Annotated in this window: 99 protein-coding genes, 1 tRNA gene and 2 pseudogenes (1 of these 102 cut by a window edge); 45 read left to right on the top strand and 57 right to left on the bottom strand. The window is 71.6% G+C overall.

Annotation, left to right across the window (positions count from 1 at the left end; translation table 11 throughout):
• The 4 genes from ACWV17_RS21960 to ACWV17_RS21945 form a co-directional block, all read right to left on the bottom strand.
• A protein-coding gene (locus ACWV17_RS21960) for a TerD family protein (protein ID WP_455361093.1) crosses the window boundary here: on the bottom strand, nt 1-721 show its 5' end (the start). It extends 1,340 nt beyond the left edge of the window; the window shows 721 of its 2,061 coding nt (coding positions 1-721); its start codon is at nt 719-721; its stop codon lies beyond the left edge, outside the window.
• A 106-nt stretch (nt 722-827) separates the two neighbouring features.
• Entirely contained in the window at nt 828-1,406 is a 579-nt protein-coding gene (locus ACWV17_RS21955) for a TerD family protein (protein WP_455354259.1), read from the bottom strand.
• Between the two features lie 374 nt (nt 1,407-1,780).
• On the bottom strand, nt 1,781-3,928 hold the full coding sequence (uvrB, locus tag ACWV17_RS21950; protein WP_455361092.1) for an excinuclease ABC subunit UvrB: 2,148 nt from the start codon (nt 3,926-3,928) through the stop codon (nt 1,781-1,783).
• A 50-nt stretch (nt 3,929-3,978) separates the two neighbouring features.
• On the bottom strand, nt 3,979-4,827 hold the full coding sequence (locus ACWV17_RS21945; protein ID WP_455354261.1) for an MHYT domain-containing protein: 849 nt from the start codon (nt 4,825-4,827) through the stop codon (nt 3,979-3,981).
• A gap of 250 nt (nt 4,828-5,077) precedes the next feature.
• On the opposite strand from ACWV17_RS21945, the gene ACWV17_RS21940 reads away from it, so the two are divergent.
• The 3 genes from ACWV17_RS21940 (at nt 5,078) to ACWV17_RS21930 (ending at nt 8,052) form a co-directional block, all read left to right on the top strand.
• Nucleotides 5,078-5,959, top strand: a complete 882-nt coding sequence (locus ACWV17_RS21940; RefSeq protein WP_455361091.1) for a glycerophosphodiester phosphodiesterase — start codon at nt 5,078-5,080, stop codon at nt 5,957-5,959.
• An 83-nt stretch (nt 5,960-6,042) separates the two neighbouring features.
• On the top strand, nt 6,043-6,591 hold the full coding sequence (locus tag ACWV17_RS21935) for a methylated-DNA--[protein]-cysteine S-methyltransferase (protein ID WP_455361090.1): 549 nt from the start codon (nt 6,043-6,045) through the stop codon (nt 6,589-6,591).
• Between the two features lie 171 nt (nt 6,592-6,762).
• Entirely contained in the window at nt 6,763-8,052 is a 1,290-nt protein-coding gene (locus ACWV17_RS21930; RefSeq protein ID WP_455361089.1) for an MFS transporter, read from the top strand.
• On the opposite strand, the gene ACWV17_RS21925 is transcribed toward ACWV17_RS21930, so the two are convergent.
• Nucleotides 8,042-8,404, bottom strand: coding sequence for a cupin domain-containing protein (locus ACWV17_RS21925; RefSeq protein WP_455361088.1), 363 nt, complete (start codon nt 8,402-8,404; stop codon nt 8,042-8,044). The genes ACWV17_RS21930 and ACWV17_RS21925 overlap by 11 nt on opposite strands.
• 43 nt (nt 8,405-8,447) lie before the next feature.
• On the bottom strand, nt 8,448-8,870 hold the full coding sequence (locus tag ACWV17_RS21920) for a VOC family protein (protein ID WP_455361087.1): 423 nt from the start codon (nt 8,868-8,870) through the stop codon (nt 8,448-8,450).
• A gap of 134 nt (nt 8,871-9,004) precedes the next feature.
• Here ACWV17_RS21920 and ACWV17_RS21915 point away from each other — a divergent pair, with 134 nt between their 5' ends.
• Together ACWV17_RS21915 and ACWV17_RS21910 are read left to right on the top strand one after the other, a co-directional pair.
• Nucleotides 9,005-9,928, top strand: a complete 924-nt coding sequence (locus ACWV17_RS21915) for a pseudouridine-5'-phosphate glycosidase (RefSeq protein WP_455361086.1) — start codon at nt 9,005-9,007, stop codon at nt 9,926-9,928.
• A pseudogene (locus tag ACWV17_RS21910) lies at nt 9,913-10,812 on the top strand (carbohydrate kinase family protein); the annotation flags it as partial. The gene ACWV17_RS21915 and the pseudogene ACWV17_RS21910, both read left to right, overlap by 16 nt.
• Nucleotides 10,813-10,852: 40 nt before the next feature.
• Here the strand turns inward: ACWV17_RS21910 and ACWV17_RS21905 are convergent.
• Nucleotides 10,853-11,482: a uridine kinase gene (locus tag ACWV17_RS21905; RefSeq protein WP_455361100.1), complete on the bottom strand. Its 630-nt coding sequence runs from the start codon at nt 11,480-11,482 to the stop codon at nt 10,853-10,855.
• Nucleotides 11,483-11,621: 139 nt separating this feature from the next.
• Here ACWV17_RS21905 and ACWV17_RS21900 point away from each other — a divergent pair, with 139 nt between their 5' ends.
• Nucleotides 11,622-12,107 (top strand): anthrone oxygenase family protein, encoded by a 486-nt coding sequence (locus tag ACWV17_RS21900; protein ID WP_455354269.1) that lies wholly within the window; start codon nt 11,622-11,624, stop codon nt 12,105-12,107.
• A gap of 124 nt (nt 12,108-12,231) precedes the next feature.
• Entirely contained in the window at nt 12,232-13,671 is a 1,440-nt protein-coding gene (locus ACWV17_RS21895) for a WGR domain-containing protein (RefSeq protein WP_455361085.1), read from the top strand.
• Here the strand turns inward: ACWV17_RS21895 and ACWV17_RS21890 are convergent.
• Entirely contained in the window at nt 13,635-14,135 is a 501-nt protein-coding gene (locus tag ACWV17_RS21890; protein ID WP_455361084.1) for a cupin domain-containing protein, read from the bottom strand. The genes ACWV17_RS21895 and ACWV17_RS21890 overlap by 37 nt on opposite strands.
• Before the next feature lie 85 nt (nt 14,136-14,220).
• Here ACWV17_RS21890 and ACWV17_RS21885 point away from each other — a divergent pair, with 85 nt between their 5' ends.
• On the top strand, nt 14,221-14,895 hold the full coding sequence (locus ACWV17_RS21885) for a DUF2293 domain-containing protein (protein ID WP_455361083.1): 675 nt from the start codon (nt 14,221-14,223) through the stop codon (nt 14,893-14,895).
• A 5-nt stretch (nt 14,896-14,900) separates the two neighbouring features.
• Here ACWV17_RS21885 and ACWV17_RS21880 read toward each other — a convergent pair whose 3' ends face one another.
• Nucleotides 14,901-15,572: a chaplin gene (locus ACWV17_RS21880; RefSeq protein ID WP_455361082.1), complete on the bottom strand. Its 672-nt coding sequence runs from the start codon at nt 15,570-15,572 to the stop codon at nt 14,901-14,903.
• Between the two features lie 231 nt (nt 15,573-15,803).
• On the opposite strand from ACWV17_RS21880, the gene ACWV17_RS21875 reads away from it, so the two are divergent.
• Nucleotides 15,804-16,265, top strand: coding sequence for a carboxymuconolactone decarboxylase family protein (locus ACWV17_RS21875; RefSeq protein ID WP_455361081.1), 462 nt, complete (start codon nt 15,804-15,806; stop codon nt 16,263-16,265).
• Between the two features lie 50 nt (nt 16,266-16,315).
• Here ACWV17_RS21875 and ACWV17_RS21870 read toward each other — a convergent pair whose 3' ends face one another.
• Nucleotides 16,316-16,960 carry a class I SAM-dependent methyltransferase gene (locus tag ACWV17_RS21870; protein WP_455361080.1) on the bottom strand — a complete coding sequence of 215 codons (645 nt, stop codon included), beginning with the start codon at nt 16,958-16,960 and terminating at the stop codon, nt 16,316-16,318.
• Nucleotides 16,961-16,989: 29 nt separating this feature from the next.
• The gene (locus ACWV17_RS21865; protein ID WP_455361079.1) at nt 16,990-18,012 is read right to left on the bottom strand and encodes an NAD(P)/FAD-dependent oxidoreductase; all 1,023 of its coding nucleotides are present in this window, start codon (nt 18,010-18,012) and stop codon (nt 16,990-16,992) included.
• A gap of 77 nt (nt 18,013-18,089) precedes the next feature.
• Between ACWV17_RS21865 and ACWV17_RS21860 the strand changes: the two genes are divergently transcribed.
• Nucleotides 18,090-18,719, top strand: a complete 630-nt coding sequence (locus ACWV17_RS21860) for a helix-turn-helix domain-containing protein (protein ID WP_455361078.1) — start codon at nt 18,090-18,092, stop codon at nt 18,717-18,719.
• Here the strand turns inward: ACWV17_RS21860 and ACWV17_RS21855 are convergent.
• The 4 genes from ACWV17_RS21855 to ACWV17_RS21840 all read right to left on the bottom strand — a co-directional run bounded on the left by ACWV17_RS21855 (nt 18,699) and on the right by ACWV17_RS21840 (nt 26,097).
• Entirely contained in the window at nt 18,699-19,778 is a 1,080-nt protein-coding gene (locus ACWV17_RS21855; protein ID WP_455361077.1) for a phosphatidylinositol-specific phospholipase C domain-containing protein, read from the bottom strand. The genes ACWV17_RS21860 and ACWV17_RS21855 overlap by 21 nt on opposite strands.
• 155 nt (nt 19,779-19,933) lie before the next feature.
• Nucleotides 19,934-21,184, bottom strand: coding sequence for an SWIM zinc finger family protein (locus tag ACWV17_RS21850; RefSeq protein WP_455361099.1), 1,251 nt, complete (start codon nt 21,182-21,184; stop codon nt 19,934-19,936).
• Nucleotides 21,185-21,189: 5 nt separating this feature from the next.
• Nucleotides 21,190-24,333, bottom strand: a complete 3,144-nt coding sequence (locus ACWV17_RS21845) for an SNF2-related protein (protein WP_455361076.1) — start codon at nt 24,331-24,333, stop codon at nt 21,190-21,192.
• A gap of 147 nt (nt 24,334-24,480) precedes the next feature.
• Nucleotides 24,481-26,097, bottom strand: coding sequence for a helix-turn-helix domain-containing protein (locus tag ACWV17_RS21840; RefSeq protein ID WP_455361075.1), 1,617 nt, complete (start codon nt 26,095-26,097; stop codon nt 24,481-24,483).
• Between the two features lie 180 nt (nt 26,098-26,277).
• On the opposite strand from ACWV17_RS21840, the gene ACWV17_RS21835 reads away from it, so the two are divergent.
• Nucleotides 26,278-26,919 carry a hypothetical protein gene (locus ACWV17_RS21835; protein ID WP_455354281.1) on the top strand — a complete coding sequence of 214 codons (642 nt, stop codon included), beginning with the start codon at nt 26,278-26,280 and terminating at the stop codon, nt 26,917-26,919.
• Nucleotides 26,920-26,985: 66 nt separating this feature from the next.
• On the opposite strand, the gene ACWV17_RS21830 is transcribed toward ACWV17_RS21835, so the two are convergent.
• From ACWV17_RS21830 to ACWV17_RS21820, 3 genes are all read right to left on the bottom strand, one after another.
• Nucleotides 26,986-27,609 (bottom strand): FMN reductase, encoded by a 624-nt coding sequence (locus ACWV17_RS21830; RefSeq protein WP_455361074.1) that lies wholly within the window; start codon nt 27,607-27,609, stop codon nt 26,986-26,988.
• Between the two features lie 62 nt (nt 27,610-27,671).
• The gene (locus tag ACWV17_RS21825) at nt 27,672-28,760 is read right to left on the bottom strand and encodes an LLM class flavin-dependent oxidoreductase (protein ID WP_455361073.1); all 1,089 of its coding nucleotides are present in this window, start codon (nt 28,758-28,760) and stop codon (nt 27,672-27,674) included.
• A 114-nt stretch (nt 28,761-28,874) separates the two neighbouring features.
• On the bottom strand, nt 28,875-29,330 hold the full coding sequence (locus ACWV17_RS21820) for a DoxX family protein (protein WP_455361072.1): 456 nt from the start codon (nt 29,328-29,330) through the stop codon (nt 28,875-28,877).
• A gap of 221 nt (nt 29,331-29,551) precedes the next feature.
• Here ACWV17_RS21820 and ACWV17_RS21815 point away from each other — a divergent pair, with 221 nt between their 5' ends.
• Complete coding sequence (locus ACWV17_RS21815) at nt 29,552-29,830, top strand: DUF6343 family protein (protein WP_455361071.1); 279 nt, start codon at nt 29,552-29,554, stop codon at nt 29,828-29,830.
• 331 nt (nt 29,831-30,161) lie between these two features.
• Here ACWV17_RS21815 and ACWV17_RS21810 read toward each other — a convergent pair whose 3' ends face one another.
• The 4 genes from ACWV17_RS21810 to rpsA form a co-directional block, all read right to left on the bottom strand.
• Nucleotides 30,162-30,524: a tetratricopeptide repeat protein gene (locus ACWV17_RS21810; RefSeq protein WP_455354286.1), complete on the bottom strand. Its 363-nt coding sequence runs from the start codon at nt 30,522-30,524 to the stop codon at nt 30,162-30,164.
• A gap of 76 nt (nt 30,525-30,600) precedes the next feature.
• Nucleotides 30,601-31,206, bottom strand: coding sequence for a dephospho-CoA kinase (coaE, locus tag ACWV17_RS21805; protein WP_455361070.1), 606 nt, complete (start codon nt 31,204-31,206; stop codon nt 30,601-30,603).
• 123 nt (nt 31,207-31,329) lie between these two features.
• Complete coding sequence (locus tag ACWV17_RS21800) at nt 31,330-32,268, bottom strand: PAC2 family protein (RefSeq protein ID WP_455354288.1); 939 nt, start codon at nt 32,266-32,268, stop codon at nt 31,330-31,332.
• 240 nt (nt 32,269-32,508) lie between these two features.
• Nucleotides 32,509-34,017 (bottom strand): 30S ribosomal protein S1, encoded by a 1,509-nt coding sequence (gene rpsA / locus ACWV17_RS21795; protein WP_254373787.1) that lies wholly within the window; start codon nt 34,015-34,017, stop codon nt 32,509-32,511.
• 324 nt (nt 34,018-34,341) lie between these two features.
• Here rpsA and ACWV17_RS21790 point away from each other — a divergent pair, with 324 nt between their 5' ends.
• Nucleotides 34,342-35,178, top strand: a complete 837-nt coding sequence (locus ACWV17_RS21790; RefSeq protein ID WP_455361069.1) for a class I SAM-dependent methyltransferase — start codon at nt 34,342-34,344, stop codon at nt 35,176-35,178.
• Nucleotides 35,179-35,183: 5 nt separating this feature from the next.
• Nucleotides 35,184-38,162, top strand: coding sequence for an ATP-dependent RNA helicase (locus ACWV17_RS21785; protein WP_455361068.1), 2,979 nt, complete (start codon nt 35,184-35,186; stop codon nt 38,160-38,162).
• On the opposite strand, the gene ACWV17_RS21780 is transcribed toward ACWV17_RS21785, so the two are convergent.
• The gene (locus ACWV17_RS21780; RefSeq protein ID WP_455361067.1) at nt 38,152-39,153 is read right to left on the bottom strand and encodes a DUF3068 domain-containing protein; all 1,002 of its coding nucleotides are present in this window, start codon (nt 39,151-39,153) and stop codon (nt 38,152-38,154) included. The two genes, ACWV17_RS21785 and ACWV17_RS21780, sit on opposite strands and share 11 nt — an antisense overlap.
• Nucleotides 39,154-39,192: 39 nt before the next feature.
• Nucleotides 39,193-39,333, bottom strand: a complete 141-nt coding sequence (locus ACWV17_RS21775; protein ID WP_455361066.1) for an SPW_0924 family protein — start codon at nt 39,331-39,333, stop codon at nt 39,193-39,195.
• 138 nt (nt 39,334-39,471) lie between these two features.
• Between ACWV17_RS21775 and ACWV17_RS21770 the strand changes: the two genes are divergently transcribed.
• Nucleotides 39,472-40,338, top strand: coding sequence for a DUF4184 family protein (locus tag ACWV17_RS21770; RefSeq protein ID WP_455361065.1), 867 nt, complete (start codon nt 39,472-39,474; stop codon nt 40,336-40,338).
• Between the two features lie 309 nt (nt 40,339-40,647).
• Here ACWV17_RS21770 and polA read toward each other — a convergent pair whose 3' ends face one another.
• Nucleotides 40,648-43,302 carry a DNA polymerase I gene (gene polA / locus ACWV17_RS21765; protein ID WP_455361098.1) on the bottom strand — a complete coding sequence of 885 codons (2,655 nt, stop codon included), beginning with the start codon at nt 43,300-43,302 and terminating at the stop codon, nt 40,648-40,650.
• A gap of 226 nt (nt 43,303-43,528) precedes the next feature.
• Here polA and ACWV17_RS21760 point away from each other — a divergent pair, with 226 nt between their 5' ends.
• The 9 genes from ACWV17_RS21760 to ACWV17_RS21720 all read left to right on the top strand — a co-directional run bounded on the left by ACWV17_RS21760 (nt 43,529) and on the right by ACWV17_RS21720 (nt 53,471).
• Entirely contained in the window at nt 43,529-45,802 is a 2,274-nt protein-coding gene (locus ACWV17_RS21760; protein WP_455361064.1) for an FdhF/YdeP family oxidoreductase, read from the top strand.
• Between the two features lie 89 nt (nt 45,803-45,891).
• Complete coding sequence (locus tag ACWV17_RS21755; RefSeq protein WP_455361063.1) at nt 45,892-46,365, top strand: PaaI family thioesterase; 474 nt, start codon at nt 45,892-45,894, stop codon at nt 46,363-46,365.
• A gap of 116 nt (nt 46,366-46,481) precedes the next feature.
• Nucleotides 46,482-46,868: a hypothetical protein gene (locus tag ACWV17_RS21750; protein ID WP_455361062.1), complete on the top strand. Its 387-nt coding sequence runs from the start codon at nt 46,482-46,484 to the stop codon at nt 46,866-46,868.
• Nucleotides 46,869-47,098: 230 nt separating this feature from the next.
• A complete protein-coding gene (locus ACWV17_RS21745) occupies nt 47,099-47,641 on the top strand; it encodes a hypothetical protein (protein WP_455361061.1) in 543 nt (180 codons plus the stop codon).
• 104 nt (nt 47,642-47,745) lie between these two features.
• Complete coding sequence (locus ACWV17_RS21740) at nt 47,746-48,975, top strand: branched-chain amino acid ABC transporter substrate-binding protein (protein WP_455361060.1); 1,230 nt, start codon at nt 47,746-47,748, stop codon at nt 48,973-48,975.
• 94 nt (nt 48,976-49,069) lie between these two features.
• On the top strand, nt 49,070-49,999 hold the full coding sequence (locus ACWV17_RS21735; protein WP_455354299.1) for a branched-chain amino acid ABC transporter permease: 930 nt from the start codon (nt 49,070-49,072) through the stop codon (nt 49,997-49,999).
• Nucleotides 50,000-50,004: 5 nt separating this feature from the next.
• Entirely contained in the window at nt 50,005-51,831 is a 1,827-nt protein-coding gene (locus ACWV17_RS21730) for a branched-chain amino acid ABC transporter permease (protein ID WP_455361059.1), read from the top strand.
• 3 nt (nt 51,832-51,834) lie between these two features.
• Nucleotides 51,835-52,755: an ABC transporter ATP-binding protein gene (locus ACWV17_RS21725; protein WP_455361058.1), complete on the top strand. Its 921-nt coding sequence runs from the start codon at nt 51,835-51,837 to the stop codon at nt 52,753-52,755.
• Entirely contained in the window at nt 52,755-53,471 is a 717-nt protein-coding gene (locus tag ACWV17_RS21720; protein ID WP_455354302.1) for an ABC transporter ATP-binding protein, read from the top strand. The genes ACWV17_RS21725 and ACWV17_RS21720 overlap by 1 nt, the downstream gene beginning before the upstream one ends.
• 110 nt (nt 53,472-53,581) lie before the next feature.
• Here ACWV17_RS21720 and ACWV17_RS21715 read toward each other — a convergent pair whose 3' ends face one another.
• A complete protein-coding gene (locus ACWV17_RS21715; protein ID WP_455361057.1) occupies nt 53,582-54,232 on the bottom strand; it encodes an ANTAR domain-containing response regulator in 651 nt (216 codons plus the stop codon).
• Between the two features lie 94 nt (nt 54,233-54,326).
• Here ACWV17_RS21715 and ACWV17_RS21710 point away from each other — a divergent pair.
• Nucleotides 54,327-54,400 (top strand) — tRNA-Leu (locus ACWV17_RS21710).
• Between the two features lie 109 nt (nt 54,401-54,509).
• A complete protein-coding gene (locus ACWV17_RS21705) occupies nt 54,510-55,292 on the top strand; it encodes a transcriptional regulator (RefSeq protein ID WP_455361056.1) in 783 nt (260 codons plus the stop codon).
• Between the two features lie 18 nt (nt 55,293-55,310).
• On the opposite strand, the gene pyk is transcribed toward ACWV17_RS21705, so the two are convergent.
• Nucleotides 55,311-56,744, bottom strand: coding sequence for a pyruvate kinase (pyk, locus tag ACWV17_RS21700; RefSeq protein WP_455354305.1), 1,434 nt, complete (start codon nt 56,742-56,744; stop codon nt 55,311-55,313).
• A 127-nt stretch (nt 56,745-56,871) separates the two neighbouring features.
• The gene (locus tag ACWV17_RS21695; protein WP_455361097.1) at nt 56,872-57,633 is read right to left on the bottom strand and encodes an SIMPL domain-containing protein; all 762 of its coding nucleotides are present in this window, start codon (nt 57,631-57,633) and stop codon (nt 56,872-56,874) included.
• Nucleotides 57,634-57,755: 122 nt separating this feature from the next.
• Between ACWV17_RS21695 and ACWV17_RS21690 the strand changes: the two genes are divergently transcribed.
• Nucleotides 57,756-59,603 (top strand): bifunctional metallophosphatase/5'-nucleotidase, encoded by a 1,848-nt coding sequence (locus ACWV17_RS21690; RefSeq protein WP_455361055.1) that lies wholly within the window; start codon nt 57,756-57,758, stop codon nt 59,601-59,603.
• 58 nt (nt 59,604-59,661) lie between these two features.
• Here the strand turns inward: ACWV17_RS21690 and ACWV17_RS21685 are convergent, their stop codons facing one another.
• The 5 genes from ACWV17_RS21685 to ACWV17_RS21665 all read right to left on the bottom strand — a co-directional run bounded on the left by ACWV17_RS21685 (nt 59,662) and on the right by ACWV17_RS21665 (nt 68,261).
• Nucleotides 59,662-61,140, bottom strand: a complete 1,479-nt coding sequence (locus tag ACWV17_RS21685) for a lysine N(6)-hydroxylase/L-ornithine N(5)-oxygenase family protein (protein ID WP_455361054.1) — start codon at nt 61,138-61,140, stop codon at nt 59,662-59,664.
• On the bottom strand, nt 61,137-62,528 hold the full coding sequence (locus tag ACWV17_RS21680) for a pyridoxal phosphate-dependent decarboxylase family protein (protein WP_455361053.1): 1,392 nt from the start codon (nt 62,526-62,528) through the stop codon (nt 61,137-61,139). Before ACWV17_RS21680 ends, ACWV17_RS21685 begins: the two co-directional genes overlap by 4 nt.
• Before the next feature lie 1,888 nt (nt 62,529-64,416).
• Nucleotides 64,417-66,921: an aminopeptidase N gene (gene pepN / locus ACWV17_RS21675; RefSeq protein WP_455361052.1), complete on the bottom strand. Its 2,505-nt coding sequence runs from the start codon at nt 66,919-66,921 to the stop codon at nt 64,417-64,419.
• A gap of 87 nt (nt 66,922-67,008) precedes the next feature.
• A complete protein-coding gene (locus ACWV17_RS21670) occupies nt 67,009-67,350 on the bottom strand; it encodes a chorismate mutase (protein ID WP_455354311.1) in 342 nt (113 codons plus the stop codon).
• A gap of 11 nt (nt 67,351-67,361) precedes the next feature.
• Nucleotides 67,362-68,261 (bottom strand): helix-turn-helix domain-containing protein, encoded by a 900-nt coding sequence (locus ACWV17_RS21665; protein ID WP_455361051.1) that lies wholly within the window; start codon nt 68,259-68,261, stop codon nt 67,362-67,364.
• Nucleotides 68,262-68,435: 174 nt separating this feature from the next.
• Between ACWV17_RS21665 and ACWV17_RS21660 the strand changes: the two genes are divergently transcribed.
• The gene (locus ACWV17_RS21660; protein ID WP_455361050.1) at nt 68,436-70,190 is read left to right on the top strand and encodes a glycoside hydrolase family 35 protein; all 1,755 of its coding nucleotides are present in this window, start codon (nt 68,436-68,438) and stop codon (nt 70,188-70,190) included.
• Between the two features lie 565 nt (nt 70,191-70,755).
• Here the strand turns inward: ACWV17_RS21660 and ACWV17_RS21655 are convergent.
• Complete coding sequence (locus tag ACWV17_RS21655) at nt 70,756-71,532, bottom strand: S1 family peptidase (RefSeq protein WP_455354314.1); 777 nt, start codon at nt 71,530-71,532, stop codon at nt 70,756-70,758.
• 195 nt (nt 71,533-71,727) lie between these two features.
• Here ACWV17_RS21655 and ACWV17_RS21650 point away from each other — a divergent pair, with 195 nt between their 5' ends.
• The gene (locus tag ACWV17_RS21650) at nt 71,728-72,618 is read left to right on the top strand and encodes a hypothetical protein (RefSeq protein WP_455361049.1); all 891 of its coding nucleotides are present in this window, start codon (nt 71,728-71,730) and stop codon (nt 72,616-72,618) included.
• 98 nt (nt 72,619-72,716) lie between these two features.
• A complete protein-coding gene (locus ACWV17_RS21645) occupies nt 72,717-74,216 on the top strand; it encodes an ankyrin repeat domain-containing protein (RefSeq protein WP_455361048.1) in 1,500 nt (499 codons plus the stop codon).
• On the opposite strand, the gene ACWV17_RS21640 is transcribed toward ACWV17_RS21645, so the two are convergent.
• The 5 genes from ACWV17_RS21640 to hsaA are packed head-to-tail and all read right to left on the bottom strand — an operon-like array spanning nt 74,176 to nt 79,366.
• Nucleotides 74,176-75,936, bottom strand: coding sequence for an FAD-dependent oxidoreductase (locus ACWV17_RS21640; protein WP_455361047.1), 1,761 nt, complete (start codon nt 75,934-75,936; stop codon nt 74,176-74,178). The genes ACWV17_RS21645 and ACWV17_RS21640 overlap by 41 nt on opposite strands.
• Complete coding sequence (locus tag ACWV17_RS21635; protein ID WP_455361046.1) at nt 75,933-76,442, bottom strand: flavin reductase family protein; 510 nt, start codon at nt 76,440-76,442, stop codon at nt 75,933-75,935. The genes ACWV17_RS21640 and ACWV17_RS21635 overlap by 4 nt, the downstream gene beginning before the upstream one ends.
• Nucleotides 76,430-77,323 carry a VOC family protein gene (locus ACWV17_RS21630; protein WP_455361045.1) on the bottom strand — a complete coding sequence of 298 codons (894 nt, stop codon included), beginning with the start codon at nt 77,321-77,323 and terminating at the stop codon, nt 76,430-76,432. Before ACWV17_RS21630 ends, ACWV17_RS21635 begins: the two co-directional genes overlap by 13 nt.
• Nucleotides 77,324-77,339: 16 nt before the next feature.
• Nucleotides 77,340-78,200, bottom strand: a complete 861-nt coding sequence (gene hsaD / locus ACWV17_RS21625) for a 4,5:9,10-diseco-3-hydroxy-5,9,17-trioxoandrosta-1(10),2-diene-4-oate hydrolase (protein ID WP_455361044.1) — start codon at nt 78,198-78,200, stop codon at nt 77,340-77,342.
• Nucleotides 78,197-79,366 (bottom strand): 3-hydroxy-9,10-secoandrosta-1,3,5(10)-triene-9,17-dione monooxygenase oxygenase subunit, encoded by a 1,170-nt coding sequence (gene hsaA / locus ACWV17_RS21620; RefSeq protein ID WP_455361043.1) that lies wholly within the window; start codon nt 79,364-79,366, stop codon nt 78,197-78,199. The genes hsaD and hsaA overlap by 4 nt, the downstream gene beginning before the upstream one ends.
• A 241-nt stretch (nt 79,367-79,607) precedes the next feature.
• Between hsaA and ACWV17_RS21615 the strand changes: the two genes are divergently transcribed.
• A complete protein-coding gene (locus tag ACWV17_RS21615; protein ID WP_455354322.1) occupies nt 79,608-80,471 on the top strand; it encodes an IclR family transcriptional regulator in 864 nt (287 codons plus the stop codon).
• 137 nt (nt 80,472-80,608) lie between these two features.
• Here ACWV17_RS21615 and ACWV17_RS21610 read toward each other — a convergent pair whose 3' ends face one another.
• The 8 genes from ACWV17_RS21610 to ACWV17_RS21575 form a co-directional block, all read right to left on the bottom strand.
• A complete protein-coding gene (locus ACWV17_RS21610; RefSeq protein WP_455361042.1) occupies nt 80,609-81,721 on the bottom strand; it encodes a 2Fe-2S iron-sulfur cluster-binding protein in 1,113 nt (370 codons plus the stop codon).
• Entirely contained in the window at nt 81,714-81,941 is a 228-nt protein-coding gene (locus ACWV17_RS21605) for a hypothetical protein (protein WP_455354325.1), read from the bottom strand. The genes ACWV17_RS21610 and ACWV17_RS21605 overlap by 8 nt, the downstream gene beginning before the upstream one ends.
• 1 nt (nt 81,942) lies before the next feature.
• On the bottom strand, nt 81,943-83,085 hold the full coding sequence (locus ACWV17_RS21600) for a Rieske 2Fe-2S domain-containing protein (RefSeq protein ID WP_455361041.1): 1,143 nt from the start codon (nt 83,083-83,085) through the stop codon (nt 81,943-81,945).
• A gap of 83 nt (nt 83,086-83,168) precedes the next feature.
• The gene (gene dmpG / locus ACWV17_RS21595) at nt 83,169-84,212 is read right to left on the bottom strand and encodes a 4-hydroxy-2-oxovalerate aldolase (RefSeq protein ID WP_455361040.1); all 1,044 of its coding nucleotides are present in this window, start codon (nt 84,210-84,212) and stop codon (nt 83,169-83,171) included.
• Complete coding sequence (locus ACWV17_RS21590; protein ID WP_455361039.1) at nt 84,209-85,150, bottom strand: acetaldehyde dehydrogenase (acetylating); 942 nt, start codon at nt 85,148-85,150, stop codon at nt 84,209-84,211. The genes dmpG and ACWV17_RS21590 overlap by 4 nt, the downstream gene beginning before the upstream one ends.
• A 7-nt stretch (nt 85,151-85,157) precedes the next feature.
• On the bottom strand, nt 85,158-85,943 hold the full coding sequence (locus tag ACWV17_RS21585) for a 2-keto-4-pentenoate hydratase (RefSeq protein ID WP_455361038.1): 786 nt from the start codon (nt 85,941-85,943) through the stop codon (nt 85,158-85,160).
• Between the two features lie 1,282 nt (nt 85,944-87,225).
• Complete coding sequence (locus ACWV17_RS21580) at nt 87,226-88,164, bottom strand: SDR family oxidoreductase (RefSeq protein WP_455361037.1); 939 nt, start codon at nt 88,162-88,164, stop codon at nt 87,226-87,228.
• A 3-nt stretch (nt 88,165-88,167) separates the two neighbouring features.
• The gene (locus tag ACWV17_RS21575) at nt 88,168-88,944 is read right to left on the bottom strand and encodes an SDR family oxidoreductase (RefSeq protein WP_455361036.1); all 777 of its coding nucleotides are present in this window, start codon (nt 88,942-88,944) and stop codon (nt 88,168-88,170) included.
• 89 nt (nt 88,945-89,033) lie between these two features.
• Between ACWV17_RS21575 and ACWV17_RS21570 the strand changes: the two genes are divergently transcribed.
• The 5 genes from ACWV17_RS21570 to ACWV17_RS21550 all read left to right on the top strand — a co-directional run bounded on the left by ACWV17_RS21570 (nt 89,034) and on the right by ACWV17_RS21550 (nt 93,616).
• A complete protein-coding gene (locus tag ACWV17_RS21570) occupies nt 89,034-89,792 on the top strand; it encodes an enoyl-CoA hydratase family protein (RefSeq protein ID WP_455361035.1) in 759 nt (252 codons plus the stop codon).
• A complete protein-coding gene (locus ACWV17_RS21565; RefSeq protein ID WP_455361034.1) occupies nt 89,789-90,637 on the top strand; it encodes a CoA transferase subunit A in 849 nt (282 codons plus the stop codon). The genes ACWV17_RS21570 and ACWV17_RS21565 overlap by 4 nt, the downstream gene beginning before the upstream one ends.
• Nucleotides 90,634-91,374 carry a CoA-transferase subunit beta gene (locus ACWV17_RS21560; RefSeq protein ID WP_455361033.1) on the top strand — a complete coding sequence of 247 codons (741 nt, stop codon included), beginning with the start codon at nt 90,634-90,636 and terminating at the stop codon, nt 91,372-91,374. Before ACWV17_RS21565 ends, ACWV17_RS21560 begins: the two co-directional genes overlap by 4 nt.
• Nucleotides 91,374-92,591: an NAD(P)H-dependent flavin oxidoreductase gene (locus ACWV17_RS21555; RefSeq protein WP_455361032.1), complete on the top strand. Its 1,218-nt coding sequence runs from the start codon at nt 91,374-91,376 to the stop codon at nt 92,589-92,591. Before ACWV17_RS21560 ends, ACWV17_RS21555 begins: the two co-directional genes overlap by 1 nt.
• 77 nt (nt 92,592-92,668) lie before the next feature.
• Entirely contained in the window at nt 92,669-93,616 is a 948-nt protein-coding gene (locus tag ACWV17_RS21550; RefSeq protein ID WP_455361031.1) for a tyrosine-protein phosphatase, read from the top strand.
• A 9-nt stretch (nt 93,617-93,625) separates the two neighbouring features.
• Here the strand turns inward: ACWV17_RS21550 and ACWV17_RS21545 are convergent, their stop codons facing one another.
• The 6 genes from ACWV17_RS21545 to ACWV17_RS21520 form a co-directional block, all read right to left on the bottom strand.
• Nucleotides 93,626-95,173, bottom strand: a complete 1,548-nt coding sequence (locus ACWV17_RS21545) for a DEAD/DEAH box helicase (RefSeq protein WP_455354337.1) — start codon at nt 95,171-95,173, stop codon at nt 93,626-93,628.
• Nucleotides 95,174-95,260: 87 nt separating this feature from the next.
• Complete coding sequence (locus tag ACWV17_RS21540; protein WP_037915390.1) at nt 95,261-95,464, bottom strand: cold-shock protein; 204 nt, start codon at nt 95,462-95,464, stop codon at nt 95,261-95,263.
• A gap of 191 nt (nt 95,465-95,655) precedes the next feature.
• Nucleotides 95,656-96,813, bottom strand: a complete 1,158-nt coding sequence (locus tag ACWV17_RS21535; protein WP_455361030.1) for an acetyl-CoA C-acetyltransferase — start codon at nt 96,811-96,813, stop codon at nt 95,656-95,658.
• Nucleotides 96,814-96,854: 41 nt separating this feature from the next.
• Nucleotides 96,855-97,478: a TetR/AcrR family transcriptional regulator gene (locus ACWV17_RS21530; protein WP_455354339.1), complete on the bottom strand. Its 624-nt coding sequence runs from the start codon at nt 97,476-97,478 to the stop codon at nt 96,855-96,857.
• A 48-nt stretch (nt 97,479-97,526) separates the two neighbouring features.
• The gene (locus tag ACWV17_RS21525) at nt 97,527-98,312 is read right to left on the bottom strand and encodes an SDR family oxidoreductase (protein WP_455361029.1); all 786 of its coding nucleotides are present in this window, start codon (nt 98,310-98,312) and stop codon (nt 97,527-97,529) included.
• Entirely contained in the window at nt 98,309-99,484 is a 1,176-nt protein-coding gene (locus tag ACWV17_RS21520; RefSeq protein ID WP_455361028.1) for an acyl-CoA dehydrogenase family protein, read from the bottom strand. The genes ACWV17_RS21525 and ACWV17_RS21520 overlap by 4 nt, the downstream gene beginning before the upstream one ends.
• A gap of 51 nt (nt 99,485-99,535) precedes the next feature.
• Here ACWV17_RS21520 and ACWV17_RS21515 point away from each other — a divergent pair, with 51 nt between their 5' ends.
• The 4 genes and pseudogenes from ACWV17_RS21515 to ACWV17_RS21500 all read left to right on the top strand — a co-directional run bounded on the left by ACWV17_RS21515 (nt 99,536) and on the right by ACWV17_RS21500 (nt 102,969).
• On the top strand, nt 99,536-100,390 hold the full coding sequence (locus tag ACWV17_RS21515) for an enoyl-CoA hydratase (protein WP_455361027.1): 855 nt from the start codon (nt 99,536-99,538) through the stop codon (nt 100,388-100,390).
• Complete coding sequence (locus tag ACWV17_RS21510) at nt 100,390-101,565, top strand: acyl-CoA dehydrogenase family protein (protein ID WP_455361026.1); 1,176 nt, start codon at nt 100,390-100,392, stop codon at nt 101,563-101,565. Before ACWV17_RS21515 ends, ACWV17_RS21510 begins: the two co-directional genes overlap by 1 nt.
• On the top strand, nt 101,565-102,545 hold the full coding sequence (locus ACWV17_RS21505) for an acyl-CoA dehydrogenase family protein (protein ID WP_455361025.1): 981 nt from the start codon (nt 101,565-101,567) through the stop codon (nt 102,543-102,545). Before ACWV17_RS21510 ends, ACWV17_RS21505 begins: the two co-directional genes overlap by 1 nt.
• Before the next feature lie 46 nt (nt 102,546-102,591).
• Nucleotides 102,592-102,969 (top strand): annotated as a pseudogene (locus ACWV17_RS21500) (VOC family protein).
• Between the two features lie 1,055 nt (nt 102,970-104,024).
• Here ACWV17_RS21500 and ACWV17_RS21495 read toward each other — a convergent pair.
• The 3 genes from ACWV17_RS21495 to ACWV17_RS21485 are packed head-to-tail and all read right to left on the bottom strand — an operon-like array spanning nt 104,025 to nt 107,051.
• Nucleotides 104,025-104,606 (bottom strand): HutD/Ves family protein, encoded by a 582-nt coding sequence (locus ACWV17_RS21495; protein WP_455361024.1) that lies wholly within the window; start codon nt 104,604-104,606, stop codon nt 104,025-104,027.
• Nucleotides 104,603-105,346, bottom strand: a complete 744-nt coding sequence (locus tag ACWV17_RS21490; RefSeq protein WP_455354346.1) for a vWA domain-containing protein — start codon at nt 105,344-105,346, stop codon at nt 104,603-104,605. The genes ACWV17_RS21495 and ACWV17_RS21490 overlap by 4 nt, the downstream gene beginning before the upstream one ends.
• Before the next feature lie 46 nt (nt 105,347-105,392).
• Nucleotides 105,393-107,051 (bottom strand): FadD3 family acyl-CoA ligase, encoded by a 1,659-nt coding sequence (locus tag ACWV17_RS21485; protein WP_455361023.1) that lies wholly within the window; start codon nt 107,049-107,051, stop codon nt 105,393-105,395.
• A gap of 108 nt (nt 107,052-107,159) precedes the next feature.
• On the opposite strand from ACWV17_RS21485, the gene ACWV17_RS21480 reads away from it, so the two are divergent.
• Complete coding sequence (locus ACWV17_RS21480; protein ID WP_455361022.1) at nt 107,160-107,732, top strand: flavin reductase family protein; 573 nt, start codon at nt 107,160-107,162, stop codon at nt 107,730-107,732.
• 25 nt (nt 107,733-107,757) lie between these two features.
• Here ACWV17_RS21480 and ACWV17_RS21475 read toward each other — a convergent pair whose 3' ends face one another.
• On the bottom strand, nt 107,758-108,354 hold the full coding sequence (locus ACWV17_RS21475; RefSeq protein WP_455354349.1) for a PadR family transcriptional regulator: 597 nt from the start codon (nt 108,352-108,354) through the stop codon (nt 107,758-107,760).
• A gap of 135 nt (nt 108,355-108,489) precedes the next feature.
• On the opposite strand from ACWV17_RS21475, the gene ACWV17_RS21470 reads away from it, so the two are divergent.
• The 4 genes from ACWV17_RS21470 (at nt 108,490) to ACWV17_RS21455 (ending at nt 112,399) form a co-directional block, all read left to right on the top strand.
• Nucleotides 108,490-109,623 (top strand): LLM class flavin-dependent oxidoreductase, encoded by a 1,134-nt coding sequence (locus ACWV17_RS21470; RefSeq protein WP_455354350.1) that lies wholly within the window; start codon nt 108,490-108,492, stop codon nt 109,621-109,623.
• Nucleotides 109,620-110,345 carry a glucose 1-dehydrogenase gene (locus ACWV17_RS21465; protein ID WP_455361021.1) on the top strand — a complete coding sequence of 242 codons (726 nt, stop codon included), beginning with the start codon at nt 109,620-109,622 and terminating at the stop codon, nt 110,343-110,345. Before ACWV17_RS21470 ends, ACWV17_RS21465 begins: the two co-directional genes overlap by 4 nt.
• A complete protein-coding gene (locus ACWV17_RS21460) occupies nt 110,342-111,385 on the top strand; it encodes an alpha/beta hydrolase (protein ID WP_455361020.1) in 1,044 nt (347 codons plus the stop codon). Before ACWV17_RS21465 ends, ACWV17_RS21460 begins: the two co-directional genes overlap by 4 nt.
• Nucleotides 111,386-111,457: 72 nt before the next feature.
• Nucleotides 111,458-112,399, top strand: a complete 942-nt coding sequence (locus ACWV17_RS21455) for a rhomboid family intramembrane serine protease (protein WP_455361019.1) — start codon at nt 111,458-111,460, stop codon at nt 112,397-112,399.
• Nucleotides 112,400-113,665: the final 1,266 nt, after the last annotated feature.

Raw genomic sequence — 113,665 nt, 5'->3', positions numbered from 1 at the left:
AGGGGGTCGGGGTGGTCGTGGGGCCGGGGACGGTGGGGGCCGTGGGCGGCTGGTCGGCTTGGGGGTGGACGGCCCCGGTCTGGCCGGTGGCGGGAGCCGGCTGCGACGCCGTGTGCCGGACGCGGTCCCCGTCCGGGGTGCGCGGCGGAGGCGTCGACACCGAGCGGGCCAGCCCGCTCGCCACCGCGTCCTGGATGGCGGCGGCCAGCTCGTGGGCCTGCGGAAGGCCCTGGTCACCGAGCATCTCGGCGAGCCCGCCCGCGTACCCCTGACCCACGGCGCGTACCTTCCACGCGCCCTGCCTCAGGTAGAGCTCGAGGGCGACGACCGCGGACTCGGATTCCAGGTCGGTGACGGTATAGCTGGCGACCTCCGTGCCGTCCAGGCCGGTGACCGCGACAAAGGGCGCCGCGACGGCACCGAAGCGGACCGGTCCGCCGCCCCCGGACGGCAGCGCGAGCAGGATGCTGACCCGGTGCACGGACTCCGGAAGGGCGCCCAGATCGACGGCCAGCCGGTGGTCGGCGGCCGCCTGCCTCGACACCTCCAGGCCGGGCAGCTGGGGCGAGCCGGGGTGGGCGACCCACTCCACGCCGCGGACCCTGCCGCGCTCGTCACTGAGCGTGGCGCCCGCCACCACCGGCTTCCCGGCCGATACGCGGATTTCCAAACGGGTCTGGGGCAAGGGGTGGTTCTGCCCCCGGACCAGCTCGGCCGTCATCGCCTCTGTCCCCTCGTCGAGTCGGGTGGTGCGGTGCAGCTCCCGGCGGCGGGTGCCTCCGGGAGCTGCGGCCGGCGCAATCGCCGTACTGGCCGTGCCGCGCGTCCTACAGGTGCGGCAGGATCGCCGGCATCAGGTCCTGGAACGTGCGGCCGTTGGCCGGGTTGCCCACCGCCGTCATCTGCCAGCCGGAGCCGGAGCGGTGCACCTTCGCCATGATCTGCGCGGTGTACTGGCCGCCTCCGTCGAGCGTGTACCGGGCCAGCTCCTGGCCGTTGGTCTCGTCGACGATGCGGCAGAAGGCGTTCTGCACCTCCTGGAACGTCTGGCCGGTGAACGAGTTGACCGTGAAGACGATCTGGTCGATGTGCACCGGGACGCGCTGCAGATCGACGAGGATCGCCTCGTCGTCGCCGCCCTGGCCGGCGCCGCCGACCAGGTTGTCGCCGGTGTGCCGGACGGAACCGTCGTCGCTCACCAGGTGGCGGAAGAACACCACGTCGACCGGCTGCTTGTCGGCGAACAGCACCGCCGAGGCGTCCAGGTCGATCTCACGCGTACGCGAACCGAACAGACCGCGACGCGGCGCCGCCTGCCAGCCGAGCCCCATCCGCACCGCGGTCAGGGTTCCCCCGTCGGACTTCTGCAGGCTGATGGCCTGACCCTTGGTCATGTTGACCGTCACGCGCTGTCCCCTCTCCAGTCGCCGGGGGTCCGGGGATCGTCCCCCGGGATAGCACAGCCCCCTCAACCGCCCGTGCGAGCAGTTGTTCAGCACCCTACGCAGTCCCGCCGGCAGTGCTGCGGGCGCGTCCCACTTTTGTGGCGGTCTTGCAACACACCGCCACCAGTCCCTCATGGTCGGCACCCCGCAGCCTCGCCCGCACCAGGACGGGACCTAGGCCTCTCTTTCGGATCTTGCCGGGCTCGCGGGCCCTGGCACCGCGCCTCGCCGCGTTGTCGTCGGTCGGCATGGCTCCGCCATGCCTCCCTCCTCCGCCTTGCGATCCACGGCACCAGACCCCGCTCACTGATCCGGCCTGATCCGAAAGAGAGGCCCTAGGCGATGCCCGCCTCCCGCATCTGCCGTAGCTCCTTCTTCAGTTCGCTCACCTCGTCGCGGATGCGGGCGGCGACCTCGAACTGCAGCTCCGCCGCGGACGCCCGCATGCGCTCGGTCATCTCCTCGATGAGCGCGGCAAGTTCGGCGGCGGGCCGGTCGGTGAGGACCTCCTCCTTGGCACCGCCGACCCCCTTGCCCGCCTTGCGGCCGCCCTTGACCGCCTTCGCGCCCAGGGCGGGCACCGGCGCCTTGGCGGGTTTGCCCTCCTTGCCCTGCCGGTAGCCGGTGCCGAGCAGTTCCTCGGTGTCGATCTCCTCACGGGCGATCGTCGCGACGATGTCGTTGATCTTCTTCCGGAGCGGCTGCGGGTCGATGCCGTTCTCCGTGTTGTACGCGATCTGCTTCTCCCGGCGGCGGTTGGTCTCCTCGATCGCCTTCTCCATCGCTGGGGTGATCTTGTCGGCGTACATATGGACCTCGCCGGACACGTTGCGCGCCGCGCGACCGATCGTCTGGATCAGGGAGGTCCCGGAGCGCAGGAAGCCCTCCTTGTCGGCGTCCAGGATCGCCACGAGCGACACCTCGGGCAGGTCGAGGCCCTCCCGGAGCAGGTTGATGCCGACCAGCACGTCGTACTCGCCGGAGCGCAGTTCGCGCAGCAGCTCGATCCGGCGCAGCGTGTCCACGTCGCTGTGCAGGTAGCGGACCTCGATACCGAGCTCAAGGAAGTAGTCCGTCAGGTCCTCGGCCATCTTCTTGGTGAGCGTGGTGACCAGAACACGCTCGTCCTTCTCGGTGCGCTTGCGGATCTCGTGCACCAGGTCGTCGATCTGGCCCTCGGTGGGCTTGACCACGACCTGCGGGTCGACGAGCCCGGTGGGCCGGATGATCTGCTCGACGAAGCCGTCGCCGCGCGAGAGTTCGTACTTTCCGGGAGTGGCCGAGAGATAGACGGTCTGGCCGATCCGCTCCAGGAACTCCTCCCACTTCAGCGGCCGGTTGTCCAGGGCGGACGGCAGCCGGAAGCCGTGGTCGACGAGGGTGCGCTTGCGGGAGGCGTCGCCCTCGTACATCGCGCCGATCTGCGGCACCGTGACGTGCGACTCGTCGATGACCAGGAGGAAGTCCTCCGGGAAGTAGTCGATGAGGGTGTTGGGCGCGGATCCGCCCTCGCGGCCGTCCATGTGCAGCGAGTAGTTCTCGATGCCGGAGCAGGAGCCGATCTGCTGCATCATCTCGAGGTCGTACGTGGTGCGCATACGCAGCCGCTGGGCCTCCAGCAGCTTGCCCTGCTTCTCCAGCTCGGCCAGCCGCTCGGCAAGCTCCGCCTCGATTCCGGCGATCGCCTTCTGCATGCGCTCGGGGCCGGCGATGTAGTGGCTGGCGGGGAAGATGTACAGCTCACTGTCGTCGCTGATGACCTCACCCGTGAGCGGGTGGAGCGTGGAGAGCGCCTCGATCTCGTCGCCGAACATCTCGATACGGACGGCCAGTTCCTCGTAGACCGGGAAGATCTCGACGGTGTCGCCGCGCACCCGGAACGTGCCGCGGGTGAACGCCAGGTCGTTGCGGGTGTACTGGATGTCGACGAAGCGGCGCAGCAACTGGTCGCGGTCGATCTCCTCGCCGACCTTGAGCGGGACCATGCGGTCGACGTACTCCTGCGGCGTACCGAGGCCGTAAATGCAGGAGACGGAGGCGACCACGACGACGTCGCGGCGGGTCAGCAGCGAGTTGGTGGCGGAGTGGCGCAGCCGCTCGACCTCCTCGTTGATGGAGGAGTCCTTCTCGATGTACGTGTCCGACTGCGGAACGTACGCCTCCGGCTGGTAGTAGTCGTAGTACGAGACGAAGTACTCGACGGCGTTGTTCGGCAGGAGCTCGCGGAACTCGTTCGCCAGCTGGGCCGCGAGCGTCTTGTTCGGCGCCATCACCAGGGTGGGGCGCTGGAGCTTTTCGATCATCCAGGCGGTGGTCGCCGACTTGCCGGTGCCGGTCGCACCGAGCAGCACGACATCCTTCTCGCCTGCGCGGATGCGCCGCTCCAGGTCGGCGATGGCCGTCGGCTGGTCACCGCTCGGCTGGTAGGGACTGACGACCTCGAAGGGCGCCACCGTGCGTTCGATCTTGGATACGGGCCGCATGGAACCACCGTACGACCCCCCACTGACACTCACGCCCGATCGGCCGCGGATCACCAGTCCCTGCGGTACGGAGCGCCGCCGCGGGGCGTGCGTACGGACCGGGGGCCGGGCGCGGCCGGCGGGAGCGGCGGGGTCCGGGACGCGGTCGCCCGGTTCTGCCAGTCCTGCGTGCCCATGACCAGCTGCGGATCGAACATCACCACGACGCCGGCCACGAAGAGGAAGATCACCGGCCCGACGAGCATGGGCGCCAGGAGGGTGGCCGGAGAGTCACCGCCGACCGGGGACTCCGGCCCGTGCAGCCGGACGCTGAGCGCCGCCATGCCCGTGTAGTGCATGCCGCTGACCGCGATACCCATTACGAGGCTGGCGCCGAGCGCGGGCAGGAAGCCGCGTACCGAGACCGCCGCCCAGAGCGCCGCGGTGGCCGCCACGACCGCGATCACGACCGAGAGGGCGACCGTGACCGTGTCGTACTCGAACCGTCCGCGCAGCTGGATGCCGGCCATGCCCAGGTAGTGCATCGAGGCGACGCCGAGGCCGGTGATCGTTCCGCCGGTGACCAGCGCCATGGGCGTGGTGCCGCGGTAGCCGACGATGAAGAGGCCGACGCCGACCATGACGATCGCGATGCCCAGGCTGGCGAAAGTAATCCTTTTGTCGTAACTCAGCGGAGTTTCCGCGACGGAGAAGCCGATCATCGCGATGAAGTGCATGCTCCAGATTCCGGAACCGGTGGCGGTGGCGCCCAGGGCCAGCCAACCGGGCTTCCAGGAGCGGTTGACCAGCAGGGACCGGGTGGCACAGCGCAGCCCGAGAGCGCCGCCGAGACAGGCCATGAGATACGCCGCGAGCGGCGTGACCAGGCCGTAGCTGAAACCGTCGACCGTGCCGTGCATGTGTGTCTGCCCTTCAGCCCGTCCTCGGGGAGGTGCGGCCCAAGTGATGGTGTGAAGGGCCCGGTTGAGGGCGAGAGTAGGGCGGCGGGCGGGGCACGCGCACCGGCTCCGGGCATTTTGGCACTGCAGAAACGTACCGCCGTCACGATCCGCGCGGATTCGTTCACGTTGTGGTCATCCTGCACGTGTGGGCTGTCCAGCAGCCGACGTCAGGCTTGGTGAGCTTCGTCGTGAGCCGTGAGGAGAACGCATGTACGTACGTCCCGGCGCAGCAGCCGCCGCAGCGCTCCTCGCGGCCACCGTGCTGGTCGCCCCCGTCTCCTCCGCACAGGCTCGGACGCCCGGCTGCGCGAACGGTCCGGTGGTGTTCGCGCACCGGGGCGCGTCGGCGTACGCGCCGGAGAACACCCTCGCGGCGGTCGACCTGGCGGACCGGATGGGGTTCGAATGGGTCGAGAACGACGTCCAGCGCACCAAGGACGGCCGGCTTGTCGTCATCCACGACGACAGCCTCGCGCGCACCACGAACGCGGAGGAGGTCTTCCCGGACCGTGCCCCGTGGAAGGTGAAGGACTTCACCGCCGCGGAGATCGCGCGGCTGGACGCGGGGAGCTGGTTCGACCAGAAGTTCGCGGGAGCCCGCGTGCCCACGCTCGAGCAGTACATCAACCGGCTCTCCGAGAATCAGCAGAGGCTCCTGCTGGAGATCAAGAAACCCCAGCTGTACCCGGGCATCGAGCAGGACACCCTGCGGGTGCTGGACGCGGCGGGCTGGCTGGACGCGGTCCATGTCCATGAGCGGCTCGTCATCCAGAGCTTCGACGCCGCCAGCGTGCGGTCCGTGCACGTGCAGCGCCCCGACGTCACGACCGGGCTGCTCGGTACGCCGGCCGTCGCCGACCTGGCGGCGTACGCGCAGTTCGCGGACCGGATCAATCCGTCCCACACGACGATCAGCTCCGGATACGTGGCGGCGGTCCACGGGCTGACAGGCGCACACGGCGACCGGCTCGAGGTGAACACCTGGACCGTCGACGACGCGGCCGACGCGGTACGAGCCCGGGATCTGGGCGTGGACGGCATCATCACCAACAGCCCCGATGTCGTGCATGCGGCCGTCTGCGGGGACTGACGCCAGGGCCGGACCGGGCGGGCGGACGCTGCCCGACCGGCGGCCGGGCAGCGTTGTCAGTGGCCGGCCGTACCGTGGTTCGCGTGAACAGCAGCGCGCAGTTCGAGGTGGAGTGGGCCGTCGTCGGCAGCGAGATCGGACCGCTGTTCCTCGCCGCGACCGGCGAGGGGCTCGTCAGCGTCGTCTTCCATGCCGACGAGGCGGTGCGGGACAGGATGCTCGACCGGCTGCGTGCCCGGCTGGGCACCGAGCCGGTGGAAGCGCCGGGCTCGGCCCGGCTGGCCGAGCCGATACGTCAGCTCGCGGCGTATTTCGCGGGCGACCTGAGGGACTTCGAGCTGCCGCTGGACTGGTCCCTCATATCCGGGTTCAACCGCCAGGTGCTGCGTGAACTCGCGGCGACCGTGCCGTACGGCGCGGTCGTGGGTTACGGGGAGCTGGCCGCGCGGGTGGGACAGCCGGGTGCCGCGCAGGCGGTGGGTGCGGCGATGGGGGCGAATCCGCTGCCGGTGGTGGTGCCGTGCCACCGGGTGGTGGAGAGCGACGGTGGGCTGGGTGGCTTCGGGGGCGGCCTGGAGACGAAGCGCCGGCTGCTGGCGCTGGAGGGCGTCCTGCCGCAGCCGCTGTTCTGACCTGTGTCGCCGCGCGCCGGCCTCGGCCGCGTTTACCCGCTGTCGCCCCGGCGTAAGGGGTGGCACACTGCTGCGGTAACTACAACCGCATGTACCGCAACCGGGGCGACCGCGACCGCGACCCTCGGCGACGGGGACTGCGACCGCCGATGGAGGAAGGGCGTACGTCAGGTGACCGCTACCGACAGAACCGGGCCGACCGTGGTCGTGCCCGACCTGCCCGCGCTGCGTCGGCGGACCTCCGCCGTGCTCATCGTGAGCCAGATCCTCGGCGGCCTGGGCGTACCCATCGGCATCGCTCTCGCGCCCGTGCTGGCCACCGAGGTCAGCGGGACCGAGGCGCTGTCCGGCCTGGCCCCCACGGCTTCGGTGGCCGGCACGGCCCTGCTGTCGATGCCCCTGGCCGCGCTGATGACCTCGCGGGGCCGGCGCCCGGGTCTCGTCCTCGCGTACCTGGTCGGTGCCCTCGGCGCGGGCCTGGTCGTGCTCGCCGCCGTCATCGACAACTTCCCGCTGCTGCTGCTCGGGATGGCGGGCTTCGGGGCCGGCTCCTCCGCCAATCTCCAGGCCCGCTTCGCGGCCGCCGACCTCGCCGAGCCCGACCGGCGTGGCCGGGCGATTTCCACGGTCGTCTGGGCGACGACCATAGGCGCGGTCCTCGGGCCCAATCTCTCGGCGCCGGCGAGCCACGGCTTCGCGGACACCGCGATACCGGAGACGGCGGGACCGTTCCTGTGGGCGGCCGCGATATTCCTGCTGGCCGGCGTGGTGGTGGCGGTGCTGCTGCGGCCGGACCCCTTGCTCACCGCGCGGGCCCTGGCCCCGCAGGAGCACGAGTCCGCCGAAGGCCGTTCGCTGCGCGCGGGCCTCGCCGCGGTCGCGGCCTCCCCTCGGGCCCGCCTCGCGCTGGTCACCGTGGCCGTGTCGCACACCGCGATGGTCTCCATCATGGTGATGACACCGGTCGACCTCGGACACCATGGCGCCGACCTCGAGCTGATCGGTCTGGTGATCAGCGGTCATATCGCGGGCATGTACGCGTTCTCGCCGGTGATGGGCTGGCTCTCGGACCGCGTCGGGCGCCTCGCGGTGATCGGACTCGCCGTGGGCCTGCTGTCCTGTGCGGCGCTGCTGGCCGGCACGGCAGGCCCCAGCCACGGCCAGACGGCCGCCGGGCTCTTCCTCCTCGGGCTCGGCTGGTCCGCCGGACTGGTCTCCGGCTCGGCGCTGCTCACCGACTCCGTGCCGCAGCCCGCCCGCGCCGCCGTCCAGGGCCTGTCGGACCTGACCATGAACACGGCGGCGGGCATCGGCGGCGCTGCGGCGGGCCTGATCGTCTCGCAGGCGGGCTACGGCTGGCTGAACGCCATCGGCGCCGCCCTGCTGCTGCCGTTGGCAGCGCTCACCGTGCTGACCGCCCGCCGCCGGCCGGCCGCGCGGACAGGAAGCGTCAAAGGCTGATGTGGTAGGCCTTGCGGAGCGTCTCGTGCACGGTCCACGTCGTACGGTCGCCCTCCCGCAGCACACACGCCGAGCCCGGACCGACGTCCAGGGTGTCGCCGCCCTCGACATCGATGGTCGCGCGACCGCTGACCACCACGAACAGCTCGTTCGCCTCGGTGTCGGTGACGACGCCGGGGGTGATCTGCCAGATGCCGCGCACCTGCTTGCCGTCGGCGGACTCCCACAGCACCTTTCCCGTCACCTCCGGGTCACCGGAGAGGATCTGGTCCGGGTCGAGGGGCTCCGGCTCCAGCTCGGCGTCGGGGATGTGTACGGCGAAGGAGGCGGGAGCGTGATCAAGGTTCGTCATGGCGGGCACCCTAGCCTGCGCCCGGACAGGCCCTAGAGGCGCCTCACGCGTAGTGGCGGGCCTCGAAGACGTTCCCGTCCGGATCGCGGAAGTAGAAGCTTCGCGGTGCGCTGCCGCGGGCTCCGAAGGAGTCATGGGAGTACGGGCTGACGGGCACCCCGTGCGCCTCCAGCCGGTCACGCAGAGCGTCGAACGCTTCCCGCTCCATGGCCAGGCAGACATGGTTGACCGGATGGCCGGCCGCGCCCTCCACTCCGGGGACGACGTTCATGGCGCCGGCCATCGTGCGCGGCGCGAGGTCCAGGATCGTTTCGTCGGAGATACGCACGGAGGGGAAGGACGCCTGGCCCTCCGCGAATTCGGCCGCCCGGACCGAGGACAGACCGACGGCCTTCTCGAAGAAATCCACCGAGGCGAGGGGATCGCTCACCCACAGAACGACGTGGTCAATACGTATGTCCGTCATACGACCAGCCTCGTCTGCGACCCGTCACCTGCACAAGAGCGCCCTGAACGGTGACCGGGAGGGCGAACGCGGCGGGCAGGTATTCGGCGCCCCCACCACGTTTGCCCTCCCGGTCACCGTGCCAGGGATGGGACATGTCCCCACACTCACCTGCCCTGGCCCTGTCCGACGAGGTGCGCGACGCGCTGGAGCAGCGCCGTCCCGTGGTCGCGCTGGAATCGACGATCATCGCGCACGGTCTGCCGCGCCCGCGCAATCTGCGCGTGGGCGAGGAGCTGGAGGCCCTGGTGCGGGCCGGCGGCGCGGTGCCCGCCACCATCGCGGTGCTCGACGGGGTGCCCCGGATCGGGCTGGACAAGGCCCAGTTGGAACGGGTCGCGGGCGACGACAGCGTGCGCAAGCTCGGCCATCGCGATCTCGCGCCGGCGCTCGCCGCAGGCGCGAGCGGTGCGACGACCGTGTCCGCGACAGCGTTTCTGGCCGCGCGGGCGGGGCTGCGCGTCTTCGCCACCGGCGGCCTGGGCGGCGTACACCGGCGGTGGACCGAGACGCAGGACGAGTCGGCGGACCTCGGGCTGCTGGCGCGGACCCGGATCACGGTGGTGTGCGCCGGGGTGAAGTCGATCCTCGACGTGCCGGCCACGCTGCAGCGGCTGGAAACACTCGGGGTCGGCATTCTCGGCTACCGGACGGAACGTTTCCCCGGTTTCTATCTGAGCAGTTCGGGCGAACCGGTCGACTGGACCGTCCACACGCCGGAGGAGGTGGCCGCGGTGATGGGGGCTCAGGACACTCTCGGCGGGCCGGAGTCGGCGCTGCTGGTCGCCCATCCCGTACCGGAGGCGGAACAGCTGGATCCGGCGCTGCACGACCGGGTGCTGGCCGAGGCCCTTCAGGAGTGCCGCGAACGCGGGATCACCGGTCAGGCCGTCACCCCGTTCCTGCTGGACTTCCTCGTGCGCGCCACGGGAGGGGCGTCCCTGGAGGCCAACCTGGCAGCCGTACGCGGCAATGTACGGCTCGCGGCGCGCATCGCGGCGGCCTGGTCCGCACGGTGAGCGGTGGTCTGCTCGTCATCGGCGATGTGGTCACCGACGTGGTGGCGGTGCACCGCGAGCCGCTCGCTCCGGCGACCGACACAGCGGCCGACATCCGCGTACTACCGGGCGGTGCGGGCGCCAACGTGGCCTGCTGGGCGGCCCGCGAGGGGCTCGCGGAGGTCGCTCTGCTGGCGCGGGTGGGCGCCGACCGGTCCGCCTGGCACGAGGATTCCCTGCTGCGTGCGGGGGTGCGCCCGCGTCTCGTCGTAGACACCGCCGCCCCCACCGCCACGGTCGTCTCGCTCGTCGACGCCTCGGCCGGTGCCGAGCGCAGCTTCCTGACCGACAGCGGCGCGGCATTGCGGCTGTGCCCCGCCGACTGGTCCCCGGGCGTCCTGGACGGCATCGCCCACCTGCATGTCTCGGGTTACCTCTTCTTCGCCGAGGCGAGCCGCGAGCTGGCGCTGCTCGCGCTGCGGAGCGCCCGCTCCCGCGGTGTCCGGGTGAGCGTGGACCCGGCGTCGGCCGGGTTCATCGCAGGCTTCGGGGTGAGTCGTTTCCTCACGGCGGTCGAGGGCGCCGACATCCTGCTGCCCAACCACGACGAGGCCCGCCTCCTCACCGGACTGCCCGACGCGGCCGAGGCCACCGCCAAACTCAGCCGCCACGTTCCGATGGTCGTCACCACCCGGGGTGCCCGAGGCGCGCTCGTGGCCGAGTCGGGCGCGGTGACCGCCGGGATTCCGCCTGCCGTGGCCGAGGCGGTGGACTCGACGGGTGCGGGGGACGCGTTCACCGGGGCGTTCCTGGCCGCCCTCCTGTCGGGCGGTGGTCCCGTGGCGGCAGCGGAGGCGGGCTGCCGCGCGGGCGCGGAAGCGGTGACCCGGATGGGCGGCCGCCCGGACACGCCCCTGGTGACCGGTCACTCCCTGGTGACAGGCCCTAGCGGATTCCGCTCCACGCCGGGTGGCGCGGATCGTCCGCCCGTACGAGAACATCCGCGGCCTCCCCCGGATCGGTTTCCGCCTCGTACCGCGCGAAGGCCGGCAGCGTCCAGCGCATGCTCTGCTCCGTGCGCCGGGCGAGCGCGCCGGGTGAGAGCCGTAGGTGCACGGTCAGATCGAACGGGAACCAGTGTCCAAGCAGCAGGGGCCCGTGCAGGACCAGCACCCCGCCGGGCGGCAGGCGGGTGTACGGCGTGCGGGTTGCCCGGTCCGTCACCGGATCCCACAGGTCCGGGAGCACCTGCCCGCTGCCGCCGGCCTCCAGCGGGTTGAAGACCTCCCGCCACAGCGCGCCGGTGTCGTACCAGCCGCTGTAGTACGTTTCGGGGTCCTCGCGCCCGTACTCCAAGCGCAGCGAGGCGGGCCGCAGGAACCCGGCGGTGTCGACGACCAGCACCGGTCGGCCGCGCAGCCGCAGCGCCTCCGCGAGGTGCTCGGCCGGCCGGCCGGTGCCGGCGGCCGGGGCCCCGTCGATCGCGACACGCAGCCACGGCCCGTCCTTCAGGCCGTCCACGTGCGCGGCCAGCGCCTCGGTCAGCCGCTCCCAGGTGATCGCTTCCAGCTGCACGAGCCCCATGATCGCCCCTTCGGCCGTACGGGTCATCTCCGCCCGGGTCACCTGCGCGCAGCGCCATCCGAGACGCAGGCGCACGGAGTTGAGCGCCTCGGCCATGTCCGCGGAGCCGGGGCCGGGGTTGACTGATCACATGGACAACGGACTGCTCTTCATGCTGACCCTGCTCTCCGCCCTCGGCACGGGCCTGGTCGCCGGGATGTTCTACGCCTTCTCGACGGCTGTGATGCGCGCGCTGGCCGCACTGCCCGCACCGCAGGGCATCGCCGCGATGCAGTCGATCAACATCACGGTGATTCCGTGGTTCGTGCTGGCATTCCTCGGGGCGGCTCTCCTTTCGGTCGCGACGGCGGTCGTGGCGCTGACCCGGTGGGACGAGCCGGGCGCCGGCTGGGCGCTGGCCGGGGCAGTGGTGTATCTGCTCGGCTCGCTGGTGCTGACGATCGTGTTCCACATCCCCCGCAACAACGCGCTGGCGGACATGGATCCGGCGGCGGAGAAGAGCGCGGCGTACTGGGCGCGCTACGTGCCCGTGTGGACGGCGGGAAACCATGTGCGGACCGTCGCCTCCCTCGCCGCCGCCGTGTGCTTCGTCCTCGGGCTGACCGCGGGCCGGTGACGTAGCGCACTGCCCGGGCGGCGAGGGCCGCGGGGGCTTGATTGTCAGTGGCGGCCCGTAGCGTTCTCAGCAGTGGGATCCGGCGGGAAACGGCCGCCGGATCCGTCGTGGGGAGGGGTCTGCCATGTCTCGTACCAAGACGTATCTGGAGCTGTCGCAGGACGACGGCGGCGCGCACAAGTTCTACGAGGTGACCGTGGAGGGGACGGCCGTCTCGGTGCGCTACGGACGGATCGGCTCGGCGGGGCAGTTGCAGACCTCTGCCTTCCCCACGGCTGAGAAGGCTCAGGCCGCGGCGGCCAGGAAGATAGGCGAGAAGGTACGCAAGGGGTACGCCCCCGCCGTCCAGGGACAGCGCGCGGCACGGGCGGTGACCCGCCGTCAGGTCGCCTCGGCGCCGTCGACGGCCCGCGCGGTGGCGCCGGTGCTGTGGCGGTTCCGGACGGGCGCGGCAGCCTTCGGTATCCACATCGACGAGGACCGCTGCTGGGTGGGCAACCAGTCCGGAGACGTGTACACGCTCAGTCACGGCGGGGAGGTGCTTGCCCGCTACTCACTGCCGGACGGCGTCAAGTGTCTGGTCGCGGACGACTTCTGGATATACGCCGGCTGCGACGACGGGACGGTGTACGACCTGTCGTCGAAGCTGCCGTTCGGGGCGTACGACATCGCGGCGGACGTCGACATCTTCTGGCTGGACATCCGGGAGGGAGTGCTGAACGTGGCCGACCGCAGCGGCGGGCTGACGGTCATCGACCACGAGGACGAGTACGTGTGGGCGCGCAAGTCGACCGGCGTGCACGCCTGGATGGTGCGGGCCGACGAAAGGGCGGTGTACCACGGGCACCAGCGGGGCGTGACGGCGTACGCCCCGGACGGGGGCGGGGAGTTGTGGCACACACCGACGACGGGATCGGTCCTGTTCGGCTGGCAGGAGGACGAGTCGGTGTACGCCGGCACGGCTCGCCATGTGGTGCAGCGGCTCTCGAAGGACACGGGTGCGGTGGAGGCGACGTACCGCTGCGACACCGCGGTGTACTCGTGTGCGACGGCGCCGGGCGGCCGGTACGTCTTCGCGGGTGACTCGGCGTCCTCGGTCTACTGCTTCGACTCGGACGGCACACGGCTGTGGAAGCTGGGCACGGGCGGGGGCTCGGCGCTCTCCATGCAGTACCTGGACGACAAGCTCTACATGGTCACCACGGACGGCTCGCTGGTGTGCGTGGACGCGAGCGCAGCCGCGATATCGGCCGCCCAGCAGGGCACCGTCCCGGTCGCGGTGGACGTCAAGTCGGCTGCGGCACTGCCCACTTACACGCCGGCGGCGTCGCTGACCGCCGTGGCGACGGTGTCTTCTCCGCCGGCCGGGGGTGTGGTGGTGGAGTGCGTGCAGGAAGGCGGCCGGATGCGGGTGCACGTCGTCTCGGGCGGCTTCGAGCCTTCGTGGAACGTCCAGTTCCCGCGCGGAATACGCCAGGTGGGCGCCCGGTACGTCGTCGACGCCCTGCATCCGGCGTCGGCGGGCTTCTACCGGGTGCGCGGGGAGATACGCCGGCTGATCTGAGCGCACTCCGGCGCCTCGGCGTCCACGGACAGCGGGCTGCCTTCCGGCAGCATGTAGGTCACGTAGAGGACGACCGGTTCGGTACCGAGATTGCGCCCGATGTGGACGTGCCGGTGTCCGGAGGGCCCGATGAACGACGAGCCTGCCGGTGTGGCCTCCACCGAGCAGTCGTCCAGCGTCCTCGTCAGAGTCCCGGACTTGACGACGGCGATGAGCTGGCCCGGGTGGTAGTGCCAGCCGGTGGAGCCGCCCGGCTGCACGGTGATCTCCCGTGCCACCACGTCCGTGGGTCCCTTGGTCCTGACCTTCAGGGCCCCTTCCGAGATGCCCTTCGCCAGCACCGTGCCGGAGACTCCCGTTCCCGGCGTGGCGAGCGCAGCCGAAGGCACCAGCCCCAGCGCCGCCACGCATCCGCCCAACACCATGGCCTTGCGTATCCACCCCTGCTGCTGACCACCGCGCATATGAACCCCTCCCCGAGTCGGCGGAAACGCCCACACGCTACCGGCCGGACGGTTGCCGCGGGCGGCTCTTCGGTATGAGACCGGCATGGCAACCTCCCCTTCGCTCAAGGACCTTGTGGTCATCGAGCCGGTGAAGCGGCGGCAGTGCACGGAGTGCCGGCAGGGGCCGCTCGTCCACCTGCTCCTCGAGGACGGCGTGGCCCGCTGCCTGGACTGTGCCGACCTGGGACACCTGGTCTACCTGGCGCGCGGCGACACCGCTCTCACCCGCCGGGCCCGCGAGGGCAGTTCGCTGTCGGCGGTCGTGGTGCGCTTCAGCAAGCGCCGCGGGCGGTACGAGCGGCAGGGCGTTCTGGTCGAGGAGGCGGCGCTGGCCCGCGCCGAGGCGCACTGCCTCGCCGACTCGGAGGCGCGGGCGCGGCGCCGCGCGCGGGACGCCGTGCGCCGCGCGGCCGAGGACGTGCGTTTCACCGCGGCGTTCACCGCGGAGATCCGCCGGCTCTTCCCCGGCTGCCCGCCCGAGCGGGCGCATGCCGTCGCCGCGCACGCGTCGGTCCGCGGCAGCGGCCGGGTGGGCCGCAGTGCGGCGGGGCGCGCCCTGGACGAGGGCGCGGTCACGGCGGCGGTGCGGGCGTCCGTACGGCACGACGACACGGCGTACGACGCGCTGTTGATGGCGAGGGTACCGCGCCACGAGGCCCGTGCCCGGGTGGCGGCCACGATCGAGACGGCACTCGCGGCATGGCGCGGGCCCGGGTGAGGGGCTCAGTGCCGGGCGGCGCGCGACCTGCGGTAGAGCAGCGCGCCGCCTAGCAGCAGGGCCGCGCTCGTCGGCACGGCGACGGCCAGGGCGTCCGTACCGGTGTGCGCCAGCTGCGTGTCCTTCGGCGGAGTGTGGCGCACCGGCTGCTCCTTCGGCGGCGTGACCGGCGCCGGACGCTCGGGCCGCGGACGCGGCGTGTCCGGCGTGTTCGAGGAGGAGTTGCCGACGGCCGCGTTGCCGATGCCGATGACATTGACCGAGTTGCCGGTGACGTTCACCGGGACATCGACGGGGAGCTGGATGCTGTTGCCCGACAGCACCCCAGGTGAATCCTTTCCTCGCCCTTCCGCGACCGCACCGCCGGTTCCGGGCCGGTGCTGGCCCGCATGTCCCGGCTTGGCGTGTCTGCCGTGGTTACCGGGCTTTTCGCTGTGCGAGGCGTTGCTGCAGCTGTTGCCGGCCGCCGGGTTCAGCAGTCCGACGACGTTCACGGTGTTGCCGCACACGTTGACCGGGACATGCACCGGGACCTGCACGGTGTTGCCCGAGAGCAGCCCGGGCGAGCCGGCCGCGCCGCCGTCCGCGTCCGAGTCGGCGTGTGCGTAGCCCGCGCCGGCGAGGGCAGTTCCCGTGATCATCGCGGCGACCAGGCCATTTCGGCGTACCTGCCTCATCAGTTCCCTGCTTTCCGGAGGATTTCACGGGCACTCACCCGCACCGGAATTAACGCCAGGGAGCCATTCGGGTTATGGCTCATACGTCTTTCACTCCATCGAGTGGGCTTCTTATCGAACTACTCGGCCGCGCAGGTGTCTTCCGCTGCCATGTCACATCCACGCCGTGCGATGCGTCAGTGCTGTGACGGCGAAATCCCCGCCGGTGGCACCGACAAGGAGCAGATGACGATGCAGGCACGTATGAAGAACCCGGCCGCGGTCATCCCGGACGCCATGCCCGGCATCCTGGGTGTACTGAAGGCGGCGAGGCAGGGCGGCGTACCGGAGGAGACCCTGGAGCTCGTCCACCTGCGGGTCAGCCAGATCAACGGATGCAGCTACTGCGTGGACGCCGGACTCGGCACGGCCCGCAAGGCCGGCGTGAGCGACGAGCGGCTGTTCGCCGTCTCGGCCTGGCGGGAGGCACCGTACTTCAGCGACGCCGAGCGGGCCGCCCTGACCCTGGCCGAGGCCGCGACGCGCCTTGCCGACCGCAGCGATGCGGTGCCGGACGACGTCTGGGACGAAGCGGCCGACCACTACGACGAGCAGCAGCTGGCCGGACTCATCCTGTGGATCGGGGTGACCAACCTCTTCAACCGGCTCAACGCCGTCACCCGCCAGGTCGCCGGAACCTCCAACTGGTCCTGACGCGCCGGCCTTGTCCGTGGGTCGTGGTCCGCCAGGTCATGGTGCGTAGGTCATGGACGCTTGCGGGCTCGAAGGACGGCGTCGCGCAGGGTGATCTCGTGGCCGTCGGGGCCGGTGGCCGATCGGCTCCTGGCCTCGGCGACGGCGATGTCCCACCGGTCGGGGTCGAGGTCGGCCGCGACGTCCTCTGCGGTGAAGTGCACCTCCGGTGCCGAGGCGTGCGACACGGCGGTATGACGATCCGCGGTATGACGATCCGCCGGGTGGTGACCGACGACGAGCAGCGTGCCGCCCGGCGCGACCGCTGCCGCCAGCCGGCGGAACAGCGCCTCGCGCGACGCCGCCGGGTGCACGTAGTGGGTGGAGACCAGATCGAAGTGCTCCTCGGGGGGCGCCCAACCGGTCAGATCGGCCTGTACCCAGTCGATCCGGCTCGTGAGGGCGGCGCCGAGGGTTTCGGCGTGGTCTCGCGCGCGCTCCAGCGCGGTGGCGGCGATGTCCACCGCCGTCACCCGCCAGCCGCGCGAGGCGAGCCAGACGGCGTCGGCTCCTTCGCCGCAGCCCGCGTCCAGTGCCGTGCCGGATGCGAGGTCTGCGGCCTCCGCCACCAGCTGCGGATTGGGCCTCGTGCTGAAGGCCGCGGTACGGCCGCGGTAACGCTCTTCCCAGAATTCCTGGCCGAATTCGACGGACACAACGGTTTCCTTCCGTGGATCACAGGGGTCTACAGGCCGTGGCGACGGTCGCCCGTCACCCGTTCACTGACACGCGCTTCGGACTCCGCCGAGAACCGGCCCCGATGGGCGGCGACCGCCCGTCGGGTCTCCTCGGCGACCAGGTCGGCGTTGATCTGAGCCGCCGCGGTCGCGCCCGCCGCCGCGGCAGCACCGACCTGGGCGGCCAGATCGGTGACGTTGCCCGCGACCCACACCCCGGGCGCTTCGGTACGGCCGGTCGCCTCGGCAGGGATGTACTCACCGGCCCCGGACGGATGTTCCGCCGGCCGCAGTCCGAGCGCCGCAAGAAAGCCGGCACGGGCCGCCATCCGCGGCGAGACCGCCAGCGCCTCGCGGCTGACCACCGTGCCGTCGCTCAGCCGTACTCCCACCAGGCGGTCCTCGACGATCTCCAGGGACGCCACCTCGCCGTCCACCACGCGGATGCCGCGAGCAGCCAGCTGCTCCGCCTGCTCGCCGGCCGGCGGCGGCATGGTGTGGGAGAAGAACGTGACATCGTCGCTCCACTGCCGGAACAGCAACGCCTGGTGCACCGACAGTGGCCCGGTGGCCAGCACGCCGATGGCCCGGTCACGGATCTCCCAGCCGTGGCAGTACGGACAATGCACCACATCCCGGCCCCACCGGGCCCTCAGTCCCGGCACGTCCGGCAGCTCGTCCACCAGCCCGGTGGCCACCAGCACCCGGCGCGCACGGACCGTCCGGCCGTCGGCCAGCGCCACGGTCACCCCCTCGGCCTCCCGGACCGCCGTGGTGACCTCGCCGGACACCACGTGCCCGCCGTAGCGGCGGACTTCCGCCCGACCACGCTCCAGCAACTCGGCCGGCCGGATCCCGTCCCGGGCCAGCAGCCCGTGCACGCCGCCGGCCGGGGCGTTGCGCGGGGCCCCCGCGTCGAGCACCACCACCGTCCGCCGTGCCCTGGCCAGCATCAGCGCTCCGCTCAACCCCGCGGCGCCACCGCCGAACACCACCACGTCATAGCCGTCCTTCAGCTGATCGGTCACCATGACCACCTCCACGACGACCATGCGAGCCCGTCGGCCATTCCCGCAAACTTTGTTGCCGGTCTGGCAAGCTGAGGGACATGGACCACGACCTCGACCAAGCGCTCTCCGCGGTCGGACCCCGGCTGCGCGCGCTGCGCCGGCAGCGCGAAACCACGCTGGCCGACCTGTCGGCAACGACCGGCATCTCGGTGAGCACCCTGTCCCGGCTGGAGTCCGGTGCCCGCCGGCCGAACCTCGAACTCCTGCTCCCCCTGGCCAGAGCCCACGGCGTCACGCTCGACGAACTCGTCGGCGCCCCACCGACCGGCGACCCGCGCATCCACCTGCGCCCGGTCACCCACCACGGCATGACCATGGTGCCGCTGACCCGCCGGGCCGGCGGCATCCAGGCATACAAGCTCGTGATCCCGGGCCGTGGCAGCGGCAGCCCCAGTGACAGCGGCCGGCGAAGGGACCCCGACCCGCAGACCCACGAGGGCTACGAATGGCTCTACGTCCTCAATGGACGGCTGCGGCTCGTCCTCGGCGAACAGGATCTGGTGCTCTCAGCCGGCGAGGCGGCCGAGTTCGACACCCGCGTACCGCACTGGTTCGGCGCCGCCGATGCCGAACCGGTCGAGTTCCTCAGCCTGTTCGGCAGGCAGGGCGAGCGCGCACACCTCCGCGCCCGCCCCAAGGCCAAACCTTCACCCGGACGAGATACGTGACGGCAACTCCTGGGCGCCGCGCGGTACCACCGTCGACAGCACGGCCGGCAGCGGGTACCAGTCCGCCGAGACCACGCTCGCGTGGCGGCCGGCCAGCAGGGCGAGGCGTTCGCGTGCCTGGGCCTCGGTCGGGTGGGTGCCGTCGATGGCGGGCGGGACGTTGTGCGCGCCCGTCATGACGACGAGGTAGTGCCGGTCGTGGTACCAGCCGGTGTCGATGCCGCCTCCCGCATACGCGGACGCGTCGCCGTCGAAGACGACGAACCACGGCCGGATGCTCGCGTCCGCGTACCGCGCCCGCGGATCGCCGGCGCCGGCCTTGTGTACGGCCGGGAAGGCGGTCGCCTCGCGCAGCCGCCCGGCCGCGGCCAGGTTCCGCAGGTGCGTGGCGTACTCGCGGTCGGTCCACAGCGTGTCGGCCGGGTTGCCCTCCTCGACCGTGCCGGGGATCAGCTCGACGATGAACCGGCCGGCCAGCGCGGACCGCGTGGGCCAGCCGTCCGCCCGTACGGCCTCGTCGAGCGTCGCCCGGCCGCCGGTCAGATCGGCCGGCCGGTACAGCGCGTCGCCGAGCTTGCCGGTGAGCAGCGCGTCGAAGGCGGCGGGGCCGCGTCCGTGCCGCCCCTGGAAGCCGTCCTTCATCTCGATCTTCAGCAGGATGGGCCGGTGGCCGGGGTGCGCGTCGTGCCAGGCTCTGATGTCCGCGAGGCACCCGGCGAGGCTCTGGTTGCGCGGCTTGGTGCGCAACTGGGTCGCGTCAGCGGCGTTCTCGCAGTTGTTGTCATTGCCGAGCGGATTGTTGTGCGAGACGCGCCACGAGCGGCCGAAGGCGTTGGTCCAGACGTCGAGTTCGAGCATGGCCGCGCCGGAGTCCAGCGCGTCCGCGAAGTACGGGTATGTGGCCTTCTCGTACGCGTTGTGGACGCCGACGCCGGTGGTCGCCGAGTACGGCGACTGGACGGGGTCGGCGCCCGCCGGGCCGGCGAGTGCCGGCGCTCCCGCGAACACGAGCGCTCCTGACGCGGCAGCCGTCACTGCCGTACGCACCAGTGTCCTCATACTCCCCCACCCTCACCGGTCACGCGGCCAACGTGGCTGCAGCGTAGGGGAGTTGGGCAAACTCAGGGAAGACCGCGGGTGACGCTCAGAGGCGTACCGGAAGCGCGATCAGGCCCCGCAGGAGTCCCCGTTCGGGGCTCGGACCGCGTCGCCGCTCAAGTCGTGCGGCTGGTTATCGCCTCCACCGGGTCCGTCGACGGCGTGCCCCTGGGCCACCAGTCGTCGCGGCCCGGGTCCGATTCGTACGCGTACCAGTAGCCGTCCTGGCCCAGGCGCAGCTGGACGGAACCGCCCGGGATCGTCAGGTGGTTGCGCCAGGGGCGGAAGTTCGGCAAGCCTGCCGCCGCCAGGGCCGGCCGGGCCCGGTCGAAGGGGCCCGCCGGCGGATCCCACGGTGTTTCGAGGACCTGGAGGCCGTCCGGGCCGCCCTGGCGCCAGGCGGCCACCGCGCGGGCCAGGTCGGTCGGGGTGCGGCCGGTGGCGGTGGCCAGATCCCGGTAGAGGACGCGAGTCGGGGCGGCCAGGCCGGATCCGGGCTGGGCCGCGGCCAGTCGGACGGCGTCCTGCCAGGCGGTGAGGCCGGCGACCGGGTCATGGGAGGTACGGAGGATCGCGTGCGCGCGCACCGCCGCGTCCGCGGCGAGCTGATCCAGCGCGAGGGGGTCCGGGGCGCCGGGACCAGCCGGATAGGACGGCGGGTGCGCCGGGTGATGGGAGACGGGGAGCGGAGGCGGCAAGGGTGGCAGCGGACCGCGCGCGATCGCTGCACGGGCCGGGATCCCGGGGACGGCCGGGGTGGGGTCGCGTTCGCGGGCGGCGAGGGCCGCGTTGCGGCGGGACAGGGCGTCGATGAGCTCACGTTCGCCGCGGCCGCGCATGAGCAGCAGGACGAAGGGATCCGCGTCCAGGAGACGGCCCGCCTGGTAGCAGAGGGCGGCCGCGTGTTTGCAGGGACGGCCGTGGTCCGGGCAGTTGCAGGTGGGGAACAGGTCCCCTACGGCGGGCAGAAGGTCGACGCCCGCGGCCGCGGAGGAGTCGGCCAGGGAGTGCGGCATGTCCTTGTCGAGCAGCGCCGCGAGGTGCGCGGGATGCGCGGCCGCCGCGTCCAGGAAGGTGTCCCAGTCGCTGTCGGGGAGGGTGCGCAGACGGATCTCCGTACGGTACGGACGGGAGCGGCTGCCCCGTACGTACGCGACGATCCGGCCCGGCGTCACGGTGATCGTGTCGACGTACCCCTCGCGGGCGTACGTGCGGCCGCGGGCCAGGCGGCCCTCGTCGAGGGAGAGTTCCTCCAGGGCGCGGACCCACGCGCGGCCCCACCAGGTCTCCGCGCTCCCCCGCGGGACGGTGTCGAAGGTGCGGCGGCGGTCGTCGGGCCGGGCGCTGATGCCGCGCATACGGCTCATGCCGCTCATGACGGCCTCCGCAGGGCCACCAGGTCGGCGAGCTGAGCGTCGGACAGTTCCGTCAGGGCTGCCTCGCCGCCGCCCAGGATCGCATCGGCCAGCGCGCGCTTGGACGCCAGCATGTCGGCGATCCGGTCCTCCACGGTGCCTTCAGCGATCAGCCGGTGGACCTGGACCGGCTGGGTCTGGCCGATGCGGTAGGCACGGTCGGTGGCCTGTTCCTCGACGGCCGGGTTCCACCAGCGGTCGTAGTGGATGACATGGGAGGCGCGGGTGAGGTTCAGGCCGGTGCCCGCCGCCTTGAGGGAGAGCAGGAAGACCGGGATCTCACCGGACTGGAAGCGGTCCACCATCTCCTCGCGCCGTGCCACCGGCGTTCCTCCGTGCAGGAGTTGGGAGGGGATGCCACGGGCGGCGAGGTGTGCGTCGAGAAGCCGGGCCATCGTCACGTACTGGGTGAAGACCAGTACCGAGCCGTCCTCGGAGAGGATCGTGTCGAGGAGTTCGTCGAGAAGCGTCAGCTTTCCGGAGCGGTTACCGAGGCGGGGGCCGTGTCCGGCCAAGCCGTGTTCTTTCAGGCTGTGTTCTTTCAAATACTGCGCCGGGTGGTTGCAGATCTGCTTGAGCGAGGAGAGCAGCTTCATGATCAGGCCACGCCGGGCGATGCCTTCACTCGCCTCGATGGCGGCCATCGTCTCGTGTACGGCGGCCTGGTAGAGGGACGCCTGCTCCCGGGTGAGCGGGACGGGATGGTCGGTCTCCGTCTTGGGCGGCAGTTCGGGGGCGATGCCGGGGTCGGACTTCTTGCGGCGCAGGAGGAAGGGGCGGACGAGGCGGGCGAGCCGCTCGACCGCCTCCGGGTCCTCGCCGCCTTCGACCGCGCGGGCGTGACGGGCGCGGAACGACTTCAGCGGGCCGAGCAGTCCGGGCGTCGTCCAGTCGAGGAGCGCCCACAGCTCGGAGAGGTTGTTCTCGACCGGCGTGCCGGTGAGCGCGATCCGGGCTGAGGTGGGGATCGTCCGCAGCGCCTTCGCCGTCGAGGAGTGCGGGTTCTTGACGTGCTGCGCCTCGTCGGCGACGACCATGCCCCAGGGATGGGTGGCCAGATGCCCGGCGCTCGCGCGCATGGTCGCGTACGTGGTGAGGACGAAGCCGCCGTCGAGTCCGGACAGCGTCCGGCCGGCGCCGTGGAAGCGGCGCACGGGGACGCCGGGCGCGAAGCGGCCGATCTCCCGCTGCCAGTTGCCGAGCAGCGATGCCGGGCAGACGACCAGGGTGGGTTCGGGGCGGGCCCGGTGCAGGTGGAGGGCGATGAGCGTGATCGTCTTGCCGAGCCCCATGTCGTCCGCGAGGCAGCCACCGAGGCCGAGCGAGGTCATCAGGTCCAGCCAGCCGAGGCCCCGCAGCTGGTAGTCGCGCAGGGTGGCGTTCAGCCCGGGCGGCTGCGCGAGCGGGGCGGGGTCCGAGCTGAGCCGGGTGCGCAGGGTCGCCAGGGTGCCGGTGGGGACGGCCTCCACCGGGGCACCGTCGATCTCCGCCGTGCCGGTCAGGGCGACCGCCAGTGCGTCCACCGGGTCCAGCAGGCCCAACTCGCGCTTGCGCGCCTTGCGTACGAGCGCGGGGTCGACCACCACCCACTGGTCCCGCAGCCGCACGATCGGACGGTGCGCCTCGGCGAGCGCGTCCATCTCGGCCTCGGTGAGCCGGTCGTCGCCGAGAGCCAGCTGCCACTGGAATGTGAAGAGTTCGTCCGCGTCGAAGAACGGCGTGCCGTCCGTCGCCGAGCCCGGCGCGGGCCGTACGACGGCGGTGGCGGTGAGCGTACGCGCCAGCTCCCTGGGCCAGTGCACAGCGATCCCGGCGGCAGCGAGCCGGGTCGCGGCCGTCCCGAGCAGGTCGCCCAACTCGTCCTCGTCCAGGGGCAGGACGTCGGGCGTGGGCTGCTCCAGCAGCCGTTCCAGCGGCGGCCACAGGCGCGCTGCCCGCCGCAGCGCGAGCACGGCGTCGATACGGGCACGCGGGCCGAAGCGGTCCGTGCCCTCCCCGGCCCACAGCTGGGCCGCGTCGATGACGAGCGTCGGGTCGGCGAGGCTGTGCACCTGGACGACGGCCGCGCCGGCCCGCCGTTCGCCGCCGCCCACGCCCTGGCCCGCGCTCCCGCCCTCGCCCTCGCCCGGGGTGTCGAACAGCTCGTACGGGGAGAGGTCCAGCCGCAGCGAGATCCCGACCCCGGTGTCCATCCCCGCGGCGACCTCGGCCGCCCACTCGCGCTGCCCGGACAACCGTTGCGGCTCGCGCGCCGCGAAGGGCGCGCCGAACGCGTGGGCGGCGGCCGGCGTACGCGGCAGGGTGTCGGCGACGGCGTCGAGGAAGGCCCGTATCAGCGCCTCGGGCTCGGGAAGCTGGAGGGGGCGGCTGCCGGGGAGAGGGGTGGCGTACCCCTCGTACGGCATGGCCGCCGCGACGGACCGCAGGTGCGCCACGTCGTCGGCGTCCAGCGGACCGGCCCGCCAGGCGTCGTGGTCGTCGGCGGTCAGCCCGGGCAGCAGCCGGCCACGGGCCGCCAGCTGGAGCGCGTGCAGGGCGGCCGCACCCCAGCAGCGGACGGCCGGGTGGGCGGTGGGGTCGTGCCGGGCGCGGACGAGGAGGGGCAGCGCGTCGGCCACGGGCAGCAGGACGACGGGAACGGCCCGGCTGCGCACACCGCCGCCGCCGTCCGGCCGCACGACGACGAGATGGCCACCCCCGCCGGTCCCGCTCGCGGCGCCCGAGCCACCGGCCGGACGCCCGGCCCCCCTTTCCGGTACGCCGGACCCTGCGGCCGGCCTTCCTGCCGGCCCGCCGCCGGCGCCCGAGGCGGGGTGCCCTACGGGCACAGCCTGGGCGGAAGCCGTGCCCGCCGGGTGGGCGGTGGGGACAGCCTGCGCCGCGGAGGGCTCCGCGGACCGGCTTCCCGCTGCCTCACCCGCCAGGGCCGAGGGCGGCGACGGGCCGGCCAGAGGCGGCAGAGCAGGCAGCGGGGCTCCGGTGGGCGACCAGAAGGCGATCCGGCCCTCGCGGGGCAGCGCCGCCGGCACGAAGACCGCGGCGCAGCGCGCGAGGGCGCCCGCCGCGCCCTCGGCCGGCGACGGATGCGTCTGCTGCGGCACCGTCTCCCCACCCCCTCGGGACCATGGATTGTCCAGGTCTGCGAGTCTACGGGCGGGGTCTGACAGTCCCCTCAGCCCAGCTTCGCGGGTGAGCCCGGGCACCCAGTGGATCTCGTCGGTGCGCTTCCTCCGCCAGGTCCGGGCGGGTCACTGACCGGTCGCCCACCGTCCGCTCTCGTGCGCGTAGCCGTACTCCGGACGCCCCTTGGCCGCGCTGGTACGGAACGGCCTGCCGCCGTCGTCGATCCGCGTCGTACCGGATCGGCCCGACCGGGTCCAGACGAGTTCGAGGTACCAGTCGCAGTCGCAGCCGGACGTGTCGGCCTCGACGCGCAGCACGACGGGGTCCGTCGACGACACCCGGAACGGGAAGGTCACGGCCGGGAGTTCCTTCTCTCCGTCGAAACCGGCCACCGGGCGGGCGAGCGGGCGCGGGGCGTCCAGATTCACGGCGAAGGTGGCGGGGGTGAGGATGCCGCCGCAGCCTTGGGACATCGCGTAGAGGTTCCAGGGCAGGGGCGTGCGGCGGCCCGTGACCCGTACCTGCAGGGCTTGGAGAACGGCGGGCTGGGCCGTGTCGCCCTGCACGGTGATCTCGACGACGGTCTGCCGGCCGTGTACGGCTCGTTGGGCCGCCGCCCAGGTGGAGGCGTCCTGTTCGACCGGGGGCGCGGGCACGTCCTTGGGTGCGCGGTCGATGAGGTAGCTGTGGTCGCAGCCGTGCTGCCAGACGTGGGAACGCACGGTCCAGGTGAGGGGCGGGTGGGCCGGCGGCGCGGGGGCGACGGTGGCGGGTGGTTTCGGGCGAGGGCTGCGGCGGCCGGGTGTGGAGCGTGGGCCGGCGGCCGTCGGTTCGACGGTGGGCGTGCTGCCGGCGGTTGTCCGCGGAGCAGAGGGGACTGGGGTGACACGCGTCGTCTCGCGACCGGTACCGCGCGCGGGCTCGGTGGTGGAACCGGTGGCGAGGTCCACGGCGATGACGGCGGCGACGAGCGCGCCGACGCCGGCCGCGACGGCGGCACGCCGCCGCGACCGGCCACCCACCCCGGCGAGGTACCCCGCCCCCGCCTGCGGCTCGGGCCTCGGCCCGGCGCCGGCCCCGGTCCCGGCCACCGCCCGCCGCCCCCCTGACCCGGCGTCGTACCCCGCCTCACCCTGCGGCTCGGGCCTCGCTCCGGCCCCGGCCCCGGCCACCGCCCGCCGAACGCCTGCCCCGGCTCGGTACCCCGCCCCCGGCTGCGGCTCCTCCCCCACCGGCTCAGCGCCGGCCCCGAGCGCCAACTCCGCCTGCGGCTCGGGCCTTCGCTCCAGGCCCGCCCCCGGTTCACCCTCCGACCGCCCTCCCTCTGGTGCCGGCTGCGGCTCCGCGCTCCGGACGGGATCCGCGCCCGGCCCGCGTACGGGCTGCGCTCCGGGAAACCCCGCAACTCGCCCTCCCGGCTCCGGGACGGGATCGGACGCGGGGCCAGGCGCGGGCCCTGCGGCGTTCCGGAGCCCCCGCCCCGGCTCCCTCGTCCGGTGGGCGTCCGCCAGGAGCCAGCGGCGGTGCAGTTCCGCCATCTCCTGCCGCGACGCCCCGCACTGCCGGCCGAAGCGGTCCACCGTCGCGAACTCGACCGGCACCGCGTCTCCGTTGCAGTACCGGTGCAGCGTCGACGTGCTGACGTGCAGCCGGCCCGCGAGCGTGCCGTAGCTCAGGCCCGCGCGTTCCTTCAGACCGCGCAGACAGTCCGCGAACGCCTGCGTCTCTGCCGCCCTCTCCACCGTTCCCCCGTCCCGCGCCAGCGTTCCACCCCAGGGTCATTCCCCCAGGTGGGCGTACGTACAGCCGTTCCGGCGTCCCGTATCGGCCGCGTTCTGTTGCCTTCGCGCCTCTCCTGCTCAGACGCTTGCGGGGCAACAGCAGTTCACCGCACAGCACACGGAAAGACGGGGGAATCACCCATGCTCCAGCGCACCCTCACGGTGGCCGTCGTGGCAGCGGCCGCCGTGGCCGCATGCACCCTGCCCGGCACCGCCGCCCAGCCGCAGCCCGCCCACAAGACGGCCGCGACCACGGCCACCGCGGCCACCGCGCCCGGCTTCCTCAAGGGGACGGACCTGCCGCCGCACCCCACCTCGCCCTGGTTCGCCGGCAAAGTGACCCGCGGGCTCCCGGAGTTCGTCCCCTTCTGCCTCGACGGCGTACTGCCGAAGAAGGGCGCCTGGCACCGCGGCTTCGGCACGGAGTACGACACCGGGGCGAGCCAGATCTCCGTGCGGGCCACCTCCCCCACCGCCGCCCGCAAACTGACTGCGGCGGTCGAGAAGGCGGTGGCCCGCTGCGCGGCCGACTGGCTGCGCGACACCCCGGGCGGCACCGCCAGCTGGCAGGACTACGGCCGCATCCGGGTGGAGGAGGGCGCCCACGTCTACGGCGTCCACACCTCGGTCCCGGACTCGGAACCCGGCGTGCACCTCTACGGCATCGGGCGGGACGGCAGCACCGTGACCGTCGTCCACTGGTCCCAGATGGGCCACCTCGGTGACGCTCCGGTCACCCGGTTCAAGAAGACGACGACCACTGCCGTCAACAAGCTCCACTGACGGGCCGGGCGGGCCCCCGGACACGGGGGGATCGGGGGCCCGCCGGCGGATGCCGGACCGTCGGCGTCAGGCGCGGAGCGCCGCCAACTGTTCCTCGAACGGCGTCACTTCCGGCGGCCCGCCAGCCCGCGACGGCGGCCGGCCCAGCAGCAGGACGGCCAGTTCACCCGCGGCACGCGCGATGCGGGTGGACAGGCCGTCCGTACGCCTGTCTCCCGCGCCGCCCCAGTCCTCCGAGGCCGCGAACACCGCAGTGGGTACGACCTGTGTACGCAGATACGCGAACAGCGGCCGCAGCGCGTGCTCCAGAGCCAGCGAGTGGCGAGCCGTACCACCGGTGGCGGCGATGAGGACAGGTTTTCCGGCGAGCTCGTCCGGGTCGATGACGTCGAAGAACGACTTGAAGAGCCCGCTGTAGGAGGCGGAGAAGATCGGCGTGACCGCGACCAGCGCGTCCGCCCCGGTCACCGCCTCGACGGCGTCGCGCAGTTCGGCGCCGGGGAAGCCGGTGACCAGGTTGTGCGCGATGGCGGTGGCGAGGTCGCGCAGCTCGACCACGCGTACGTCGGCCGTGCGGCCGTCCTCGGCCAGCCGGCGCCCGGTCGCCTCGGCGATGCGGTCGGCCAGCAGCCGGGTCGAGGACGGCTTGCTGAGACCGGCCGTGACGACGACCAGCTTGATCGGTTCCATGTCTCTTCTCCTTCTCCTTCTTCTTCCTCTCTCGACTGCGCCTTCGACTGCGCCTTCGCCGGTCAGACCGCCACGACGGCCTCCGCCTCCGCGACGCGCGCCGCGTGTGTCGGCCCGTCCGGCACCTCGGCCGGCCGGTCCTTCGCGAACTCCCTGCGCAGCACCGGTACGACCTCCTCGCCCAGCAGGTCGAGCTGCTCCAGCACGGTCTTGAGCGGCAGGCCGGCGTGGTCCATCAGGAACAGCTGGCGCTGGTAGTCGCCGAAGGACTCCCGGAACGTCAGGGTCCGTTCGATGACCTCCTGCGGGCTGCCGACCGTCAGCGGCGTCTCACGGGTGAAGTCCTCCAGGGACGGCCCGTGGCCGTACACCGGCGCGTTGTCGAAGTACGGGCGGAACTCGCGTACCGCGTCCTGCGAGTTCTTCCGCATGAAGACCTGGCCGCCGAGGCCGACGACCGCCTGCTCGGGAGTGCCGTGGCCGTAGTGCGCGTACCGCTCCCGGTAGAGGCTGATCAGGCGCTGGAAGTGGTCCTTGGGCCAGAAGATGTTGTTGGCGAAGAAGCCGTCGCCGTAGTAGGCGGCCTGCTCGGCGATCTCCGGGCTGCGGATGGAGCCGTGCCAGACGAACGGCGGTACCCCGTCCAGCGGCCGCGGCGTCGAGGTGAAGGACTGCAGCGGGGTGCGGAACCTGCCCTCCCAGTCCACCACGTCCTCGCGCCACAGCCGGTGCAGCAGCGCGTAGTTCTCGATCGCGAGCGGGATGCCCTGGCGGATGTCCTGGCCGAACCACGGGTAGACGGGGCCGGTGTTGCCGCGGCCCATCATCAGGTCGACCCGGCCCTCGGCCAGGTGCTGGAGCATCGCGAAGTCCTCGGCGATCTTGACCGGGTCGTTCGTGGTGATCAGCGTCGTCGACGTCGAGAGGATCAGCCGTTCTGTCTGCGCCGCGATGTAGCCGAGCATGGTGGTCGGGGAGGACGGGACGAACGGCGGGTTGTGGTGCTCGCCGGTCGCGAAGACGTCCAGGCCGACCTCCTCGGCCTTGCGCGCGATGGCCACCATGGCCTTGATGCGCGCGTGCTCGCTCGGTGTACGGCCGGTGGTGGGATCGGTGGTCACATCACCGACGGTGAAGATCCCGAACTGCATGGCAAGCCCCATCCAATATTGTTCATCTTTCAACTACATCGGATGGAACCGAGCCGCCCCCACGACTATTCCCCCCTCCCCCTCTCACGGGCTCCCCTCTCACCGACTGCGGCGTCAGGCACGTCGGCGCGCCAGGGCGATCAGCTCGGCGTTGTGGTGCCGGCGCGTCCAGGCGATCAGCGCGAGCGGCACGATCAGGATCAGCGGCGTGATCGCGTACTGGCCGTCGAACACGGTCACCTGGGTGACGAAGGCGCCGATCATGAGGCCGATGAACGCCAGGGCCGCCACGCCGGACAGGACGGGGATCAGCAGGGCAACGGCACCGGCGAGCTCCAGAGCGCCGACGACGTACATGCACCAGTCCCCGAAGCCGATCTTGTCAAAGGACTCCGCTGCCGAGGAGTGGCCGACGAGCTTGGGGAACGCGCTGGCGATCCCGAAGAACAGGGCGAGTACGACCTGAAGCGCGCGCAGCGCGATCTGCGCGCGGCGGCTCGGGGCTGCGGCAGGGGCGACAGCGGGGGCGGTGGCCGTGCGGGCGGCGGTACGGGGCGTTGCGTCGGACATCTCGGTCTCCTCGGAAGGGTGCTGCGGCGGTGTGTTGTCTCACCGAGACAGACCGGAGGGCGGCGCGAAACTCATCGCACGCGGGGCTCATCGCACGCGGGGCTCATCGCACGCGGGGCGGTCGATTCCGGGCGCCGTAACCGTGCCGGTCCTGCCGCGCCGGGCCCTCTTCGCGGGTCCCGGCCCGGTTACGGGGTACACCTCCGAGAGAGGCGATCACCATGCATGTACCGCGAACTGGCAGTGAACCCGTGACCGCACGCAGTCCGCTGCGGATGCGGTTCTGGCTGAGCGTGTGGGGTCTGATCTGGGCCGCGTCCGGCACCGCCGCCTTCGCGCTGGCCGGCCGGACCGGCTGGGCGGCCGCGTGCGGCGTGCTCCTGGTGCTGGTCGTCGTCGACCTGGTGCTGGTGCTACGGCACATGCGGCAGGGCCCGCACTTCCAGCCTGGCCCGGACGTCCCTCCGTACGAACCCGACCACGGCGGTCGCGGCCACTGACGCACTTAGGGCCTGTCCCGCGGATCTTGGCCGGGGCCACGACGCTCCCCCAGCTACCTCCCCCAGACTCCGTCCGGGGGTGCCCCAGGGAGGTGCCCCCAGGCACGGCACCTCGCCGCGTTGCCGAAATGCCCGAATAGCTCCGCTATTAGGGCACTCCGGCGCCTTGCGATGCAGCTCCGCATCCAAGGGCCTGGAAAAGAGCGGAGACGGAGCGAAGCGCAGTGCACCAGACGCCGCGTCCTATCCGGCCCTGATCCGCCGGACAGGCCCTAGCCCGCCGCTTGTGCGGCGGGCGCGGGAGCGTGCGTCTGCGCGGCGAGCCGTCGCTTTACGCGTCGAACTTCGCGGCCTCGAGATACTCCGGCTTCGGGTCCAGCGCCGCCGCCAGCCGGAAGTGCCGCCGGGCCTGCTCGGGGCGCCCCGAGCGCTGGAAGGTGCGGGCGAGCGCGAAGTGCGCGAACGCGTTGTCCGGCTCGCGCTCCAGGACCAGCTCGAATTCCAGCTCGGCGGGACGGAGTTGGGCGGCCGCGAAGAAGGCACGGGCACGCAGCAGGCGGGCGGCGGTGTTCTCGGGATGCGCCGCGATGACCGAGTCCAGCAGTTTGACCGCGCCCCGCGGGTCACGGGCGGCGAGCAGCTGCTCCGCGGCGCGGTAGTCGATGACGTGAGTTTCCGGGTTGCTCTCGGGCACGGTCAACTTCCTTCCCTTGCTGCGCGCTTTCAACGCCTGCGCGCAGGGCCCTATTCCGGGGGCCCTGCCGGGGGCCTCAGCCCGCCCGCTCCGCGCGCTCGGCCAGTTCCGCCCACACCTTGCGGACCTGCGGTTCCAGGTCCGCCAGCGGGCCGTCGTTGTCGATGACCAGGTCCGCGACCGCCAGCCGCTGCTCCCGGCTCGCCTGCGCGGCCATCCGCGCCCGCGCTTCGGACTCCGCCATTCCGCGCAGCCGCGTCAGCCGGTCCAGCTGGGTCTGCTGGGCCGCGTCGACCACCACGACCAGGTCGTACAGCGGCGCGAGCCCGTTCTCGGTGAGCAGCGGTACGTCGTGGACAACCACGGACTCGGGCCCGGCCGCGGCTTCCAGCTCGGCCGAGCGGGCCCCGACCAGCGGGTGCACGATCGCGTTCAGCGTCCGCAGCTTCTCCTGGTCGGCGAAGACGATCGAGCCGAGCTTCGGGCGGTCCAGTGCGCCGTCCGCGGTCAGGACGGACTCCCCGAAGGCCGCGACGACGGCCGCGAGCCCGGGTGTGCCGGGCTCGACGACCTCCCGGGCGATCCGGTCCGCGTCGACGAGTACCGCGCCGTACGAGACGAGCAGCCGCGAGACCTCGCTCTTGCCGGCACCGATTCCGCCTGTCAGGCCCACTTTCAGCATGGCCCGAAGCTTAGGCCCAGGCCCCGCCCTCACGGAACGGGAGCGAAGCCCGGTCCAGTACGGTCCAGCCCGGGCCCCGGCATCAGGCCGGCGACCCGACAGCCCGAGGCCCGGCGGTCCGGTCTACGCTTCGCCCTCCCGCTCCGCGAGGAACCGCTCGAACTCGCGGCCGATCTCGTCCGCGGACGGGATCTCGGCCGGCTCGGCGATCATGTTCCCCCGGGTCTCCGCGCCCGCGGCCGCGTCGTACTGGTGCTCCAGTCCCCGTACCAGGGCGACCAGCTCCTCGTCCCCCTCACCGATCTGCCGCTCGATCTCGCTCTGGGTACGGTGCGCCTCGGCCCGCAGCGCGTGCGCGATGCCCGGCAGCACCAGCCCCGTCGCCGCCGTGATCGCCTCCAGCACGGTCAGCGCCGCGTCGGGGTAGGAGGAGCGGGCCACATAGTGCGGGACGTGTGCGGCCACACCGAGGACGTCATGACCGGCCTCCGCGAGCCTGAACTCGACCAGCGACTCCGCACTGCCCGGCACCTGCGCCTCCTCGAAGGGGCTGCGGTGCCCCGGCATGAGGTCGGTGCGGTTGCCGTGCGGCGTGATGCCGACCGGGCGGGTGTGCGGGACGCCCATCGGAATGCCGTGGAAGTTCACCGAGAGCCGGACACCGAGGCGCTCGACGATCTGCTGTACGGCGGCCGCGAAGCGCTCCCACTCCACGTCGGGCTCGGGGCCGGACAGCACCAGGAAGGGCGCCCCGGTGGCGTCCTGCACCACGCGGACCTCCAGCCTGGGCTGGTCGTACGCGGTCCACCGGTCGCGCTGGAAGGTGAGCAGCGGGCGGCGCGCGCGGTAGTCCACGAGCCGGTCCGCGTCGAAGCGGGCCACCACCTGGTGGGGCAGCGAGGCGAGCAGCCGCTCGACGATCTGGTCGCCGGCCTCACCCGCGTCCATGTAGCCATCGAAGTGGTACAGCATGACCAAGCCGGCCGATTCCTGGGCGAGGGCCATGTCGACGACGGCCAGCCCCTTCGGCTCCCACGCGTACAAACCCTGTGGATCAAGCACGATTACCGCTCCTCCTCGTGTTCACCGGGAAGAACGCCCGGCCGGGCGAGGGCATTCCCGGCGGGCGCCCGCGAACGGCGGCCGGAGGCAACGGTCGTGGCGCGCTCCGGGAACCAACACCGGGCACGCACCGCCCAGTTCAACGGCCGGGAAACGCGGTAAGGCCCGCCCCCGAGGGGGACGGGCCTTACCGTTTCAGCTACTCAGCCGCGCCGGGCGCCGGAGCGCCGGGCACTGCGATCAGCTCTGGCCGCCGGCCAGCTTCTCGCGGAGCGCGGCCAGGGCCTCGTCCGACGCCAGGGCGCCGGAGTTGTCGTCCGACTCCGAGGAGTACGAACCGCCCGAGATGCCCGCACCGGCGCCGGCACCGGCGGCCGGGGCGGCAGCGCCCTCGGCAGCGGCGGCCTCGTCGGCCTCGCGGGACTTGATGACCTGCGCCTGGTGCTGCTCGAAGCGAACCTGCGCCTCGGCGTACTGGCGCTCCCACTCCTCGCGCTGCTTCTCGAAGCCCTCGAGCCAGTCGTTGGTCTCGGGGTCGAAGCCCTCGGGGTAGATGTAGTTGCCCTGGTCGTCGTACGACGCGGCCATGCCGTACAGGGTCGGGTCGAACTCGACCGACGCCGGGTCGGCACCGAAGGACTCGTTGGCCTGCTTCAGCGAGAGGCTGATGCGACGACGCTCGAGGTCGATGTCGATGACCTTGACGAAGATCTCGTCGTTGACCTGGACGACCTGCTCCGGGATCTCCACGTGGCGCTCGGCCAGCTCGGAGATGTGGACCAGGCCCTCGATGCCCTCGTCGACGCGCACGAACGCACCGAACGGAACGAGCTTGGTGACCTTACCCGGGACGACCTGACCGATCTGGTGGGTCCGGGCGAACTGCTGCCACGGGTCTTCCTGCGTCGCCTTGAGCGACAGGGAGACGCGCTCGCGGTCCATGTCGACGTCGAGAACCTCGACGGTGACTTCCTGGCCGACCTCGACAACCTCGGAGGGGTGGTCGATGTGCTTCCAGGAGAGCTCGGAGACGTGGACGAGACCGTCGACGCCGCCGAGGTCCACGAACGCACCGAAGTTGACGATCGAGGAAACGACGCCGGAGCGGACCTGGCCCTTCTGCAGGGTCGTGAGGAAGGTCTGACGGACCTCGCTCTGGGTCTGCTCGAGCCAGGCGCGGCGGGACAGGACCACGTTGTTGCGGTTCTTGTCCAGCTCGATGATCTTGGCCTCGAGCTCCTTGCCCACGTAGGGCTGGAGGTCGCGGACACGGCGCATCTCGACGAGGGAGGCCGGCAGGAAGCCACGGAGGCCGATGTCGAGGATGAGACCACCCTTGACGACCTCGATGACGGTACCGGTGACGATGCCGTCTTCTTCCTTGATCTTCTCGATCGTGCCCCAGGCACGCTCGTACTGAGCGCGCTTCTTGGACAGGATCAGACGGCCTTCCTTGTCCTCCTTCTGGAGAACAAGCGCCTCGATCTCGTCGCCCACCTTGACGACGTCGTTCGGGTCGACGTCGTGCTTGATGGAGAGCTCGCGGCTCGGGATGACGCCTTCGGTCTTGTAACCGATGTCGAGCAGGACCTCGTCCCGGTCGACCTTCACGATGACGCCGTCGACGATGTCGCCGTCGTTGAAGTACTTGATCGTCTCGTCGATCGCGGCGAGGAAAGCTTCCTCGTTACCGATGTCGTTGACCGCTACCTGCGGAGTGGTGGCGGTGGTCTCGGTGCTGCTCGTCATGTGGGAAAGGGCTCCGGTTACGGACAGAAAGTCGTAGGTACTGCTACGCCGGGAGCCCTTATCGCCGCTGCAGAAGCCGGACAGCTTTGGAGACGCATGAGCGCCTCGAGAACCGAGGGGACATACAACAGGGGCGAGCGCAGCCTGCTAGGTCTGAGGAGCGCAGGCTCGCAACGCAACTTGTAGCATACGGGGGCAGCCGGACAGGGTCAATGCGCGAAGGCGCACACCACGGGCGGATCGCCCCATATCCGGCACAATTCATGTCGGGCGAGGCCACGACAGGTTTGCGCGAGTGCTACGCAGACTAATCTGGCGGGCACGATGAACCAAGAGGATGACCCCACTTACGGGACCTACGAGCCCGAAGCGACGCGGCGTGACGCCGGAGACACGGAGAGCAGCCGGGCGAGTCGCGGATGGTGGGACCGCAACGCCGATGAGTACCAGAGCGACCACGGAGCGTTCCTGGGAGACGACCGCTTCGTGTGGGGTCCGGAGGGGCTCGACGAGGCGGACGCGGCGCTGCTGGGTCCGGCCGGCTCCCTGAAGGACCGCGACGTTCTGGAGCTCGGCGCCGGCGCGGCCCAGTGCTCCCGCTGGCTGGCCGGGCAGGGCGCCCGTCCGGTGGCCCTGGACCTCTCCCACCGGCAGCTCCAGCACGCGCTGCGGATCGGCGACGGGGACGTGCCGTCCGTACCGCTCGTGCAGGCCGACGCGAGCCGGCTGCCCTTCCGGGACGGCTCCTTCGACCTGGCGTGCTCCGCCTACGGGGCGGTGCCGTTCGTCGCGGACCCGGTGACGGTGATGCGCGAGGTACGGCGGGTCCTGCGGCCCGGCGGGCGCTGGGTCTTCTCCGTGACGCACCCGATCCGCTGGGCGTTCCCCGACGAGCCGGGGCCCGAGGGGCTTTCGGTCGCCGCCTCCTACTTCGACCGCACGCCGTACGTGGAGCAGGACGAACAGGGACGCGCGGTATACGTCGAGCACCACCGCACCCTGGGCGACCGGGTGCGCGACGTGGTGGCGGGCGGTTTCCGCCTCATCGACCTGGTCGAGCCGGAGTGGCCGTCCTGGAACACGCAGGAGTGGGGCGGCTGGTCGCCGCTGCGCGGGAACCTGATCCCAGGGACGGCGATCTTCGTCTGCGAGCGGGACTGACGAGCATGATCCGCACCGACGCGCTGGACCGTCTGCCCGTGCGCGGCGCCGTCCCCGCGCTGCTGGACGCGCTCGACGGGCATGGCAGCGCGGTGCTGTGCGCGCCGCCCGGCACGGGCAAGACCACGCTGGTGCCGCTGGTGCTGGCCGGGCTGGTGGGTGACGGCCGTCCCGTGTGCAGGGTGATCGTCGCCGAGCCGCGGCGGATCGCGGCGCGGGCCGCCGCGCGGCGGATGGCGTGGCTGCTGGGCGAGGCGGTCGGGGGCCGGGTCGGTTTCACCGTGCGCGGGGAGCGCGTGGTGGGGCGCGGGACGGTGGTCGAGGTCGTCACCACGGGCGTACTGCTACAGCGGCTCCAGCGCGACCAGGAGCTGGCGGGCGTCGACGTGGTCGTGCTCGACGAGTGCCACGAGCGGCACCTCGACGCCGATACGGTCGCCGCCTTCCTCCTCGACGTGCGTGCAGCACTGCGGCCGGAGCTGCGGCTGGTCGCCGCCTCGGCGACCACGGACGCGGCGGGCTGGGCCCGGTTGCTCGGCGACGCCCCGGTCGTGGCGGCCGAGGGCGTGTCCCATCCGGTGGAGGTGGTGTGGGCGCCGCCGGTGCGGCCGGTGCGGCCGCCGCACGGGATGCGGGTGGATCCGGCGCAGCTGACCCATGTCGCGTCGGTGGTGCGGCGGGCGCTGGCCGAGCGGGCGGGGGACGTGCTGTGCTTCCTGCCCGGCGTGGGCGAGATCGCCCGGGTGGCCGGGCAGCTGGGCGATGCGGGCGCCGAGGTCCTTCAGGTGCACGGCCGGGCGCCGGCGGCGGTCCAGGACGCGGTGCTGGCGGGGTCGTCCGGCACCCGACGGGTGGTACTGGCGACGTCGGTGGCGGAGTCGAGCCTGACGGTGCCGGGGGTGCGGGTCGTCGTCGACTCGGGGCTGGCGCGTGAGCCGCGGATGGACCATGCGCGGGGGCTGGGTGCGCTGACGACCGTACGGGCGTCGCAGGCCGCCTCCCGTCAGCGGGCCGGCCGGGCGGGGCGCGAGGCGCCGGGGGCGGTGTACCGGTGCTGGGCGGAGGCCGAGGACGTACGGCTGCCGCGTTTCCCCTCCCCGGAGATCAAGATCGCGGACCTGGCCGCGTTTGCCCTGCAGGCGGCGTGCTGGGGCGATCCGGACGCGTCCGGTCTCGCGCTGCTCGATCCGCCGCCGGCCGGGGCGATGGCTTCGGCGCGTTCCGTCCTGACGGCGATCGGCGCGGTGGACGCGGCGGGCCGGGCGACGGACCGGGGCGTACGGATGGCCCGCCTCGGCCTGCACCCCCGGCTGGCCCGCGCACTCCTGGACGGCGCCCGGGAAATCGGCGTGCGCCGGGCGGCGGAGGTGGTGGCCCTGCTGAGCGAGGAACCACCGCGCGAGTACGGAGACGACCTGGCGGCGGCGTGGCGCTCGGCGCGCCGCGGAGCGGACGCGTACGCGGCCCGCTGGCGGTCGGAGACCCGCCGCCTGGCGTCGGCGGCGGGGGCGGAGCGGCCGGCCGCGGGGCCGGTCCCCGGCCGCACCGCCGCTGGCGCGCCCGGCCCGGAAGCGGACGGAGGTGCCAGAACCCGCAGGCCGGACGCGGTCACCACCGACGCGTACGTCAACGAGCGCGGAGAGAAGCACCCCGGCCAGGTGCCACACGCGGGAGGGGGCGCCACACAACCGTGGGCCGAGCCACACGGTGCGGGCGCGGCGCAGAGCGGAGCCGCCGGACCCGGCGGGCGGGCCGCCGAGGGCGCCGGGCGCCCGAACGGGCACGCCACACAGTCCCCCCGCACCGAGCGGAGGGCAGACCGTGAGCCAGGCGCGGGGTCGAAGGCGCGCGGCGCACCGGGTACGGCGGCCGGTGCGGGTGCGGCGCGGGGCACCGCCGGAGCGGGGGCCGGGAATGCGGCGGCCGGCGCAGGCGCGGCGCGGGGCGCGGCTGGTGTGTCCGCCGCCGGAGCGGGGGCCGGGGATGTGGCCGGCGGCGGGGGCCGGGTGGGCGACGATGGTGCCGCTGGGTTGGGTGCCGCGCTGGCCTTTCCCGAGCGGGTGGGGCGGGCTCGGGGGGCCGGGGCGTTTCTCATGGCGTCCGGGACGGGGGCCGAGCTCGGTGCGGGATCTTCGCTGCGCAGCGCGCCCTGGCTGGCAGTCGCGGTCGCCGACCGGCCGGTCACGGCCGCCTCTGCGCGGATCCGGCTCGCCGCCGTCATCGACGAGGCCACCGCCCGCGCAGCCGCCGGCCACCTGCTGGCCTCCGGTGAGGAGGTCCGCTGGGACGGACGCGATGTGGTCGCGCGGCACGTGGAGCGGCTGGGCGCCGTGGAACTGGCGGTGCGGCCGCTGAAGGACGCCGACCCCGCTCTCGTACGGGAGGCCCTGCTGGATGGGCTGCGCCGGGAAGGGCTGCGGCTGCTGCGCTGGTCCCGGGATGCGGAGGCGCTGCGGCAGCGGCTCGCGTTCGTACACCGCGTGGTGGGCGGGGCGTGGCCGGACGTGTCCGACGGGGCGCTGCTGGAGCGGGCCGCGGAGTGGCTGGAGCCGGAGTTGTCCCGGGCCCAGCGCCGGGAGGACCTGGCACGGATCGACGCCGGTCAGGCGCTCGGCCGGCTGCTGCCGTGGGCGACCGGGGAGGCCGTCCGGCTGGACGAGCTCGCGCCGGAGCGGATCGAGGTGCCGAGCGGCTCGCGGATCAGGGTCGCGTACGGCGAGGAGCAGCCGGTGCTCGCCGTCAAGCTGCAGGAGCTGTTCGGGCTGGCCGAGACGCCCCGGGTCGCGGGCGTACCAGTGCTGGTGCATCTGCTGTCGCCCGCCGGCCGGCCGGCCGCGGTGACGGCCGACCTCGCGTCGTTCTGGCGGGACGGCTACCAGGCCGTACGGGCCGAGCTGCGCGGCCGCTACCCCAAGCACCCGTGGCCGCAGGACCCGGCGACCGCCGAGCCGACCCGCCACACGAACGCGCGGCTCAGCCGCTGACCGGCTGCGGGGGCTGGTCCGGCTGCCCGGTGGGTTCGCCGGGGCGGCGGCCGCGGGCCTCCAGCAGGAGGGAGAGCGCCAGCAGCCCGCCGCCGAGCACCAGGAAGCCGACGGGCAGATACGTGCGCATCACCATCAGCTTCATGCGGTTCGACTTCACCAGGTCCACCGTGTAGTCGAGGTAGTCGCCGCGCATCTTCACATGGCCGGCGAAGGCGGTGGCCGTCTCCATGCCCAGCAGCGTGGACGCGTTGCGCAGCTCCTCGCGGTGGATCTCCTCGCCCCGGACGGGCGCACCGGTGAGCGGCTCGACCCAGAACATGCGCTTGGTGGTGTACCAGCGCGTCATGCCGGTCTTCTCCACCGTCTCCGCGGTGATGCCCTGGATCGGCATCTTCTTCGGCATCCTGACCTTGGTCCAGGGGATGGTCTGCTCGAAGTAGTAGACCTCCAGGCCGCGGAAGGTCTGCGTGCCCTTGTAGTGGATGGGTGCCGTGGTGCGTGCCTGCGCGTCGAAGTACCGGTAGTCCCGCTTCTCGGTGAGGAACGGCCACTTGAACTCGATGCCCTCGCGCTTGACCATGTCGCCGTCGACCATCTCGCCGGTGGCGTGCACCGGGTCCTGGGTGCGGGCGTCGAAGATGTACCGCTCGGGGATCTCGGAGACCATCTTCCCGTCCGGCCCCTCGACATAGGAGAGCGCGTCCCAGACGACGACGTCCCGCCCGGCGCTCTCCTCTATCTTCCTCGACTCCTCGACGTTGCCCTTCAGCGTCTGCACGATGGTGACCTTCGGGACCTGCTTGACCTTGATCCCGGTGGGGTCGTTGTAGTCGAGGAGCGTCGCGGGCTTCGCCTCCAGCACCATCTCCTGGTACTGGCTCGCCGGAATCTCCACCACCCGGGCGAACACGTACCAGCGCAGCAGCGGGGCCATGGCCGTACAGAACACGGCGAAGGCAAGCAGGACAAGGCTCGCTCTGCGGCGCATGGCCGGCCCTCCTCTACTTCTCTGCTTCAACTTCCGGTCTTACTCTCCGGGCGCGTCGGGGACGGTGGTGAGCAGCGGCTTCGGCGAGGTCGTCCCCTCGGGCACGCCGATGGCCGTGATGCCGAGGACGAGGACGAGGGCGGCGGCCAGCCCGATGGCGGCGGCGGCGAGGGCGCGCATGCCGGGCCTCCCGGAGATCTGATGCGGCGTCAGGGCTGGGGCACCGTAGCAATGCGCGGACCAGATGAGAACACGTCGCACGTACGCGAAACCGCATACTGGGCCTGGAGTGATCCATCTCGGTCCCAGGGGGGAACCTTGCCGTTCACGCTCAGCCACGCCGCGGCGGTACTGCCGGGCCTCCGCAGGAACGGCACCGCGCGTGGCCCGCTCATCGCCTCCGCGCTCGTCGCCGGATCCTTCTCGCCCGACATGACGTACTTCGCCGACACGGCGATCCCGGGCGCGATGCGGTTCGGCGAGGTGACCCACTCACTCACCGGCATCCTCACCGTGGACGTGCTGATCACCGCCGCGCTGGCCGGACTGTGGCTGCTGCTGCGCGAACCGCTGCTCGCCGTCGTGCCGTCCGCGTGGCGCGGCCGGGCGTACGCCTTCCTGCGCGGGCAGCACTGGCGCGCCCTGCCGCCCGCCGCCCTCGTCGGCTGGTTCTACGTCTCGGCCGCCATCGGCGCGGCCACCCATGTGGTCTGGGACAGCTTCACGCACCTGGACCGCTGGGGCATGAAGGTCTTCCCGCTGCTCGGCGAGATCGTCGCGGGCTTCCCGATGTACCTGTACTTCCAGTACGGCGGCTCGGCGCTCGCGCTGCTGGGCCTCGGCTGGTTCACGGTGTCCGCGCTGCGGCGGCAGCCGCACGCGCAGGTGCCCGCGTCCGTGCCGGTACTGGACCGGCGGGAGCGGTGGTGGGCCGGCGCGCTGGTGGTGCTGTGCGTGCTGGCCGGGATCGCGCACCGGTGCCTGCGCTGGTGGGCGCATTTCGGGGGGATCAGCTCGCCGCTCGACATCATCCCGACAGCCTGTTTCGGGGCGGGCGCGGGGCTCGCCCTGGGGCTGGTGCTGTTCGCCGTGGGGGTGCGGCTGCTGCACCGGTCGCGGTCCGGCGCGCCGAAACCGCCGGCTCCCCCGCTGCCGCCGGTGCGCTCCGGTACGGGACCGCGCTGATCCCGTACCGAAGTCCCCCGGGGGTTCCATCCCCCTAGGGCCTGTCCGGCGGATCTTGGCCGGGGCCTCGACGCTCCCCCAGCTACCTCCCCCAGACTCCGTCCGGGGGTGCCCCCAGGGAGGTGCCCCCAGGCACGGCACCTCGCCGCGTTGCCGAAATGCCCGAATAGCTCCGCTATTAGGACACTCCGGCGCCTTGCGATGCAGCTCCGCATCCAAGGGCCTGGAAAAGAGCGGAGACGGAGCGAAGCGCAGTGCACCAGACGCCGCGTCCTATCCGGCCCTGATCCGCCGGACAGGCCCTAACGCTCAGTGCGCCGCCGACTCCCAGTCCGCTCCCACGCCCACCGACACGTCGAGCGGGGCACGCAGGTCGACTGCCGCGGCCATCTCCCGGCGCAGGATCTCCTCGACGGCCGTCCGCTCGCCGGAGGCGATCTCCAGCACGATTTCGTCGTGGACCTGGAGCAGCATCCGCGACTTCAGCTTCGCCTCGGTCAGCGCCCGGTCGACGTTCAGCATGGCGACCTTGACGATGTCGGCCGCCGTGCCCTGGATCGGTGCGTTGAGCGCCATCCGCTCGGCCGCCTCGCGGCGCTGGCGGTTGTCGCTGTTGAGGTCCGGCAGGTAGCGGCGGCGGCCGAGCATCGTCGCCGTGTACCCCGTGGCCCTGGCCTCCTCGACCACGCGCCGCAGATAGTCCCGCACCCCGCCGAAGCGCTCGAAGTAAGTGTCCATCAGCCCGCGGGCCTCGGCCGGTTCGATGTTCAGCTGCTGGGAGAGGCCGAACGCCGAGAGCCCGTACGCCAGTCCGTACGACATGGCCTTGATCTTGCGGCGCATCTCCGGGTCCACGGCGGTCTTCTCGACGCTGAACACCTGGGAGGCGACGGTGGTGTGCAGGTCCTCTCCGGAGGTGAACGCCTCGATCAGGCCCTCGTCCTCGGACAGGTGCGCCATCACCCGCAGCTCGATCTGGCTGTAGTCGGCGGTCATCAGTGACTCGAAGCCCTCGCCGACGACGAAGCCACGGCGGATGGCCCGGCCCTCGTCGGTGCGCACCGGCACGTTCTGCAGGTTGGGGTCCGTGGACGAGAGCCGTCCGGTCGCCGCCACCGTCTGGCTGAAGGTGGTGTGAATCCGGCCGTCCGCCCCGATCGTCTTGATCAGGCCCTCGACGGTGGAGCGCAGCCGGGCCTGCTCGCGGTGACGCAGCATGATCACGGGCAGCTCGTGCTCGGTCTGCGCGGCCAGCCAAGCCAGTGCGTCGGCGTCCGTGGTGTAACCGGTCTTGGTCTTCTTGGTCTTGGGCAGGCCCAGCTCGCCGAAGAGGACCTCCTGCAGCTGCTTGGGCGAGCCGAGGTTGAACTCGTGGTCCACCGCGGCGTGCGCCTCCTTCACCGCCTGCTGCACCGCGCCCGCGAACTGCTGCTCCATCGCCTCCAGATGGGCGCGGTCGGCCGCGATGCCGTGCCGCTCCATCCGGGCCAGCAGCAGGGAGGTGGGCAGCTCCACGTCGTGCAGCAGCTCGGTCGCGCCGACCTCGGTCAGCTTTGCGCCGAACGCGTCTCCCAGGTCCAGGACCGCGCGGGCCTGCGTCATCAGGGCGTCCGCCTCGGCCTGCTCGTCGGCGCCGAAGGCCAGCTGCCCGTCGGCGGCGGCCGGCGCCAGCTCGCGGTGGAGGTACTCGACGGACAGTGCGTCCAGCGCGAAGGAGCGGCGGCCCGGCTTGACCAGGTAGGCGGCGAGCGCGGTGTCCATGGTGACGCCCTCGATCCGCCAGCCGTGCTCCGGGAAGACCCGCAGCGCGCCCTTGGCGTTGTGCATGACCTTCGGTCGGTCCGGGTCGGCGACCCAGGCGGCGAACGCCTGCTCGTCGGCCTCGTCCAGCTGCGAGGTGTCGAACCAGGCCGCCGCGCCATCCGCGCCGGCCAGCGCGATCTCGCTGACGCTGCCCGTGCCCAGCCCCCACGCGTCGACCGTCGCCACGCCCAGAGGCTGCGCGCCGTGCCGCTCCAGCCAGGGGGCCAGTTCACCGGAACCCAGTACCGAGCCGTCCAGCTCGACGCCGGCGGCCGGCGCGGGCGCCTCCTCCTCGGCGGCGCCCGGGTCGACCCCGAGGAGCCGCTCGCGCAGGCTCGGGTTGCGGATCTCCAGTACCTCCAGCACACCCTTCACCGCGGCCCGGTCGTACGGGGCGCGCTCCAGGTCCGCCACCGTCCGGGCCAGCTCCACGTCACGGACCAGCTCGGTGAGGTGCCGGTTGAGCTTGACCGACTCCAGGTGGTCGCGCAGGGCCTGTCCGACCTTGCCCTTGACCTCGTCGGCGCGCTCCACCAGCTGCGCGAACGAACCGAACTGGTTGATCCACTTCGCGGCGGTCTTCTCGCCGACGCCCGGGATGCCCGGCAGGTTGTCCGACGGGTCGCCGCGCAGCGCGGCGAAGTCCGGGTACTGCTGCGGAGTGAGGCCGTACTTCTCCTGGACCTTCTCCGGCGTGAACCGGGTCAGCTCGGAAACGCCCTTGGTCGGGTAGAGGACCGTGGTGTGCTCGCTCACCAACTGGAACGAGTCCCGGTCGCCGGTGACGATCAGCACCTCGAAGCCGGCCGCCTCGGCCTGGGTGGCCAGCGTGGCGATGACGTCGTCCGCCTCGAAGCCGTCCACCGCGAACCGGTGCGCGTTCATGGCGTCCAGCAGCTCGCCGATCAGCTCGACCTGCCCCTTGAACTCGTCCGGCGTCTTGGAGCGGTTCGCCTTGTACTCGGGGAAGTCCTGCGAGCGCCACGTCTTGCGGGACACGTCGAAGGCCACCGCGAAGTGCGTGGGCGACTCGTCGCGCAGCGTGTTCGCCAGCATCGACGCGAAGCCGTAGATGGCGTTGGTGGGCTGGCCGGCCGCGGTCGTGAAGTTCTCCGCGGGCAGCGCGAAGAACGCCCGGTACGCCAGCGAGTGCCCGTCCATGAGAAGCAGGCGGGGACGGTCGTCCGCGGTGTTCGTCGATGGGTTCTTCGATGCGTTCTTCGATGCGTTCTTCGATGCTGTCTCTGCCACGCCCCCGATCCTAGGCCGCGGCACTGACAATCCCTCCCGCCGGTCGGCCCGGGCACACGCTGTCGGTGGCACGTGACAGGATCGGGGACTCGGAGACAGACGTACGCGAGAACCATCCCGCTCGAAGGGGAGCGCCATGGCTGCCAAGCCGCCCGCAGGTGATCCGGTCCAGGACGCACCACAGGTCGCGGAACCGAAGCATGCCGCCGCGGGCCTGCCCGCCATCGGCCACACCCTGCGGATCGCCCAGCAGCAGATGGGCGTGCGGCGTACCGCGCAGACCCTGCTCAAGGTCAACCAGAAGGACGGCTTCGACTGCCCGGGCTGCGCCTGGCCCGAGGGCGACAAGCGGCACACCGCGGAGTTCTGTGAGAACGGCGCGAAGGCGGTCGCCGAGGAGGCGACGCTGCGCCGGGTCACCCCGGACTTCTTCGCCGCGCACCCGCTCGCCGACCTGGCCACCCGCAGCGGGTACTGGCTGGGGCAGCAGGGCCGGATCACGCAGCCGATGTACCTCCCCGCGGGCGCGGACCGGTACGAAGCGGTCACCTGGGAGCGGGCGTTCGCGATCATCGCGGAGGAGCTCAGGGCGCTGGGCTCCCCCGACGAGGCCCTCTTCTACACCTCGGGCCGCACCAGCAACGAAGCCGCGTTCCTGCTCCAGCTGTTCGCCCGCGAGTTCGGTACGAACAACCTGCCGGACTGCTCCAACATGTGCCACGAGTCGTCGGGCTCCGCGCTGAACGAGACCATCGGTATCGGCAAGGGAAGCGTCTCCCTGGAGGACCTGCACCGGGCCGATCTGATCATCGTCGCCGGGCAGAACCCGGGTACCAACCACCCGCGGATGCTCTCCGCCCTGGAGCAGGCCAAGGCCGCCGACGCGAAGATCATCTCGGTGAATCCGCTGCCCGAGGCGGGCATGGAGCGGTTCAAGAACCCGCAGACACCGATGGGCATGATCAAGGGCGCCGCCCTCAACGATCTCTTCCTGCAGATCCGCATCGGCGGCGACCAGGCCCTGTTCCGGCTGCTGAACAAGCTGATCGTGGAGACAGAGGGCGCCACGGACGAATCCTTCATCCGGGACCACACCCACGGGTACGAGGAGTTCGCGGCCGCCGCGCGCGCCGCCGACTGGGACGAGACGCTCACCGCGACCGGCCTGGAGCGCGCGGAGATCGAGCAGGCCCTGCGGATGGTCCTCGCCTCCAAGCGCACCATCGTGTGCTGGGCGATGGGCCTGACCCAGCACAAGCATGCGGTGGCCACCATCCGCGAGGTCGTCAACTTCCTGCTGCTGCGCGGCGACATCGGCCGCCCCGGCGCCGGGGTGTGCCCGGTGCGCGGCCACTCCAACGTGCAGGGCGACCGCACCATGGGCATCTTCGAGCGGCCCGCACCCGCCTTCCTGGACGCCCTGGACAAGGAGTTCGGGATCTCCTCGCCCCGCCATCACGGATTCGACGTCGTACGGTCCATCCAGGCCCTGCGCGACGGCGAGGCGAAGGTCTTCTTCGCGATGGGCGGCAACTTCGTCGGCGCCACCCCCGACACCGAGGTCACCGAGGCGGCGATGCGCCGCGCCTACCTGACCGTCCACGTCTCGACCAAGCTGAACCGCTCGCACGCGGTCACCGGCCGGCGGGCGCTGATCCTGCCCACCCTGGGCCGTACCGACAAGGACGTCCAGGCGAGCGGCAAGCAGTTCGTCACGGTCGAGGACTCCATGGGCATGGTGCACGCCTCCCGCGGCAACCTTCCCCCGGCCAGTCCCCACCTGCTCTCCGAGCCGGCCATCGTGGCCCGCATGGCGCGTGCCGTCCTCGGCGAGAAGTCCGGCACGCCCTGGGAGGACTTCGAGAGGGACTACGCGACGATCCGCGACCGGATCTCGCGCGTCGTGCCCGGATTCGAGGACTACAACGCCCGGGCGGCCCGCCCCGGCGGCTTCACCCTGCCGCACGCCCCGCGCGACGAGCGCCGCTTCCCCACCGCCACCGGCAAGGCCAACTTCACCGCCGCGCCCGTGGAGTACCCGGAGCTCCCCGAAGGGAGGCTGCTGCTGCAGACCCTGCGCTCGCACGACCAGTACAACACCACGATCTACGGCCTGGACGACCGCTACCGCGGGATCAAGGGCGGGCGCCGCGTCGTCCTGGTGCACCCCGAGGACGCCCGCGCGCTGAGCCTGGCCGACGGCGCGTACACCGACCTCGTGAGCGAGTGGAAGGACGGCGTGGAGCGGCGCGCCCCCGGCTTCCGGGTCGTGCACTACCCGACGGCGCGCGGCTGTGCCGCCGCGTACTACCCGGAGACCAATGTCCTGGTCCCGCTGGACGCCACCGCGGACACCAGCAACACCCCCGCCAGCAAGTCCGTGGTCGTGCGCCTGGAGCCGGCGGAATGACCGGCCCCGGCTAAGCGTTTGCTCAGGCACCCTGATAAGACGGGTGCGCACAGCAACCGAACACCCGCAGACGATCGGAGCCGGGCCCCATGGGCGAGCAGACCACCGTGAAATTCCCGCAAGAGATCATCGACGAGTACGCGGCCCTCGGCGTCGACCTGCCCGCGCTCTTCTCCGCCGGCCACCTCGGCAACCGCATGGGGGTGCAGATCATCGAGGCCGCGCCCGACCGGGTCGTCGGCACCATGCCGGTCGAGGGCAACACCCAGCCGTACGGGCTGCTGCACGGCGGCGCCTCCGCCGTGCTCGCCGAGACCCTCGGGTCCATCGGCTCGATGCTGCACGGCGGCAGCTCCAAGATCGCCGTGGGCGTCGACCTCAACTGCACGCACCACCGCGGGGTGCGCTCCGGGCTGGTAACCGGGGTGGCGACCCCCGTTCACCGCGGCCGCTCCACCGCGACGTACGAGATCGTGATCAGCGACGAGCAGGACGAGCGGGTCTGCACCGCCCGGCTGACCTGCCTGCTGCGGGACGCCCGACCGGGCGGCGCGAAGGGCTGACCGCGGCTGATCCACGCCGTACCGCGCCACAGCCGCGCGGTGCCGCCGGGCCCGCGCGCACGGCGGCACCGGGCACGGCGTTGCCCTCTGCATGCCGCCCCCGCTAGCGTCGCGGCATGAGGCCAGGACCGGCACGCCGAAGACGGCACTCCGCAGTGTGCGCCGCCGCTCTGTCGGCCCTCCTGACCAGCTGCGGGGGCAGCCCCGCCGACTCCGCCTCACCGGCTCCGCGCACCACCGCCCCGCAGGAACTCTGCACCCACCTGATCTCCCACTGGGCCCGCGTCGTCCTCGACGGTGGAGAACAGGCCGGTCTCGACTACCAGGCCATGGGCCTGTCCGGCGGGCAGAACGAGATCCTGCTGGCCGTGGTGGCCGCCGCCCGCGCCGAGCTGATCAGCCAAGGGCCGGACGCGGCACGGAAACTGATCGACCGTCAGGCCGCCGACCGCTGCGCCGACCGGCACCGCGGCGGGACCCCGACCGGCGGCCCCTGGCAATGAGCGGAGTCGGCCCGGTCGAGCCGGGCGAGGGTACGTACGCCTCGGACGGCGCCCCCGCCGCGTACGCGGACCGCCCACGGCGCGGACGGCCGGCCGCGCTCGCGGCCCGCCATCCCCGTACGGCAATCGCCGTCGCCGTCGCGGGTGCCGTGGCCGCAGGCGCGTCGTACCTCTACGTGACCCGCCCGGCGCCCCATCCGCCTCCCCCGACACCCTGGCCCGCCCAGGCGGTGAGCGTCGGCTACGGGGGCGACAGCGGCCGTCCGGAGTCCGGACACGGCTCGTTCGATTTCACCATCACCGTCACGACCACCGCAGGACCACCGGTCACGGTCGAGCGGATCACTCAGAACTCCGCAGCTCTGCGGCTGTCGACCACCCCCGCGACGCCGTTCACGGTGCGTACCGAAAAGCCACGCAACGTACGCGTCGTCATCCAAGTGACGGAATGCCGAAAAGTGGCACGGAATGCCGGGCTCCCTTTCCTTGACATAACGCTGCGTAATGTGCGCGCCATACAAGAGCACAGCTACATTCTCGGCGACCGGTACGCCCGAGACCTGGCCAGCGCGCTCGGCGTCGCATGCCCTGAAGATCGAATGTCAGTACCCAAACCGCCGGACAGTCCTGCACGTTCTCAGCATGCGGACAAGACGAACCAACCGGAATTCCCCCGTTCCACCCACCAAAATCCGCTATGCATTACGCCGTGGCATAACAAGAGCGTCACATCCTTGGCCAGACCACTCCACCTCCCCCAATACCGCGCTTAGAGTCACGCCCAGTCACCGCGCCACCGGATTACCTTCAGTTCGGTTCCCGCGCTCGACTCGGTGCGTCCCAGGGGGGACGGCCGTGCCAGGTGAAAGGACTGATCGTGCGTCAACGTTCGCTCATAGCCATGACGGCTGCACTCACCGCGGGAGCCCTCACGCTCACCGCCTGTGGGTCGCGCGACGAAAGCAAAGGTGGGGCCGAGGGCGGTGGCACCACGGTCGTCATCGGCATCGATGCCCCGCTGACCGGAGAGCTCTCCGCGCTCGGTCTCGGCATCAAGAACTCCGTCGACCTCGCTGCCAAGCAGGCCAACGAGAAGAAGTTCGTCGAAGGCGTCACCTTCAAGGTCGAGGCCCTCGACGACCAGGCCCAGCCGTCCTCCGGACAGCAGAACGCCACCAAGTTCGTCGCCAACAAGGACGTCCTCGGTGTCGTCGGGCCGCTGAACTCCTCGGTCGCCGAGTCCATGCAGAAGGTCTTCGACGACGCCAAGCTGGCCCAGGTCTCGCCCGCCAACACCAACCCGGCCCTCACCCAGGGTCCGGACTGGAACGGCGGCCAGAAGGCCCGCCCGTACAAGTCGTACTTCCGCACCGCGACCACGGACGCCATCCAGGGCCCGTTCGCCGCGCAGTACCTCTTCAACGACGCCAAGAAGAAGAACGTCTTCATCATCGACGACAAGAAGACGTACGGCGCCGGCCTCGCCGCCACCTTCAAGGCCGAGTTCGAGAAGCTCGGCGGCAAGGTCGTCGGCACCGAGCACGTGAACCCGGACACCAAGGACTTCGCGGCCGTCGTCACCAAGATCAAGAGCGCCAAGGCCGACGTCGTCTACTACGGCGGCGAGTACCCGGTCGCCGGACCGCTCAGCAAGCAGATCAAGAAGTCCGGCGTCGCCATCCCGCTCGTCGGCGGCGACGGCATCTACAGCGCCGACTTCATCAAGCTCGCCGGCAAGGAAGGCGTGGGCGACCTCGCCACCTCCGTCGGCGCGCCGGTCGAGACGCTCCCCTCGGCCAAGGAGTTCGTGGCCAACTACGAGAAGGCCGGCTACAAGGAGGCCTACGAGGCCTACGGCGGCTACTCCTACGACTCCGCCTGGTCGATCATCGAGGCCGTCAAGAAGGTCGTCGAAGGCAACGACGGCAAGCTCCCCGAGGACGCCCGCGCCAAGGTCATCGAGGCCCTGCAGGGTGTCTCCTTCGACGGTGTGACCGGCAAGGTCTCCTTCGACGAGTACGGCGACGCCACCAACAAGCAGCTCACGGTCTACAAGTACGAGGGCACCGCCTGGAAGGCCGTCAAGTCCGGCACCTTCGCCGGCTGACCATCACTCCGTAACACCTCACTGCCGCGCGGGGCGCTGCAAATCCAGCGCCCCGCGCGGTGTCACATCCGTCGAAAGACTCGGAGGACCTGCGGTGCACGAACTGCCGCAACAGCTGGTCAACGGCCTGCTACTGGGATCCATGTACGGGCTCGTCGCCATCGGCTACACGATGGTTTATGGCATTGTCCAGCTCATCAACTTCGCCCATGGCGAGATCTTCATGACCGGCGGGTTCGGGGCCCTCACGGTCTGGCTCATGCTTCCCACCGGCACCACCATGTGGCTCGCCCTGCCACTCATGCTCATCGGCGCGATCATCGTCGCCACCACCATCGCCGTCGGCGCGGAACGTTTCGCCTACCGGCCCCTGCGCACCGCACCACGCCTCGCCCCGCTCATCACCGCCATCGGCCTCTCCCTCGCCCTCCAGCAGGCGGTGTGGGCCTGGTACCCCGAGGCGAAGTCCTCCCGCACCTTCCCCGAAATCTCCGGCGGCCCCTTCCACATCGGGAGCGTCACCATCCAGACCGGTGACATCTTCCTGCTGATCGCGGCCCCCATCTGCATGGCGATCCTCGCCTTCTTCGTCATGAAGACCCGCACCGGACGCGGCATGCAGGCCACCGCCCAGGACCCGGACACGGCCAAGCTCATGGGCATCAACACCGACCGCATCATCGTGGTCGCGTTCGCCCTCGGCGCCGCGTTCGCCGCCGTCGGAGCCGTCGCCTACGGCCTCAAGTACGGCGAAGTGAACTTCCGCATGGGCTTCATCCTCGGCCTCAAGGCGTTCACCGCAGCCGTCCTCGGCGGCATCGGCAACATCTACGGCGCCATGCTGGGCGGTCTCGCCCTCGGCATCGCCGAAACCATGGCCACGGCCTACATCAACGAGATCCCCGGCATGCAGCAGCTCGGCGGCCAGTCCTGGGCCGACGTCTGGGCCTTCGTACTTCTCATCGTCGTGCTCCTCGTCAGGCCACAGGGCCTCCTCGGCGAGCGCGTCGCGGACAGGGCGTGACACCGATGACGACACAGACCACCACCGCGGAAACCCCCCGCACCCCGGCCGGCAGCGCACAGACGGGCCTCATCTCCCTCCCGCCGAACATCGCGCGAGCCGTCGCGACCGCAGGCGGCACCCTCACCGTCATCTCCGCGTTCCTCGCCTGGACCTGGACAGCCGCCTTCCCCGGCGACCTCACCGTCTACGGATACCCCGGCGGCCTCCAGTGGCTCGTCCTCATCGCGGGCGCGCTGACCACCCTGTTCGGACTCTCCTCCTACGGCGTCAAGGGCCTCCAGTGGCTCGCACCCGCCGGAACCGACGCCTCCATCAGGCTCTCCGCCCTCGCCGCCTTCACCACCACCTGGTACACGCTGATCGCGATCAGCTACCAGCTCGGCGGCCTCGCCAACCTCGAACCCGGCGCCTACATCGCGGGAATCGCCACCCTGGCCGCCCTCATCGGCGCCCTCGCCCTGCCCTTCGAGCGCCCCGCGCCCGACCCGGCAGACCCAGAGGACACCGGCTGGGACCAGTTCAAGCACAACGCCCGCGGCTCCTTCACCACCTTCAAGGCGGCCTTCACCGGCGGCACCGCGGCACCCGCCCGCAAACTGCCCTCCTACGTCGAGATCCTGATCATCGTCGCTGCACTCAGCTTCGGCCTCCTGGTCTTCACGTACGGCATCGGCACCGAGTACGACGAACTGTTCATCGGCTTCCTCATCACGGCCGGATTCGGTTTCGCCGCACTCTTCAAGTCCGGCCTCGTCGCACGCCTCTCCGCGCTCACCGCCCGGCACCGCAACGTGACCATGGCCGGAGCGTTCGCCGCCGCCGCCGCGTTCCCGTTCACCCAGGCCGACGACCAGTACGCCACCATCGGCGTCTACATCCTGATCTTCGCCACCGTCGCCCTCGGCCTGAACATCGTCGTCGGCCTCGCCGGACTCCTCGACCTCGGATACGTCGCCTTCCTCGGCGTCGGCGCCTACGCCGCGGCCATGGTCTCCGGATCCCCCTCCTCGCCGTTCGACATCCACCTCCCCTTCTGGGGGGCGGTCCTCGTCGGCGCCACCGCGTCCATGGTCTTCGGCGTCCTCATCGGCGCCCCCACCCTGCGACTGCGCGGCGACTACCTCGCCATCGTGACGCTCGGCTTCGGTGAGATCTTCCGGATCACCGTCAACAACCTCGACGGCACCTCCGGCCCCGACATCACCAACGGGTCCAACGGCATCTCCTCGATCCCGAACCTCCAGATGTTCGGCTTCGACTTCGGACTCGAGCACCAGATCTTCGGCGTCACCATCGGCCGTTTCGCGAACTACTTCTTCCTGATGCTGCTGATCACCCTCATCGTCGTGGTGGTCTTCCGGCGCAGCGGAGACTCCCGCATCGGCCGCGCCTGGATCGCGATCCGCGAAGACGAGACCGCGGCACTCGCCATGGGCATCAACGGCTTCCGGGTCAAGCTCATCGCCTTCGCCCTCGGCGCGACCCTCGCCGGCCTCGCCGGAACCGTCCAGGCACACGTCACCTACACCGTGACACCCGAGCAGTACCAGTTCGCCCACGTCGTCCCGCCGAACTCGGCCTTCCTGCTCGCCGCGGTCGTCCTCGGCGGCATGGGAACCATCAGCGGACCCCTCGTCGGCGCCGCACTGCTCTACCTCATCCCGGCCAAGCTGCAGTTCCTCGGCGACTACCAGCTCCTCGCCTTCGGCCTCGCGCTCGTACTCCTGATGCGCTTCCGGCCCGAGGGACTCATCCCCAACCGGCGCCGCCAGCTCGAATTCCACGAAAACGCGGAAGCGCCCGCAGTCCTCAGCAAGACAGGGGCCTGATCCATGACCACCGACACCACGACGAAGGACACCACGCCGGCCACCACGCCCGGCGAGACCGTCCTCGACGCCCGCGGCGTCACGATGCGGTTCGGCGGCCTCACCGCCGTACGCTCGGTCGACCTCACCGTCAACAGCGGCGAGATCGTCGGCCTCATCGGCCCCAACGGCGCCGGAAAGACCACCTTCTTCAACTGCCTCACCGGTCTCTACATCCCCACCGAGGGCGAAGTCCGCTACAAGGGCACCGTCCTCCCCGCCAAGTCCTTCAAGGTCACGGCGGCGGGCATCGCGCGCACCTTCCAGAACATCCGCCTCTTCGGCAACATGACCGTCCTGGAGAACGTGCTCGTCGGACGCCACACCCGCACCAAGGAAGGCCTCTGGTCCGCCCTCCTGCGCGGCCCCGGCTTCCACAAGGCCGAAGCCAAATCCCGCGCCCGCGCCATGGAACTCCTCGAGTTCATCGGCCTGGCCGGCAAGGCCGAACACCTCGCCCGCAACCTCCCCTACGGCGAGCAGCGCAAGCTCGAAATCGCCCGCGCCCTCGCCAGCGAACCCGGCCTGCTGCTCCTCGACGAGCCCACCGCAGGCATGAACCCGCAGGAGACCCGGGCCACCGAAGAACTCGTCTTCGCCATCCGGGACATGGGCATCGCCGTCCTCGTCATCGAGCACGACATGCGCTTCATCTTCAACCTGTGCGACCGCGTCGCGGTCCTCGTACAGGGCGAAAAGCTCATCGAAGGCGACAGCCAGACCGTCCAGCAAGACGAACGCGTCATCGCCGCCTACCTCGGCGAACCCTTCGAAGGCGCCCCCGGCGACGAAGAAGTGGCCGAAGTGGAAGCGGCCGAAAGCGGGACCACGGGGACCACCGGGACCACCGGCACCGCCGGGACCGCAGGCAAGGAGAACGACTGATGACCGCACTTCTCGAAGTCGAGGACCTGCGCGTCGCCTACGGCAAGATCGAGGCCGTCAAGGGCATCTCGTTCAGCGTCGAAGCCGGCGAGGTCGTCACCCTCATCGGCACCAACGGCGCCGGCAAGACCACCACGCTGCGCACCCTCTCGGGCCTCCTCAAGCCCGTCGGCGGCCAGATCAAATTCAACGGCAAATCGCTGAAGAAGATCCCCGCCCACCAGATCGTCTCGCTCGGACTCGCCCACTCCCCCGAGGGGCGGCACATCTTCCCGCGCATGACGATCGAGGACAACCTGCGGCTCGGCGCGTTCCTGCGTTCCGACAAAACAGGCATCGAAAAGGACATCCAGCGCGCCTACGACCTCTTCCCCATCCTGGGTGAGCGGCGCAAGCAGGCCGCCGGCACGCTCTCCGGCGGCGAACAGCAGATGCTCGCCATGGGGCGCGCGCTCATGTCCCAGCCCAAGCTGCTCATGCTCGACGAGCCCTCCATGGGCCTCTCCCCGATCATGATGCAGAAGATCATGGCGACCATCGTCGAACTCAAGGCCCAGGGCACCACCATCCTGCTCGTCGAGCAGAACGCCCAGGCCGCGCTGTCGCTCGCCGACAAGGCGTACGTCATGGAGATCGGCAAGGTCACCCTCGAGGGCACCGGGCAGGACCTGCTCCACGACGAGTCCGTCCGCAAGGCGTACCTCGGCGAGGACTGATCCGCTCGCGCTCGGCGGTACGCACGCGAAGAGGCCCGCCCCCGGGAAACCGGGGGCGGGCCTCTCTCGCGCTGTCGCCGTCGGGGGCGCCGTCGCTGTCGACGGCGGGACTACTCCCCCTTCGCGGCCTTCTTCTCCTCGGCGTCCTCGATGACCGCCTCCGCGACCTGCTGCATCGACATCCGCCGGTCCATCGACGTCTTCTGGATCCACCGGAACGCGGCCGGCTCCGTCAGCCCGTACACCGACTGCAGCACACTCTTCGCCCGGTCCACGAGCTTCCGCGTCTCCAGCCGCTGCGAGAGGTCGGCGACCTCCTTCTCCAGCGCCTTCAGCTCGGTGAAGCGCGACACCGCCATCTCGATGGCCGGCACGACGTCGCTCTTGCTGAACGGCTTCACGAGGTACGCCATGGCACCGGCGTCCCGCGCCCGCTCGACGAGGTCGCGCTGCGAGAACGCGGTGAGCATCAGGACGGGGGCGATGGACTCGGCGGCGATCTGCTCGGCGGCGGAGATCCCGTCGAGGACGGGCATCTTCACATCGAGGATGACAAGGTCCGGCCGGTGCTCGCGGGCGAGCTCGACGGCCTTCTGCCCGTCGCCGGCCTCGCCGACGACGGAGTAGCCCTCTTCCTCGAGCATCTCCTTGAGATCAAGGCGGATGAGGGCCTCGTCCTCGGCGATGACGACACGGGTCGTCAGCGGCGGGACGTGCGACTGGTCGTCGTCAACGGGCTGGGGCGACTCGGGGGCGGTCACGGGACTCCTCGTTCCTGAATGGCACTGCCCATGAGCCTACCTAGCTCCTGTAAGGTGAGACCACGCAGGGCGGTGCTACTCCTTGGTTTCTAAGGCCCCAGTACTCCAACGGTTAGAGAGACGGTGCTCAAACCACCGACAGTGTGGGTTCGAATCCCACCTGGGGCACTTTTCCTTCGAATCCATAGCCGCGCCCGAATCGGCGCACTTCACTCGCTCAGGTGAACCTGCGCCCAGAATGCCGCTCGGCGGTCAAGGGCCAACAAGGCTCGCGCTCATGTACGACATCGATACGCGTCAGCGGGCCCTCAGCCTCGTCACCCAAGGGCACAGTCTCAACTCCGTCAGCCGACAGACCGGTATATCGCGCGCTGCCATCCGCGACTGGCAGACCCGGATCGAGCCGCTGCCGCGCATGCTCGGCCAGGCCGCACCATGTGCGCGATGCGTCGCCGAGCCCGGACTGCCTGCGGACCAGGGGGCATATGCCTACCTGTTGGGGCTCTACCTCGGTGACGGATGCATCAGCCCCCAGCCGCGCGGTGGCTACCAACTGCGCATCGCATGCGCCGATGCCTGGCCCGGGCTGATCGACCAATGCCGCGCCGCAATCGCGGCTGTCCGCCCCCAGGACCGCGTTTACGTCCTCCAGAAGGTGGGCTGCGTAGCCGTCACGAGCTACGGCCGCCACTGGCCGTGCCTCTTCCCCCAGCACGGGCCCGGGAAGAAGCATGAGCGGCCCATCGTCCTCGAGCAGTGGCAGCGACACATCGTCCACGTGCACCCGTGGGCGTTCATCCGCGGACTGGTTCACTCTGACGGCTGCCGCATCACCAACTGGACCGAGAAGGTAATCGGCGGGGAGCGAAAGCGGTACGAGTACCCGCGGTACTTCTTCACCAACACGTCCGTGGACATCATCGGACTCTTCACAGGCGCGCTGGACAGCGTTGGCATCGAGTGGAAGTCGGCTCTCCAGAGCCGTTCCGCCCAGAACATCTCCGTCGCGCGCCGCGCCTCCGTCGCCCTCATGGACGCCCACGTCGGGCCGAAGTACTGACCCCGCCACCCGCGCCGCCTACTTCGGCGCGTCGTCCTCGCCGATGTGGTGGACGCGGACCAGGTTTGTCGAGCCCGGGACTCCCGGTGGAGAGCCCGCCGTGATGACCACGATGTCTCCCTTTTCACAGCGGCCGATCTTCAGGAGCTGTTCGTCCACCTGGGCGACCATCGCGTCCGTCGATTCGACGTGCGGGCCGAGGAACGTCTCGACGCCCCACGTCAGGTTCAGCTGGGAGCGCGTGGCCGGGTCCGGGGTGAAGGCCAGCAGGGGGATCGGCGAGCGGTAGCGGGAGAGGCGCTTGACCGTGTCACCGCTCTGGGTGAAGGCGACCAGGAACTTCGCGCCGAGGAAGTCGCCGATCTCGGCGGCGGCGCGGGCGACGGCGCCGCCCTGGGTGCGGGGTTTGTTGCGGTCGGTGAGTGGAGGGAGGCCCTTGGCCAGGACGTCTTCCTCCGCCGCCTCGACGATGCGGCCCATCGTCTTGACCGTTTCGATCGGGTACTTGCCGACGCTGGTCTCGCCGGAGAGCATCACCGCGTCCGTGCCGTCGATGACCGCGTTGGCGACGTCGGACGCTTCGGCGCGGGTGGGCCGGGAGTTGTCGATCATCGAGTCGAGCATCTGCGTGGCGACGATGACCGGCTTGGCGTTGCGCTTGGCGAGTTTGATCGCGCGCTTCTGGACGATCGGCACCTGTTCCAGCGGCATTTCGACGCCGAGGTCGCCGCGGGCGACCATGATGCCGTCGAAGGCGGCGACGATGTCGTCGATGTTCTCGACGGCCTGCGGCTTTTCGATCTTGGCGATGACGGGGAGTCGGCGGCCCTCTTCGTCCATGACGCGGTGGACGTCTTCGATGTCGTGTCCGCTGCGGACGAAGGACAAGGCGATGACGTCGGCGCCGGTGCGCAGGGCCCAGCGGAGGTCTTCGATGTCCTTGTCGGAGAGTGCGGGGACGGAGACGGCGACGCCGGGGAGGTTGAGGCCCTTGTGGTCGGAGACCATGCCGCCTTCGATGACGGTGGTGTGGACGCGGGGGCCGTCGACTCTGGTGACCTGGAGGGCGACGCGGCCGTCGTCGACGAGGATGCGTTCGCCGGCGGTGACGTCGGTGGCGAGGCCCTGGTAGGTGGTGCCGCAGATGTGGCGGTCGCCTTCGAGGGGTTCGACGGTGATGGTGAAGTCGTCGCCGCGTTCAAGGAGTACGGGGCCTTCGGTGAAGCGTCCGAGGCGGATCTTCGGGCCTTGAAGGTCGGCGAGGACGCCGACGCTGCGGCCGGTTTCGTCGGAGGCCTTGCGGACGCGCTGGTAGCGCTCCTCGTGTTCGGCGTAGGTGCCGTGGCTGAGGTTGAAGCGGGCGACGTCCATTCCGGCTTCGACCAGTGCTTTGATCTGGTCGTATGTGTCGGTGGCGGGGCCCAGGGTGCAGACGATTTTTGCTCGGCGCATGGTTCGAGCCTAGGCCTTACCGGCCGGTAGCGAATCAGTCACACATGACTACTCAACAACCTTTGCATGAAGGGTTATTGACAAGTGTTGAATTGTGCGCGGGGGCGCTCTGATGAGCAATGCCCGGCTACAGCCGCGGCGGGGTCATCGTGAAGCGTGCGTTCACCTGGGCGTAGACGGTCTGGCGCTGGGGTTCGAGGTCGAGGGCGGGTGCTGCCGCGTCTTCCGCGGCTGCGCCGTATGCCACTGACCGCATCATGCCGCCGGGTGCTGGTGGCGCCATGGGGACGGCGTTCTCCGCGCCGAGGTCGGCGAGTTCGACGAGGGCCGCGAGGCGGGCGCCCAGCGCTTCGGCGTACTCGCGGGCTCGCTGGACGGCTTCCTTCACCGCCTGCCGCCGGGCTTCGCCGTGGGCGGGCGAGTCGGGGCGCAGGGCCCACCAGGGGCCGTCGACGCGGGTGAGTTCGAGGTCGGCGAGGCGGGTGGTGAGTTCGCCGAGGGCGGTGAAGTCGTTCAGTTCGGCGCTGACGTGGACGCGGCCGTGGTAGGCGCGGATGCGTTCGCCGCGGCCGTGCCGCGTGAGTTCGGGGCTGATGGAGAAGGCGCCGGTCTCGAGCTTTTCGACCGCGTCGCCGTAGGACTTGATGAGGTCGAGGACGGTTGCGTTGCGGCGGGTGAGGTCTTCGAGTGCGCTGCGCCGGTCGGTTCCGCGTGCGCTGACGCTGATTCCGATGCGGGCGATTTCGGGGTCGACTTCGATGCGGGCCTCGCCGCGGACGGCGACGCGGGGGACTTCGGGGGTGCCGTAGGGGGCTGCGGGCGGGGACGGTACTTCGTCGGTCACGGTGATCTCCTCGGGGCGCGGTCGGTCGTACGGACACTCTCGCATCCGGGTCCGACAACGGGTGGTCATCAGATCGAAACTGCCGAGGGGTGTTGCCCGGGTGGCTGCTGGGCCAGAATCTACGCGCGTTATCTACGCGCGTTGTGCAATCTGAAGAGGGAGATGAAATGCCGCTCGACCGACGGACGTTCCTGGGCACATCGGCCGCCACCGGGGCCGGAGTCGCACTCGCGGGGTCCTCCTCCGCTCCCGCCGCAGCCCACGTCGAGGGCCGGGCGTCCGGACGTCCGCCGAAGCGGTACTCGTTCACCGTCATGGGCACCACCGACCTGCACGGCAACGTCTTCAACTGGGACTACTTCACGGACAAGGAGTTCGACGACAAGGCACACAACGACGTGGGGCTGGCGAAGATCTCGACGCTGGTGAATCAGGTCCGCGAGGAGAAGGGCCGGCGCAACACGCTGCTGATCGACGCGGGTGACACGATCCAGGGCACGCAGTTGTCGTACTACTACGCCAAGATCGACCCGATCACCGCGCGGCGCGGCCCGGTTCATCCGATGGCTCAGGCGATGAACGCGATCGGCTACGACGCGGCGGCGCTGGGCAACCACGAGTTCAACTACGGGATACCGGTGCTACGTACGTTCGAGGAGCAGTGCGACTTCCCGCTGCTGGGCGCCAACGCGCTGGACGCGAAGACGCTGCGGCCGGCGTTCCCGCCGTACAGCATCCACCGTCTGCGTACGCCCTGCGGCCGGGACGTGAAGGTCGCCGTCCTGGGTCTGACCAATCCGGGCATCGCGATCTGGGACAAGATCAACGTGCAGGGGAAGATGACGTTCCCGGGTCTGGAGGAGCAGGCGGCGAAGTACGTGCCGCGGCTGCGGTCCATGGGCGCGGATGTCGTCATCGTCTCGGCGCACTCGGGTTCCAGCGGTACGTCCTCGTACGGCGACCAGCTGCCGCACATCAAGAACGCGGCCGGGCTGGTCGCGGAGCAGGTTCCGGGTATCGACGCGATCCTTGTCGGGCACGCGCACACCGAGATCCCGGAGTACCGGGTCGTGAACAGGCAGACGGGCAAGGAGGTCGTTCTCTCGGAGCCGCTCAAGTGGGGGCAGCGGCTGACGCTGTTCGACTTCGATCTGGTCTGGTCGAAGGGGCGCTGGACGGTCGAGCGGGTGGCGGCGCAGGTCCTCAACTCCAATACGGTGGCGGAGGATCCGGAGATCGTGCGGCTGCTCGGGGACGAGCACCGAAAGGTCGTGGCGTACGTCAACCAGGTCATCGGCACGTCGACGGCGGCGATGGCGACGGCCGAGGGTCCGTACAAGGATGTGCCGATCATCGACCTGATCAACCACGTTCAGGCGGAGACGGTGAAGGCGGCCCTCGCGGGCGGCGAGTATGCCGGCCTGCCCGTGCTCTCGCAGGCGTCGTGTTTCTCCCGTACGGCCGCGATCCCGGCCGGCCGCGTGACGATCAGGGACGCGGCCGGGCTGTATCCGTTCGAGAACACGCTGGAGGCGCGGCTGATCACGGGTGCGCAGCTGAAGGACTATCTGGAGTACTCCGCGAAGTACTACGTCCGGACGGCCGCGGGTGCGCCGGTGGATCCGGCGAAGCTGACGAACGCCGACAACACCCCGGACTACAACTACGACGCGGTGTACGGCCTGACGGACGACCCGGCGGACGGTCTGCCGGGTCTGCCGGGTCTGGCGTACGACATCGACATCGCGAAGCCGGTCGGCTCGCGCATCACCGGGCTGTCCTTCGCCGGCAGGCCGGTCGATCCGGCGGCGCGGTTCGTGCTCGCGGTGAACAACTACCGGGCGAGCGGGGGCGGGAACTTCCCGCATGTGCCGCAGGCGAAGCAGCTGTGGGCCAACTCGGACGAGATCCGCAACACGATCATCACGTGGGTGCAGGCGCGGGGGACGGTCGATCCCGCGCGGTTCGCGTCGGTGGACTGGAGGCTGACGCGGGACGGTACGCCGGTGTTCTGATCCGTCGGGTGTGTTCCACCTGTCAGGTGTGTTCCATCCGTCGGGTGTGCTCCACCCGTCAGGTGTGTTCCACCAGCGGGAGCAGGCCCTCCGGCGCGGGTGCCGGGCGGGCCTGTTCGCGTTCCAGGCCGAAGCTGGTGAACGCGGTGCGCTGCGGCAGCGGGTAGGGGCTCTTGCCGGTGAGGGAGTTGAGGATGGCGGCGCTGCGCCAGGCGGCGAGGCCGAGGTCGGGTGCGCCGACGCCGTGGGTGTGGCGCTCGGCGTTCTGTACGTACACCGAGCCGGTGACGGACGGGTCGAGCAGCATGCGGTACTCGTCGTCGATGCGGGGGCGTCCGGAGGCGTCGCGGCGGATGTACGGGTCGAGACCGGCGAGGAGGGGGGCGAGGGGGCGCTCGCGGTAGCCGGTGGCGAGGACGACGGCGTCGGTGGTGAGGCGGGAGCGGGTGCCCTGCTGGAGGTGTTCGAGGTGGAGTTCGACCTTGGTGGTGGCGACGCGGCCGGCGGTGCGGACGCTGACGCCGGGGGTGAGGACGGCGTCGGGCCAGCCGCCGTGGAGGGTACGGCGGTAGAGCTCGTCGTGGATGGCGGCGATGGTGTCGGCGTCGATGCCCTTGTGGAGCTGCCACTGCTGGGGGACGAGCCGGTCGCGTACGGGCTCGGGGAGCGAGTGGAAGTAGCGCGTGTAGTCGGGCGTGAAGTGTTCCAGGCCGAGCTTGGAGTACTCCATGGGGGCGAAGGCCTCGGTCCGGGCGAGCCAGGTGATCTTCTCGCGGCCGGCGGGGCGGGCGCGGAGGAGGTCGAGGAAGACCTCGGCGCCGGACTGGCCGGAGCCGATGACGGTGATGTGTTCGGCGGCGAGGATGCGTTGCCGGTGGTCGAGGTAGTCGGCGGAGTGGATGACGGGCACGGTGGGGGCGTCGACGAGGGGGCGGAGAGGTTCGGGGACGTAGGCGGCGGTGCCGACGCCGAGGACGAGGTTGCGGGTGTAGGCGCGGCCGAGTGCTTCGGCTTCGCCGTCGGTGTCGAGCTGGGTGAAGTCGACTTCGAAGAGGTCGCGTTCGGGGTTCCAGCGGACGGCGTCGACCTGGTGGCCGAAGTGCAGGTCCGGGAGGTTTTCGCTGACCCAGCGGCAGTACGCGTCGTATTCGGCGCGCTGGATGTGGAAGCGCTCGGCGAAGTAGAAGGGGAAGAGGCGGTCGCGGCTGCGCAGGTAGTTGAGGAAGGACCAGGGGCTGGCGGGGTCGGCGAGGGTCACGAGGTCGGCGAGGAAGGGGACTTGAAGGGTGGCTCCGTCGAGGAGGAGGCCGGGGTGCCAGTGGAAGGCGGGGCCCTGGTCGTAGAAGGCGGTGGCGAGGGTGTTGCCGGGGATGCCGTGGGCGAGGGCGGCGAGGGAGAGGTTGAACGGGCCGATGCCGATGCCGACGAGGTCGTGCGGCTGGTCTAGGTCCTGGGGGTGTTGGGTGGGGGCGGGGACGGGGGGTGCGGTGGGGTGCGGCGGGGTGTGCGGCCGGGTGGGGGGTGTCGGGGCGGTCATCGGGGGGTGCTGCCTTCCAGGAGTGTGAGCAGTGTTTCGAGGTCACTGGGGGTGGTGTGCGGGTTGAGGAGGGTGGCCTTGAGCCACAGGCGGCCGTCGGCGCGGGCCCGGCCGAGTACGGCGCGTCCCTCGGTGAGGAGGGTGCGGCGCAGCTCGGCGAGGTGGTCGTCGGTCGCGCCCGTGGGACGGAACAGCACGGTGCTGATGGTGGGCCGGTCGTAGAGCTCGAAGCCGGGGTGGGCGTCGAGGAGGTCCGCGAGGTGGCCGGCGGCGGCGCAGGTGCGGTCGACGAGTTCGGCGAGGCCGGTACGGCCGAGGGCCTTGAGGGTGACGGCGGCCTTGAGGATGTCGGGGCGCCGGGTGGTACGGAGGGACCGGCCGAGGAGGTCGGGGAGGCCGGCTTCGGTGTCGTCGTCGGCGTTGAGGTACTCGGCGCGGTGGGCGAGGGGCGCGAGGGCGGCGGTGTCGGGTACCGCGAGGAGTCCGGCGGCGATCGGTTGCCAGCCGAGTTTGTGCAGGTCGAGCGTGACGGACTGGGCGCGGTCGAGTCCGCGGAGCTTGCCGCGGTGGGTGTCGCTGAAGAGGAGTGGGCCGCCGTAGGCGGCGTCGATGTGGAGTTCCGCGCCGTGGGCGGCGCAGAGGTCTGCGATGTCCGGCAGGGGGTCGATGAGGCCGGTGTCGGTGGTGCCGGCGGTGGCGGTGACGAGGAGGGGGCCGTGCATGTCGTTGAGGGCCTCGTCGAGGGCGGCCGGGTCGATGACGCCTGCGGGGGCGGGGACGGTGACCGGGTCGGGGAGGCCCAGGAGCCAGGCGGCGCGGGGGATGGAGTGGTGGGCGTTCGCGCCGTGCAGGACCTGGACGGAGCCGTGGCGTTCGCGGGCCAGGAGGAGGGCGAGCTGGTTGGACTCGGTGCCGCCGGTGGTGACGAGGGCGTCGGGTGCGGGGTGGTGCGGGTAGATCTCGGCGGCGAGTGTGCGGGTGACTTCGGTTTCGAGGGTGGAGGCGGCGGGGGCCTGGTCCCAGGAGTCCATGGAGGGGTTGAGCGCGGAGGCGGCGAGGTCGGCGGCGGCGGCGAGGGCGAGGGGCGGGCAGTGCAGGTGGGCCACGCACAGCGGTTCGGCGGGGTCGGCGGCGCCCTCGGCGAAGGTACGGACGAGGGTACGCAGGGCCGCGTCCGCGCCGGTGCCGGTCTCGGGCAGCACGGGCTCGACGGCGTCGCGCACCCGTGCGGCGACGGCGTCGGGCCCGCCGCCGGGCATGGGCCCGCCGCGGGCGGCGGCGCCGTCGCGGAGGGCGTCGAGCACGGCGGCGAGCAGGGGCCGCAGCGCGTCGGGCCCGGCCGCGCCTCCGGCGAGCGGAGGGAGGTGGGTGCCGGGGGGCGGCGTCATGGGTCCGTCCTTCGGGTGCCGGTCGTTCGGGTGTGCCGGTCGTTCGGGCCGGTCATTGGTGTGCCGGTCGTTGGTGTGCCGGTCGTTGGTGTGCCGGTGGTCGTTCGGGTACGTGGGAGGGGCACACCAGCGTGTACACGGATCGGCAGGAGCACCCGCAGAGCCCAACGATCTCAACCCGAAAGTGGGTACGGCGGCGCGGGAAGGGGAGGTCGGGGGTGGCGGGTGGTATCGAGGCCGGGCCGGGGGCCGGTGGGTGGGGGTGGGCGCGGGACGGTGGGTGGGTGGGGGCGTGGGTGAGGGGCGGTTCCGGGTGGTGAGTGGTGTGCAGGCGGCCCGGCCCCGGCCTCGGAGTGCCCCGGCCTCGGCTCAGCGGTTGTAGCCGGTGAGGGGCGGCAGGACGCGCGGCTGGTCCCGGATGGGCCCGGGCCACCTGAGCGGCCGCAGGCCGGGGGCAGGCCGGGGGCGGTCATCCGTGCCCGGGGTCGGGTGGTTCGGGGAGGGGGCCGCCCGGTTGTGATGATGGCGGCTCCAGGCCGGGCGTCAAGGGCGCTCCCTCCGGTCGCGTCGCTGCGCGATGGCCTTCGGCCACCCTGGACTCCCGTCCCTCCACCGCTACTGATGAGTGGGGGGGGCGGCCCCCGGAGCCGGGCCCCGGGACTGCTGGTCGATTGCCCCCGGTCCGCCCCCGGCCGCAGGCCGGTGGGCGGTTACGGGACGCGGTCTCTCCGGGAGGGGCCCGGCTCGGCTCAGCGGCCACCGGGCGGTGGGTGGTGCGCGATCGCCTCGGGATGGGCCCGGCCCCGGCTCAGCGGCCACCGGGTTGTGGGTGGTACCCGGTCGCCTCGGGATGGGCCCGGCCCCGGCTCAGCGGCCGCCGGGTGGCGGGCGCGGTCTCTCCGGGATGGGCCCGGCCCCGGCTCAGCGGCCGCCGGGTGGCGGGTGATGCGCCATCAGCCCGGGAGGGGCCCGACCCCGGCTTAGCGGCCGCCGGGTGGTGGGTGATGCGCCATCGGCCCGGGAGGGCCCGGCCCCGGCTTAGCGGCCGCAGGCCGGTGGCAGTTGCGGGGCGCGGTCTCTCCGGGATGGGCCCGGCCCCGGGCAAGCGGCTGCAGGTTGTGGACCACGCGGTCGCCCCGGGAGGGGCCTGGCCCCGGCCAAGCGGCTGCAGATTGTGGACCGCGTGGTCCGCTCGGAGGACCCCGACCAGCTCCGCGGCCGCAGGCCGGTGGGCGGGTGCGACAGACTTGCGATGTGCCCGGCCCGGCCAAGCGGCCGTAGGCCTGTGGGCAGGGCGCGCGACTGATCGCCAGGGGGCCCGGCTCGCTCAGCGGCCGCAGGCCGGGGGGATTGTCGCGTGCGGCAGCTGGGAGGGGCTTGGCCCCGGCTATTCGGCCGTCAGGCCGGTCTGGCCGAGGTATGGCTACATCGAGCGGCATGAAGGGTCCCGAGGACCTCAGTTGCGCCCGATTTGCCGGGGTTTGTGGCCCGCCTACGGGTCCCCTCGGCCGCTTGGTGTCAATCCACCTCGGATTGGGCGTTGTCGTTGGCCAACAGACGGCCGTCGGCCGCTATGCCGAGCCCCGCAGCCCCCGAAGTGGCCGCGTGTCTTGCCCCGCCCACCGGGCTGAGGTCACCGACGAGAGCGCAGCCAGCGTCCCGGCTCAGGTGGGGCCCCGCTCCCCGGGGCCGCCCGACACTCATCTGCACCAGCGGGACGGGGCGGACGGTCAAGGGGGGCCGAAGGCCATCGCGCAGCGACGCGACCGCAGGGAGCGCCCTTGACGGTCCGGCCCGGCCCGCCATACTCACAAAGCGGGCGGCCCCGGGTTTCCCGTCCACCCCTCGCCCCCGGGCGCAGTCACCCCCGCCCCGGCCCCCGCCAAGCTCACCCCCGCCCCGCCGCGCGGACCTCCCTTGCCCTTCGCAGGTCGTCCAGTTGGTCCGTCAGTTTGCGGCGCAGGGCCGGGATCATCTCCGTCTCGTGGAGGCACTCCTCGCCCAGCCGCAGGGACTCCGCGTCCACCGCGTAGAGCGGGAACGCGTAGCGGCCCGCCGCTTCCGCGATCGCCTGGCCACGGCGGGCGGCCAGGGCCACCGCGTCCGGGTAGTAGCGGGGCACGTACTCCCGTACGAGATCGGTCTGTTCGGGCTGCCAGAAGCCCTGGGCCGTGGCCGTGAACAGGTAGTTGGACAGGCCGTCCGACGCGAACATGCGCTCCCACGCCTCGCGCTTGGCCACGGGGTCCGGCAGCGCTGCCCGGCAGCGGGCCGCGCCTTCCTGGCCGGTCGCCGTGGGGTCCCGGTCCAGCTCCGCGGCGATCGCCGCCTCGTCCGTCGCGCCGAGCACCACGAGCCGCTGCAGGATCCGCCACCGCAGCTCGGGGTCGAGTTCCGGCCCGCCGGGGACGCCGCCGGACGTCAGCCAGTCCTGGATGCCGTCCGGCTGGGTTGCGCTGTCGATGAAGTGGCGTACGGCCGTGAGCCTGAGGCCCGCCCCGTCCCCGTCCTCCGTGCGCCGGATCAGGTCGCGGCAGAGGCCGGTGAGGGTCGCGAGGGCGGCGGGCCGCGCCTCCGGGGGCAGGTAGCGGTCGGTGATCTGGGTGTTGGCGAAGCCGAGTACGCCCTGCACGATCGCGAGGTCCGACTCGTACGGCAGGTGCGCGCGGGCCGCCTCGAGGTAGGCGGCGGGGGCCAGTTCGCCGTCGCGGACCATGTCGCGGGCGGCGTTCCAGACGACGGCGCGGGCCAGCGGGTCGGGCAGGCCCGACAGGGAACGTACCGCCGTGTCCCATGACGCGGAGTCGAGGCGCACCTTGGCGTAGGTGAGGTCGCCGTCGTTGAGGAGGACCAGGTCGGGGCGGCGGCCCGGACGGACCGCGGACGGGTCGCGCTGGGGGATGTCCAGTTCGAACCGTTCGCGCAGGACCAGGCGGCTGGGCTCGGCGAGGACCTTGTCGTACGCACCGACCGCGATGCGGTGGGGGCGGTCGCCCTTGTGGTCGACGGCGAGGGTCCAGCCGCCGTCGGCGGCGGCGATCGACGGGCCGAGGGTGTCGACGCCGGTGGTGCGCAGCCATCGCTCCGCCCATGCGTGGACGTCGCGGTCGGTCGCGTGGGCGAGGGATTCGATGAAGTCGGCCAGGGTGGCGTTGCCGAACTTGTGCCGGTCGAAGTGGGTGTTGATGCCGGCGAGGAAGTCCTTCTCGCCGAGCCAGGCGACGAGCTGGCGCAGTGCGGAGGCGCCCTTGGCGTAGCTGATGCCGTCGAAGTTGAGCATCGCGGAGGCGGTGTCGGGGACGGCGTCCGGGTCGGGTGCCACGGGGTGGGTGGAGGGCCGCTGGTCGGCGTCGTACCCCCAGGCTTTGCGGACGATTCCGAAGTCGACCCAGGTGTCGGTGAAGCGGGTGGCTTCGGCGAGGGTCTGGTATCCCATGTACTCGGCGAAGGACTCGTTGAGCCAGATGTCGTCCCACCAGCGGAGGGTGACGAGGTCGCCGAACCACATGTGGGCCATCTCGTGGGCGATGACCATGGCCCGGGTCTGGCGTTCGGTGTCGGTGACGGCGGAGCGGTAGATGAACTCGTCGCGGAAGGTGACGAGTCCGGGGTTCTCCATGGCGCCGGCGTTGAACTCGGGGACGAAGGCCTGGTCGTAGGAGTCGAAGGGGTACGGCTCCTCGAACTTCTCGTGGTAGCGGTCGTAGCACTGCCGCGTGATGTCCATGATCTCGTCGGCGTCGGCGTCGAGGTACGGCGCGAGGGAGCGGCGGCAGTGGATGCCGAAGGGCAGTCCGGCGTGCTCGGTGCGTACGGAGTGCCAGGGGCCGGCGGCGACGGCGACGAGGTAGGTGGAGATGCGGGGGGTGGGGGCGATGGTCCAGCGGCCCTGGCCCTGGTGTGCGGCGATGCCGTTGCCGAGGACGGTCCAGCCGGCCGGTGCGGTGACGGTGAGGTCGAAGACGGCCTTGAGGTCGGGCTGGTCGAAGGCGGCGAAGACGCGCTGGACGTCGTCCATGAAGAGCTGGGTGTAGAGGTAGATCTCGCCGTCGGTGGGGTCGGTGAACCGGTGCATGCCCTCACCGGTGCGGGAGTACCGCATGGACGCGTCGATACGCAGCTCGTGCTCGCCGGCGGTGAGGCCGGTGAGCGGGAGCCGGTTCTCGTCGAGCGTGTCGGGGTCGAGGGGCTGTCCGTCGAGGGTGGCGGAGCGCAGTACGGCCGGCTTGAGCTCGACGAAGGTGTCTCCGGTGGCCCGCGAGGTGAACCGGATGACGGTGTGGGAGTCGAAGGTCTCGTCGCCGCCGGTCGTCAGATCGAGGCCGATCGTGTACCGCTGGATGTCGAGGAGCTGGGTTCGTGTCTGCGCTTCGTCGCGCGTCAGTACGGACATGAGGGACATGCTGCCTGATGCGGTGGGGACGGCACAGGGGGGCGACGCGGGGCGGTGTGGGGCGGGGCGCGGGACAGGGGGCGGTGGTCAGCCCTCGTTCGCCGGGGGCTTCGCGGCCGCCGGGGGCTTCGCGGCGATCGTCTCGTGGTGGCGGATCACCTCGGCGATGATGAAGTTCAGCAGCTTCTCCGCGAAGGCGGGGTCCAGTTTCGCGCTTTCCGCGAGTTCGCGCAGGCGGGCGATCTGGCGGGCCTCTCGGTCCGGGTCCGCCGGGGGCAGGTGGTGGTGGGCCTTGAGGTGGCCGACCTGTTGGGTGCACTTGAAGCGCTCGGCGAGCATGTGGACCACGGCCGCGTCGATGTTGTCGATGCTGGCCCGCAGCCGGGCCAGTTCCGCGCGTACGGACTCGTCGATGTTGCTGGAGGTCATGGTCGCTGAGCTTACGTGGCGCGCGGGGGGCCCGAGGAGCCGATGGTCGGTGGATGGTCGGGGTCGGGGATCTGGTTGCTCCAGCCACCGGGCACCGCGCGGCCCTGCTGTTCGCGGAAGCGGACGGGTGCGGTGCCGACCCGGCGGGTGAAGAGGCGGGAGAAGTACGCGGGGTCGTCGTAGCCGACGCGGCGGGCGACGGCCGCGACGGGCAGTTCGGTGGCGGCGAGGAGTTCCTTGGCGCGGCCGAGGCGGATGCCGAGGAGGTAGTCCTTGGGGCTGCAGCCCGCCCCGCGGCGGACGGCGGTGCGCAGCTCGGCGGGGGTCATGCCGTGGCGGGAGGCGTGTTCGGCGACGGACAGGGGCTGGAAGGCGTCGCGGGCGAGGGCCTGGAGGACGGGGTCGCCCTCGGCGTTGGTGTCGGCGCGGGCGCGGCGCAGGGCGACGAGGAGTTCGTGGACGGCGGCGCCGGTCTCGACCTCCAGGAGGGGGTTGCCGCGGCGGGCGGCGCGTGCGATGCGGCCGATGGCGGCGCGTGGCCCGGCGGCGTCGGAGAGGGGGACGACGGGCCGGTCGGGTTCGATGTAGCCGAGTTCGGTGTAGGTGGTGGTGGCGGGGCCGGTGAAGTCGACGAAGGCCTCGTCCCAGCCGGTGCCGGGGTCGGCGGCGTAGTGGTGGGGCACGCCGGGGGTGAGCCAGAGGAGGGTGGGGCCGGTGATGCGGGTGCGCCGGCCGTCGGGGCCTTCGGCCCAGCCGCTGCCCGCGCAGATGACGATGGCCACGTGGTGGTCGAGGGTGCGGGGGCCGACGGTGGGGAGGGCGCCGTGCTGGAGGCCGACGCCGAGGCAGACGAGTCCGAGGCGGTGGTGGAGGGGGCTGGGGGTGAAGTAGCGCATCCAGGTGTGGTACATCCGGGTTTCTTCCTCCTCGTCTGCTCGGGTGCGGCGCGCGTCGGCGGCTGCGGCTCGTCGGCGGTTGCGGGCCGCACAGTTGCGTCCAAACAGCGCTGATCTTTGTCCATGGACCGGCCGCCCGCCAGGGGGCGAGGGTGGCCGCAGTCGGTGAGCGAGTGAGGGGCGGGGACCGTGGCTGTCTTCACGGTGGGTGACGAGGGTTTCCTGATGGACGGCCGGCCGGTGCGGCTGCTGTCGGGCGCTCTGCACTATTTCCGGGTGCACGAGGGTCAGTGGGGGCACCGGCTGGCGATGCTGCGTGCGATGGGCCTGAACTGCGTGGAGACGTACGTGCCGTGGAACCTGCACGAGCCGTCGCCCGGCCGGTTCCGGGATGTGCAGGCGCTGGGCCGGTTCCTGGACGCGGCGCGGGCGGCCGGGCTGTGGGCGATCGTGCGGCCGGGACCGTACATCTGCGCCGAGTGGGAGAACGGAGGGCTGCCGCACTGGCTGACGGGGCCGCTCGGCTCGCGGGTGCGCACGCGGGACGCGGAGTATCTGCGGCACGTGGACCGGTGGTTCCACCATCTGCTGCACGAGGTCGTGCCGCGGCAGGCGGACCTGGGCGGTCCGGTCGTCATGGTGCAGGTCGAGAACGAGTACGGCAGTTACGGCTCGGACCAGGTGTACCTGCGGCACCTGGCCGAGCTGCTGCGCGAACGCGGGGTGACCGTACCGCTGTTCACGTCAGACGGGCCGGAGGACCACATGCTGACGGGCGGCTCGCTGCCGGGGGTACTGGCGACGGCGAACTTCGGCTCCGGGGCCCGGGAGGGCTTCGAGGTGCTGCGCCGTCACCGGCCGCGGGGGCCGCTGATGTGCATGGAGTTCTGGTGCGGCTGGTTCGACCACTGGGGTGCGGCCCCGGTCGTACGGGAGCCGGGGAACGCGGCGGACGCGCTGCGCGAGATCCTCGAATGCGGCGCGTCGGTCAACCTCTACATGGCGCACGGCGGGACGAACTTCGCCGGCTGGGCGGGGGCCAATCGCGGGGGCCCGCTGCACGACGGCGTGCTCGAGCCGGATGTGACGTCGTACGACTACGGCGCACCCGTGGACGAGTTCGGCCGCCCGACCGAGAAGTTCTGGCTGTTCCGGGAGATCCTCGCCGAGTACGGGGCGGGGTACGGGCAGGGGCCGCTGCCCGGGCTGCCGCCCTTGCCCGCCCCGCTCGGAGCTGCGGTCCGGGCGGAGTTGACGGGGTGGGCGCCGCTGGACGAGGTGCTGGAGGTGCTGGGCGGGCCGGAGCGTGAGTCGGCGACGCCGGCGACGTTCGAGGAGCTGGATGTGGACCGCGGGCTGGTCCGCTACCAGGTGGAGGTGCCGGGTCCCCGGCAGCCGTACACGCTGAGCGTGGCGGGGCTGCGGGACCTCGCGGTGGTGTACGTGGACGGGGTGCGGGCCGGTGTGCTGGACGGCGAGAGCGCCGCGCTCGGCGCGCCGGTGGCGGGGCCCGCCACGGTGGAGCTGTGGGTGGAGTCGCTGGGGCGGGTCAACTACGGGCCGCGACTGGCCGAGTCCAAGGGCATCACCGGTGGCATCCTGCACGAGCGGCAGTATCTGCACGGTGTACGAGCGCGGGGCCTGCGGCTCGACGCGTTCGAGGACGCGGAGGCGGTCGCGAAGGTGGCCTTCCGCGAGCCGGCGGGGCCGACGGGACTGTACCGGGGCGGGTTCGAGGTCGCCGGCGCGGGGGACGCGTCGCTGCGGCTGCCGGGCTGGGTGCGGGGCTTCGTGTGGGTGAACGGCTTCTGCCTGGGCCGGTACTGGGCGGCGGGCCCGCAGGATGCGCTGTACGTGCCGGGGCCGGCGCTGCGCGAGGGCGGCAACGAGGTGTGGGTACTGGAACTGGAAGGAGCGGGCGAACGGTTCGCGGAGCTCAGCTGAGCGCCGCGCGATGCGCGCGGTGCGCGGGGCGCGGGGCGCGGGGCGCGGGGGCGGTGCTCGGGCGCCGCCGCTTGCGGCTTGGCGCGAGCCGTCGGCGTGAGCGCGGGCCGGCGACGCCGGGGCGCGTCGGTACTCGCCGTGCCCGCCTGCTGCTTGGCCGACGCCAGCGGCCTGGGCACAGCCCCGGCGACGCCGGGTGCGCGCCCTGCCGTCCCCCGCCGGTGGCCGGGCGTCCCAGCCTGCGGCTTGGCACGCGTCGTCGATGGGGGCATCGTCCTGCCGCGCGCCGCGGCCGGAGGTACGGAACCGGGGGTCGCGCGCGGCGGTGTCGGGCAGGGGCGTACGCCGCAGACGCCGGCACCGCGGCCCCGCAGGGACCCTGCCGCCGGGCGCAGCCTGTCCCGTTCCTGCGGCCCGGGCCGCTGGAACGGGACAGGTGGTGTGCTCAGCCGCTGGACTCAGCGGACCGGCTCAGCGGCCGGACCGTACGGCGCCGGGCGGCGCCCACGTCCGGGACGCCGAGCCCGAGCCCGGGCCCGGGGCGGCGGTGTCGCCGAGGGGGGTGTCAGAGGCCTGCCGCTGCCGATTTGATCGCTGACGCGAACGTCGACACCTCGGTGTAGACCCCGGGGTAGCCGGCCCGTGCGCAGCCCTCGCCCCAGCTGGTGATGCCGACCTGGACCCAGGCGCCGGCGTTGTCCTTGCGGAACATCGGGCCGCCGGAGTCGCCCTGGCAGGTGTCGACGCCGCCTTCGGCCATGTAGCCGGCGCAGATCTCCTCGCCGGCGACGAGGCTGCTCCCGTACGCCTGCTTGCACGTGGCGTCGGAGACGAACGGGACGTTGGCCTTGCGCAGGTAGCGCTGCTGGCTGCCGCCCTCGGTCGCGGCGCCCCAGCCGGCGACGGTGAAGGTGCCGCTGTTGTACTGCGTGGTCTCGGCGATCTTCAGGGTCGGCAGGTTGATCGGCTGGGCCAGCTTGATCAGCGCCCAGTCCTTGCCGGTGCCGTTGTAGCCGGGGGCCTGGAGGACCTTGGTCGACCTCACCTTGATCGCGCTGGGGCTCCGGAGGTCCACGACCCCGGCGGTGGCGGTGATGGAGGTGTTGTTGCCGGAGCCGTTCACGCAGTGCGCGGCGGTGAGCACGATGGTCTGGGTGTACAGCGCGCCACCGCAGCCCATGGAGAGCCGGACCATGAAGGGGAATTCGCCCTGTGCGGCGCGGACTCCGCCCACGACGGGCGGCGCCGCGGCGGACGCGGAGGCGGGCTGGAGGCTGAGGGCCGCGAGTCCGACCGTGAGGACGGCGGCGGATCTCTTGAGCAGGCTGATGAACTTCTTCAACGGACTGCCTTTCGTGGGGGGTTGGGTGATCTGGGCGTGCTCATGCCAAGCGAGCAGACATGTGCACGCCAAGACGCTGTTGGATTATGAAGAGTCGCTCAGCCATGCGACAAGGCACACTTTCCGGCCACCACCGCCCCTCCCCGGTCTCCGCTTACAGTGGAAGCCGGTTCACCTTCATCCGGAGGTACGGGCGTGGCGAACGGCAGCGAGGTCGTACACGGCTATCCGCACCTCTCCACCGTGCGGGCCGCCATCACCGCGCTCTACAAACGGCTCTCGTACGAGGGGATCCGCGGCTACGCCCCGAGCTTCGCCCCCGTCGACGCGGCCTTCTCCGACCAAGACGACCTCCACCTGGGTGCCCAGCGCGTCGCCCACGCGATGGTGCAGCATCTCCATCTGCCCGACGCCCGCATGATCGTCGGCTTCCGCGAGATGGAGCACGCGGCGAGCGTCGAACTCGCGGCGGGCCCGGAGTACTTCATCGAACTCAACGACCGCTTCAGAACCCACCGTCAGGACATCGGCGCCGCCCTCGCCCACGAGATCACCCATGTGCTGCTGCACCGGCTCGGGCTCGAGTTCCCGGGCACCCGCGACAACGAGATCCTCACGGACACGGCAGCCGCCTACCTCGGCGCGGGCTGGCTGCTGCTCGACGCGTACCGCGAGGACGCCGCCTCCAGCCAGAAGCTCGGCTATCTCACCCCGGAGGAGTTCGGCTACGTCCTGGCCAAGCGGGCGCTGGTCTTCGACGAGGACCCCGCGATCCGGTTCACCAGCCCGCAGGCGTACACCGCGTACACCAAAGGTCTGGCAATGGCCCGCCGCGACGAGCAGCAACCGCCCCTGACGGCGGCCGGCTGGTCGGGCCGGCGCCGGTACGCGAAGGACCGGCGGTACGCGGTCGAGCACCGGGGACCGACACCCCCCGGCTGCCCGTACAGCTTCGACGGCGGCCCCGGAGCGCTCCGCGTCTCCTTCGACTGCCCCACCTGCGCCCAGCGCATCCGCGTCCCGGTCCGCGGCCGGGTACGGGCCCGCTGCGGCCTGTGCCGCACGGTCCTGGAGTGCGACACCTAGGATCCTGTCCGGGACCTGTCCGCGACCTGTCCGGGACCTGTCCGGGACCTGTCCGAAATGACTTTGCGGGAGGGCACCGCCCGCGCGATGGTCGGTGTATGGACACAGAGCCGGCAGCGGGCCACGGGGATCTCTTCGAGGCCGTGATCAGTGGCGAGGACGACACGGTGGTACGGCTGCTTCGCGCGGGCATCCCCGCCGAGGCGACCGACGAGGACGGACAGACCGCGCTCTACCTGGCCGCGGTCCAGGACCGGCCGGGTATCACCCGGCTGCTGCTCGCCGCCGGCGCCGACCCGGACCGGCCCAGCGGCGCGGACTCCGTGGACCTGCCGCTGTGCGGCGCCGCGTGCGGGGGGCATGCCGAGGTCGTCCGGGCGCTGCTGGCCGCCGGCGCGCAGCCGGACCGGCGTGAGGAGTTCGGGTACACCGCGATGACGTGGGCCGTGCAGCAGGGACACACCGCCGCGGTGGAGGCGCTGCTCGCGCACGGGGCGAGCCCCGACCTGGCGGGCCCGCACGGCGAGCCGCCGCTGGTGCTCGCGGCGCGGCGCGGTTCCGCCGGCACCGTACGGGCGCTGCTGGAACACGGCGCGGCGGCCAAGAACGAGGCGCTCGGCGAGGCCCGGCGGTGGCTCGGCCTGGACGTGGCGGAGGAACTGCGGCGCAGGCTGACGAGCGCGTACGAGGGCGAGTTCGAGACGGTGACGCGCCGGGTCGAGGAGCACGGCGGGGTGACCGTCATCGTCGAGCTGCTGGGCGACGGCGCGCCGCGGGCCGGCGACGAGCAGCAGACCGGGCATGCCGCCATCGCCACCATCCTGGAGGCGGAACTGGGGATGCAGACGCCGTTCGCGGAGCTGGCCGAGCGGGCGTTGCGGTGCGGGGACCCGTCGAACGACGACTGGTTCGAGCCGATGTACGTCCTGCACCGGCGCGGCGACGAGGAGACCTTCCAGGCCGCTTCCGCGTGGTGCGCGAGCGGCGAACCGCTGCGGCAGGCGTTCGCCGCGGATGTGCTGGGGCAGCTCGGCTTCCACAGCGAGGAGAAGCCCTTCGCGGCGCGTTCGCTGCCCGTCCTGCGGGAGCTGGCCCGGGAAGCGGTGGAGCCGGAGCTGATCCAGTCCGCGGTACTGGCGCTGGGGCACCACGGTGATGCGGCGGCGCTGCCGGAAATCCTGCGCCACGCCGGGCATCCGGACCGGGAGGTGCGGTACCGGGTGGCGCTCGCGCTGGGCGGGATCGTGCCGGGTGATCACGCCGAGGCGATCGGGGTGCTGGTCACGTTGAGCCGCGACACCGACGACCGGGTGCGGGACTGGGCCACGATGGCGCTGGCGGGTGTGGAGGCCGACGCTCCGGCGATCCGGGAGGCGCTGGCGGCCCGGCTGGACGACGACGACACGGACGCGGTGGCGGAGGCGGCACGCGGGCTGGCGATGCGTCAGGATCCGCGTGCCACCGATGCGTTGATCCGGATCCTCGCGGACGAGGATCCGGACGGTTACGCGTACTCCACGGCCGTGCAGGCCATGGAGTACGTCGTGGACGGCGACCTCAGGATGCGACTGGAGCGGACGGCCCCGCGCCGCCGCTGACGCTTGCGCCGCCGCTGACACCCGCGTCACTGACGCCCGCGCCGACGCCGGCATCCGGGCCGCCGCCGACGCCCGCGATGTCGTTGACCGCTGCCCAGCTGAACGCCATCGCCGGACCGATCGTCGCGCCCGGCCCCGGATACGTCTCGCCCATCACCGCGGCCGAGCAGTTCCCCGACGCGTACAGACCGGCGATGACTGTGCCGTCCTCGCGCAGCACCCGCGCGTCCGCGTCCGTGACCAGGCCGCCCTTGGTGCCGATGTCGCCGGGATGGACCGGGACGGCGTAGTACGGGCCCTGGTCGAGCGGCGCGAGGTTCGGGTTCGGCAGCGTCGGATCGCCGTAGTACCGGTCGTAGACGCTCTCCCCGCGGTGGAAGTCCGCGTCCCGGCCGGCGACCGCGAACCCGTTGAACCGCCGTACCGACGCCGGCAGCCGGGGCGCGCCGATGGCGGCCGCCAGCTCCTCGACCGTCTGCGCCTGCTTCACGAAGCCGCTGTCCAGCCACGCCTTGGGGAAGGCCTGCCCGGGGAAGAGACCCGCGAAGATGTAGCGGGCCTTGGAGCGGGCGTCGAGAATCAGCCAGGAGGGGACGGTGGTCGCCTCCGGCCGGTCGTTGGCGTACATCCGGTCCACGAGCTCGTGGTACGGCGCGGCCTCGTTGGCGTACCGCTCCCCCGCCTCGTTCACGATCACCATGCCGGGGATGCCACGGTCCGCGACCAGGAAGAACGGCTTCTGCCCCGGCGGGCACACGGACGGCGCGCCCCACACCTTGTCGAGCAGGTCGGTCGCGGCGCCCAGCTCCTCGCCCAGCACCAGCGCATCGCCGGTCTGCCCCTCCGAGGCATGGGACCACTCGGTGGAGGTGGGCGCCGGCAGGTACTTCTCGCGCAGCCCCTGATCGTGCGAGAAGCCGCCCGAGGCGAGGACGACGCCGCCCTCGGCGCGTACGGTCAGCTCCTTGCCGCCCCGCGTGGTCCGTATGCCCGTGACCCGTCCGTCCTCCTCGACCAGCCCGGTCAGCGGCGCGGACAGCCACAGCTCACCGCCCAGCTGCTCCAGCGACAGCCGCATACGCGCGATCAGCGCCTCGCCGAGCGAGAGCAGCCTCCGCCCGGTGACCAGGGCCTTCACCGCCCGCAGTCCGACGCGCATCGAGACCCGCTTGCCGGCCCAGGTACGGCTGACCATGTTCAGGAAGCGGAAGTCGTACGAGGTGATCGTCAGCCCGTACGTGGGCAGTCCGGCCCGGCGCATGGAGTGCCGCAGCGAACCGAGCCGTTTGAAGTCGACGATCCTCGGCTCGATCGACCGGCCCCGCGCCATGCCGCCGAGCCGCTCCGGGTAGTAGTCGGAGTAGCCGGGGGTGTACATGAAGCAGACCTCGGTGCGGTCGTGGAACTCCCGCACCATGCGTGGGCCGTGGCGGAGGTACGCCTCCTTGCGCGCGTCCGGCACCCGGTCGCCGACGGTCGCGTCGAGATAGGCGCGGGCCTTCTCCGGGGTGTCTCCGAGCGCCGCCTCGTCGAGGTGGAAGTTGCCCGGCACCCAGATCGCGCCGCCCGAAAGGGCCGTCGAGCCGCCGTACTTGTCGGTCTTCTCGACGACCAGCACCGTCAGGCCGCGCAGTCGGGCGGTGATCGCGGCGGCCAGGCCGGCCGCGCCGGAGCCGACCACCACGACGTCGTACGTGTGGTCCCAGTGCCGCTCGGTCATCCGAACTCCCCGGTGGCGTAGTCGCTGCGGAAGTAGAGCAGGGGTGTGCCGTCCTCGCGGGCGTCGAGGGCGAGCACGCGGGCGGTGACGAGATAGTGGTCGCCCGCCTCGTGGACGGTGTCCAGGGCGCAGTCGATGGTGGCGAGGGCGCCGGTGATCCGTACCGCGCCGTGCTCGCTCAGCTCCCAGTCGACGCCGGCGAACTTGTCCTCGCCGCGCCGGCCGAGGGCCGCGCAGACGTCCCGCTGGTCCGCGGCGAGGACGCTCACGCCGAACCGCCCGGCGTGCTGGATCTTCGGCCAGCTCGTGGACGACTTGCCGATGCTGAGGAGCACCAGTGGGGGGTTGAGGGAGAGGGAGGCGAAGGACTGGCAGGCGAGGCCGACGGGGGCGCCGTCGGGGTCGGTGGCGGCCACGATGGTGATGCCGCTGGCGAAGCGTCCGAGGACGTCGCGGAAGGCGGCGGCCTCGACGGGGCTCTGGACGGGGCCGGTCAGCCGTTCCACTGGTGGCCCCAGAAGCTGTCCGCGGTGATCTCCTTGGCGACCCAGGTGGCGGGGTCGACGACCAGCCCGTCCCAGCCGTACTCGACCTGGAAGCCGCCGGGCGCCTGCGCGTAGAAGGACACCATGTGGTCGTTGGAGTGCCGGCCGAGGGTGGAGGCGATCGGGATGCCCGCGGTGTTCATCCGGTCCAGACAGAACCCGACGTCGTCCAGGGTCTCCAGCTCGACCATGAAGTGCACGATGCCGGGCGGCAGCGCGCCCGGGTACAGACCCAGGCTGTGGTGACGGCCGTTGGGGCTGAGGAAGTGCATCCAGTAGAAGTCCTGGCCCGGGGCGCCGGTGGGCACGGCCACCGGAGGCAGCCTCATCGAGTCACGCAGCTGGAAGCCGAGCAGGTTCTCGTAGAAGGCGAGGGTCTCGGCGGTGTCGGGCGCGGGCAGCACCACATGGCCCAGCCCCAGGTCGCCGGTGACGAAACGGTTGCCGTACGGGGTGCCGAGCGGGGTGTGGTCCTGAGCCTGGCCCCAGAAGACCTCCAGCGGGTTGCCACTGGGGTCCTCGAAGTGGATCAGACCCTGGACGCGCCGCTCGGCGAGAGTGGCCGCATCGCCCGGCTTGACGACGATGCCGGCCGCTTCCAGCTCGGCGGCGGTATCGGCGAGCGCGGCGGCGTTCGCCACCTCGAAGCCGGCCGCGAGCAGGCGGTCCTGCTCTCCGGCGACGAACTGGAAACGGTGCGCGCGGTCGTCGATACGGACGTTGAGCCGGCGCTCGTCCGAACCCTGCGCCTGGACCATGCCGAGGATGTCCAGGGTGTAGGTGCGCCACTCCTCCAGCTTGGTGGTCTCGATACGGAGGTAGCCAAGTGCGCGGATGTCCATGGTGGTTCAGGCCCTCTCAGTTCGCGAAGAAGTCGGTGGCGAGGCGGTTGAACTCGTCGAACCGCTCGGTCTGCGCCCAGTGGCCGCAGTGCGGGAAGACATGCAGCCGGGCATCGGGAATCGCCTTCAGGGCGACCAGCGCGCCGTCCAGCGGGTTGACCCGGTCCTCCCGGCCCCAGGTGAGCAGCACCGGATGGCTGATCCGGTGGGCCTCGCGCCAGAGCATGGTGTCCTCGGCCCAGGCCGGGTTGGCGAAGGAGGCCGCCATCCGGGCATTGCCGAGCTTGGCCTCCGGGTCGATGGCCTGGGCGTACCGCTCCTCGACCAGTGCGTCGGTGACGATCGCCGGGTCGTAGGCGAGGGTGGTCAGGAAGGTGCGCATCTGCTCGCGGGTCGGCTCGGGGGCCGCGCTGAACTCGAAGAGCCGCTTGATGCCTTCGGTCGGGTCGGGTGCGAAGAGGTTGACCGAGATGCCGCCGGGTCCCATCAGCAGCAGCCGGTCCACCTTGCCGGGGTGGTTCAGCGCCATCCGGACGGACGTGCCGCCGCCGAGGGAGTTGCCGATGAAGTGCGCCTTGTCGATGGCCAGTTCGTCCATCAGGGCGGCGACGGCGTTCGCGCTGAAGGAGAAGAAGTCCCGGTCGAGTTCGGGCTTGTCGGAGCGGCCGTAGCAGGGCTGGTCGACGAGCAGGGTGCGGAACCGCTCGGCGAACACGGGCAGGTTGCGGCCGAAGTTGGACCAGCCGGAGGCGCCCGGGCCGCCGCCGTGCAGCATGATCACCACCGGCGCGTCCGCGGATGCGGGACCGGCCTCGTGGTAGTGCAGGGTGAGGCCGCCGGCCTTCACCGTCCTTGAGGTGCTGTCGTACGTGATCACAGCATCGTGTCCTGGATGTCGAGGCCCAGTGCGCCCTGACCGAACAGCACCAGCGCCCGCTCGGGGTCGTTGGCGGCGTGCCCGCGCCCGGTGTGGACGTCACGCCAGGCCCGCTGGACCGGGTTCGGGCCGGTGCGCATGGCGCTGCCGCCGGCGTTCTCCATCAGCAGGTCGACGGCGGCGACCGAGCGCTCGGTGGCCAGCACCTGGTCGCGGCGGGCGCGGGCACGCAGTGCCATCGGCAGCTCCTCGCCGCGCTCGGCCAGCGCGTACAGCTCATCGATGTTGCGCCGCAGCTGCAGCCAGGACGCGTCGATGTCACTCGCCGCCCGGGCGATGCGCACCTGCGCGAACGGGTCCTCGGCGACCTGCTGCCCGTACGAGATACGGAACCGCTCCCGGGTGGCGGCGACATAACCCTCGTACGCGCCCTCGGCGATGCCGACGATCGGCGTCGAGATGGTCGTGGTGAACACCGAGGCATACGGCAGCCGGTAGAGCGGCTCGCGGTTGACCTCCTGGCCGGGGCTCTGCAGAGCGGTGACCGGACCGAAGCTCAGCGCCCGGTGCTCGGGCACGAAGACGTCGTCCAGGACGATGTCGTTGGAGCCGCTGCCACGCAGCCCCACGGTGTCCCACACGTCGTCGATGCGGTACTCGGCGCGCGGCACCAGGAACGTCCGCATGTCGACGGGCCGGCCCTCGGCGTCGGTGACCAGCCCGCCGAGCAGCGCCCAGTCGGTGTGGTCGCAGCCGGAGGAGAAGTGCCAGCGACCGCTGACCCGGAATCCCCCGTCGGCCTGGGTGACCTTGCCGGTCGGGGCGTACGAGGAGCAGATCCGGGCCGTGCGGTCCTCGCCCCAGACCTCCTCCTGCGCCCGCGGGTCGTACAGCGCGACGTGCCAGGGATGGACGCCGACGACCGAGGCGACCCAGCCGGTCGAGCCGCAGGCCTTGGCGATCTCCTTGACCGCGGCGTAGAAGAGGGCCGGATGGGCGGCGTAGCCGCCGTACGCCCTCGGCTGGAGGAGCCGGAAGAAGCCGGTCTCCTCAAGCTCCTTGATCGAGGTGTCGGGCACCTTGCGCAGGCTTTCGGCCTCGGCGGCGCGCTCGCGCAGCACCGGGGCGAGGGCGCGGACCGCCTCGAGGACCTCTTCGTCGCTCATGCGTGTCCCCTCTCGGATCATCGGGTGGGTTGGGCTCGGGTTCGAGTGCCAGGAAGGTACGACGAGGTGTTCCGGAGCGAAATACCGGTTTCCCGCTCAGCGGGAACCCGGTGAAGTATTACGGAACGAAATACCTGGTTCCGTGTCTTCCCCCTGCCAGGGGTGCCGTGACAAGGTCACCCCAACGCCTCACCCGCGCCCCGCACAGTCGTGGCGCCGCGCTGTCACCTGGGGGTTTCCTGTGCCTGAACAGGTCACCGCGACCGAGCTCGCACCGCTGTCGCTGCTGGAGAAGGCCGCCAAGGTGCTGGGCGCCTTCGACGGGACGGAGCCCCGGCTCTCCCTCACCGAGGTCGTCCGGCGCTCCGGCATCCCGCGCTCCTCCGCCCACCGGATCCTCGACCAGCTGGTGCAGCTGCGCTGGCTGGACCGCGAGGGCCGGGACTACCGGATGGGCATGCGGATCCTGGAGCTGGGCGCGCTCGCCTCGCATCACAACCGGCTGCGCCGCGCCGCGCTCCCGCTGCTCCACTCGCTGCACGAGACCACCGGCCACCTGGTCCACCTCTCGGTCCTGGACGGCGCGGAGGTGGTCTACCTGGAGCGCATCGGCGGCTCGGAGGACACCTCGGTCCCGTCCCGGGTGGGCGGCCGTGTCCCCGCGTACTGCACGGCGGCAGGCAAGGCGATCCTCGCCTTCAGCGACCCGGCCGCCGTGGAGCACGTCCTCGCGTACGGCCTTCGCCCGCGTACGCCGCGCACGCTGATCCACCCCGTCGCGTTCCGCTCCGACCTGGCCGCGACCCGCGACCGCGGGGTGGCCTTCGACCGCGAGGAGAGCTTCCGGGGCGTGGCCTGCGTGGCGGCGCCGCTACGGGGCGCGGGCCGGGCGGTCGCGGCGGTCTCGGTCTCCTGCAAGGGCGCCCACCGCGAACTGGAGCGACTCGCTCCGGCCGTACTCGCCTCCACCCGGGCGATCTGGCGGGAGCTGTACGGACCGGGGCGGGCCGGCCGCTCGACGCCCCCGCCCAGCCTGGAGCCGGGCGTCTCGGCGCAGGCGATGGACAACATGATGGGCTGGCTGCGGTTCAGCGAGTGGATGTGACCGCGCGGGCGCGGGCGCCGGCATAAATGCGGGCGTCGGCGCGGTTGCGGCCGCAGGGACGCAGCCCCATGGATGTGGGCCCGGCGCCAGACCTCCCCGCCGGGGGCCGGGCCCACGCTTTGAGGAGCGAGCCTGGATCACCTCAGGGAGTAGGTGATCTCCACGCGCTCGCTCAGCGGTACGGCCTGGCAGGCCAGGACGTACCCGTCGTCGAGATCCTCCTGGTCCAGGACCTCGTTGCGGACCATCTTCACCTCGCCCGACACCACCCGGCAGCAGCAGGCGCTGCACGCGCCCTCGCGGCAGGAGTACGGGGCATCGAGCCCGGCAGCGAGCATGGCGTCCAGCAGCGGGGTGTCCGCTCCCCAGCTGACCTGGTGTGTCTCGCCGTCCAGTTCGACCTCGGCCGTGCAGGAACCGTCCGCCGGCGCCCCCGCCACCGCCGCCGCCGCCGTCGCCGTCGGCCGCTTGGTGAACACGTCGTCGCCGAGCGAGAAGAACCGCTCCCGGTGGATCCGCCGGCCGTCGGTCCCGAGCGCCCGCAGCGCCCGTTCCGCGCTGTCCATCAGCGGTGCCGGACCGCAGAGGTACGCCTCCATGCCGGCGTGCGGCGCGAGCGCCGAGGTGAGGAGTTCCGTGGTCGGCAGCCCCTGGAGGATCTCCAGCCAGTGGACCACCGTGAACCGGTCCGGGTACTCCTCGGCCAGGCCCCACAGCTCGTCGCGGAAGATGACCGCGCTCTGGTCGCGGTTCGCGTACAGCAGCGCCACCCGGCCCTGCCCCGTCGCCAGGGCCGACTTGGCGATCGACATCACCGGGGTGATGCCGCTGCCGCCCGCGACGAGCAGCAGGTCCTGTCCGAGGTCGTCCGGTGTGAAGGTACCGGCCGGCGCGAGCACCTCCAGCTCGTCGCCGGCCGACACCTCGTCGCAGACCCAGCCGGAGCCGAGTCCGCCGGCCACCCTCTTGACCGTGACCTTCATGGGCTCCCCGGTGTGCGGGGAACTGGAGAGGGAGTAGCAGCGGGCCGCGCCGCCCGGCACCCGCAGGGTGAGGAACTGGCCCGGCCGGTACGGAAGGCGCGCGTCGAGGACGAGCGAGACGGCGTCGGCGGTCTCCCTGATCACCTCGGTGACGCGCACGGTGTGCGGGCCGGCCGTCCTGGGGGTGCCGGGTCCCGGGTTCTCGTCAGGCTTCGGCTTCACGTCAGGCTTCTGCTTCACGTCAGGCATCAGCTTCTCGTCAGGCATCAGCCACCTCCAGCAGGCCGGTCTCGACCGCCTCGGCGATGCTCGTACGCAGCGCGTCGCAGGAGCGCACGCGTGCGCTCAGCTCCCCCGCCGCCACCCGCCGGCCGATCTGCGGACAGACGGCCGCGGCGTCGTCCGTCCACTGCACCTGGGTGTGGGCGGGGCTGAACTTCTCGCACAGCACCTGGTTGCCGCAGGTCGTGCACTCCACGGGCTGCATGTCAGGCTCCGGTCTCCGGCGCCGCCGCGGGGCGGGCCAGGTTCTGCGCGACCTCGGCACGCCAGGCGGCGTTGGCCCGCTCGGTGTCGATCTCGAACTCGAAGCGCTGCACCATCTCGTCCTTGACGTCGGCGACGTCCACGTAGAACTGCTCGTACCAGCGCCGCAGTTGGTAGACGGGCCCGTCCTCCTCCGTGAGCAGCGGGTTGTCGATCCTGGTCTTGTTCCGCCAGATCTCGATGTCCTGCTCGAAGCCGACGGCCAGGCCCGAGGTGAAGAGGCGGGCGGCTTCGTCAGCCTGTTCGTCGGTCATGCCCGGCAGCTTCCTGATGATCGTCCCGTACAGCAGAACGAAGCTGTTGGCGTCCACCGGATAGTGGCAGTTGATGAGGATGCTCTCCATCTCGACTCCGCCGCCGATGTCGGACCACACCCGGTCGATCATGTAGGAGGGGCCGTAGTAGGAGGCGTCGGACCGCAGGTCGCTGCTGAGGTTGCCGAGGTCCATGTCGCGGCGCGGGGTGGACTCCAGGTACTGGGTGGCGACGTGACCCTCGAAGACGTTCTTGAAGTAGGTCGGGAAGGCGTAGTGGACGTAGTAGAAGTGCGCCATGTCCACCACGTTGTCGATGATCTCCCGGCAGTTGGAGCCGTCGACACGAGCGGTGTTCCAGGACCACTCGGACCACTCGCCGCGGTCCAGGCCCTCGATCTCGGGGATCGTGACTTCAGGCGGCGGGGGATTGCCCTCGGGGTCGTTCCAGACGAACAGCTGCCGGTTGCGCTCCAGGGTGATCCAGGAGCGGGTCTTGGCCCGCGGCGGCACCCGGCGCGCGTACGGGATGTCCGCGCAGCGACCGTTGCCCGCCCAGCGCCAGTCGTGGAAGGGGCAGGCGATCGCGTCGCCCTTGACGGTGCCGTGGGCGAGGTTCCCGCCCATGTGCGGGCAGTAGGCGTTGAGGACGTGCAGGGCGCCGTCGTCCTCGCCCTGGAAGACCACCAGCTTGGTGCCGAAGGCCTCGATCTCGTGCGGCTTTCCGTCCTTGAAGCTGTCGGCGAGGCCGAGACAGTGCCAGCCCCGGGCGAACCGGGTGGGCGGGGCGGCTGCCTCGATGACGCGGGGCTCTTCGTTGAGTGCGGTCATCGTGCTCTCCTTCTCTTCCTTCTGTTCCGTCTGTTCCGTCTGTTCCGTCTGTTCCGTCTGTCCGGGCTACTTCTGTGGCTGGGCTACTTCTGGGCCGCGAGTTCGACGGCGATGTCGATGAGCTGGTCCTCCTGGCCGCCGACGAGGCGGCGTTCGCCCGCGCGGAGCAGGATTTCGGCGCCGGATACGCCGTAGCGCTCCGCCTGCCGGTAGGCGTGCTTGAGGAAGCTGGAGTAGACGCCGGCGTGGCCCATCATCAGAGCGAGCCGGTCGAGCAGGCATTCGTCGTCCATGACGGGCCGGACGACGTCCTCGGCCGCGTCGATGATCTTCAGTACGTCGATGCCGGTACGGATGCCCATCTTCCGGCAGACCGCGGCGAGCGCCTCGACCGGTGTGTTGCCGGCGCCGGCGCCGAGGCGGCGGGTGGAGCCGTCGATCTGCTGGGCGCCGGCCCGGATCGCGGCGATCGAATTGCCCACGCCCAGGCCGAGGTTCTCGTGCCCGTGGAAGCCGACCTGGGCGTCCGCGCCCAGCTCGGCGACGAGGGCGGCTACGCGGTCGGTGACGTCGTCCATGACCATCGCGCCGGCCGAGTCGACGACGTACACGCACTGGCAGCCGGCGTCGGCCATGATGCGGGCCTGCGCCGCGAGCCGCTCGGGGGTGGTGGAGTGGGCCATCATCAGGAAGCCGACGGTCTCCAGGCCCATGTCGCGGGCCAGGCCGAAGTGCTGGACGGAGATGTCGGCCTCGGTGCAGTGCGTGGCGATGCGGCAGATACCGGCGCCGCCGGCGTGCGCGGCCCGGATGTCGTCCTTCACGCCGAGTCCGGGGAGCATCAGGAAGGCGATCTTGGCGTGCCGGGCCGTCTCCACCGCGATCTTGATGAGGTCCTGCTCGGGCGTCTTCGAGAAGCCGTAGTTGAAGGAGGACCCGCCGAGGCCGTCCCCGTGGGTGACCTCGATGACGGGCACGCCGGCATGGTCGAGCGCGCCGACGACGTTCCGTACGTCCTCGCCGGTGAACTGGTGGCGCTTGGCGTGCGAGCCGTCGCGCAGGGAGGAGTCGGTGACGCGGATGTCGAGGGTGTCCGAGTACGGCTTGGTGTCCGGGTACGGCTTCACGCGCGCATCTCCTTGGCTGCCTTGGCGAACTCTTCGCCGACCTTGGTGGCGGCGGCGGTCATGATGTCGAGGTTTCCGGCGTACGGAGGCAGGTAGTCACCCGCGCCCTCGACCTCGAGGAAGATCGCGACGCGTGCCATTCCGCCGTTCTCCGGGGAGGGGTCGTCGAACTGCGGCTCGGCGCGCAGCCGGTAGCCGGGGACGTACGTCGCCACGTCCTGCGCGACCTGCTTGACGGAGAGGGTGATCGCGTCCTGGTCGGCGTCCTCGGGGATCGCGCAGAAGACGGTGTCGCGCATGATGACCGGCGGCTCGGCCGGGTTGAGGATGATGATCGCCTTGCCGCGGGCCGCGCCGCCGATCTCCTCGATGCCGCGGGAGGTGGTGCGGGTGAACTCGTCGATGTTGGCGCGGGTTCCGGGCCCGGCGGAGACGGAGGCGACGGACGCGACGATCTCGGCGTACGCGACGGGGACGACGCGTGAGACGGCGTACACCATCGGGATGGTCGCCTGGCCGCCGCAGGTGATCATGTTGACGTTGGGCTGGTCCAGGTGGGCGGTGAGGTTCGCGGGCGGGACGACGGCGGGGCCGACGGCGGCCGGCGTCAGGTCGACCGCCTTGATGCCGAGTTCCGCGTAGCGGGGGGCGTTGGCCCGGTGGACGTAGGCGGAGGTCGCCTCGAAGACGATGTCCGGCCGCTCGTCCTGGGCGAGCAGCCAGTCGACGCCTTCGTGGGACGCCTCGACGCCGAGCTTCCGGGCCCGGGCGAGACCTTCGCTGTCGGGGTCGACGCCGATCATCCAGCGGGGCTCGATGTGCGCGGAGCGCTGGAGCTTGTGGAGGAGGTCGGTGCCGATGTTTCCGGACCCGACGATGGCGGCGGTCGCCTTCTTCGTGCTGGTGGTACTGGTAGTGCTGGTAGTGCTGGTAGTCATGTGTGCCTCAGCGGAAGGAGAGGGAGACGGAGCCGAGCCCGGTGAACTCGGCGGTGTAGGAGCGGCTGGCGACGACGTCCACGGCGCGGGTGCAGGATCCGGGCAGTACGACGTGGCCCTTGCGCAGCGGAACGCCGAAGCGGGCGACGGTCCGGGCGAGCCAGGCGACGGAGGTGGCGGGGTTGCCGAGTACGGCGTCACTGCGGCCTTCGGCGAGCAGCTCGCCGTCGTCGCTCGTGAGCCGCGCGTCGATCGTATTGAGGTCCAGCTCGCGCGGGTCGCATCCGTCCCCGATGACGTATCCGGCGGAGGAGGCGTTGTCGGCGATCGTGTCGGCGATGCCGATCCGCCAGTCGGCGATCCGGCTGTCGATCAACTCCAGGGCGGGTACGACGCGTTCGGTGGCGGCAAGGACGTCGGCCTCGGTGCAGCCCTCCCCCGGCAGGTCGGCGCCGAGGACGAAGCCGACCTCGACCTCGATACGGGGTGCGCAGTAGCGGGCGACGGGGACCGGCTGGTCCTCGTACAGCAGCATGTCGTCGAGGAGGTGGCCGTAGTCGGGCTCGTCCACGCCCATCATCTGCTGCATGACGGGTGAGGAGAGACCGACCTTGTGGCCGTGGACGAGCGCGCCGGCGGAGAGGCGGTGGCCGATGTTGATGAGCTGGATCTCGTACGCGTCCTCGGTGCCGATGCCGGCGAAGACCTCGGTGAGTGGCTGGATGGGCGTCCGGCCGTGCTCGGCGGAACGCAGCATCGCGGCGGCTTCCTGCCTCCGGCGGTCCGTGAGCATGGTGGTCCTCCAGGGGGCGTGTCCGTCGATCGGATCGACGGGTGGCGTCGGGGGGGGCGACCGATGGGGTCGAAGTCCGGCCGACGGTAGGCGGGCGGGAGGCCCTTGGGGGAGCCCGATTTCCCGCTGAGCGGGAAACCCAGGCAATCCGCTCGACGGCACGCGGGCGGGGACGCGGCCCGAGCCCGGATCAGCAGCCGCAGGCCGGTGATCCGGGTGGGGGGATGCGTGCCCGGGAGCGAGCAGTGCGGGGAGGGGGCCGCCCGACCGATGATGATGGCGGCTCCGGGCCGGGCGTCAAGGGCGCTCCTTCGTCGCGTCGCTGCGCGATGGCCTACGGCCACCCTGGACTCCCGTCCCTCCACCGCTACTGCTTGTTGAGGGGGCGGCCCCCGGAGCGGGGCCCCGGGACTACTCGTCGATTGGCCCGGGCGGCCCCCGGCCGCAGGCCGGTGGGTGGTTGCGGGGCGCGGTCTCTTCGGAGTGGGCCCGGCCCCGGCTCAGCGGCCACCGGGCGGTAGGTGGCGACAAGACACGCGGCAGGCCCGGGACAGGCCCGGCCCCGGCTCAGCGGCCACCGGGCGGTGGGTGGCACGCAGTCGACTCGCGGCGGGCCCGGCCCGGCCAAGCGGCCGCAGGCCGTTGGCGGTTGCGGGACGCGGTCTCTCCGGGATGAGCCGGGCCACGGCCAAGCGGCCGCAGGCCGGTGGGCCGGGCGCCATCTTCTCGCGGGGGCTCGGCCCCGGCTCAGCGGCCGCAGGCCGGGGGGTGATAGTCGCGTGCGGCAGGCCGGGAGGGGCTTGGCCTCGGCTATGCGGCCGTCAGGCCGGTGGAGCCGAGGTATGACTACATCTGTCCGCATGCGGGGTCCACAGGGCCTCAATCGTGCCCGATTTGCTGGGGTTTGTGGCCTGCCTGCGGGCCCCCTTGGCCGCTTGGTGTCGTCCCACCTCGGATTGGGCGTTGTTCCGGTGCAACAGGCGGCCGTCGGCCGCTATGCCGGGGCCCGCAGCCCCCGAACCTGGTGCGGGTCTTGCCCCATCTACCGGGCTGAGGCCACCGACGAGAGCGCAGCCAACGTCCCAGCTCAGGTGGGGCCCCGCTCCCGGGGCCGCCCGACAAAAAAGCGCAAGCAGCGGGACGGGGCGGACAGTCAGGGGTGGCCGAAGGCCATCGCGCAGCGACGCGACCGCAGGGAGCGCCCTTGACGGTCCGCCCCGGCCCGCCATACTCACAAAGCGGGCAGCCCCGGGTTTCCCGCACACCGCACCCCCGGGCACAGTCACCCCCCTGCCCCCGCACCCCCCGCCCCGTACACCGGCTGTGGCGGTTCCGACTGGGCCAGTAGCTTTGTTGCTGTTTCGCCCGCCTCCGCCGGGGTCCAGCGCGCGCCCTTGTCCTTTGTCGGGCCCGGGCGCCAGCCCTCCATCACCGTGATGCGGCCCGCCTCCGCCTCGAACACCCGGCCCGTCACCCCCGCACTGGCCGCCGAGCCGAGCCAGACCACCAGCGGCGAGACGTTCTCCGGCGCCATCGCGTCGAACGCGCCCTCCGCCGGCGCGGCCATCGTCTCGGCGAACGCCTGCTCCGTCATCCGGGTCCGCGCGGCCGGCGCGATCGTGTTGACCTGCACGCCGTATCGCGCCATCTCCGCCGCCGCCACCAGCGTCAGTCCGACGATTCCGGCCTTGGCCGCCGCGTAGTTGCCCTGCCCGACGCTTCCCAACAGGCCCGCGCCCGAACTGGTGTTGACGACCCGGGCCACCGGCGTACGCCCCGCCTTCGCCTCCGCCCGCCAGTGCGCGGCGGCGTACTTGAGCGGCAGGAAGTGCCCCTTGAGGTGCACCCGCATCACCGCGTCCCAGTCGTCCTCCTCCAGGTTCACGAGCATCCGGTCACGCAGGAACCCCGCGTTGTTGACCAGCGTGTCCAGCCGTCCGAACGTGTCGACGGCGGCGGACACCAGCGACGCCGCGCCCTCGCTCGTCGCGATGTCGCCGGCGTGCGCGACCGCTTCGCCGCCCCCCGCCACGATCTCGTCCACCACCTGCTGCGCCGGGCTCGCCGACGCACCCGCCCCGTCGAGGCCCACTCCCAGGTCGTTGACGACGACCTTCGCCCCCTCCGCCGCGAAGGCGAGTGCGTGGGCCCGTCCCAGCCCGCGTCCCGCACCCGTCACGATCACAACCCGTCCCGCACAGAGTCCTGCCTGCACAGTCATTTCTCACGCTCCCTTGTTGACAGTCGCGGCGTCCAGAAACGCCGGTCGTTCCCCGCCCCCGTGCACCAGCAGGGAGGCGCCACTCACGTACCCGGCCCGGTCCGAGGCCAGGAAGACGGCCGCGTCGCCGATCTCGGACGGCTCGGCCAGCCGGCCCGCCGGGACCGTACGCCCGACGGCGTCCACCCCCGCCTGGTCGCCGTAGTGCAGATGCGACAGCTCGGTCCGCACCATCCCCAGCAGCAGCGTGTTCACCCGTACCTCGGGCGCCCATTCCACGGCCATCGAGCGGGCGAGGTTCTCCAGTCCCGCCTTGGCCGCTCCGTACGCCGCCGTGCCCGGCGAGGGCCGGGCCCCGCTGACGCTGCCGATCATCACGATCGAGCCACGCGTCCGCTTCAGATGCCCGTACGCCGCGACAGAGGCGGTCATCGGCGCCACCAGGTTGAGTTCGATCACCCGCGCGTGCCGCGCGGCGCCGCCCTCCCCCAGCATCCGGTAGGGCGTCCCGCCCGCGTTGTTGACCAGGACGTCGAGCCGGCCGTGCCGGGCCACGACTCCCGCGAAGAAGTCCTCGACCGCGGCGGGGTCCCGCAGGTCGACGGGGGCGAACTCGGCCTTGCGGCCGTCCGCCTCGACGACCTCGTCCGGTGGCCTGCGGGCGCAGACCACCACCTCCGCCCCGGCCTGCAGAAACGCCCGTGCGATTCCCGCGCCGACGCCCCGCGTGCCGCCCGTGACGACCGCGACCCGGCCGCCCAGATCCACAGTGATGCTCAACCCACACCTCCCGCAGCGCGCGATCCGCTGCTACCTTCATCGTCCAACACACCTAACAAATGTTTGGTGGAAAGGTAGCTGATCCGCTCATGGGTGTCTCCACCTCAAGCCCCGACAAGGGCATTTCCGTCGTCACGGTCGACTTCCCGCCCGTCAACGCCCTCCCGGTACAGGGCTGGTACGACCTCGCCGACGCTCTCCGCGCGGCCGGCCGCGACCCCGAGACCCGCTGCGTCGTGCTCGCCGCCGCCGGCCGCGGTTTCAACGCCGGCGTCGACATCAAGGAGATGCAGCGCGACACCGGCCACCACGCCCTCATCGGCGCCAACCGCGGCTGCGCCGAAGCCTTCGCCGCGGTGTACGAGTGCGAGGTACCAGTAGTCGCCGCCGTGCACGGCTTCTGCCTCGGCGGCGGCATCGGCCTGGCCGGCAACGCCGACGCGATCGTCGCCTCCGACGACGCCACCTTCGGCCTGCCCGAGCTGGACCGCGGCGCACTCGGCGCGGCCACCCACCTCGCCCGCCTGGTCCCGCAGCACCTGATGCGCGCGCTGTACTACACCTCACGCACCGCCACCGCCGCCGAGCTGCACGCGCACGGCTCGGTGTGGCGGGTCGTCCCTCGCGACGAACTCCTCGACGCGGCTGTGGAGCTGGCGCGCGAGATCGCGCGGAAGGACGGCTACCTCATCCGGCTGGCCAAGGCCGCCATCAACGGGATCGACCCGGTGGACGTGCGCCGCAGCTACCGCTTCGAGCAGGGCTTCACCTTCGAGGCCAACCTCAGCGGAGTCGCCGACCGCGTCCGCGACACCTTCGGCAGCATCGACGGGGAGGAGCAGGCGTGAGCGACAAGACCATGACACCGGACGAGGTCGTCTCCCGGCTCCGCAGCGGCATGACGATCGGCATCGGCGGCTGGGGCTCGCGCCGCAAGCCCATGGCTCTGGTGCGGGCACTGCTCCGCTCCGAGATCACCGATCTCACCGTCGTCTCGTACGGCGGCCCCGACGTCGGCCTCCTCGCCGCCGCCGGCAAGATCCGCAAGCTGGTCGCGGCCTTCACCACCCTCGACTCGATCCCTCTCGAACCGCACTTCCGCGCCGCCCGCCAGAGCGGCGCCTTCGCGCTCACCGAGATCGACGAAGCCATGTTCATGTGGGGCCTGACCGCCGCCGCGAACCGGCTGCCCTTCCTCCCGGTCCGCGCCGGCCTCGGCTCCGACGTCATGACCGTCAATCCCGCCCTCCGTACGGTGAAGTCCCCGTACGAGGACGGCGAGGAGTTCGTCGCCGTACCCGCCCTGCGCATGGACGCCGCCCTGGTCCACATGAACCGGGCCGACCGGCTCGGCAACGGCCAGTACCTCGGCCCCGACCCGTACTTCGACGACCTCTTCTGCGAGGCGGCCGACACCGCGTACGTCTCCTGCGAGCAGCTCGTCGAGACCGCCGGCCTCACCAAGGACGCCGCCCCGCAGACGCTCCTGATCAACCGGCACTCGGTCACCGGTGTCGTCGAGACCCCGAACGGCGCGCACTTCACCTCCTGCGCCCCCGACTACGACCGCGACGAGGCCTTCCAGCGGATGTACGCCACCACCCCCTGGCCGGAGTTCGCCGAGCGCTTCCTGTCCGGCGACGAGAAGGCCTACCAGTCCGCCGTCCAGGCCTGGCACGAGGAGCAGAAGTGACCGCCACGACCATCACCCGCGCCGAGCACTGCGTCATCGCCTGCGCCGAGGCCTGGCGCGACAACGGCGAGGTGCTGGCCAGCCCCATGGGGACGATCCCGTCGATCGGCGCCCGGCTGGCCCGGCTGACCTTCTCGCCGGATCTGCTCCTGACCAACGGCGAGGCGCTCCTCGTCGGCCCCGACGGCGCGACGGAGGGCTGGCTGCCGTACCGCCGGCACCTCGCCATGGTCACCGGCGGCAGGCGCCACGTGATGATGGGCGCCAGCCAGATCGACCGCTTCGGCAACCAGAACATCTCCTGCATCGGCGACTGGCAGCGGCCCGCCCGCCAGCTGCTCGGCGTCCGCGGTGCTCCCGTCAACACCCTGAACAACCCGACCAGTTACTGGGTCCCGAAGCACTCCACCCGGGTCTTCGTCGGACGCGTCGACATGGTCTGCGGTGTGGGGTACGACAGCGCCGCCGCGGCCGGTCCCTCCGCGACCCGCTTCCACCGCATCCCGCGCGTGGTCAGCAACCTCGGCGTCTTCGACTTCGCGACCCCGGACCACTCGATGCGGCTGGCCTCCCTGCACCCGGGCGTCACCGTCGAGGAGGTCCGCGAGGCCACCGGCTTCGCACTCACCGTCCCGGACGACGTCCCGTACACCCGCGAGCCGACCGCGGACGAACTCCGGCTGATCCGCGAGGAGATCGACCCTCGGGGCGCGCGCGACCGCGAGGTCCCGGCCTGATGGACACCCCGATCGACACCCCGATGGACACTCCGATGGAGACGGCACTCACCAGGCTCACCGGCGTCCGCCACCCGGTCGTCCAGACCGGCATGGGCTGGGTCGCCGGCCCCCGGCTCGTCTCGGCCACCGCCAACGCCGGCGCGCTCGGCATCCTCGCCTCCGCGACGATGACCCTGGACCAGCTGAAGTCGGCGGTACGGGAGGTTAAGTCCCGTACGGACGCCCCCTTCGGGGTCAATCTGCGCGCCGACGCGGGCGATGCGCGCGAGCGGGTACGGCTCATCATCGACGAGGGCGTGAAGGTCGCCTCGTTCGCCCTCGCCCCGTCCCGGGAGCTCATCGCCGAGCTCAAGGACGCCGGCGTCGTCGTCATCCCCTCCATCGGCGCCCGCCGCCACGCCGAGAAGGTCGCCGCGTGGGGTGCCGACGCGGTCATCGTGCAGGGCGGTGAGGGCGGCGGCCACACCGGCGACGTCGCCACCACCGTCCTCCTCCCCCAGGTCGTCGACGCCGTCGACATCCCGGTGATCGCGGCGGGGGGCTTCTACGACGGCCGCGGCCTGGTCGCTGCCCTCGCGTACGGGGCAGCGGGCATCGCCATGGGCACCCGCTTCCTGCTCACCTCCGACTCGACCGTCCCGGACGCGGTGAAGGCCCAGTACCTCGCGGCGAGCGTCAAGGACGTCACGGTCACCACCGCCGTGGACGGTCTGCCGCACCGGATGCTCCGTACCGAGCTGGTCGGCTCCCTGGAGCGGGCGGGCCGTACGAAGGCCCTCGCCCAAGCGGTGCGCCGCGCCGCCGGGTTCCGGAAGATCTCCGGGCTGAGCTGGGCGCAAATGGTCCGGGACGGCCTCGCGATGAAACACGGCAAGGACCTCACCTGGAGCCAGGTCCTGCTCGCCGCCAACACCCCGATGCTCCTCAAGGCGTCCATGGTCGAGGGCCGTACGGACCTCGGCGTCATGGCATCCGGCCAGGTCGCCGGGCTGATCGAGGATCTGCCCTCCTGCGCGGAACTGATCACCCGCGTCATGGCCGAAGCGCACACCGCGCTCGAAGAACTGGTGGGGGGTGTCCGGTCGGTCAGGCCGGATCAGGGAGCGGGGTTTGGTGCCGTGGATCGCAAGGCGGAGGAGGGAGTCGACGCGGAGCGTCGGCGACCGACGACAACGCGGCGAGGCGCGGCACCAAACCCCGCGAGCCCGGCATGACCGACCGGACACCCCCCAGCATTGCGCAGCACCCTGCCTACACCAGGGTGAATCCCCTCTCGCACAGGAGTTGCCCGATGAGCCGTGCCCGAATCCGCCTGGCGACCGGAGCCGTTGTCTCCGCCCTCGCCATCGGGTGTCTTCCCGCCTCGGCGGTCGCCGAGACCGCCCACAGAACGGCGCCGCACGCGGCCGCCCCGGCAGTCGCCGCCGGCGGCCCCACACGCTCCGAAGGCGTCCGCCAGATCCCTCTCCAGGGCGCGGTCAACGTCCGTGACCTGGGCGGCTACCACACGTACGGCGGCAGGACGGTCCGCTACGGGCAGGTCTACCGCGCCGACGCCCTCAGCGAGCTCACGGACGCCGACCTCGTCACCCTCTCCGGCCTCGGCCTGAAGCAGGTCGTCGACTTCCGGGTGCCGCTGGAGCTCCAGTACGACGGCGCCGACCGGCTGCCCGCCGGGCTGGAGGTGACGTCCCGCCCGGTGACCGACAGCGGTCTGTACGGGCAGCTGATGGCCGCGATCGGCTCCAGGGACCCGGTCAAGCAGGAGGAGATACTCGGCGACGGCAAGGGGGCCGCGTTCATGCGCGGCGTCTACCGCACCTTCGTCACCAACCCGGAGAACCGCGCCCAGTTCGGCGCCACGCTGCGCGATCTCGCGGACCGCCGCGAGACCCCGCTGCTCTACCACTGCACGTCGGGCAAGGACCGTACGGGCTGGACGAGTTACGTCCTGCTGCGCGCCCTGGGCGTACCGGCGGCCACCGCCGAGCGGGACTACCTGGCGTCCAACACCTACCGCGCCGCGCACGACGCGAAGGTCCGCGCGGGTCTGAAGCAGGCGGGTCTGATGCAGAACCCGGACCTCCTCATCCCGGTCCAGGAGGTCCGTACCGAGTATCTGGAGGCGGCGCTGGCCGAGGTCGAGCGGGAGTACGGCAGCCTGTACGGCTACCTGAGAAACGGCCTGGGCCTGGACCTTCGCACGCTGGCGAAGCTCCAGGCCCGGCTGGTGCGCTGACCCGGACGGTCAGGCGGCGGCGCGGCGGCCTCCGCCACCGCCGCCGCCCTGAGCGCCTCGTCCGGAGCGGCTTCGTCCGCCGCGGCCGCGGCTGCCCGGCCGCGAGGCCCGGCTGCCGTTGCCGTGGCCGCCGCCGTGGGCGCTGCCGTTGCCGCCGGCTCCTCCGCCTCCGCCGGAGCGGCGCTGCGGCTGTACGGCGGGCTGCGGGACCTCGATGGTCACGGCCACGCCGGAGGGCTCGCGGGCGCCGGTGAGCCGGGAGAGCTCCGCGTCGCTGGACTTGATACGGGCCGCCGTCTGCGGGCTGATGCCGGCGTCGAGCATCAGCCGGCTCATCTCCCGCTTCTGCTCGGGGAGTACGAGGGTGACGACGCTGCCGGACTCACCGGCCCGGGCGGTACGCCCGCCGCGGTGCAGGTAGTCCTTGTGGTCGGTCGGCGGGTCGACGTTGACGACGAGGTCGAGGTCGTCGATGTGGATACCGCGGGCCGCCACGTTGGTCGCCACCAGCGCGGTGACGTGCCCGTTCTTGAACTGGTCCAGGGTGCGGTTGCGCTGCGGCTGCGAACGGCCGCCGTGCAGCCCGGCCGCCCGTACGCCGCTGGCCAGCAGCCGCTTGACGAGCCGGTCCACGGACCGCTTGGTGTCCAGAAACATGATCACGCGGCCGTCGCGGGCGGCGATGCGGGTGGTGACGGCCTTCTTGTCGGTCTCGTCCGCCACGTACAGCAGGTGGTGCTCCATGGTGGTCACCGCGCCGGCCGAGGGGTCGACGGAGTGCACCACGGGGTCGGTGAGGAACATCCGCACGAGACGGTCGATGTTCCGGTCCAGGGTCGCCGAGAAGAGCATCGTCTGCCCGCCCTGCGCGACCTGCTTGAGGAGGGCGGTGACCTGCGGCATGAAGCCCATGTCGGCCATCTGGTCGGCCTCGTCCAGCACGGTGATCCGTACCTGGTCGAGCCGGGCGTCGCCGCGCTCGATGAGGTCCTTGAGACGTCCGGGCGTGGCGACGAGCACCTCGGCGCCGCGGCGGAGCGTGCCGGCCTGGCGGCCGATCGACATGCCGCCGACGACCGTGGCCAGCCGCAGGTTCACGGCCGTGGCGTACGGGGTGAGGGCGTCGGTGACCTGCTGGGCCAGCTCACGGGTGGGTACGAGCACCAGGGCGAGCGGAGCCCGCGGTTCTGCGCGCCGGCCGGCCGTACGGGCCAGCAGCGCGAGGCCGAAGGCGAGGGTCTTGCCGGAGCCGGTACGGCCGCGGCCGAGGAGGTCGCGGCCCGCGATCGAGTTCGGCAGGGTCGCGGCCTGGATCGGGAACGGCTCGGTGACGCCCTGGGCGGCGAGCGTCTTGAGCAGGGCGGCGGGCATGTCCAGCTCGTCGAATGCCTGGACCGCGGGCAGCGCGGGGGTGGTGCTTTCCGGCAGCGTGAATTCACCCTGCGGGGCGGTGACCCGGCGGGCGGAACCCTTGCCGGAGGACTTGGCAGGGGCCTTGCCACGGGAGTTCGACGGGCGCTTGCCGGCGGGACGGGCCGGGCGTTCGAAGCGAGTCATTCAGAAAATGCCTTCCTGGGGACAGCACAAGCCGGGGCCCGCACCTTCACGGTGCGGGCCCCGGCCAGGAGCAACGCGTCCGGGCGATCAGGCCGGGACGATGTTCTCCGCCTGCGGGCCCTTCTGGCCCTGCGTGACGTCGAAGGAAACCTTCTGGCCCTCCTGGAGCTCACGGAAGCCCTGGGTGGCGATGTTCGAGTAGTGGGCGAAGACGTCGGCGCCGCCGCCGTCCTGCTCGATGAAGCCGAAGCCCTTTTCCGCGTTGAACCACTTCACGGTGCCAGTAGCCATGTCATTCTCCTGAATAGGTAGGGGTCCCATCCGGAGAAGCCGGAAAAACAATAATGCGCCTGAGGAACATTCCCGTCAGGCGCACATAAAGTTCATGGGTACCAAAACTGCAACTCCAGAACCTTAGCACGCCCGACGACGGCTGTGCGGAAGCCGTCGCACACGTCACAGCCGCTCGATGATGGTCACGCTCACAGCCGCTCGATGATGGTGACGTTCGCCTGGCCGCCGCCCTCGCACATCGTCTGCAGCCCGTACCGGCCGCCCGTGCGCTCCAGCTCGTGCAGCAGGGTGGTCATCAGCTTGACCCCGGTCGCGCCCAGCGGGTGGCCCAGCGCGATCGCGCCGCCGTTGACGTTGACCTTCTCCGGGTCCGCGCCCGTCTCCTTCAGCCAGGCCAGCACCACCGGCGCGAACGCCTCGTTGATCTCGACCAGGTCGATGTCGTCGATCACCATGCCGGCCTTCTTCAGCGCGTACGCCGTCGCCGGGATCGGCGCGGACAGCATCCGGATCGGGTCCTCGCCGCGCACCGACAGGTGGTGGATGCGGGCCCGCGGCGTCAGGCCGTGCTCCCGCACCGCCCGCTCGCTCGCCAGCAGCATCGCCGAAGCACCGTCGGAGACCTGCGAGGAGCAGGCCGCGGTGATACGCCCGCCCTCCACGACCGGCTTCAGGCCCGCCATCTTCTCCAGCGACGTGTCGCGGCGCGGACCCTCGTCCGCGGTGACCTCCCCGTACGCGACCAGCTCGCGGTCGAAGCGGCCCTCGTCCATCGCGCGCAGCGCCCGCTGGTGCGAGCGCAGGGCGAACTCCTCCATGTCGAGGCGCGAGATCCCCCACCTCTCGGCGATCAGCTCGGCGCCGTGGAACTGGTTGACCGGCTGGGTCCCGTACCGCGCCCGCCAGCCCTCGCTGCCCGCGTACGGGCCCTCGGTCAGCCCCAGCGGCTCCGCGGCCTGCCGGGACGCGAACGCGATCGGTATCTGCGTCATGTTCTGCACCCCGCCCGCGACCACCAGGTCCTGGGTGCCCGACAGCACCCCCTGCGCGGCGAAGTGCACCGCCTGCTGCGAGGAACCACACTGCCGGTCGATGGTGACACCCGGCACCTCCTCCGGCAGCCCGGCGGCCAGCCAGGCCGTCCGCGCGATGTCGCCGGCCTGCGGCCCGACGGTGTCCAGGCAGCCGAAGACGACGTCCTCGACGGCGGCCGGGTCGATGCCCGAGCGGTCGACCAGTGCCTTGAGGATGTGCGCGCCGAGATCGGCCGGGTGGACGGCGGACAGCCCGCCCTTCTTCCGGCCGACCGGGGTCCGTACCGCTTCGACGATGTAGGCCTCGGCCATGACTGCTGCTCCTTGTGGATATCGGTTCAGTTACGCACGGCTTACGTACGTACGGCGATGCCGTCCAGCACCATCGAGAGGTACTGGCGGGCGATCTCGTCCGGGCTGTGCCCGCCGCCCGGGCGGTACCAGGACGCGGCGACCCAGACGGTGTCGCGTACGAAGCGGTACGTCAGGCGGATGTCCAGGTCCTCGCGGAAGACCCGGGCGGCGACCCCGCGCTCCAGCGTCCCCAGCCACGCCTTCTCGAACTTCTGCTGCGAGTCGGAGAGGTAGTGGAAGCGGGGCTGTGCGGAGAGGTGCTTGGACTCCTTCTGGTAGATGGCGACGGCGGCGCGGTGCCGGTCGATCTCCCGGAAGGACTCGGTGACGAGGGCCTCGATGGTCTCCCGCGGGCCGAGTCCGGCGGCGAGTACGGCGTCGTACCCGTCCCACAGCTCGGTGAGGAAGGCGGAGAGGATCTCGTCGAGCATCGATTCCTTGGAATCGAAGTGGTAGTAGAGGCTGCCCGCGAGCATGCCCGCCTCGTCCGCGATCTTGCGGACGGTGGTGGCGTTGTAGCCCTGCGCGGCGAACACCTCGGCAGCGGTGTCGAGGAGTTCACGCCGCCGCTCGGGAGAGGCGGTCACCTGGGGCTTCTTCTTGGTGTTCGGCTGGTTCGGCACACGCCCATTGTCGTCCAGCGGCTTGTCGTCCAGCGGCCTTCGGGCACCCTACGCATGCTGGCTGCTGACGGAGACCGTCTCGCCCGTCATGTACGACGAGTAGCCGCTGGCGAGGAAGACGATGACGTTGGCGACCTCCCAGGGCTCGGCGTACCGCCCGAACGCCTCCTTCTCGGTCAACGTGGCGAGCAGCTCGGGGGTGGTGACCTTGACCAGGTGCGGGTGCATCGCGAGGCTCGGGGCCACGGCGTTGACGCGTACGCCGTACTCGGCGGCCTCGACCGCCGCGCACCGGGTGAGCGCCATGACACCGGCCTTGGCGGCGGCGTAGTGGGCCTGGCCGGCCTGGGCGCGCCAGCCGACGACGGAGGCGTTGTTGACGACGACTCCGCCCGTGCCCTGTGCCTTCAGGGCGCGCAGTGCGGCGCGGGTGCAGCGGAAGGTGCCGTTCAGTGTCACGTCGAGGACCCTCGACCACTGTTCGTCGGTCATGTCGACGAGCGTGGCCGTGCCGCCGAGGCCGGCGTTGTTGACGACGATGTCCAGGCCGCCGTGCGTGGCCTCGGCGCGCGCGAAGAGCGCCTGGACCTGGGCCTCGTCGGTGACGTCGCAGGGCAGTGAGGTGACGTGCTCGGCGCCGAACTCCTCGGCGAGCGCGGCCTCGGTCTCCTTGAGCCGGCGGGCGTGCGCGTCGCTGATGACGATGCTCGCGCCCTCTTCGAGGAACCGGCGGGCGGTCGCGCCGCCGATGCCGGCCCCGGCGGCGGCGGTGATGACGGCGGTACGGCCTTCCAGCAGACCGTGGCCGGGCAGGTACTGCGGGGCGCCGCTCATGCGCGTATCTCCTTGGGTTCCTTGGGGAGACCGAGCACGCGCTCGGCGATGATGTTGCGCTGGATCTCGTCCGATCCTGCGTAGATGGTGTCGGCGCGGGAGAAGAGGAACAGCCGCTGCCAGTCGTCGAGGTCGTACGGCGCTCCGGCGGCGACCAGCGAGGCGGCGCCGCAGACCTCCATGGCGAGTTCGCCGAGTTCGCGGTGCCAGCGGGCCCAGTAGAGCTTGGCCATGGACGGTTCGGCGTCGCCGCGCAGCGCGGTGGCCCGCATGATCTGCAGGCCGGTCCAGGACGTGACGAGCCGGTCCCTGATCAGCGGGTCGGCGAGTGCCCCGTTCTTCCTCGCCAGTTCGACGAGCCTCTCCCATTCCCTTCGGAAGCCGACCTGTTGGCCGAGGGTGGAGACCCCGCGCTCGAAGCCGAGCGTGGCCATGGCGATCCGCCAGCCGTCACCGACGTCGCCGACGACGTGGGAGGCGTCGGTGCGCGCGTCGTCGAAGAAGACCTCGTTGAAGTCGCTGGTTCCGGTGAGCTGGACGATCGGCCGGACGTCGACGCCCGGCTGGTCCATGGGGACGAGGAGGTAGGAGAGGCCGGCGTGGCGTCGGGAGCCCGGTTCGGGGCGTTCGGTACGGGCGATCACGAAGCACCACTGCGATTCATGGGCGAGCGAGGTCCAGATCTTCTGGCCGTTGACCACCCACTCGTCCCCGTCCCGGACCGCTCGGGTGCGGACGTTGGCGAGGTCGGAGCCGGCGTCGGGCTCGCTGTATCCCTGGCACCACAGTTCCTCGACGGCGACGATGGGCGGCAGGAAGCGGCGCTTCTGCTCCTCGGTGCCGAAGGCGATCAGGGTCGGCCCGAGGAGTTGCTCGCCGATGTGGTTGACGCGGGCGGGGGCGTCGGCGAGGGCGTACTCCTCGTGGAAGGCGATCTGCTCCTCGGTGCTCGCGCCCCGGCCGCCGTACTCCTTCGGCCAGCCGATGCAGGTCCAGCCGTGGGCGGCCATGTGCCGCTCCCAGCCGAGGCGTTCGGCGAAGGCCTCGTGCTCTCGGCCCGGTCCGCCCCGGCCCTTCAGGTCTGCGAACTCGGCGCGGCCGAGGTGGGCCCGTAGCCAGGCACGAACCTCGGTGCGGAACTCCTCGGTGCGGGACTCCTCGACGCTGCTCATGGACGTACGTTAACCTACCAAACACTTGTTAGGGAAGGATGTGCTGTACAGATGCCCGCTGAACCAGACCGCGAGGAACCCGTCCTGTACGAGCGCCGGGGCCCGGTCGCGTACGTCACGCTGAACCGCCCCCGCTACCGCAACGCCCAGAACTCCGCCATGACGTACGCCCTCGACGCCGCCTTCTACCGGGCGGCGGACGACTCCGAGGTCAAGGTGGTCGTCCTGGCCGGGGCCGGTGACCACTTCTCGGCCGGCCATGACATCGGCACCCCCGAGCGCGATGCCCATCTGCCCTTCGAGCGCAGGGCGGGCCTGTGGTGGGACCACTCGGACAAGGCGGGAGCGGAGAGCCGCTTCGCCCGCGAGTCCGAGGTCTATCTGGGCATGTGCCGGCGCTGGCGCGAGCTGCCGAAGCCGGTCATCGCCTCCGTCCAGGGCGCGTGCGTGGCCGGCGGGTTGATGCTCGCGTGGGTGTGCGACCTGATCGTGGCGAGCGAGGACGCGTTCTTCGCGGACCCGGTGGTACGGATGGGCATCCCGGGCGTGGAGTACTTCGCACATCCGTGGGTGATGCCGCCGCGCATCGCCAAGGAGTTCCTCTTCACGGGGGACCGGATGAACGCGCGGCGGGCGTACGAGGTCGGGATGGTCAACCGGGTGGTGGGGCGGGACGAACTGCCCGATCGGGTCGAGGAGCTGGCGCTGCGCGTTGCCGAGATGCCACGGCTCGGACTCGCGCTCACCAAGCGTGCGGTGAACCAGGCCGAGGACCTTCAGGGCATGCACACCGGGATGGACTCGGTCTTCGGACTGCACCACCTGGCCCATGCCCACAACGCCGAGACGGCGGCGGACTCGCTGGGCGGGATGGACATCGCCGCCATGAAGGAAGCGGGCGCGTAATGGACTTGTCGCACACCGCTGAGGAGAAGGCGTTCCGGACCGAGGCGCGGGAATGGCTCGCGGCGAACGTCCCCGCCGGGCCGCTGCCCTCGCTGGAGACCGAGGAGGGCTTCGCGGCCCACCGCGAGTGGGAGGCGCGGCTGTACGCCGACCGCTGGTCGGTCGTCTCCTGGCCCGAGGAGTACGGCGGCCGGGGGGCCGGCATCGTGAAGTGGCTGGTCCTCGAGGAGGAGTACTACGCGGCGGGGGCGCCCGGCCGCGTCTCGCAGAACGGCATCAACCTGCTGGCGCCCACGCTGTTCGACCACGCCACGGACGAGCAGCGGGCGCGGATCCTGCCGTCCATGGCGAGCGGCGAGGTGATCTGGGCGCAGGCCTGGTCCGAGCCGGAGGCGGGCTCCGATCTCGCCTCGCTGAGGTCGACCGCCGTACGCACGGAGGGCGGCTGGCTGCTGCACGGCCAGAAGACCTGGTCCTCGCGGGCCGCCTTCGCCGACCGCGCCTTCGGCATCTTCCGCACGGACCCCGGGGCCGCGAAGCCGCACCAGGGGCTGACGTACCTGATGTTCGACCTGTCGGCGCCCGGGGTGACCGTACGCCCGATCGGCCGGCTCGACGGGAAGCCGGCGTTCGCCGAGCTGTTCCTGGACGGCGTGTTCGTCCCGGACGAGGACGTCATCGGGCTGCCGGGGCAGGGCTGGCGCGTCGCCATGTCGACCGCGGGGAACGAGCGCGGGCTCACCCTGCGCTCCCCCGGCCGGTTCATGGCGGCCGCCGATCGGCTCGTACGGCTGTGGCGCGGGAACGGGGATCCGGCGGACACGGCGATGCGGGACAGGGTCGCGGACTCCGTCATCGGGGCACGGGCGTACCAGCTCTTCACCTACGCCAACGCCTCGCGCTTCGCGGCGGGCGCCACGATCGGCGCGGAGTCCAGCCTCAACAAGGTCTTCTGGTCGGAGTACGACATCGCGCTGCACGAAGCGGCGCTGGATCTGCTGGGTGCGGAGGGCGAGTTGGCGGACGGGGGCAGGGGCGAGGGGGACTGGGCTGAGGGCGACTGGGCTGAGGGATATGTCTTCTCCCTCGCCGGACCCATCTACGCCGGCACGAACGAAATCCAGCGCGACATCATCGCCGAGCGGCTGCTCGGCCTCCCGAAGGGCCGCCGCTGATGCGATTCCTGCTTGACGAGGAGCAGCGGGACTTCGCCCGCTCGCTGGACGCGATGCTCACGGCGTCGGACACGCCTGGTGCCGTACGGGCGTGGGCTGCCGGGGACCACGGGCCCGGGCGCGCGCTGTGGTCCCGGCTGGCGGACGCGGGAGTGTTCGCGCTGGCGGTGCCCGAGGCGTACGAGGGGGTCGGGGAGCAGGGGCCGCTGGCCGTCGAACTCGCCCTGGCCTTTGTGGAGCTGGGGCGGCACGCCGTACCGGGGCCGGTGGTCGAGACGGCGGCGGTCGCGGTGTTGCTGGGCGAGCTGGGTGAGGGGTGTCCGGCGGCGAAGGAGTGGCTGCCGCGCCTGGCCTCCGGCCGGGCGTCGGCGACACTGCGGCTCGATGGCGGGCGGTACGTCCTGGACGCCGATGCGGTCGACGCGGTGTTCTTGGTGAGCGGCGAGGAGCTGCGGCTGGCTCCCGGGTACGGGCCGCCGCAGCCGTCGGCCGACCCGGCCCGGCGGCTGTTCCGGCCGGAGGAGGGAGGCGAGCTGCTGGCGAGCGGCCCGGCTGTACGGGAGGCCGCGGGGCGCGCCGAGACCTGTGCTGCGCTGCTGACAGCGGCGCAGGCGCTGGGGGTCGGGGACGCACTGCTGTCCCGGACCGTCGAGTACGTCAAGCAGCGCACGCAGTTCGGAACGGCGATCGGTTCGTTCCAGGCGGTCAAGCACCGGCTGGCGGACACGCTGATCGGCCTGGAGTTCGCCCGGCCGCTGCTGTGGGCGGCGGCACTGTCCCTGGACCCGGCCGAGGTCGCGGCGGCGAAGGTGACGGTGGGCGAGGCCGCGTACGCGGCCGCCCGGACGGCCCTGCAACTGCACGGCGCGGTCGGCTACACGGAGGAGCTGGACCTCTCGCTGTGGCTGCGCAAGGCACGGCCACTGCGGGACGCGTGGGGCACGCCGGGGGCGTGCCGCCGGCGGGTGCTGGAGGGCTGATGGGGGGTGGAGGGCTGACTGCGGGGGGGTGTGTATCGTCCGGGCCATGATCGGCGAGCTGCAATGCGTGGTGCTTGACTGTCCCGATCCGCTGGTCCTTGCCGGGTTCTACTCGTCGGTGCTCGGCGGGAACGTGAATCAGCCGGACGGTAGGTGGGCGGTCGGTGAGGACTGGGCGACGCTGCACACCGGCTAGGGGCTCGTGCTCGCCTTCCAGCGGGTGGCCGACCACCGGCCACCGCGGTGGCCGGACCCGGCCCGTCCTCAGCAGTTCCACCTGGACGTCGGCGTCCCGGACCTCGACCGCGCGCAGAGTCAGGTACTCGGCCTGGGCGCGACGCTGCTCGACGGCGCCGAGGACGGCCGTCCCTGGCGAATCTATGCGGACCCGGCCGGCCACCCGTTCTGCCTGGTCCGGCACTGAGCGGGGCCGGGGACGGGCTCGGCGGCCGGGGGCCGTGGGCCGTGGGCCGTGGGCCGTGGGCCGTGGGCCGTGGGCCGTGGGCCGTGGGCCGTGGGCCGTGGGCCGTGGGGGGCATCCATTCGTGCCCGGGGGCGAGTTCGTTCGGGTGGGGGGGCCGCCCGGTTGATGATGATGGCGGCTCCGGGCCGGGCGTCAAGGGCGCTCCCTGCGGTCGCGTCGCTGCGCGATGGCCTTCGGCCACCCTGGACTCCCGTCCCTCCACCGCTACAGATGTGTGAGGGGGCGGCCCCCGGAGCCGGGCCCCGGGACTGCTGGTCGATAGGCCCGGGTCGGCCCCCGGCCGCAGGCCGGTGGGTGGTTGCGGGGCGCGGTCTCTTCGGAGTGGGCCCGGCCCCGGCTCAGCGGCCACCGGGTGGTGGGTGGCCAGGCAGCGCGACAGCTCCGGGATGGGACCGTCCCCGGCTTGGCGGCTGCCGAGTGGTGGGTGGTGCGCAGTCGGCTCGGGATGGGCCCGGCCCGGCCAAGCGGCCGCAGGCCGGTGGGTGAATGCCACGCCCGGCAGGTCCGGGATGGGCCCGGCCCCGGCTATCCGGCCGTCAGGCCGGTGGAGCCGAGGTGCGTTGACGTCTGTCGGCATGCGGGGTCCGCAGGGCCTCAATCCTGTCCGGTTTGCCGGGGTTTGTGGCCTGCCTGGGGGCCCCTCGGCCGCTTGGTGTCAATCCACCTCGGATTGGGCGTTGTTGTGGGCCAACAGACGGCCGTCGGACGCCAAGCCGAGCCGCGCAGCCCCCGAAGTGGCCGCGTGTCTTGCCCCTACCCACCGGGCTGAGGTCACCGACGAAAGCTGGACCACTCCCGGGGCTCAGGTGGGGCCCCGCTCCCCGGGGCCGCCCGACACTCATCTGCACCAGCGGGACGGGGCGGACGGTCAGGGGTGGCCGTAGGCCATCGCGCAGCGACGCGACGCAGGAGCGCCCTTGACGGTCCGACCCGGCCCGCCATACTCACCAACCGGGCGGCCCCGGGTTTCGCCGCACCCCTCGCCCCGGCAACCGTCACCCCCGGCCACCCGCACCCCCCGTTCCGAGCGTCACCACCGCCGCTCGGCCCTCCGTACGCAGTACGCCCGGCGACCCGCCCGTCGCCAGCACCGCGTCGTACCGGGCCAGTTGGATCCCCGGCCCCTCGACCACCGCAGGCCCCTCCAGCGCGACGGCCAGGACCGCCCCGCCCCGCGGAGCCGCCAGGCGGAGGCGGCCGCGTACTACCGCCGTCTCCGCCTGCACGTGCCCTCTGCGGTACATCACGTTGAAGTTCGCCACCGGCCCGCCGAGGAGCCGGCAGTCCGTCGGCACGTCGCCGGCGAAGTCCTGCGGTGCGTACCGCTCGTCCACCCGGCGCTGCGTGCCGCCGACCGTGAGGTCCATGCCCGCGCCCTCGACCATCGTCAGCGTCCGCTCGATGTCCGGGAACGCCGAGAACGGCCCGTCCGAGCCGACCTCGGCGAGGCTCACGCGCCAGGCGAAGTCGTCCATGCCGGTGTCCGCCGGCCACGCCGCGATCTCGCGGGTGACGCCTCCGCCATTCTTCCACGGCACGGCCGTGCGATCAGCGGCCCTCAGCAGCCGTACGGTCAACGAACGATCCCCCGCGCGGTCGCCGCGGCCAGCCACGCCGGGAACTCCGAGACCAGCCGGTCGTACAGCTCGGCGTCCGAGACCTGGCGCGGGTCGAGCCCCGCATGGAAGAACCCGGCGTTGTCGACCGGACGCTTCGCGGGGACCGCCAGTTCGTCGAGCTTGTGCAGGAAGTCGAACTGGGAGCTGCGCGTGTTGCCGAAGCCGACGAACTGCCAGAAGAACGGCAGCTTCGCGGCCTTGCACAGATAGCGTTCCGCGGCGTGCTTGCTGATGGGCCCGCCGTCGGTCTGGAAGACGACGAGCGCGGGGGCGGTCGAGCCGCTGTCGAGGTAGTGGTCGATGACCGCGTCCATGGCCAGGTGGTAGCTCGTCTTCCCCATGTGCCCGAGCCCGGCGACGATCTCGGCCACCCGCCCCTGGTGGTTCGTCAGCGAGATGTCGGCGACGGCGTCGACGTCGGTGGAGAAGAAGACGACGGGGACGGAGCCGTCGTCGTCGAGGTTGGCGGAGAGGCCGAGCACCCGGTCGGCCAGGGCCTGCACGCTGCCGTCGGCGTAGTACGGCTTCATCGAGCCGGAGTAGTCCAGGACCAGGTAGACCGCGGCACGCTGTCCGGTCAGCCCGTGCTTCTGGAGCGAGACCCCGGCGCTCTTGTAGAGGCTGACGAGCGCGGGCGCGGTCTCCTCCACCTTGCGGAGGCTGATGGCCGGTCCTGCCGTGGTGGGTACGACGGTCATCCTGGTCTCCGTTCGTGACGTGAGTGGCTGCGAGTCGCAGGTTACGTCAGCCGCCGGCTCGCGGCGGTGAGTCTCGTCGCTCCCCTCTTGCCGCGCGCCGCAGTTCCCCCTTGAGGAGTTTGCCTCCCGCATTGCGCGGCAGCTCCTTCACGAGGACGAACCGGCGCGGAACCTTGAAGTTGGCGAGGCGCTCCCTCGTCCATGCCGTGAGCTCTTCGCCCGTCACATCGCCCGCGGTGACGACGAAGGCCACCCCGATCTCACCGAGCCGCTCGTCCGGGGCCCCGACGACGGCTGCGTCGAGGACCGCCTCGTGCTGGAGGAGCACGTTCTCGATTTCGGCCGGATAGGCGTTGAAGCCGCCGACGACGTACATGTCCTTGAGCCGGTCGGTGATGGAGAGGTAGCCGCGGTCGTCGAGTACGCCGATGTCGCCCGTGCGCAGCCAGCCGTCGGGCAGGACGGCTTCGGCGGTGGCGGCGGGGTCGTCGAGGTAGCCGGGCGTGACGTGGTAGCCGCGGACCTGGACCTCGCCGGGTTCGCCGGGTGGCAGGGCGTCACCGAGCGGTGAGGCGATACGTACCTCGGTGTCGGGCAGCGCGAGCCCGACGGTGTGGGCGACGGTCCAGGCGTCGGCGTCCGTCGGACAGACGGAGACGACGCCGCCCGACTCGGTGAGTCCGTAGGCGGTGAAGACGTCGGGTGCGCCGAGTTCGGTGCGGATCTGCTCGACCAGCTCGGTGGGTACGGAGGCGGCGCCGGTCCCGGCCAGGCGGAGCGCGGAGAGGTCGTGGGAGCGCCGCGCGGGATGGTGGATGAGGCCGTGGAAGACGGTCGGCGGGCCCATCAGGCAGGTGACCCGCTCGGCGGCCATGCGGTGCAGGATGCGGTCGGTGTCGTACACCGCCTCGGGGAGCATGGTCGCGCCGCGCAGCAGGCAGGCGATGATCCCGGCCTTGTAACCGAAGGTGTGGAAGAACGGGTTGACCAGCAGATAGCGGTCTCCTGCGCGCAGGGTGACCAGCCGGGACCAGTCGCCGAAGAGGCGCACGGTCTGTGCGTGGGTGGCCATCACCCCCTTGGGGCGGCCAGTGGTGCCGGAGGTGTAGAGGATGTCGCACAGGTCCTCGGGGCGTACGGAGGCGATCCGCGCGAGGCGTTCGGTGTCCGGGACCCGCTCCCCCGCGCGCAGGTAGTCGGCCCAGCGCAGCGCGGCGGGCCCGGCCTCGCCGGGCGGGACGTCGGCGGGTCCCGGTTCGCCGCGCAGGACGACGGTGGAGCTCAGCCGGCCGAGGTCCTCGCCGGAGTCGTGGAGGGCGGTGACGTAGTCGGTGCCGAGGAAGCCGCGCTCGGTGAACAGCAGCCGCGCGCCACTGCGCCGGATGATGTCGGCGGCCTCGGCTGCCTTGTAGCGGGTGTTGACCGGGACCAGGACGGCTCCGGCGCCGACCGCGCCGAGTGCGGCCGCGATCCACTGGCGGCTGTTGGGTGCCCAGATCGCCACCCGGTCGCCGGGCCGTACGCCATGGGCGATGGCGGCGCGGGCCGCTGCGGCGATCTCGTCGCGGAGCCGGCCGAAGGTCCAGCGGACCTCGCCGTCGGCGAGGGCTTCCCTGTCGCCGTGGGCGGCTGCGGCGTACTCGGGCAGCTGGGCGAGCGTGGCGGGGGGCGGCACTGGCCTGGGGGCTTGCCGGGGGCTGGTCACGAACCCTCCTACATGACGTGCGGGGACTTGACGTGCGGGCGTGGCCGGTATCCAATCACAGTGTTTCGGTTAGGCATATACCTAGTAGAAATAATCTGGGAGGTCCCCATGGAGACACTCATCCCCACCCCGCCGACAGCAGCCCCCATCCCGCCGACGGCACCCCTCGACGACACGGCCATGAAGACCGTACTCAGCAGCTTCTGCACCGGAGTCGCCGTCATCACCGCCCTCCAGCCGGACGGCGCCCCGGCCGGGATGGCCGTGCAGTCCTTCTCCTCCGTCTCGCTCGACCCGCCGCTGGTCTGCTTCTGCCCGGCACACACCTCGTCCACCTGGCCGAAGGTCCGCGCGGCGGGGCGCTTCGCTGTCAACATCCTCGCGTCGGACCAGCAGGACCTGTGCCGCCGGTTCGCGGTGACGGGCGGCGACAAGTTCGCCGGGGTGGCGTGGCAGCCCGGCGGCAACGGCGCACCCCTGCTGGCAGGCGCCCTCGCGACGGTCGAGTGCGCGCTGGAGGACGTACTGGACGGTGGCGACCACGCCATCACCCTGGGGCGGGTCACGGCCCTGACCGTGCACCGCGAGACGGATCCGCTGCTCTACTTCCGCCGCACGTACGGGCGTACGTACGGGCGTACGTGCGGGCCCACACCCGGGCGTGCGGAAGGCGGGGCGTAGCCCCTACGAACCCCCTAGGAACCCCCTACGCACCCGCGCCGCGCTCCAGCTCCTCGATGTCCGACAGCATCGCGTCGGCCAGGTCGCGCTCCGAGGCGTAGTAGCGCTCGGCCCACTTCAGCGTGAGCGTGGGGTACGCCCACGCCGCCTCACCCTTCGCACCCTCGGCGTCCGCCTCGGCACGCAGGCGCATCTTCTCGGCGAACTCCCGGTGCTTCGCCAGGACTTCGCGCATCTGCTCGGGTTCCAGCAGATGGCCGAGCCAGAGCCGGAGCATCGGCCCGTGCTTGAGGACGGGCGGGTCGACCGGCGCCTCGCGCGCCCAGGTGCGGACCGCCTCCATGCCTTCGTCGGTGATCCGGTAGACCCGCTTGTCACGGGTCCCGGTCTCCTGCGCGACCATGCGCGACGTCGCGTAGCCGGCTTTCTCCAGCCGCTTCAGCTCGCTGTAGATCTGGCTGAACGACGGGCTCCAGTAGAAGAACCGCAGCGACCAGTCCGACCACTTCTTCAGGTCATAACCGGACAACTCCTCGCCGAAGGAGAGCAGTCCGAGCACCGCCCAGCTCGTCGCCGGAAGCGCGGGGCGTTCATCGTCAGCTGCCGTCTTCTTCTCCGCCACGCCCCGAAGTGTACGGGCGGACCTGACGAAGACCTTTCCCGCAGTCGCGTATGCCTGGTAGAAGTATTCCTATTCGAAATAGCTCCCGCCGACCGGCCGGAGCAACCAGCCCTGCACCACCAGGAGGCATCGCCCATGAAGTTCTCCATGATCTTCGAGGCCCAGCTCGCCGACCCCACACCCGAACGCGAGCGCCAGGTCATCAAGGACTGCGTCGAACAGGCCGTGTTCGCCGAGGAGATGGGCTTCGACCGCATCTGGGCCGTCGAGCACCACTCCCTCACCCAGTACGCCCACATGAGCGCGTCCGAGATCTTCCTGACCTGGGTCGCCGCCCGGACGTCGAAGATCCGCATCGGGCACGGCGTGGTCACCATGCCCTTCGGCTACCAGCACCCCGTGCGCGTCGCCGAGCGGGCCGCCATGCTCGACGTCCTCTCCGGCGGCCGCGTCGACATCGGCTCCGGCCGGGGCGCCACCAAGCAGGAGATGTCGATGTACGGCGTGCGGCCCGAGGACACATACCCCCAGATGGAGGAGGCCCTGCGGATCTTCTCCAGCGCCTGGCGCGAGGAGAAGTTCGAGTGGCACGGCTCGATCGACATCGGCCCGGGCGCGATCCTCCCCCGCCCCGTCCAGGACCCCCACCCACCGCTCTTCATGGCCTGCTCCCGGCACGACACGCTCAAGCTCGCCGCCGAACTGGGCATCGGCGCGCTGGTGATGGGATTCGCCGGCGCCGACGACGTACGCGAGATGCGCAAGGTGTACGACGAGGCCATCGCCACCCGCAGCGGCGACCGCTTCGTCTCCACCGAGGTCAACGACCATCTCTCGGCCCTCTGCCCGACGATCGTCCTCGACGACGCGGAGAAGGCGCTGCGGCTGGGCACCCGCGGGCAGCGCTTCTTCGCCGAGTCGATCGCCCACTGGTACGGCAACGGGCCCGAGCCGACGGCGTACGCGGAGGACGAGGACCATGTGGCGGCCCTCGCCAAGGACCGCGAGGAACTGGTTGCCAAGCTCCACGAGTCCAACATCCCGGCGCGCCCGGTCGACACCGGCACGTACAACGCCGAGCACGCGTACGGCGACGCCGAGACCGCGATCAGTTACGTCGAGCAGCTCCGCGCCATCGGCGTCGACGAGGTGATGTGCCTGATCCAGATGGGCACGGTCCCGCAGGAGGCCTGCATGGAGACCATCCGCCAGTGGGGCGAGAAGGTCATCCCCCACTTCCGGGCGCTGGCCCAGGAGGGGGCCAAGTGATCACGCTGGACGGCAAGGTCGTCGTCATCACGGGGGCGGGCCGCGGCCAGGGAGCCGCCGAGGCCCGGCTGTTCGCCGAGGCGGGGGCGCGGGTCGTGGTCACGGACGTACGGGAGGACGAGGGCCGGGGCGTCGCGAAGTCGCTGGGCGAGCAGGGCCTCTTCGTACGCCATGACGTCGGCGAGCGGTCGGACTGGGATGCGGTGGTGGCGGCCGCGCTCGGCGCCTTCGGCCGGATCGACGCGCTGGTCAACAATGCGGCGCTGTGGCGCACGGCGTCCGTCGAGACCGAGACGGAGGAGAACTTCGAGAAGCTGCTCCGGGTCAACCTCGTCGGCCCGTTCCTTGGGATCCAGGCCGTGCTGCCGGCGATGAAGGAGGCGGGCGGCGGGTCGGTCGTCAACGTGTCGTCGACGGCGGGCCTGGTCGGCATCCCCGGCCATGCGGCGTACGGGTCCACCAAGTTCGGGCTGCGCGGGCTGACCCGGTCGGCCGCGCTGGATCTGGCCGGGTACGGCATCCGCGTCAACTCCGTCCATCCGGGAGCGATCGACACGCCGATGACGGCCGCGGTCGCGGAGCGGGACTGGTCGCATCTGCCGCTGAAGCGGATGGGCCGGCCGGAGGAGGTCGGTGAGCTGGTGCTGTTCCTGGTCTCCGACGCCTCGTCGTATGTCACGGGTACGGAGTTCGCTGTCGACGGGGGGCTGACGGCCGGATGACCGACAACCGGATGACCGACAGCCGGGTGACCGATAGCCGCATGACCGACAGCCGGATGACCGACATGCAGAGCACTGATCCGCTCACCCCGGCCGCGCGGGTTCTGTGCGACCTCATGTCCGCGGGGTTTCCCGATCCGGCCGACGGGCCGCTGGACGCGGAGGCGCTGCGCCGGGCCGCGAAGGCGGGTGGCGGGGGGCCGGCCCCGGAGCTGCGCTCCGTGACCGAGCGGAGGACGCCGGTCCCGGTACGGATCTACGACCCGGGGGTTGGGGTGGGGGCCGGGGTGGCGGAGTCGGGCTCGGGGGCGGACGGGGGACGGCCGCTCGTCGTCTACTTCCACGGCGGCGGCTGGGTGCTCTGCGACCTGGACACGCACGACGGCCTCTGCCGCCGGCTCGCGTCCCTGACCGGGGCGGTGGTGGTGTCGGCCGACTATCGCCGCGCCCCCGAGCACCGTTTCCCCGCTGCCGCGGATGACGCCTTCACCGTTACCGCGTGGGCAGCGGAGCACGCCCGTGAACTGGGCTGCGATCCGGCGCGGCTCATCGTCGCGGGGGACTCCAGCGGCGGCAATCTCGCCGCGGCCACCGCCCTGCGGGCACGTGACCGCGGGTCCGTTCCGGCGATCGCCGCGCAACTCCTGCTCCAGCCGGTGCTGGACCCGCGTCCCGACGGCGTGTCCGCGTCGGCGTACGCGGAGGGCTTCTTCCACACCAACGCCCATATGCGGTGGTACTGGGAGCAGTACCTGGGCCCCGACGGCGACCCGGCCGACCCGTACGCCGCCCCCGGTCTCGCCTCCGATCTCTCCGGGCTGCCTCCCGCGCTCGTGGTACTGGCCGACTGCGATCCGCAGCGCGACGAGGGCCTGGCGTTCGCGCGCCGGCTGTCCCGGTCCGGTGTGCTCGCGCACGTGCAGCTGCACACCGGGGTGTTCCACGGGTTTCTGGGCGCGGCGGGTTTCCTCGCGGAGGCCGACGCGGCGCTGGACGGGGTGGCTGCGTGGCTGGGGCGTACCTGTCCGGAGGGCGGCTGACGGGATTCGATATCTTGTTCGGCGCCGACCCCACCGGCTCTGACCTGTTCGTACGCCCCTAAGGAGCCGGCCATGGAGGCCGACGTCACCACCTGTTTTCGGCACCCCAAGGTCGAGACGTATGTGCGTTGCACGCGCTGTGACCGTTACATCTGTCCCGACTGCATGCGGGAGGCAGCCGTCGGCCACCAGTGCGTGGAGTGCGTGAAGGAGGGTCACCGGAGCATCCGACAGGCCCGTACGGTCTTCGGCGGCAAGATCGCGGGCTCCGCCGTCCCGGTGGTCACGTACACGCTGATCGCGCTGAACGTCCTCGCGTACCTGGGCGAGTTGGTACGCCCCGCGATCGTCGACCAGTTCGGGATGCTCGGCCACGGGCTGATGGGGGCTGACGGGACGTACTACCTGTACGAGACGCCCTTCCCGGGGTACGAGGCGGTGGGCGTCGCGGCGGGCGAGTGGTACCGCCTCATCACTGCGGCGTTCCTCCACATGCCGCCCGGGAGCGGGACGTTCGGGATCCTGCACATCGTCCTCAACATGTACGGGCTGTGGAACCTGGGGCCGGTGGTGGAGGACCAGCTCGGCCGGGCCCGGTACCTCGCCCTCTATCTCCTCTCCGCCCTCGGTGGCTCGGTTCTGGTGTTCCTGGTCGCGCCGCAGCACAACGCGGTGGGCGCGTCCGGGGCGATTTTCGGCCTGGCGGCCTCGTACTACGTCATCAACCGCCGGCTGAACCGCGACATGCACGCGGCGAAGCGCTTCCTGGCCGGCTTCGTGATCTGGATGGTGATCTCGGCCGGATTCACTTCCTGGCAGGGCCACTTGGGCGGCCTGCTGTCGGGCGCGGCGGTTACGGCTGCGCTGGCGTACGCGCCGGCGAAGCACCGGACGGCGGTGCAGGCGGTCGCCATGGTGGGGGTGCTGGTCCTACTGGTGGTACTGGCGGTACTGAAATCAGCGGAGCTGGGGGGTTCGCAACTGCACGCCTTGGAGAGCATGTTGGAGGGTTAGCTCGATTGTGTGATGCTCGGCTTCCGGGCTTGTGCTGCTGTGCGGGGACCGGGGTAGCGTGGCTACGCGACCTGGGACGCCGGGTGCGGTGCCAGCGTGCGGGGCCCCTGCTCCACCAGCGAGATGGTTCAGGGCCTCCCCGTCGCCTCTGGCCGCGCCCACATGGCCAGGTCGTCAGGGACTCCGCCCTTCCGGGACGGGACCACGGACAGGATCCGTGTCGCCACCCGGATGCGAAAGCGGACGACCAGTGCGCCCAGGACCGTTCGGGGCGTGCCAGTGCGCGGACTCACTCCCGCTAACTGCCCAGGAACGGTTAGGTACGGCGGACCGGGATCCAGGAGCGAGTGGTTCGGGTGGGGGCCGCCCGGTTGTGATGATGGCGGCTCCGGGCCGGGCGTCAAGGGCGCTCCCTGCGGTCGCGTCGCTGCGCGATGGCCTTCGGCCACCCTGGACTCCCGTCCCTCCACCGCTACTGCTTGTTGAGGGGGCGGCCCCCGGAGCGGGGCCCCGGGGATCCACCGGCTGCTGGTCCCGGTCGGCCCCCGGCCGCAGGCCGGTGGGCGATTGCGGGACGCGGTCTCCCCGGGATGGGCCCGGCACCGGCTCAGCGGCCGCAGGCCGGTGGGCGGTTGCCGGGCGCGGTCTGTCCGGGATGGGCCCGCCCTCGGCTTAGCGGCCACCGGGTGGTGGGTGGCGCGCCATCGGCTCGGGATGGGCCCGGCACCGGCTCAGCGGCCACCGGGTGGTAGGTGGCCAGGCGGCGCCACAGCTCCGGGACGGGCCCAGCCCGGCCAAGCGGCCGCAGGCTGGTGGGCAGGGCGCCATCTTCTCGCGGGGGCCGGGCTCGCCAAGCGGCCGCAGGCCGGTGGGCGGGTGCGACAGACTCGTGGTGCGCCCGCTCCGGCTCAGCGGCCACAGGCCGGTAAGGCGTTGGCGAGTTCGGCAGGCCCGGAAGTGCCCGGACAGGGCTCTGAACGGTCGTCAGGCCGGTCCGGCCGAGGTGTGGCTACATCAAGCGCCATGACAGGCCCGCCGAGCCTCAATTCGGTCCGATTTGCCGGGGTTTATGGTCCGCCTGCGGGCCCCCTCGGCCACTTGATGTCGCACCACCTCGGATTGGGCGTTGTCCCGGTGCAACAGACGGCCGTCGGCCGCTAAGCCGAGCCACACAGCCCCCGAACCCGGTGCGTGTCTTGCCCCATCTGCCGGGCTGAGGCCACCGTGCAACGCACGCCACTCCCGGGGCTCAGGTGGGGCCCCGCT

This window comes from Streptomyces mabaensis, from assembly GCF_053763515.1.
The sequence above is the reverse complement of the archived record's forward strand: the minus strand, read 5'-3'. Positions and strand labels throughout refer to the sequence as shown.

Coding starts and splice junctions, on each gene's coding strand:
- uvrB (WP_455361092.1), bottom strand. CDS start 3,928: ATGCGGCCCGTATCCAAGATCGAACGCACGGTGGCGCCCTTCGAGGTC.
- ACWV17_RS21945 (WP_455354261.1), bottom strand. CDS start 4,827: ATGCACGGCACGGTCGACGGTTTCAGCTACGGCCTGGTCACGCCGCTC.
- ACWV17_RS21940 (WP_455361091.1), top strand. CDS start 5,078: ATGTACGTACGTCCCGGCGCAGCAGCCGCCGCAGCGCTCCTCGCGGCC.
- ACWV17_RS21925 (WP_455361088.1), bottom strand. CDS start 8,404: ATGACGAACCTTGATCACGCTCCCGCCTCCTTCGCCGTACACATCCCC.
- ACWV17_RS21920 (WP_455361087.1), bottom strand. CDS start 8,870: ATGACGGACATACGTATTGACCACGTCGTTCTGTGGGTGAGCGATCCC.
- ACWV17_RS21915 (WP_455361086.1), top strand. CDS start 9,005: ATGTCCCCACACTCACCTGCCCTGGCCCTGTCCGACGAGGTGCGCGAC.
- ACWV17_RS21900 (WP_455354269.1), top strand. CDS start 11,622: ATGGACAACGGACTGCTCTTCATGCTGACCCTGCTCTCCGCCCTCGGC.
- ACWV17_RS21895 (WP_455361085.1), top strand. CDS start 12,232: ATGTCTCGTACCAAGACGTATCTGGAGCTGTCGCAGGACGACGGCGGC.
- ACWV17_RS21890 (WP_455361084.1), bottom strand. CDS start 14,135: ATGCGCGGTGGTCAGCAGCAGGGGTGGATACGCAAGGCCATGGTGTTG.
- ACWV17_RS21885 (WP_455361083.1), top strand. CDS start 14,221: ATGGCAACCTCCCCTTCGCTCAAGGACCTTGTGGTCATCGAGCCGGTG.
- ACWV17_RS21880 (WP_455361082.1), bottom strand. CDS start 15,572: ATGAGGCAGGTACGCCGAAATGGCCTGGTCGCCGCGATGATCACGGGA.
- ACWV17_RS21875 (WP_455361081.1), top strand. CDS start 15,804: ATGCAGGCACGTATGAAGAACCCGGCCGCGGTCATCCCGGACGCCATG.
- ACWV17_RS21865 (WP_455361079.1), bottom strand. CDS start 18,012: ATGGTGACCGATCAGCTGAAGGACGGCTATGACGTGGTGGTGTTCGGC.
- ACWV17_RS21860 (WP_455361078.1), top strand. CDS start 18,090: ATGGACCACGACCTCGACCAAGCGCTCTCCGCGGTCGGACCCCGGCTG.
- ACWV17_RS21855 (WP_455361077.1), bottom strand. CDS start 19,778: ATGAGGACACTGGTGCGTACGGCAGTGACGGCTGCCGCGTCAGGAGCG.
- ACWV17_RS21850 (WP_455361099.1), bottom strand. CDS start 21,184: ATGAGCCGTATGCGCGGCATCAGCGCCCGGCCCGACGACCGCCGCCGC.
- ACWV17_RS21835 (WP_455354281.1), top strand. CDS start 26,278: ATGCTCCAGCGCACCCTCACGGTGGCCGTCGTGGCAGCGGCCGCCGTG.
- ACWV17_RS21830 (WP_455361074.1), bottom strand. CDS start 27,609: ATGGAACCGATCAAGCTGGTCGTCGTCACGGCCGGTCTCAGCAAGCCG.
- ACWV17_RS21825 (WP_455361073.1), bottom strand. CDS start 28,760: ATGCAGTTCGGGATCTTCACCGTCGGTGATGTGACCACCGATCCCACC.
- ACWV17_RS21820 (WP_455361072.1), bottom strand. CDS start 29,330: ATGTCCGACGCAACGCCCCGTACCGCCGCCCGCACGGCCACCGCCCCC.
- ACWV17_RS21815 (WP_455361071.1), top strand. CDS start 29,552: ATGCATGTACCGCGAACTGGCAGTGAACCCGTGACCGCACGCAGTCCG.
- coaE (WP_455361070.1), bottom strand. CDS start 31,206: ATGCTGAAAGTGGGCCTGACAGGCGGAATCGGTGCCGGCAAGAGCGAG.
- rpsA (WP_254373787.1), bottom strand. CDS start 34,017: ATGACGAGCAGCACCGAGACCACCGCCACCACTCCGCAGGTAGCGGTC.
- ACWV17_RS21790 (WP_455361069.1), top strand. CDS start 34,342: ATGAACCAAGAGGATGACCCCACTTACGGGACCTACGAGCCCGAAGCG.
- ACWV17_RS21785 (WP_455361068.1), top strand. CDS start 35,184: ATGATCCGCACCGACGCGCTGGACCGTCTGCCCGTGCGCGGCGCCGTC.
- ACWV17_RS21780 (WP_455361067.1), bottom strand. CDS start 39,153: ATGCGCCGCAGAGCGAGCCTTGTCCTGCTTGCCTTCGCCGTGTTCTGT.
- ACWV17_RS21775 (WP_455361066.1), bottom strand. CDS start 39,333: ATGCGCGCCCTCGCCGCCGCCGCCATCGGGCTGGCCGCCGCCCTCGTC.
- polA (WP_455361098.1), bottom strand. CDS start 43,302: ATGGACGGGCACTCGCTGGCGTACCGGGCGTTCTTCGCGCTGCCCGCG.
- ACWV17_RS21760 (WP_455361064.1), top strand. CDS start 43,529: ATGGCTGCCAAGCCGCCCGCAGGTGATCCGGTCCAGGACGCACCACAG.
- ACWV17_RS21755 (WP_455361063.1), top strand. CDS start 45,892: ATGGGCGAGCAGACCACCGTGAAATTCCCGCAAGAGATCATCGACGAG.
- ACWV17_RS21750 (WP_455361062.1), top strand. CDS start 46,482: ATGAGGCCAGGACCGGCACGCCGAAGACGGCACTCCGCAGTGTGCGCC.
- ACWV17_RS21730 (WP_455361059.1), top strand. CDS start 50,005: ATGACGACACAGACCACCACCGCGGAAACCCCCCGCACCCCGGCCGGC.
- ACWV17_RS21725 (WP_455361058.1), top strand. CDS start 51,835: ATGACCACCGACACCACGACGAAGGACACCACGCCGGCCACCACGCCC.
- ACWV17_RS21720 (WP_455354302.1), top strand. CDS start 52,755: ATGACCGCACTTCTCGAAGTCGAGGACCTGCGCGTCGCCTACGGCAAG.
- ACWV17_RS21705 (WP_455361056.1), top strand. CDS start 54,510: ATGTACGACATCGATACGCGTCAGCGGGCCCTCAGCCTCGTCACCCAA.
- pyk (WP_455354305.1), bottom strand. CDS start 56,744: ATGCGCCGAGCAAAAATCGTCTGCACCCTGGGCCCCGCCACCGACACA.
- ACWV17_RS21695 (WP_455361097.1), bottom strand. CDS start 57,633: ATGCGAGAGTGTCCGTACGACCGACCGCGCCCCGAGGAGATCACCGTG.
- ACWV17_RS21690 (WP_455361055.1), top strand. CDS start 57,756: ATGCCGCTCGACCGACGGACGTTCCTGGGCACATCGGCCGCCACCGGG.
- ACWV17_RS21685 (WP_455361054.1), bottom strand. CDS start 61,140: ATGACCGCCCCGACACCCCCCACCCGGCCGCACACCCCGCCGCACCCC.
- ACWV17_RS21680 (WP_455361053.1), bottom strand. CDS start 62,528: ATGACGCCGCCCCCCGGCACCCACCTCCCTCCGCTCGCCGGAGGCGCG.
- pepN (WP_455361052.1), bottom strand. CDS start 66,921: ATGTCCGTACTGACGCGCGACGAAGCGCAGACACGAACCCAGCTCCTC.
- ACWV17_RS21670 (WP_455354311.1), bottom strand. CDS start 67,350: ATGACCTCCAGCAACATCGACGAGTCCGTACGCGCGGAACTGGCCCGG.
- ACWV17_RS21665 (WP_455361051.1), bottom strand. CDS start 68,261: ATGTACCACACCTGGATGCGCTACTTCACCCCCAGCCCCCTCCACCAC.
- ACWV17_RS21645 (WP_455361048.1), top strand. CDS start 72,717: ATGGACACAGAGCCGGCAGCGGGCCACGGGGATCTCTTCGAGGCCGTG.
- ACWV17_RS21640 (WP_455361047.1), bottom strand. CDS start 75,936: ATGACCGAGCGGCACTGGGACCACACGTACGACGTCGTGGTGGTCGGC.
- ACWV17_RS21630 (WP_455361045.1), bottom strand. CDS start 77,323: ATGGACATCCGCGCACTTGGCTACCTCCGTATCGAGACCACCAAGCTG.
- hsaA (WP_455361043.1), bottom strand. CDS start 79,366: ATGAGCGACGAAGAGGTCCTCGAGGCGGTCCGCGCCCTCGCCCCGGTG.
- ACWV17_RS21610 (WP_455361042.1), bottom strand. CDS start 81,721: ATGCCTGACGAGAAGCTGATGCCTGACGTGAAGCAGAAGCCTGACGTG.
- ACWV17_RS21605 (WP_455354325.1), bottom strand. CDS start 81,941: ATGCAGCCCGTGGAGTGCACGACCTGCGGCAACCAGGTGCTGTGCGAG.
- ACWV17_RS21600 (WP_455361041.1), bottom strand. CDS start 83,085: ATGACCGCACTCAACGAAGAGCCCCGCGTCATCGAGGCAGCCGCCCCG.
- ACWV17_RS21590 (WP_455361039.1), bottom strand. CDS start 85,150: ATGACTACCAGCACTACCAGCACTACCAGTACCACCAGCACGAAGAAG.
- ACWV17_RS21585 (WP_455361038.1), bottom strand. CDS start 85,943: ATGCTCACGGACCGCCGGAGGCAGGAAGCCGCCGCGATGCTGCGTTCC.
- ACWV17_RS21580 (WP_455361037.1), bottom strand. CDS start 88,164: ATGACTGTGCAGGCAGGACTCTGTGCGGGACGGGTTGTGATCGTGACG.
- ACWV17_RS21570 (WP_455361035.1), top strand. CDS start 89,034: ATGGGTGTCTCCACCTCAAGCCCCGACAAGGGCATTTCCGTCGTCACG.
- ACWV17_RS21555 (WP_455361032.1), top strand. CDS start 91,374: ATGGACACCCCGATCGACACCCCGATGGACACTCCGATGGAGACGGCA.
- ACWV17_RS21550 (WP_455361031.1), top strand. CDS start 92,669: ATGAGCCGTGCCCGAATCCGCCTGGCGACCGGAGCCGTTGTCTCCGCC.
- ACWV17_RS21545 (WP_455354337.1), bottom strand. CDS start 95,173: ATGACTCGCTTCGAACGCCCGGCCCGTCCCGCCGGCAAGCGCCCGTCG.
- ACWV17_RS21540 (WP_037915390.1), bottom strand. CDS start 95,464: ATGGCTACTGGCACCGTGAAGTGGTTCAACGCGGAAAAGGGCTTCGGC.
- ACWV17_RS21535 (WP_455361030.1), bottom strand. CDS start 96,813: ATGGCCGAGGCCTACATCGTCGAAGCGGTACGGACCCCGGTCGGCCGG.
- ACWV17_RS21525 (WP_455361029.1), bottom strand. CDS start 98,312: ATGAGCGGCGCCCCGCAGTACCTGCCCGGCCACGGTCTGCTGGAAGGC.
- ACWV17_RS21520 (WP_455361028.1), bottom strand. CDS start 99,484: ATGAGCAGCGTCGAGGAGTCCCGCACCGAGGAGTTCCGCACCGAGGTT.
- ACWV17_RS21515 (WP_455361027.1), top strand. CDS start 99,536: ATGCCCGCTGAACCAGACCGCGAGGAACCCGTCCTGTACGAGCGCCGG.
- ACWV17_RS21510 (WP_455361026.1), top strand. CDS start 100,390: ATGGACTTGTCGCACACCGCTGAGGAGAAGGCGTTCCGGACCGAGGCG.
- ACWV17_RS21505 (WP_455361025.1), top strand. CDS start 101,565: ATGCGATTCCTGCTTGACGAGGAGCAGCGGGACTTCGCCCGCTCGCTG.
- ACWV17_RS21490 (WP_455354346.1), bottom strand. CDS start 105,346: ATGACCGTCGTACCCACCACGGCAGGACCGGCCATCAGCCTCCGCAAG.
- ACWV17_RS21480 (WP_455361022.1), top strand. CDS start 107,160: ATGGAGACACTCATCCCCACCCCGCCGACAGCAGCCCCCATCCCGCCG.
- ACWV17_RS21470 (WP_455354350.1), top strand. CDS start 108,490: ATGAAGTTCTCCATGATCTTCGAGGCCCAGCTCGCCGACCCCACACCC.
- ACWV17_RS21460 (WP_455361020.1), top strand. CDS start 110,342: ATGACCGACAACCGGATGACCGACAGCCGGGTGACCGATAGCCGCATG.
- ACWV17_RS21455 (WP_455361019.1), top strand. CDS start 111,458: ATGGAGGCCGACGTCACCACCTGTTTTCGGCACCCCAAGGTCGAGACG.